Raw genomic sequence first — 115343 nt, 5'->3', positions numbered from 1 at the left:
CCTGCGCTTCCATCACTGCTTTACTTGCAAAGTTTTCTGATGCAATCAGTTGCAACTGCGACTTTTGACGCTGCAATTCTTTCTCTATAGATTGATAAACTTCATTATCAAAAGACTTCAGACTACTTTTAGAGTCACAAATCCTTTCTGAAACACTTGTCATAAGAACTTTTCTTTAACCACATAAATCCAAAAACAGCTAAAAGCAAACATACAGGAATAATTGATATTGCTTTTACTAGTAACTCAGTACCATACACAGGATTTCCTTGTACTACCATTCCATTCCAACATAAATCTATTATTTTTGCAATTCCTGTATGAAAAAAATAGCCAAAAACCATAACTATCATGTTTGATATAGCTGTGGCTAAACCTACCAAGTTACTGTTCACATAACTTATTGCTTTGTAAATAGTAATTACCTGATACCCAGACGCAAAGCCGATAACAAGAAGTGCAGGTAGTGCAATATATAAACCACCAGCTTGCGTGAAAAGTAAGAGGAAGCTAGCAATCATAGCAAAAGAACACGCAATAATCACTTCATAATGTTTGTCTGGACATTTCTCGAGCAAGTAAGCTAAAAAGAATGATCCAGTTCCCATACCTATAAACATAAGCGAAGAAAGTGAAGATGCCAGATCTCCAGTCATTTGATATGCTTCACATAAGAACGCTTTTGCCCAACCATCAGCAAAACCTTCTAGTGGCCCAACCATTAAGCCACCAAAAAAACTGATTAGAATGATATGTTTGTTGAAAAGCACAGTTTTTAAATCTTGGAATATATTGTCACTTGCACTTTCTTCTGAACTACTGCTTGGTGTTATTAAAACCAACAGCAGAGCAAGCAAACAACCAAACGCTGAGAAAGTGTATATGACATAATTCCAACCAAATTTATTGAGCAAGAAATCTAGAGGCAATCCACCATAAATAGCTCCTAGTAACCCTATTACTATAGACAAGCTAGCCATTCTTGCTGATTTTTCTTGTGAAAAATACATGCTTGCAACTTTGAAGAGACCAATTGCTGAAGCAGATGATCCAATTCCGACAATTATTCTACCAAGTATTGAGTAATACCACTCATCAAAACATATCAGCGGCAATGTCCCAGTAAATGTCAAGACAATGCATGCAGGCAAAACAAACTTTGGCCCAAATCTATCAAGAGCAAGACCAACAGGTATGTGAGCAAGCGTATAGCCTATATAATACAGCCCACCAAACTGACCAACATCTACAATACTTATATTAAATTTTGTTATTAATTCAGGTGCAATTATGTTTGGTATTACGCGTAATATATATTGGTACGCATAAAACAGTGACGCCAACAACCAGATTAAAAAATTCCTCTGCAATACTTTACCTCAAAGCTAGTATTATAGATACTCTGTTTATAGAAAACAATATTTTTATGAATACTTATTTTAATTCACCGGAATTTTATACAGTTGAACTCGTAGCCAACATAAGTAGTTTATGCATTAACTAAATTTTCCAGGTTCAAGTTTGGATGATGGAAAAAGTTCACTTTTTCTATTTTTAAAAGAGACCTTTTATTTTACTTATAATTTTTTCTACCATATCTACAACTGGCTCATGAATAAGGTATATGAAAAAAATTACACCACAAATGATAAGTATATTTATGATTTTGCCCTTATTCATCTTTATCTTGAGCTTCACTTTTGTTACAAGATCCATTTTATTTATGTTTTTATTTCATGCTAACAATTATATATTAAATACCATAACTTTCAGTAAAATTTGACTTCATAAGTATCCTATTAACTCAATATTAACCTTTCTACATGTAAAATAGTTAATATAACATTGAGGTAGGTTGATGAACATAAGCACAATAGATAATACATTGCAAAATTACATAACAAAATACATTGAACAAACATTCGCTACACATGTGTCAGGCAATAGATATGACAAATTGTATAGGGAACTTCTAAGTGGCATAGAAGAGATAATAAAACTCACTATAAACGAAGCAAAACATTATGACAAAAGTTTGGAAAATCTATATAAAGATTCAAGATTTAATAAGAAATTTATTCAAGCTGTTGCTAAACATCAGGTGTCGGAATTTTTAAATACTCACCCGAAAAGAAAAGAAATTGTTGCAGAATTTTACAATGAACATCACATTAACGAAAGTGATTTAAAGACTCTGGAGAAAGGGAAAGATTTAGTAAATAAAATAAATAACATTAACTTACTGCAACGAAATGAAAAAAATGAGGAATTCAATATTAGAAAGACACTTGCTCACTCAATAAAAACGCCTTCCATAGAAAAATACAAGTTAGAACATTCAAGATAACCTTAGTGAATATTTTTGACGTGGTGAAATGGGTAATTTATGGATAGTCTATTTCATTTTAACTCCCGACACGCTTTAGTAATACCATCACATCCAATTTCTAATTGTTCCTGAGAGGTTGCATAAGAAATTCTGACAAAATTTTCTAGACCAAACGCAATCCCTGGAACCACAGCAACTAAATGATCCTCTAGCAGGTATTCAGTGAAATCAAGATCATTATTTATTACTTTACCACTTTTTGTACTCTTACTGAGCAATCCTTCACACGAGACAAATAAATAAAATGCGCCTTGCGGAATGGATGCTGATAATCCCGGAGCAGAATTTAGCTTTTTCACCATAAAATCTCTACGACTCTTAAAAATCCTTGTTCTTTCTTTCAAAAAACTATGGTCACCGTTTAATGCTGCTGCTGCTGCTGCTTGTGCTATCGAATTTGGGTTAGAAGTGCTCTGAGACTGCAGCGTAGAGATGGCTTTTACTACATCACTTCTACCTGCAATATACCCTATTCTCCAGCCTGTCATTGCATAGGCTTTTGACACTCCATTGACTACAAAAACTCTGTTGTAAAGCTTCGGCTCAACCTGAGTGATAGTAAAAAACTTTTCGTCGTATATTATATGCTCATAAATATCATCTGTAACGACATTCACATGTGGATATTCAAGCAATATTTGTGCTATGTCTTTCAATTCATCATATGTGTACACAACTCCTGCGGGATTGTTCGGTGAGTTAAGAATTAACCATTTAGTCTTTTTAGTTATCCTGCTTTTCAATAATTCCGCTGTCAGTTTAAAATTTTGTTTGCATTCCACTACAACTGGTAAGCCCCCAAAAAGATTTACCATATCAACATATGAAACCCAATAAGGAGCTGGAATAATAACTTCATCTCCAGAGTTAATTGTTGCCATAAACAAATTGAATAACACCTGCTTAGCGCCAGTACCAACACAGATTTGGTTAAACGTGTACTCGAGGTTATTATCCCTTCTTAACTTATTAATTATTGCTTCTTTCAGCTCACGCGTTCCATCAACAGCAGTATACTTAGTTTTACCTTCACTTATTGCCTGAATAGCTGCTTTTTTTATATGATCTGGAGTATCAAAATCCGGTTCTCCTGCAGCTAAAACACAGATCTTTTTTCCTTCATTTTTCAACTTATTTGCCTTATCAGTTACAGCAATCGTAGGTGATGGTTTTATTAGGGACATTCTTTTTGCAAGGTCTGACATATCTTACTGAAGCTAAATTCAAATGATAAACCCTGTACAGCAAAAAAGCTAGGAATTTTGTGTATTGTATTAGTAGCTTTTTACCAAATTCACTAACTCAGCAATATTTTCAACTGGAGTATTAGGAAGTACTCCATGTCCAAGATTAAATATGAAAGGCAAGCCTCTAAAACAATCCATTATACGCTTTGCTTCTTTTATTGCTTCCGTTTTATTATAGGCTAAAAGATTAGGATTAAGATTTCCTTGTAGAGGGATTTTTAAATTCGCTTTCGCCCATTCTATTGGAACATTATAATCTATACTTACTGCAGATACACCTGTTTGTTCGTAGTAATTCTTATAAAGATTTCCAGCAGACCTTGGAAATCCTATTATTGGAAAATCAGAAAATCTATCCTTGATTGCCAAGGTAATTCTCTTTGTTGGTTCGATAACATATTCTTTAAACAATGGTTCCGATAATGCACCAGCATTACTGTCAAATAGCTGAATAACATCTGCTCCAAATTCTATCTGTTTAATTAGATAAATAATCGTTGCTTCCGTTATTCGTTCAATTATTTCCTTCAAATACGGAGGGTAAAAATTTAATATTTTGGAAAAAGTTTTGCTGCTTCCACCTTCTATGATATATGAAGCTACTGTCCATGGGCCACCAGCAAATCCTATAAGAGGCTTTTTTTTTGATAGCTGACTTCTGACTTTCTTTATAGCGTTTAGAATTGGTAAAATTTTAGCTTCAATGTCTTGTAGACTTTTCAATTCTTTAGGATTCTTTATAGGTTTTATTCTCGGGCCCACATTGCGCAGGAAATTCACGTCACAACCCAAAACATCAGCTATTATTAAAATGTCTGAAAAAATTATTGCCGCATCCACGTCAAATCTTGTCACTGGCTGTAACGTCAATTCTGTCACTAAATCTGTATTGTAGCATATCTCCATAAAATTATTCATATTTTCCACTGCTTTGCGGTACTCAGGAAGAGACCTGCCAGCCTGACGCATTAGCCAAATAGGCACTCTTTCACCTGGCTCGTTTTTTTTGATAACTTCTATTATTGTTGTTTTGCTGCTTTCCAATCTATTTTATCTATTCTTTTGTATATTAAAGCATAGTAGTAATAATAATTCTATCAACAACTTGTTACTAACTTAAAATTCAGTAAAAATTGGCGTTGTTTAATTTGTGGATAAATATGTTAAAAACTTCTTTATACTATTGATTTTCTGTTATAATTTATGTGTATAAGTAAGATGTTCAGAGTGTTAGTAATTTTCTTTTATGGAAAATATTTTACCGTCATGCATTGTTACATAACTATGTATATGTCGTTGAAAAAATTGTTGATCAATTGTTGGTATTTTATATCAACAAATAATTCACAAATTAATTTGACATTATTCACATGCTTATTAAACATTTAATAACAGTTTTCTTGATAAATCTGGTCTGAAAACGTTTTTGCCATTACAGGGAATAAATTGAGTAAAAAAAGAACCTTAGTAGAAAAAATAGTATATGGAATTTTTCTCTTCCTTTTCAAAAAAGCTTCTGTGTTGAAAAAGTGTGCGACTGAAGCATTAATGAAAGATCTGTCAGACCTTAATATATTTAATGGTCTATTAAAATTCCGCGATTGTGGTATAATGGATATAATGACTCCACGTACAGAGATATGCGCAGTAGACATTGAGTCAAGCGAGCGTGAAATAATAAAGAAGATAAAAAACACTTGCCACACTAAAATACCAATTTATAGAAATAACTTTGATAACGTAATAGGCTTTTTTTATGTAAAAGATGTTATTTTTAATAGGGATAAAAATTTTAATCTGAGAAATATTATACAAAGCGTAATATTTGTTCCGCCCTCGATGAAGACAACTAATCTTTTTGTTAGGATGAAATCTTCTAAATCATACTTAGCTATTGTATTGGATGAATATGGTGGAACTGATGGTTTAATTTCAATAACCGATCTTATAGAGGAGCTAATACCAAACATTGATAGTGAGAACGAAATAAATTCAGAATATATCATTACTGAATTGTCTCAAAATAAGTTTGAAGTGTCAGCAAGGGTTCTTATAAAGGATATAGAAGAGGATCTAAAAATAGAATTGCGTGACCCTGAAGAAGACTATGTTACACTTGGTGGTTTGATTCTTTCGATTGCTGGTAAAGTGCCTTCTGTAGATGAAGTCATTAAATATAAAAATGGTATGAAGTTTATCATCAAAGATGCGAATGAGCGCTACATTAATAAAATAGTACTAGACTTAAGTGATTACAAAAATTAGATTTGGTACCCCTTGTCGGTTGCCTTGAAACGAAGAAAAAGTTGTAATAACCAAATATGCAACTTAAGTTATAGTTAAATCTATCTCCAGCAAATGATTTTTGCAAGTACAATGCATTTCAGTTTTATAGTACTCTAATAATAAAGAGGTCATATAGATATTAATATCTTTTGTATTTAAATTAGTGTCATTTTTTTTGATTAATTTGTCTACTAATGATTTGCTTATCGGTTTGTGTTCATTTAGAATTTTTATAGTTAATAGCATTTTATCTTCTGTTTGACTCAGTAAAACAGACACTAGTTCAACTTCCGCCACTGTACTGGCTATAGTTAGCACCATGTTAGAAATTATCTTATTTATCTTTTCAATTAAATCTTCCTTATTTTTTGCAGAGTATGCATCTATTTTCCACATGAGCTTTACTTTTTTTTTAATAAGTAATTTTCGATATTGGATTTAGTCTGATCAAAGCTGTAATTATCTGCTGAAGAAGAATATGCCTGCTTCATAACTTTATGTTTATATATTAAATCATCAGAGCTTTCTTTAAGCAGCGACAATGCTTCCTTCTGTATGTTAGCATCATTCTTAGCTATTACTCCAAGCTCTTCTAAGCTAAACATTATTCCATTCATAGAGTTAGCAAAGTCATGAAGCAGCCGTCCTGATAGCAGCTCTATTGTTAACAGTATGTTTTTGATATTTTTGTTCATTGGATAATTATAAATGATTTAAGTTACCCTATATTGATAAGCACATAATAGTCAATTAAAAGAAAGTTTCGTTGCACTTTTTATATCAAGGCATTAATATAGTATTAACAATTTTGAAATTTATAGAAGGATTATGAATACTTATATCAGATCAGGAATAGATCTTGAACTATATAATAAGTTAATAAAAGAAGTCAAGCCTATTGCTCAAGAAACTACTAGAGAAGAAGTAATCAGCGAAATAGGTTCATTTTCTGCGTTATTTGATTTTGCTGCACTAAGTAAGAAATATGGCCATCCAGTACTCGTTTCCTCAACTGATGGAGTAGGTACGAAACTGTTGATAGCTCAAGAAGTGAATAGGCATGATACTATAGGTATAGATTTAGTTGCAATGTGTGTAAATGACTTACTTGCACAAGGAGCAACGCCTTTGTTTTTTCTTGATTACTTTGCAACAGGCATTTTGAGAAAGGACATTTTATTATCTGTGGTCCAGGGCATTGCAAAGGGGTGCAAGCAAGCTAAAATAGCATTGGTTGGTGGAGAAACCGCAGAAATGCCTGGAATGTATGGTAATAATCACTATGACCTTGCAGGATTTGTGGTTGGTGTAGTTGATCGAAAGCAAATTCTTCCAAACTGTAGCATGATGAAAGCAGGTGATTATATAGTTGGCTTAGAGTCAAGAGGAATTCACTCAAATGGGTTTTCTTTGGTGCGCCATATTTTCAAAAGCTTAGGTATAAATTATAACGACTCATCTCCATGGAATAATCAGCTTTGGAAAGAAGTGTTGCTCGAACCAACAAAAATATATGTTGATTCTTTGTTGCCTATTATGCCAAAGGTAAAAGGCATTGCACATATAACAGGTGGTGGCTTGATAGATAATATTCCGCGGATTCTTCCAAAAAACTTATTTGCAAACATAGACATTAATTCCTGGAAATGGCCAGATATATTTTTATGGCTAACAAAGGAGGGTAAAATAGAGAAGAAAGAAATGCTAAAAACATTTAATTGTGGTATTGGCATGGTATTAATCGTAAGTCCTGAGAATATGCAAAACGTGAAAAATCATTTCCAAAAACGTGGAGAAAAAATTGAAATTATTGGAAAACTTGATGAGGCATGTAACCCTCCACTTGATAGAGTAGTATTTAGTTAATCTAACTTTACTGACAGTCTTTTTGCAACTTCTAGGTACGCTTCCTTTAAATCTCCTAAATTCAAACGAAAGACGTCTTTATCTAGCTTTTTATAAGTATTTTTATCCCATAACCTGCAGTTATCAGGGCTGATTTCATCGGCTAAAATGATTTTAGTACTGTCATTTATTAATCTGCCAAATTCTAACTTGAGATCAACTAAATATATACTTGCATTTGAAAATAGGTGGACTAAGATTTCGTTGATTTTTAAAGTTGTAGTTTTAACTTCATCCATTTCTTTGCTAGATAGCCAATCAAAATACAGTATGTGATTTTCATTCACCATTGGGTCGCCTAGGTCATCATTTTTGTAAAAAAACTCGATTATAGGAGATGTAAGTGCCTCACCTTCTTTGATATTAAAACGTTTGCAAAAGCTGCCAGCTGCAACATTTCTAACTACCACCTCAAGAGGAATTATCTTGAGCTTTTTGACTAGCTGTTCTCTTTCGTTTAGAGTTTTTATAAAGTGCGTGCTAGTTCCTGCTTCTTCAAGCTTTTCCATGATAAAAGCACTAACATGATTATTAATTATTCCTTTGCTCTCAATAATTTCATATTTTTTCTTATTGAATGCTGTAACATCATCTTTAAAGTGCTGTATAACAGTTGATGAGTCTTCAGTTTCAATAATGGCTTTCGCTTTACCTTCGTATATTGTTTTATTCAGTGACATGCTTAATTTAACTATATATTATATCAATTTACTGTTCTTAGAGTATAGCTCCAAATAACTTAAAATAAACCTTAATGGCATTTAATGTTACAATATTAACCATATTTCCAGAAATGTTCCCCGGGTTTTTGAACTATTCTCTTGCTGGAAAAGCGTTAGAAAAAAAAATATGGAACCTTGAAGTAATAAATATTCGTTCTTTTGCGAAAGATAAACATTCAACTGTGGATGATGTTCCATATGGAGGTGGAGCAGGAATGGTTATGCGTTCTGATGTAGTTGGTGATGCAGTAGATAGTATGCTCTCTGTTCATAAAAACACTAAGTTTATTTACATGACTCCATCTGGAATTAAGTTTAATCAGAATATTGCCAGAGAATTATTAGAGTTTCCTCATATAACAATATTGTGTGGTCGATTTGAAGGTATTGACCAAAGGATAATTGATGCGTATACTCCTTATGAATTAAGTATCGGAGATTATATACTTTCAGGAGGTGAGCCAGCTGCGATGGTGGTTCTCGATGCATGCATTAGACTTCTTCCAGATGTAGTAAATAATTCCGATAGTATTATTGAAGAAAGTTTTAGTTATGATGGTGGTATGCTTGAATATCCTCAATATACTAGACCTGAGCAGTGGAAGGGATATAAAGTACCTGAGATTTTGTTATCTGGCAATCACAAAAAAATAAGTGATTGGAGGCAGAAGCAGTCTCATGTTATAACAAAAAAGCGTAGGCCTGAATTATTGAATGGAGAGATAAATGACAAATTTACTTAAAAAATTTAACGAACAGCAAATGCAAGTGTTAGCTAAAGAAATACCAGAATTTCGTCCTGGCGATGATTTGAAGGTCACTTTTAAAGTAGTTGACGGTGTAAGTGAACGTATACAGATATTTGAAGGTGTATGTATATCAAAAAGGAACCGCGGGTTACATTCTTCTTTTGTAGTCAGAAAAGTGAGCCATGGAGAAAGTATAGTGTCTCAATTTTTTGTTTATTCTCCTGCACTGGTTTCAGTGCAAGTGACAAGAAAAGGAAAGGTTCGTAGAGCAAAACTGTATTATCTGTGCAAACTATTTGGAAAAGCTGCAAGGATCAAAGAGCGTACTACTTATGTTAAAAAGAAATCTAAGTAGATATAATAGGAAGTGATGTCAATTGTGTCATCCCAGCACTTCCCCAGTGTCATCCAAGTAGCTGATACTGGGATCTACCTTATTCTATATTATGGATGTTATTTTTAGCATGGAGTCTGTTACCAATTGCCTGATTTGTAAATATTTTTATAACTGGATTCCAGTGTCAGCTACTTGCATGGCATCAAAGGTTATTAAACTGGACGTTTGTACAGCTGTGGGCTTGACGATAGGATCCAGGAAAAATAAATGAGTATAAACAAAAAGTTCCTTAAATTACTTCAGTCAAAGCGTGTACATGCTCGTATAAAAAGGAAAAATAAAAAGAATAGAGCATTACGTTTTTGTTCTTTCACGGCACTAGTTATCTCACTTGGCTGTCCTGTGTGTATATTATTGAGTATATTAGTTAACTCTTACAGTGCCTTAACAGTAACGAAAATTTTATTGCCAGTTGAAATAAGTGCTGATCTTACTTTAACAAATAATCCTAGTGATTTGCGGTATAAGTCCATTGGCTTACTCAACGATTCTTTACGTAAGGTGTTTAAAGGAACTGATTTTAAAGACAGTGACGAAATTTTAAGTCGTAATTCTTACAAAGAACTAGAGAATTTTTTTTGTAAGAAAGTAAAAGATAGTGGTGAATATGAGATCTGGTTTACCGCGTCAAGTATAATTAATTCAATAAATAAAGATAAACATTTGAATGATCGTTATGCTAAATTACTTGATTGGCTAAAAGAAAAGAGGAGAGTGAAAAAATTTTTTAATAAGTCTTTATTCCTTAAATCTGACTCTCGTGAACCTGAGAATGCAGGGATTTTAGGGGCATTTATCGGTTCATTAATGACAATTATAGTGTGCCTAGCATTAGCATTACCAATAGGAATTATGTCGGGCATCTGTCTTTACGAATTTATGCCTAAAAATAGGCTAATGACTAATATTGTAGAAATTAGTATGAATAATCTTGCTGCAGTGCCTTCAATAATATTTGGTGTAGTGGGCTTAGCTCTCTATCTTGGCATATTTGGGCTACCACGCTCTTCACCACTTGTTGGTGGAATGACTCTTTCATTTATGATGTTACCTAATATTATAATTGCAACAAAAAATGCCTTTGCGAATGTTCCTATTAGGATAAAAGATGCAGCGTTTGCGCTCGGTGCACCTCACATCAAGGTGATATTAGATCACTCTTTACCAATTGCGTTACCAAGAATAATACATGGTACTGTGCTTGCAATTGCAAGGATTTTAGGTGAATCTTCCCCTTTACTTATGATAGGTATGGTGGCATTTATTGCTGATACACCTACGTCCTTTTTCGATCCGGCGACTGTTCTGCCTGTACAAATATACATATGGTCAAGTAGTCTTGAAATTGCATTTATTGAACTTGCTGCTATTGCAATTATAGCTTTATTATTGGTGTTATTTGCGTTAAATTTAGTAGTAAATTTTGTAAAAAAGAAATTCGAATTTTCTAATTTTTAGCAATTCATGAAAATCACAGTCCTATCTGGTTATGGCTTAAATTGCGAAAAAGAAACCGCATTTGCATTTATAGAATGCAGCAGAAAACTTGGTATTAGTAATATTGAAGTAAAAATCGTTCACATTAATGATATCATAGATAATCCAAGTGAACTGAGATTAAGCAATATACTTGCAATTCCAGGAGGTTTTTCCTATGGTGATGACACTGGTGCTGGTAATGCGTTTGCTTTACGTATTAAAAACAACTTGTTGGATGAGTTTCAAGAGTTTTTATCTCAGGACAAGCTGATTATAGGAATATGTAATGGTTGTCAGATATTGGTAAAATTAATTCCAGAGTTCTCTAGTCTAGCTTTAATCCATAATGATATAGGCAATTATCAATGCCGTTGGATTAGAGTGGGAGTTAATCCGCAGAGTAATTCTATTTGGCTACGGGGCCTGAGTGAACTATATCTCCCTATTGCTCATGGGGAAGGCAAATTTTTTATGGATCAAGATATTTTGAACCAATTGATTGAGAGCAATTCCACTGCATTACGTTACATTGATGAAAATGGCAACTATGCTAACCTACAATTTCCTTACAATCCGAACGGATCTACATACGACCTAGCAGCTTTATCAGATAAAAGTGGAAGAGTGCTAGCTTTAATGCCCCATCCAGAGAGGGGAATATTTTTTACTCAGCAAGATAATTGGCCTCTTGAAAAAGAAAAGAGCAAGCGTTTAGGTATTGCTGTACCAAAATATAGTGATGGAATGCTTATATTTGAAAATGCACTAAAGTATTTTTGTTAAAATTTATTGGTAGGGGTTTATGGTCGAAATTATCCTCTGATATTGCAAAAAACTTGCTTGACAAACTCCGCCAGCCCCCTTATTGTAGTATTAAGGGTATTTATGACTCAAAACTTGTTTTTGACCTGCAGGCTCAATGACAAAATTCAGTAAAAAACTCAGAGTATTTATTGGCGGATTACATAAAATTATAGCGGCTGCATGTCTTTTTTATTTTTTCTACATTCAGCCAAATCGCGCTTATTTTAAGCGTTAGCACATTATTACAGCGCCACTTACAGTAATATAGAGTCAAAACTCGCTACTCGGGGCTTCTTTTGCCTTTTTTTTTATTTGGTAAATTTCTTAATATTTGTAACTAAACGACAACCGTCGTTCCGCTATGTATTAGCGGATGAGATACCGTGAATAAATCACGGTATGACGTAGGATTGCCGTCATCCCGCTACGTGTTAGCGGCTAAGAGATACCGCGGCGGAATGACGGTTCGTGGCGGTATGAAGGTTGAGCAATTCGTCATTCCGCTATGTGTTAGCGGCTAAGAGATACCGCGGCGGAATGACGGTTCGCGGCGGTATGAAGGTTAAGCAATTCGTCATCCCGCTGCTTGTTAGCGGATGAGATACCGCGGCGGTATGACGGTCTGCGGTGGAATGACGGTTAAGTAATTCGTCATTCCGCTATGTGTTAGCGGCTAAGAGATACCGCGGCGGTATGACGGTCTGCGGTGGAATGACGGTTAAGCAATTCGTCATCCCGCTGCTTGTTAGCGGGATCTCTTGTTAGCGCCGCGGCGAAATGACGGTTAAGCAATTCGTCATCCCGCTACGTGTTAGCGGCTAAGAGATACCACGGCGGTATGACGGTCTGCGGTGGAATGACGGTTAAGCAATTCGTCATCCCGCTGCTTGTTAGCGGGATCTAGAGATACCACGGCGGTATGACGTAGGGGTTGCCGAGATTCCAGTGCTTGACACTGTCATCCAGTTTTCTTTATAATTTCCTTTGTGAAAGAACAAAAGTGCTTATTTGTAACCATAGCTGGCTTACCAAATGCTGGGAAGTCTACATTAATTAACAGCATCATAGGCAAGAAAATTGCAATTGTCACCCCTAAGGTGCAGACAACAAGGACGCAAATAAGGGGTATTGCAACATGCAACAACACACAAATTGTCTTTACTGACTCCCCAGGAATTTTCTCAGCAGAAACAAAACTTGAAAAAGCTTTAGTCAAATCTGCATGGTCAGCAATAAAGGGTGATGATATCACTTTGTTACTTGTTGATGTAAGCAATTACTTAAAAAACATAGAAAGAATAAAAACTATATTTGCACGACTGCAGCGCACAAAAGGCAGATGCATTTTGGTTATCAATAAAACTGATTTGGTAAAAAGGCCAGAACTCAAGATGGCTCATGAGCATCTGAATTTGCTTTATAAATTTGAAAAGGTGTTTATGATATCAGCATTAAAGAATGATGGCCTTTCTGATTTGATGAATTACTTGTCTGAAGTTGCACCGGTGAGCTCTTGGTTTTATGAAGAAGATCAAATAACCGATTCCTCGACAAATTTTTTATCAGCAGAAATTACGAGAGAAAAATTATTCTTGAACTTGCGTGAAGAATTGCCATACTCTACAGCTGTTATAACTGAACAATTTGAGGAAAAAAAAGATGAGAGTTTAGTCATCAAACAGATCATATTCGTGTTGAAAGATAGTCATAAAAAAATAGTGCTAGGGAAAGATGGCAGTAATATTAAAAAAATTAATATCGAAGCACGTGCTGAACTAGAAAAATTATTTGAGAGCAAGGTTCACCTCTTTTTGTTCGTAAAAGTGCGACCTTGGATCAACCGTCCGGAGGAGTATATAGGCAATGCTTAATTCTTTGTTAGTATTTGATATTGAAACTATACCGGATATAAATTCCTGCAAGAATTTGCTGGATATTGATGACAATAGCAGTGTGGAAGAGAAAAGGGACGCATTAACAAAATACCACCTGGAAATAACAAACGGGCAGAACTCTTTTCTGCGTCAGCCCTTCCATCAAATTGTAGTTATTAGTTTTTTACTTTGCAATATAAGCTGCCAGAGCGGTTACGAAGTGTTCACACTGCAAGAAATTAGATCTGGAGGCACACTAAATTCCAGTGAAAAGGAGCTAGTGAAAGGATTTTTTAACTACATATCAGAGAAAAAGCCAAGATTAGTTTCGTTCAACGGACGCACTTTTGATATACCAGTACTGAAGTATCGTGCTATGGTCCATGGCATTCAAGCAGAATATTTTCATAAAGCTGGCGATAAGTGGAATAGTTACAATCAGAGATATAGTAGTGATTGGCATTGTGACTTACTTGAAACCCTCTCTGATTTTGGAGCCTCTGCAAGAGTAAAAATGAACGAAGTTTGTGCAGCATTTAATCTTCCTGGTAAGATTGGAGTTGATGGGTCACAAGTTATGGGCTTATACGATAGCGGCAAAATACAAGAGATTCGAGATTATTGCGAAACGGATGTAATTAATACTTATTTGATTTACTTAAGGTTCGTGCATCATCAGGGAAGGATTACTACTGAAAGCTACAACAAAAGCGTGGAAGAGCTGCTTTTAGAGTGCGAAAAAAAAGAACATCTGAAGAAATTTAAAGAAGAATGGCAAATAACTTGTGGTGGAAAAATTTTACTTCCATAGAATAAATAGTAGAGTTATAATGCACTAACAAGCGAACCTCTGTACTAAGTTTTGGTTAATATACACGTTGAGCGTATTAAGAAAGTTGCTTTTAAGGTATTGCATTTTACTTTTATTTTCGTTATAAGGTTGCTTTAAGTTGAATTTTCAACATTTTTATATTATTTACATTTAAGACAATGATTTCGAAATTTTTTGGGGGCACTTCATGAAAAAATCTATTTATACTAGAACTGCTCTAGTTTCTTTATTAACTTTATGTTCTTTCAGCAGTTTTGCAGCTGACTTTCCTGATGAGAGTATGAAGGAAATAAAAAAACAGGAGAGCACAAAAACTTCTGGAAAAACAGAAGTTATGAAAACATCAAATAAAAAATTGAAAGAAAAGATGGACAGAATATGTAATACTGATCCAAGAAAAAAAGCTGAAGAGCTTAAGAAAAAAGAGGAGCTAAGATTAGCAGCCGAGCAGAAGAAAAAAGAGGAGATTAGGCTAGCAAATGAGAAAAAAGCAAAGCTTATAGAGGATTCAAAAGCGAAAGCTCTAAATGCTAAGAATTCTAATATAGAAAAAGGTAAAGTTTCAAAAACTAAGGTTTCTAAAACTAAGAATGCTAAAATTAAAGCTAAAGATGTAAAGAAGGATGTAAAAGTTATTAACAAAAATACAGAGGAAAAAGTTAAGGCAAATCCTGTTGTTTCAGTTGGTGGGGTTGATATTATCGACACTAACCAAGGAAAAGATGGCTTAAGAATAACTTTCGGTGGTGTTGTTGATGCTCAAAGCCATGGCAAACCTGGAATAATTGGTGATAAGCGTTATAACATTATGCCGGGCAAATCTGCAGATTATTTCAACAATGCTCAGAATAACATAAAAGGAGCAAATCCAATATTCCCTGGGGGAATAGGAAATATTGGTGATTATAGCGAAAGCATGGGTATGATTTCGGATGCAATATTGCACTTAAGAGCTGAAAACAAAAATGAAGATTTAGGACTTCTTTATGGTGCTGATGTGCAGTTTCATGTCCCAGTTACTGAAGGTAAGGGAGCATCACAAGGTGTGAATGCTGCAAGGGGCAGAAGTGCACATGTGTTTTTGAGTTCAAAATATGGTGACGTGAAGCTTGGTTACCAATTTGGGCCTGAGGCTCTGATGAGACTTGATGCAACAAGAATTGCAACTGTTGACGGGGCTGCAGATAGCGACTGGTTCAGAAAAGTGAATTTAGAAGGAAGTGCTGCAAATTTTCCATTTTACGTAACACCACGTCTTTACACTGAAAGCTTCTCAAGCGAGAGTGAAAAACTCTCCTTCCGTATGGCAGGGAAATACAACAAAGATGTTATGACTACACTGCCGTTTAGAGCTGCTTACTACTCACCAAATTATATGGGTGCAAGATTTGGTATTAGCTACTCACCTCGCTATGATAGTGGTTTATCCGTTGTAAAAGAAATAGCTCCAGATCTTCTCAAAGATTCAAGTGATAAGGTAACGGGGATAAAACATGAGGAGACGCTAAGACATGTTGGGCCAGACTATGAGCACATAATAAGTGCTGGTGCATCATATGAATATGACTTTAGTAAACATAACATAAAAGTTAAAACTTCTGTGGTTGGTGAGTATGGTCAAGTAAAAGAACCAAATAAAGGTAAGCATCTTTATAATGAGTTCATAGAATACAATAACCTGGCAGGTATTAATTTAGGTGCAAGTGCTGATTATAAGATTAATGAAGATCAAGGTGTAAAATTTGCTGCTTCTTTTGCATATTTGGGCAAATCTGGTCAACCAAAAGGTATTGAAAAATTAGGCAATAATGGTGAATACAGCAAAATTGGTAGTGGTACCACTACCGATGATGGTAAAAGAGTGAAAGGCTTAGAAGATCAATTTGTAGGAGATGGTAAAGACACTATGTACTGGACTGCAGGTGTTGGCTATCAATATGAGAATATCTACACAAGCTTGACATACTTTGGCAGTAGAATGAATGATGGAGATATGCTTCACGATGGTGCACTTGGCGTTCAATATGATCTTTCTCCTGCATGCAGTAAGAGCAAATTTGTTCCTTATGCAGCTCTCCATTATTTTATGACTGACGAAAAAGGTGTGATGAAAGATAAAAATGATGCTGATGTACCTTCTAACCAAGGAGTTCTTCTGCTCACTGGTGTGAAGTTTTCTTTCTAACCAGCTAATACACACCACAGCTTGAATGTGGTGTGTATTTCCAGATGAAAATTATTTATATTGAAAAAATTTTCAATATATGGTATAACAGCTTAAAGTAGAAGTAACAATATCATGGATATAACAGTAAATCTTGATGGAGAATTTGAGAAAATAGTACAGTCTCATTCTATGTTACAAAATCGTTCCGTACCACAACAAGTCAAGCATTGGGCTAAAGTTGGTCAGATTGTTGAAAATAACCCTGAGCTAAGCTATAACATCATTAAAGAAATCCTTTCAGGCATCAAGGATGCTAAATTAGGCAATATTGAAGAGTATAAGCCTATAAAGCTTTGAAAATTCTTCTTACCAATACTTTTAAGCGGTCAATGAAAAAGCTGCATAACAATCAACTATCTAAACTTGAAGAAGCTATCAAGCAAGTCCAAGGCAATCCACATATTGGAGAGCTCAAATCAGGCGACCTTGCAAATGTTCGTGTGTATAAATTTTCCATTTTTAATCAACTTACTTTGTTGGCTTATTTTTACAATGAACAAAATGATGAATTAACATTTCTTGCCCTTGCTCCACATGAGAATTTTTATAGAGATCTGAAGAAGCGAGTTTAGTCAACATAGCAGCCGTTTCTTTTCTACCATTATTTATAGGAGGCCCCTATGCAAACCACACTAAAAAATCATTTAGCTGGAGAATTACTTACCACTGCTACGTGCTGGAAATTAATGCTTGCAGGTGGAGAAGTAATGGGATTCACTGACTATGATGAAGATTTAAATATTGATAATATACTCTATGAATCTTCAAGTGGGTTTACAGCCAGTAGTATAATATTAAACAGCGATTTAAAAACTGATAATCTAGAAATTGAAGGGATATTAAATAGTGTTGATATTAAAGAAGAAGATGTTTTATCAGGAAAGTACGACTTTGCAAATATTGAGATATTTCTTGTGAATTATAAAGACTTGATCCAGGGGACAATGAATCTACATTCAGGAACTTTTGGTAAAGTGACATTAAGTAGTGGAAGATTTATTGTTGAAATTAGAGGGCTTTCAGCAAAGCTTGAGAGAAGCATAGCAGAATTATACTCTCCTGCATGCAGAGCACAATTTTGCGATGATAAATGTAAAGCCGATACTAAAAAATTTAGTAAAATAAGTACAATCACTAAAGTAATAGACGAAAGAAGATTTGAAGACACGAATTTAACTGAGAGTGATGAATATTATAAGCACGGAGTAGTGAAATTCTTTGGCTCAACAGCGTTTGAAAGTATAGTAAAAGAATATAAAAATAGAGTGGTTACATTATTTACTTCGCCTTCATACCAAATTTTTGCTGGAGATAAATATTCAATACTCGCAGGTTGCGATAAAACATTTCCAACTTGCAAAAACAAGTTTAACAATACTGTGAATTTCCGTGGTGAACCCTATATACCAGGTTTTTATATTGTTTAGCAGCATAATTTTCAATATTATGAATACATGGAAAGGTGGCTGAGTGGTCTAAAGCACACGCTTGGAAAGCGTGCACATATGAAAATATGTCGGGGGTTCGAATCCCCCCTTTTCCGCATATCACTTCTAGAATAGTATAAAACCCGCTATGTCAGCCTCCTTTTATCCCACTTAGGTATGTACCAATATACCTAATTTTGTTACAACATTCCCAATAACATAAATTATTTTAGCTATACTATCAATAGCATTGCTTTAAAAAGAGTGCCCATATTTTCAGTCAACCTTAAGAATTCACTAAAGATCCTATTCTTTTGTTCATCACTTGCGCTTTTCATTAAAGCCTGAGTTCTTTCTTTTATGCCAAAAAGATATAAAAATTCTCTTTGAGTTAAAATCTCGCAATCTACGTGTTTTAATGAATCTTTTAATACTTGAAAGTTTACAAGTGCAGTAATATCGCTATTACCAACATTCTCAAGAAAATTAGCATACTTATGTTGTTTTATCGATTGCAAAGTGCTCTTATATCCAGGATATACATAACCATAATCTATAATCAACGCAGCTCCTTTATTATTATGTATCTTCTTCTCAAGTTTTTTTAATATTTCAACCCCAGTTGAACATATTTCCACCACTGCACCATTAAAAAGTTTTCCATTTGTCGTCTGAGTCGCTAATACTGAAACCCATGATTCTTTCTTTCTGGATTTCAGTGCCACGCACTGGAATGACACTCCATCATCTTGTTTTGTTACCCTATTTTCGTACCACTGCCCATCGCGGTAAACAAACTGATCTATCGGAAGAGCGTCAAAGAACTCATTTGCTAAAAAAATGGTTGGTTGTTCTGGTAGGTTGTCAATATCTTTGTGCCAATTAACACCTAAGCCTTTTAATTTTTCCTTTTGTATCTTCCGTAAAGTAGGGCTTATTTCAACTAAGTGGATCAACATTGAATTAAAAAAGCTGCTGTACTTTTTAGTGACTCTTATTATATCGTGAATGAGTGTTCCTTTGCCTGGCCCAAGTTCAACTAGAGAAAATTTTGATGGCTTTCCTAATTTTTCCCATGTATGCATTATCCAAACTGCAATTACTTCACCAAATAATTGGCTGATCTCAGGTGCAGTAGTAAAATCACCATCCTTACCAAGTGGTAATCTACTCGTATAGTAGCCGTATCTTTCATGGTACAAAACGGCATTCATGAAATCACTGATGGATATTGATCCTTGACTTTTGTCAATTAATTCGTGTATATAAGAGAGCATGTTATTAATAAATGTTTAACTATAGCGTGCCATAATATAAAATAGTAGAGTATTTATATATATAGTATAAACTTAAGTTTGTGAGTAATAGTGCTTCAGTTATGGACGACAAAAACACCGATTATGTTGCCCTTATACCTCAAGATGATAGTATTGAATACAAATTTGAAGAAGCTGTCAATTTTATAGAAAACAAGGTTATAAATGCTGATGGACTAACTTTAGTGGAAGTATTTCAAGTGCTAGTTCAAATGCTAGATGGTGATCTAGAATTGGTAAAAAAAATACTAGCATATGCTAATGTTATGGCAAAGCATGGAATGAAGGTAGCAAAAGAGTCGCAATTAAGCAGAGCTGATGTTCGCCGAGCTTTGGAAGGTAAAGAAAGTGTTATCAATAGACAAGATTTTATAAAGAAACCACCTCTTCCACCTGCTATAAAATCGACCAAAAAGAAAAGTAGAGGTCTTTAGATGGCTGAATCTATAAAAAAATTTACTGTACAATGTGACTTCAAAGGACAAAGTTCACCTTTTGCAATATATATAGGAAATCCAAAAAGTGATGCTCATCCAATTCATCATCAAGATTCCTGGCTTGTAAAAGAACGTGGAGGGAATATTCCTAACAAAGTAAAAGAAAGTCTACAAAAATTATATAAACTATCTCAAGAAAATGGAGTCTCTTTCTCAGAGTTATGTGCGTATGCCATTACTGTGGTTAGTAATAATGATAAAAAAAGTGACGACAAGCAGTGAGATAGTTTAATCCCTCAATATTTCATTTATAGAGGTTTTCGATCTCGTCTTTTCATCCACTTTTTTTACTATAACTGCACAATAGGTTGAAATGTTATTTTTAGATGGAATAGACCCTGGTACCACTACAGAACAAGGTGGCACTTCGCCATAAAATACCTCGCTAGTTTCTCTATCAATAATCTTTGTTGATGCTCCAATAAACACACCCATGCCAAGGACTGATCCTTCTCTAACTACCACACCCTCGGCTACCTCGCTACGTGCTCCAATAAAGCAATTATCTTCTATAATGACAGGTGAAGCTTGAATAGGCTCAAGGACTCCACCTATTCCCACTCCACCGGAAATATGGCAGTTTTTTCCTATTTGCGCACAGCTACCAATCGTTGACCAGGTATCTATCATTGTTCCTGAATCAACATATGCACCAACGTTGATAAAACTTGGCATTAGAACAACATTTATACCTATATAAGCAGATCGGCGGACAAAACACCCAGGAACTGCTCTAATTTTTAACTGGCGAAATTTTTCCTCATTCCATTCACTAAATTTGTTACCGATCTTGTCAAACCAGCAATTGGTATTGTCTATTATTTTGTTTTCTTCAGTGAGAAAATGTAATAATATTGCCTGCTTTATCCACTTATGTACTACCCATTCTCCACTTGATAGCTTTTCTGCTACTCTAATTTTGCCACTATCAAGGAGCTCAATTACCTCTTTAATCGCTATTCTTGCTGTTTCCTTTAGGTTACAATCATTAAATTTTTCTCTATTTTTCCAAATATTTTCTATCTCACTTTGTGTTTTTTTTAGTTGCAAACTTTCCATTTGTTATATATATTAATATTAAATTTATAGCTCTGTATCATTTGAGCTTGTTACCACTTTATATGTAAGTGCTATGAAAATACAATGTAATAGTTGTACTAAAACTTACTTAGTATCTTCTGAGCAAATTGGTGCATTTGGAAGAAAGGTAAAGTGTACGAACTGCAGTCATATATGGTATGAACATCTAGAAGAAGCATCAAACAGATCGCACTCTGCTAATATACAGGAAAAAAAAATTAGTGGAAGGAATTTTTTACAAAATCTAGCATTTACCACTCTAGCTTTTGCAACAGCTACAGGGTTATGCGTCGTAATTGCCAATGGCATCTTTCCTAGAGAGATGAACAAAGCATACAAAACGATCAGTTCATATAAGGATTCAATAAGCTATAAATTAGGGTACAAAAAAGAAAAAACAGAAAATCCAAATGTAAAAAAACTTGTTGTAAATAAGTTTTATCAAGACTACCTTTTTTTATCTAATTTAAGATCTAGTTAAATAGGCATAAACCATCGCCGATATCGGTATCCAGTTCCTATAGCTACTCAGATGATGCAAATAGTATTAGGGTGACAGAGTTTTGAAAATAAGTTATCTTTTAGTAAAGAACAGCTCATGAGTATTAAAATTGCACCTTCTATACTTTCAGCAGACTTTGCAAAGTTAGGAGAAGAAGTAAGAAAAATTAGCGATTTAGGTGTGGATTACATACACATAGACGTTATGGATGGGAATTTCGTCTCAAATATTACAATTGGTCCTAGCGTTGTCTCTGCAATACGTAAATATAGCAATCTTCCTTTTGATGTGCATTTAATGGTCAAATCTCCTGGTGACCATATTGAAAGCTTTATAAATGCTGGTGCTGATATTATCACTGTACATGCAGAAGCAGAGATACATCTTGAGAGATTGATAAGAAAGATAAAGTCATACAAAAATGTAAACGATGCAAAAAAACCGATTCAAGTTGGAGTTTCAATTGTTCCTTCAACTTCTCCAAGTGTGCTTGAATACATAATACATGAGCTAGATATTGTGCTGATTATGACAGTCAACCCTGGCTTTGGAGGGCAGGAATTTATTCATTCACAATTGAACAAGATATCTACTATAAAAAAAATGATACAGGAGCGTAATCTTAAAACACAAATTTCAGTAGATGGTGGAATTAACTTTTCTAACGCAGCTGATATAATAAAAGCAGGTGCTGATATTTTAGTTGCGGGATCGGCAATATTCAAGACTGAAGATATTAAGAAGGCCGTAAACGATCTTAAAAATCCATCGTGGTAATCCTATATAGCTAGTGCAGCCCTACGTCATACTGCGATTTATTCCATAATTGTACGAACATTATGATTTGAGAGCAATTTCCACTAGGAAGGTGTCATTCCAGTGCCTCTATGATGTCATCCCAGTGCTTGACACTGGGATCCAGCTTTTTCATAATCATCAAAATGTTGTATTTTTACATAAAATGGCTACTTTTATGCTTACCAACTTAATAAAATTCCTGGATCCCAGTGTCAAGCACTGGGATCTGATGGGCCAAAATCACAATGTTCGTACAGCTATGGATTCGTTCGCGGTATCTCAGCCGCTAACACGTAGCGGAATGTTGGCAAACCTAAGATCTTTAGCTAATTAACACAAATTATTTCTATTATCTACCAATTTGAAAAAGTCTCTGGTCCAAGTAGTCAAGCTACTTGGATGACAAGAGGTAACGCAAGAAGTTTACTCTTAATAAAAGCCTGATGATGAATCATTATTACCAAATTTCGGCCTATTTCTGTTGCTGAAGCCAGAACGAGGACGAGAAGGCCTCTTATGGTGACTTCCTCCAGGTTTCCTATTAAATGAATTATTGTAATAATTATCCCTGTCATTTGGACCATCTTTCCTTTCCTCGTTGTAAAGCTCACCTTCAAAAAACTCTCCCGTCTCTTGATCAACTCGACGTCTTGACAACTTTGGACATCCACCTTTTTCGAAATCAATTACTAGTGCTTTGAAAGTATCACCTTGTTTAAGTATGCTCTCTATAGAATCTATGTGTTCATTAGCTACTTCACTTATGTGCATTTTTCCTTTTCTGCCATTAAGAAATTCAAGCTCTACAATAGACTTCTCTATTTTTACAACTTTGACATCAACTATAGAACCTTGCTCTAGTTCTGTTATTGAATCAATCATCATACTCTTTGCAATTTCAGCTTCAGTACCACTCGTGGCAAAAACAGAAACTTTACCATCATCTCCTATTTCAATTTTTGCATTACTTCTTTCACACACACTACGTATATTTTTTCCTTTAGCACCAATAGCTGCAGAAATTTTGTCTTTATCTATGTAAAATGATAACATCCTTGGTGCATGGTCTTTGACGTCATCACTGTGTTCTGAAATCACTGCATTCATTTTTTCTAAAATATGTAATCTTCCAGCTTTTGCCTGTTCTAAAGATTTTTCAACAATTTCAAAGCTTATACCAGAAATTTTCATGTCCATTTGTAACGCCGTAACCCCTTCACTAGTTCCTGCTACTTTAAAGTCCATATCACCAAGATAATCTTCATCACCCAATATATCGGAAAGTATTACATACTCGTCTTTATCTTGAATGAGACCCATAGCAATTCCAGCAACAGGGGCCTTTATTGGCACACCCGTATCCATTAAAGCAAGAGAAGTCCCACAAACTGTTGCCATAGAAGAAGAACCATCAGATTCCATAATTTCAGATACTACTCTTATTGTATAAGGGAATTCGGATTTATCAGGTAAAACAGGATGAATTGCTTTCCAAGCAAGTTTGCCATGACCGATTTCTCTTCTTCCTGGTGCACGTGCAGCAGAAGTTTCTCCAACAGCAAATGAGGGAAAGTTATAATGCAACATGAAATGCTCACGTCTATCCCCTTCAATATCATCCACAATTTGCTCATCTTGAGTAGTGCCAAGAGCAGTAACAACCAGTGCCTGAGTATTGCCTCTTGTAAATAGTGCAGAACCGTGAGTTCTGGACAGAACATCAACTTCAACTTCTATCTGACGTATCTCATCATGCTTACGACCGTCTATCCTTACACCTTTCTTCCTAATTATTTCACGTACTAAAGATCTTTCAAAGTTTTTTATTGCATACGTAATTAACTTTTCATCTTTTCCAGTCTCTTTAAGAGTGTTCAATATATTCTCTCTGACCGCTTCTAGAGCTTGAACTCGCTCTTGTTTTACTGTTTGCAAATATGCTTTTTCAAAATCTTTACCGTATTTTTCGAGCTCTTGTGTTATATCTGATGTATCAACAGGAGCAAAGCTTTCAGGCTTATTGCCAACTGTATCAGCAAACTCTTTTATGAGCTTGATGACAGGTTTAAGGTGTTCATGGCCAAATTTTATTGCATTAAAAACGTTTTCTTCAGAGAGCTCTTTTACTTCTGATTCAACCATTAAAATTGAATTTTCATCACCGGACAAAAACAGATCCAAGCTGCTTGCTTTCATCTCTTGAACAGAAGGGTTGAGTATATAGTTATTATTTTCATCACAACCAACTATCACTCCAGCTATAGTAAAGTGAAAAGGAACACCAGAAATCGCAAGAGCTGCAACAGCACCAATCAATGCTGGCACTTCAGGAGGATTGACTGTATCATAAGTTAATAGATTACACACCACACTAATTTCATCATGAAATCCTTCTGGAAAGAGTGGCCTTACACTCCTATCTATTACTCTTGAGATTAAAGTTTCTCTATCAGATGGCTTGCCTTCTCTTTTAAAAAAACCACCAGGGATCTTACCCATGGCATAGCTTTTTGCGATAAACTGCACATTTAAAGGTAGGAAATCAACGCTTTCTTCCTTCTCTTTACGTACAACAGTTACTAAAACAGAAGTATCACCGTAATTTACAACTACTGAACCATGAGCTTGGCGTGCTATTTTTCCTGTTTCTAAAGATAAGGCACGACCACCCCACTCTATAGATTTTTTTATAATTTTAAACATACTAAATTCCTCGATTATTTTCTAATGCCTAACTTCTCTATTAATTCCTGGTAGGCTTCATTACCAAATCTACGCTTTATATAATTTAAGTGCTTGCGTCTTCTACCTATCAATATAAGTAAACCACGCTTAGAGTGATGGTCATGCTTGTGCACTTTAAAATGCTCAGTTAAGTTGCTGATCCTCTCGGTCAAAATTGCACATTGTACAAAAGATGAACCTGTATCATCTTCTTTAATTGCATATATATTTATCAAACTCTTTTTCTTTTCGGATGTTATCGACATCTAAACCTCATTTTAAATATTAAAAACACGAATGGGTTTCACACAACCATAAATAAAACTGCAGATTGCAATAGGTACACTACCCACTATCGTACAACAAATATCATAATTCTTTAAATTACGCAAGTTATTTAATACAATTTCCTGACCTTTTCTGATTTTCCCCGCATCTTCTGGGGAAATTTCAACTTTGAACATCGATCTTAAAACCGATTCAATGGGAATGATGAAACTTTTTACATTACTCCCTGTACCTTCTATTACTCCAGTATCACCTTTTGTTATCGGAGAGTAAGTTATTGTGTTTCTTTCAGCGAGCTGTCCAATTGTCACTGATTCGTTTTTTCTGAAGTCACCTACCATAGTTCTTCTTAATTTCGTAATGTGTCCAAAACAATTTAATGTAATGCCAAGATCCCGAGCAATTGATCTCACATATACACCACTACCGCACATCATAGAAAAATCTGCACTATTATTTATGGTGTCCACAGATATCAATTTCAGCTCATGTATTTTGACTTGTCGGGGTTTTATATTTACCTTTTGCCCACTTCTTGCCAATTTATACGCCCTTGCTCCTTTGATTTTTATTGCTGAAAATTGAGGAGGAGTCTGCTTGATCTCACCAATAAAATCTTCAATTGCACAATTTATTTGATTATATTCGGGTTTTATATTGCTAGTTCTAATGATATCACCACCCAAATCATCCGTTGTTCTTTGTTCGCCCCATTTTATTGTAAAATCGTATGCCTTTAAGTCACAAGATAAATACGGTATAGTTTTCGTTGCCTCGCCAAAAGCAATTGGCAACACACCTGAAGCTAAAGGATCAAGTGTTCCCAGATGACCAGCTTTCTCAATTCCAAAGATCTTTTTAACTTGGGTTACAGCTTGTGCAGAACTAATTCCTATTGGTTTATCGAGATTCAGCCAAGCATGTTTCATATGTTAATTATATACAACTGATAACAGTTTAGCTTGAAATATATACTTTATGTAAAAAATAGCTTGACTAACATGCATCTATTAACACACACTTAATCTTTTTATTAGCCTTATTATAAGGGGACTATTATGACTACAGATAAAGATCAAACTATATGGAAGTGGGAAAATACTGCACATATAACAAAAATAGGTATTGAAGGTACAGTTGCACTTGCATCTTTAGCGGGAGCAATAACGGCAATATTGATTGCTACTAAAGTAATTGCTGGCCCTGCATCTTTAGCACTTGTTGCTAGCCCTGCTGGAATTGCAGTTCTATTTATTGCAGCTATATATTCTGCTGCAGCAGCTTATGTTTCATATCAGCAAATGAATGCGATTGGTGAAAAAGGACCTCAAGGTGATAAAGGACCAGTTGGCGATAAAGGACCTCAAGGTGAGAAAGGTGAAGCACTCAATCTTAAATATGAACTACAAAAACCTGAAGTTATGAAAATATTTGAAGATAAGTTCCAAGAAAAAGGCCCAGCCCTAAACTAAATAGCACAAGAGGTAGAGGTGGTTCTGCCTCTTTTTTTCATTTGAGAAGAGTTACGGTAATCTATCCCACACCTCAACTACATCCTCACTAAACTCTATTATCTCTGCTTTTTTGAACTGATAACATTCATTTATGGATTGAATCCCTAAATCTCCTATAAAAGACATGGCATCATTACCTAGAATTTTACCACTACGGCAGATTATCAGCCTGTCGATTAAATTATGCTTCAGTAGCTCTGTAATTAACACTCCTCCACCTTCAACTAATAATCTTGTTATACCAATTTCTGAAACAAGTTTTGATGCCATGTCTTTTAGGCAGACTTTGCCGATAACATCAGGTTCCGATGTCATTCCAGCGCGTGACCAGTTTTCATTATGCAATTGCTTGAAGTTTTCTGGATCCCAGTGTCTGGGCACTGGGATGACAGGAGAAGGCGTTGGAATGACAGGAGAGTGTGTTGGGGTGACATCTGGAATAACAGGAGGTTTGTGATTTGAATTGACTATCAAATAATTAATGTTTTTTATTTTTCTCTCTACTTCCTTACTTGTGATTACCCAAGTTATTACTTTATCTGCAGTCTTTGCAATATTGTGCTCTTCCTTCAATTTTGCTTGGCTATCTATAATTAGCCTTATTGGCGATCTATTTTCAAGGCCTGGTAATCTGCAAGTTAAGAGTGGATCGTCATTAATGAGGGTATTGCTGCCAATCATAATTGCATCATATTTTGCTCTAAGCTCATGCACCCAATTTCTTGTATCCTCACTTATTATCCATTTGCTATCGCCTGTAAATGTTGCGATTTTTCCGTCAAGAGTTGTTGCGATTTTGCAAGCTATAAATGGTCTATGTAATTCTTTAGTGGTTAAAAAACCAACATTCAGTTCTTCTGCCTCTTTTTGCATAATACCTTGCTCAACTTCAATTCCTGCTTCTTTCAGAGCTTTAATGCCTCCACCTGAAACTCTACTATCTGGGTCAATAGTTGCAATTACTACCCTTCTTACACCAGCTTTTATGATTTTTGCAGTGCAAGGTCCTGTGACTCCGTGATGACAACATGGCTCAAGAGTGATATATATAGTTGCACCATGAGTTGAATCTTTAGTGTTTTGCAAAGCAACTACCTCTGCATGCGGACGTCCACCGATCCCTGTATATCCCTCACTAATAATTGTACCATCCTTTACAATAACGCACCCAACAGCAGGATTTGGTGCAACATTCCCAAGACTTTTTTCTGCAAGCTTTAATGCAATTGACATGAAGTGATCATCTGTCATTAGAAAGAAGTCATTTCATAGGAGGTATCAAAAATTCTTCTGTGCTCGTGTATGGCAAATCTATCTGTCATACCTGAGATATAGTCACATATTATTACTGAACGCTGAGATTTACAAGCGAGTTTGCTCCACTCTGTGGGAAGTAATCCTGGGTTTTCATAAAAACATTGAAAAAGTTCCTGTATTATGCGTTTTGCTTTGTTCATCGTTCTACTCAGTTTATAGCTTCTGTATATTTTCTCCATGTTGAATCTTTTCATTTCTTTTGTAGCATTCGCAACTTCTGGTGAAAATGTGACTAGCATTTTATTTAGACTTCTTACGTCTTCTACGCTTTTTATTTTGTGATCTTCAATATTTCTTTCAGTCTGAGAAACAACATCACTTATCATAGTTCCTATAGTTCCACTCAGTGATTCATGTATGAGTTTGCTCTGAGGCAATTCTGAATATCCGCTCCTTACGTCTTTAAACATTTTTCCAATTAAAGGGACATTTAGCAAATCTTCGATGGTTACTAAATTTGCTCTGAGTGCATCATCAAGATCGTGAACACTGTAAGCAATATCATCGGCAATTGAAGCAACTTGCGCTTCAATGCTTGAAAATTCCTCAAGTTTTAGATCGTATTTTTCATTATATTTTAATAACAGCTGATTATTTGTAGAAGACTCCGCGTTTTGACCAAGCAAGGGACCGTTATGTTTTGCAACCCCTTCAATCACCTCCCAACTTAGATTCATACCATCAAAATCAGCATGTTTTTGTTCAAGATAAGTTAAAATCCTTATAGCTTGAACATTATGATCAAACTCATACTTCTCATTATCAAGATTCAAATCTTGAACTGATTTCTTTAGAGCATCTTCACCTGCATGACCAAATGGAGGATGACCAAGATCATGTGCGAGCGCTATGCATTCAGTGATATCCTCATTTAAGCCAAGTCTACGCGCAATGGACCTTGCAATTTGTGCAACTTCAAGGCTATGAGTAAGCCGAGTGCGATAGTAGTCGTGCTCATAATTGATAAAAACTTGTGTTTTGTACTCCAATTTCCTAAACGCATTAGAGTGAACAATGCGATCTCTATCACGCTGAAAGCAGCTGCGATTCTCATCTTCTGGCTCTTTAAAGTATCTCCCTTTTGTTTTGCTTGGAAAGCATGCATAATTTAATAGAAAATTATTGTTTGACATGTAAAATTTCTACTATAATAAATTATCAATAATAAACGGTGGTTACTATGTCAACAAATTACAACATCAACTTAACTGATAATGCACTAAAAAAAATCCACTCTCTTGCAGAGCAGGAAGGAGATAAGAGTTCCGTTTTGCGGGTTGCAGTTTCAGGTGGTGGATGTTCTGGCTTCAAATACAATTTTCTTATGGATCAAATGAATAAAAATCTATCTTTGGATGATGAAGATGATGATTACGATGATGAGTTTGATGACGAAGACGAAGATGATGACTATGACTATGAAGAAAGTGAGGACTATAGAAGCCACTCCAGTTTTAGCGAAAAAGGTAAAGATATAGTGATTAATGATGAAAATGGAAACCCTGTATTAATGGTTGATAATTGTTCAGCAAAATTTTTAAATAACTCAGTTATAGATTATACTGAGGATCTCAGTGGTTCTGGTTTTCAAATAAAGAATGCCTTTGCTAAGTCTCAATGTGGTTGTGGTAACAGCTTCTCGGTTTAGTCAAAAATTTGATGTCATTCCAGTGCGTGACACTGGAATCCAGCCTTTTACGCAATCCCATCACAAACGTTGTGTTTTAACATAGGATTAGCTACTTTTATGCTCACCAGCTTAGTGTCCAATCAAAATTCCTGGATCCCAGTGTCGGAGCACTGGGATGACACCCTTCTCTGGTGGAGGGTGCTCTCAAGTTACAACGTTCATATAGTTGTATACTTAACACTGAGGTTTATTCTTCTATTTCTTTTTTACTGGTCATGCACTATCATTTGCTATGCAAGCACAACATTTGTATGGTTATAGGTCTTTTAAACATGAGTGATAATGTAGCTCTAGAACTAACTTCTGTAGATAAAAGCTTCAAGGATAATTCTCCTGTTGTAAAAGACATCAACCTAAGTGTCACAAGAGGGCAAGTAGTAGCGCTGATTGGCAATTCAGGTGCAGGAAAAACAACTATATTGCAAATCGCAGGCTTGTTGGACAAGCCAACTTCAGGTATAGTTACGATAGATGGAATAAATTGCACACAAGCCAATAATAAGCATAAAACCCATGTAAGAAGAAATTTTCTTAGTTTTGTTTATCAATTTCACTATTTGTTACAAGAGTTATCGGTGTTGGAAAATATTATGCTTCCTCAACTCATTGCAGGAAAAAGCAAAGCTGAAGCAAAAAAAAATTCGCAAGCAATGTTGGGAAAATTTGGTCTGGAAAACAAAGCAAGTAGCATGGTATCTGAAGTTTCGGGTGGGGAAAGGCAGAGAATTGCAATTGCAAGAAGCATTGTAAATTCTCCAAAGCTTTTACTTGCAGATGAGCCAACAGGAAATTTAGATCCAACAAATTCTTTTAACGTGTTTTTACTGCTATATTCCTACGTAAAGGAAAATAACAGCTCTATGCTTATAGTAACGCACAATCATCTCCTTGCAGAAAAGGCAGACTGCATTTTCCAATTGAGAGATCGATCATTAGTGAAGTTGTGAATAGGAAAAATAGCACAATTTAAACTACCTATGCCTTATACTTATCTAACCAATGATCATTAACAGAGTATAACTCGCATGAAACGCTTTCATTGCTTTTTATACACGGACTTTTTAACTTACGCTGTTTACTTAGGGAACACCCCGATAATATAAACACAGCTAAAGCAAAAAATAATAGCTTTTTAAACATAACAAAACCTTTTCATTTATATTACTACACTCATTTCTCTTGTTTGTAAAGGTTAGGCATATTCTTTTACCCTTACCTCTTTTTTGACCTTTTGAGAAGAAATAGCTGCACTGTTTAAGCGCAGTTTTATATAACCATCTATGATTTGAGTCACTTCCTCTTCTTTATCCCTTAGAAAGTGATTAGTATCGTCTATTATATGGTATTTCATGTGATTACTTTTTACTGAATTTATTAACCTTTTTGCTAATTCTGTTACATCGCTTTCTTCTGAGATTGTATCGTTACTGCTTTGTATTACAAGCCCAGAAACTGGACAGGGAGAAAGAAAAGAAAAATCGTACTTAGTTACTGGAAGAGAAAGAGCAATAAAACCCACTATCTCAGGGCGACGCATTGTTAGCTGCATAGCCACCCATGCTCCAAAAGAAAAACCAGCGATCCAAATTGGAACGTTGCTAGGATTATGTTCCTGAAGCCAATCAATAGCTACCGCAGCGTCAGTTAATTCTCCTATACCCTTATCAAAAGTTCCGGTAGATTTTCCCACACCACGAAAGTTAATTTTCAATGCAGAAAAATTGTTATCGATAAAAGACGTATATATACCATGTACAATTTTACTACCCATATTACCACCATATTGAGGGTGATGATGTAAAATCAGCACAACCGGCGCGTTGGCATCTTTGCTTTGGTGGTATTCACCTTCTATCTTTCTTGTTGCATTATTCAAAAAAACTTCTACCATGGTAACTCCTAACAAAAACCTGCTTGACAGGTATTGATGACATGAATTATTAATTATGTATTAATTTCGCTGTTTTTGCAATAAATTTTTTATCATGTTAAAGCTAACGTACATAGTTATGGCTATAGTTGATGGTAAACTTATTTAAGTGACAGATGAGTCCATTCTCTTTAGAAAATAGTGGTTGCGTATATGCTGATTACAATGCAACTGCTCCAATTAGTGAAAATGTAAAAAAAAGTATATTTGAGGTCTTGTTAAAACAAACGCTCAATCCATCATCACTACATAAAAGAGGACAAGAAGCAAGGAAGATTCTTCAAGATGCAAGAGATAACATACGTGATGCTATTGGTGTTCCAAGTGATAAAGAAATAGTTTTTACGTCTGGTGCGACTGAAGCGAATAACCTTGTTATGAGAGGAATAGCAGGCTATCTGCATGTAATTTCAGCTATAGAGCATCCTTCAATTCTTAATTCTGCATGTAATCCATGTATAATACCCGTTAATCTGGAGGGCATTGTTGACTTTTTAGAGCTAGAAAAAATTCTAAGTGAACTTAAAGGAAACAAAGCAATAGTTTCAGTTATGATGGCAAATAACGAAACCGGAGTTATTCAGCCTGTTAAGGAAATAGCTGAAATAGCACACAAATTTGGAGCAATTTGCCACACTGACACTGCTCAAAGTGTTGGGAAAATTAAAGTTAATATGGAAGATTTAGGAGTGGATTTACTCACTTTATCCGCCCATAAATTTGGCGGTGTAGCAGGCAATGGAGTTTTAATATTCAATAAAGAACTTGCGATAGAACCTATTATAATAGGTGGTGGACAAGAGAAGGGATTTCGTGGTGGTACGGAAAATATTGTTGCGATCGCAGGCCTTTCTGCTGCACTGCAAAATATTCCAGACCTTCTATCAAAAATGGATGAAGTAAAGGAGCTACGTAATCAATTAGAGTGTAAATTATTAAATCTTGCCAGTGATATAAGAATCTTCGGTAAAAACTCTAAGAGGCTGCCAAACACAAGTTTTATTTATATGCCAGGAGTAAAGAGTGATGTGCAGCTCATGCATTTTGACTTGAATCATATTGCAGTTAGTAATGGTTCTGCATGTTCTTCTGGAAAAGTTGAGCCTTCCCATGTTTTGCTTGCAATGGGGGCAACAAAAGAGCAAGCAGAGTGTTCAATTAGAATCAGTATAGGTCCAGAAACTAAACCACAAGACATAAAAAAAATAGTGGATTGTTGGTATAATATCTACAAGAAGAACACCTTGGTATAGATAATACGCGGTATCATGCAGGGAGCTATAAATTAGATGTAAAAACTTACTTGACAAACTCCGCTAGCCCCCTTATTGTAGTATCAAGGGTATTTGTGACTCAAAACTTGTTTTTGATCTGCGCAGGTTCAACAACAAAAATTCAGTAAAAAACTCAGAGTATTTATTGGCGGATTACATAAAATTATAGCGGCTGCATGTCTTTTTTATTTTTTCTACATTCAGCCAAATCGCGCTTATTTTAAGCGTTAGCACATTATTACAGCGCCACTTACAGTAATATAGAGTCAAAACTCGCACCACGGGGCTTCTTTTGCCTTTTTTTTTGTTTGGTAAATTTCTTAATATTTATAGCTAAACGACAACCGTCATCCCGCTACTTGTTAGCGGCTAAGAGATACCGCGAATGAATCGCGGTATGACGGTTCGTGGTGGCATCTTCGTCATTCCGCTATGTGTTAGCGGCTAAGGGATACCGCGAATGAATCGCGGTATGACGAGGGAGAACAGTTGCCACTTGTTAGCGACTGAGATACCGCGGCGGTATGATGATAAGCTCGTCATCCCGCTACTTGTTAGCGGCTAAGAGATACCGCGAATGAATCGCGGTATGACGGTTAAGTAGGATGTCATTCCAGTCTGGAATCTAGTTCTTATTGTACATTTACTTGGTAAGCTTCCTGGATCCAAGTAGTCAGGGCACTGGAATGACACTCTCTTGGATGGAAAGCTACTTTCATGACATCATTCTTTTTCCTTAACTTAATGGCAGTGTTAACTTGACGCGTATGGTTTATTTAACACTCCCAACGGTTACAAATAATTCACCATTTCTTCTGGTTTCACTATCCTTTCAAACTCCTCCTCAGTGAGCAGTTGAAGTTTTGCTGCTGCTTCTTTTAGAGTGATATTTTCTTTATAAGCAAGCTTCGCTATTTTTGCTGCATTGTCATACCCTATATGCGTATTTAATATAGTGACCAACATCAACGACTGATTCAGTAAATCTTTTATCCTCTCTTCATTTGCCTTAATACCAACTACACATTTTTCTGTAAAATTTAAACTTGCATCAGCTAAAAGTCTTATAGACTGCAAAACATTGTAAATTATCACTGGCTTAAACACATTCAATTCAAAATGACCGTTTGAACCACTAATGGTCACAGCAACATGATTTCCCATAACTTGAGTGCACACCATAGTTACTGCTTCACACTGAGTTGGATTCACTTTACCTGGCATAATTGAAGAACCAGGCTCATTTTCCGGTAACATTATTTCCCCAATTCCACATCTTGGACCAGAACCAAGCAACCTTATATCATTTGCAATTTTCATTAAACTGACTGCTACTGTATTAAGTGTTCCACTGAGCTCAACTAAAGCATCGTTTGCTGCTAGCGCTTCAAATTTATTGCCTGCTGAAATAAATGGAAGATTAGTAATTTCTGCAACTTGGCTTGAAAAATCTTCAGCAAAACCCTTTTTAGTATTGAGCCCCGTGCCAACCGCAGTGCCACCTTGTGCAAGCTCGTATATACCACTTAAAGTTGATTTTACTCTCTCTATCCCCTTTTTAATCTGGGCTGCATAGCCAGAAAACTCCTGTCCCAGTGTTAGGGGTGTTGCATCTTGTAAGTGAGTACGTCCTACTTTTATTATATTTTTAAATTCCTGAACCTTATTATCCAGCACCTTATGCAATTTTTCAAGATTTGGAATAAGCAAGCAGTTTATTTGCTCTGCTGCTGCTATATGCATTGCTGTTGGGAAGGTGTCATTTGATGACTGACCATAATTCACATGGTCGTTTGGATGTATTGGAGATTTACTACCCAGATTACCACCTAAAATCTCTATTGCGCGATTGCTGATCACTTCATTCATATTCATATTAGTCTGCGTTCCGGATCCGGTTTGCCAAACAACAAGCGGAAATTCATTATAAAATTTGCCATCTATTACTTCCCTTGCGGCTGTGCAGATTGCGTCCCCTACCTTATTATCTATAGCATCGTGCTTCATGTTAACACGTGCTGCTGCAAGTTTTACTATTGCTAATGCTTTAATCAGAGGCTCTGGCATTTTTTCTGTGCCAATCTTAAAATTTTCTAAAGAACGTTGAGTCTGTGCTCCCCAGTAATGTTCACTTGGTACTTTTACTTTCCCTAAGCTATCTGATTCTATTCTCGTTTTTCTATCCATATTTTCCTTCTTAGCGTCATGCAAACTGGTTCACTACATAATTTTTTCATGTCTACTTCTTGGTTAATTAAATCATACTAGATCCAAGTAGTCAAGTGTGACCTTACCCAGAAAAAGTAGAGAGAAAGTTAAGACGTTTTTGGAGTAAAATAAAACGTTTTTTCAAAATATGGCAAATAGTTTGTTCTCTTTGTAAAAAACATTCCAAACTTTCTCTCCACTTTTTCTGGGTAAGGTCAGTTTAGCTATAGGTAGCAATTTTCTGTATTTACTTTAAATTGAAGAAAGCTCAAATGAAAGATCGTGTTTTGCTAAAAATCACAGAATGCAGTCTGGTTAGATCACTAGTGCCTAAAGTGATCTCCTTTATCCTCTCATCTGCTAGTATTTTTAATTCCTTACCGTATCTATAATAATTTCGCTTTATAACGTGTAACTCATCAGCAGAAGAAGAATCTAATTTAGGGTAATATTCGTAATCGCAATTTTCTTCGATGTTCTCAATGCTTATAGATGATGCTAAAAGTGGAAATAGAATTAATAGTAAAGTTAGTAGGATTCTTGTACAACTATTACACCACGTCTTGGGTGTCATTTCAGCGTGTGACCAGAGAAAAAAAGGTATGGATCCCAGTATCAAGCACTGGGATGACAGAAGATAGTGCAAGAAATTTCGTAAAAAGGTTTTCATACCAACTATTTAAACTCAATTGTGTTATAAATATATTAATAGCGAAAAAAGAAAAACAAGGTTTAATTTTCTTTTTTTATTTGCGATTTATCTATTAATTAACTGTGAAAGGTTACGTGTAATGCTCCTTCACATAATTATCAATAATTGCCTTAAATTCTTCAGAGACATTATCACCTTGTAAAGTTTTGAAATATTTGCCGTCTTTGTAGACTGCTGAAACAGATTTTTCTCCATATCCAGGCAAGCTGATTCCCAAATTTGCGTGTTTGCTTTCTCCAGGACCATTTACTATGCATCCCATAACAGCAATGTTCATATGCTCTACACCTGGATTTTTTTTCTTCCATATCGGCATATGAGTTTTTATATAGCCATTCACTTCTTCAGTTAATATACGAAAACGATCGCTACTCGTGCGCCCACAACCAGGACATGAATTAACCTGAGGGTTAAAGTGTCGCAAGCCTATAGATTGCAATATTTCCTGACACACCACCACTTCATTAGTACGCAATTCACCAGGACGTTGAGTCAAAGAAGCCCGTATTGTATCTCCAATGCCATTTTGCAATAAATAAGTAAGCCCTGCTGCGGTATTTACCACGCCTTTATTGCCCATACCAGCCTCAGTTAAACCCAAATGCAGCGCATAATTGGAAGATTTTGCAAGTGCCATATAAACTAAAATTAAATCTTGTACTTTGCTAACTTTACATGAAATGATTATTTTGTTTGAATTTAGACCAATTTCTTCAGCTTTTTTTGCACTATCAAGAGCAGACATTACAAGTGCTTTGCGCAGTATAACATCAGAAGGCCTTGCATTACTAAGCGAAGAGTTTTCATCCATCAGTTTTTGCAAAAGGTATTTATTAAGACTACCCCAATTTACTCCAATTCTAACCGGAAGATCGTGCATTATTGCATACTCTATCACCCTTTCAAACTTCTCATCACGTTTGTTGCCAAAGCCTATATTGCCTGGATTGATTCTAATTTTACCCAGCATTTTGATGTTGTCTGGATAATCTTGAACTAATTTATCTAGCTCATATTGACCGCAACCTACCAATATTTTACCGTCAAAACCTTCTTTATTTATCTCTTCTACTATGTAAGGTATTGCCCTTGCTACTTCCTCTGAATTCAAAGCAATCCGTACTAACTCTGAACCTGCGCGCGCTAGTTCTGTTATTTCTTTTGCATAATGTTTTGCGCTACTTTTTATATTATCAGAATCTATATGCACACCAAGCGCCATAGATTGTACAACTACAGGATTATTTCCTCCTATCTTTACTTTTCCAACTTCTACAACATGAGTTTTGTGCCTGGAAATTGGCGATAATTCATATGCATCGTCATTCAATATCAGGTCTTTATCTAGCATATTATTAATGGCCAATATTGTGATACTATTTTACTGTGTCAGCTACGCTGCCAAATGAACTTGACCCATTCAAACTATAAGCATCTACGTTATCCAAATTAGCAATAGAATCACGTGAGCACGTTCTTCTTGATGGAGTTTCTTTTATAGTGATATTTATAGGAGAAACTTTCTTTTCTCGTGTTGAAGTAACTTTCTTCCCTTCTTGTTGTTCATTTTCATGCTGCTTACTTTCATACTGGAAAACTGGCTCTTGATCTATAAATACAGCACCCTTTAAACGTGCGATATTAATACCATGCTGATTTATCACAGCGCTCTCTTCATCGTCGACTATGCACGCTTCCATGTCATTTGGCTCATTATCAAGACTAGCAATTTTTTTCTCTTTTAATTTTTTGATTAGATCTTCTTTATTTATAGCTCGATCTTGTAACTTTTTTTTCTTGAGGAGCTCCCTACGCTTCTCATACAGTTTATATGACTCAGCAAAATCCTCATCTGTATGAAAGTTTGCGCCACCAGGGTTACCAGGAGGTATGTATCTCTTACTGAGCTTAGATTTAGCTCCAGCACTATGCACAGTAAAAAAGCTAGCAACCAAAAACATTAATATAAACAAAACTTTAGAAAAAATCCTAAGCATATGGTGCTATAGTAAATATCATGTTTTAAAAGATAGCAATTAACAAACTTTAAGTAAACCAGAATATTTACTAACTTTACAATACAAATATTTTTCTAAAAAGTGATATGTTTACTATCAAAAAACCTACATAGGCTAAGAGAAGAGTAAGGTGTTACAAGTTGCGTAACACCTTCTCAAGAAGAGTGTTATGCAGCTATATTATTTACAGATTTTGAGCCATTCACTTCTAAGTTACTCAGTTTAGTACCACCGTCTGCGTCAAGTTTTGTGCCCGATGTGTTCGATTTACCTAGATTGTTAAGTTCTGTGCCTGGTGTATCTTTAGATAAGTTCTTTTCTTTCTCCCTCTCAAGCTTAACTCCCTTATAGATGCAGAATGCAACAAAAGAAGTTATCGCTATTGCGGCAACAACACTGACTGCTATACAAGCTATCATTATTTTTTGTTGATCTGCTACTGCCTCTGACAGATTTGTAATTTTCTCTGCCTGCGATGCATTTTCTGCTGCCAGATTTGCAATGTCCGCTGACTGCGCTACATTGATTGCCGTGTTATTTGCAATGTCTGCTGACTGCGCTACATTGATTGCCGTGTTATTTGCAATGTCCGTTGCCTGCGCTGCATCAATTGCTGCGTTATTTGCGATGTCCGCTGTATTCTTTGTTACACCTAACCAATTACTAAAAATTTCTTTTACCATTTTAACCCCCTAGCTAATTAATATATTACTATTGTACGTTTTTAGTACTTAAATTAGTATTAAATCAATTGTCATTATGTATTGATCTTCTAATAATTTTGTTTGACTTGCTTTTTGAAAGTGCGGAAACTTAAATTAAGGTATTACAAGGTTGCTATTCAACCAATATCTCTCTCTTTCCTGAGTAATTTGGAGAGCTGACAATTCCTTCTTTTTCCATTCTTTCAACAATATTTGCAGCTCTGTTATAGCCTATTCTAAGTTGTCGCTGAATGTAACTGGTTGAAACTTTTTGATCTCTTTGAATGATGGCCACTGCTTGATTGTAGAGGTCGTTTTCTTCATCCTCTGTTTCACCTTCTGATTCCACAGAAGAATTTTCATCTTCTTTGGTGATTTCCTCCATATAATTTGGCTCACCTTGCATTTTTAGATGATCAACTATATTTTGCACTTCATCATCGCTTACAAATGGACCGTGAACTCGAATAATCTTACCACCAGAAGCCATGTAGAGCATATCACCCATACCGAGCAATTGTTCAGCTCCTTGTTCACCAAGTATTGTGCGGCTATCTATCTTAGAAGTAACAGCAAAACTGATTCTCGTTGGAAAGTTCGCCTTTATCACACCTGTGATCACATCCACAGATGGGCGTTGTGTTGCCATTATGATATGTATTCCTGCAGCACGAGCCATCTGAGCTAAACGTTGAATAGAGCACTCTATCTCTTTGCCGGCAACAAGCATCAAATCTGCCATTTCATCCACGATCACTACAATATATGGAAATGTCTCCATCTTGATTGGTATTTTTTCAAACAAAGGTTTGCCTGTTGTTGAGTTAAAGCCAATCTGCACAACGCGCTCCAATTCTATTCCACTATTCATTGCTTCTGTGATTTTTTGGTTATAGTTTATTACATTGCGTACATTTAAATACGACATCATGCGGTAGCGATTTTCCATTTCTTTCACTATCCACTTAAGAGCAATAACAGCCTTTTTTGGCTCTGTTACTACTGGCGCCATTAGGTGCGGTATTGCATCATATATTGAAAGCTCAAGCATTTTTGGGTCGATCATTATCATCTTGCATTCGTCAGGACTTAATCGATAAACGAGTGAAAGAATCATAGTGTTAATCGCAACTGATTTACCTGACCCTGTGGTTCCAGCAACGAGCAAGTGAGGCATTTTAGTTAGATCTGCAATAACTGGTTTTCCGCTTATTTCTTTGCCAAGCGCAATTGGGAGATTTAAGTTTGCATTCTGGTATTCTGGTGATTCAAGCAAATCACGCAGCATTACAATTTCTCGTTCCTTGTTCGGCAACTCTATTCCCATAGCATTTTGCCCACGAATTATTGAAATACGTGCAGAGAGTGCACTCATCGAACGTGCAATGTCATCTGCAAGGCCAATTACTCTTGCAGATTTCGTACCAGCTTGTGGTTCAAGTTTGTATAAAGTCACAACCGGTCCATAGCATACACTGATAATTTTTCCTTGCACGCCAAAATCACTCAGGACTTGTTCTAACAGAGATAAATTTTTATTGCTCTCCATTTCATTCAGCTGCTTTCTCTGCAAAGACTCCTCTGCTTTAGAAAGTAAATGAATGCTTGGAAATTCGAACTCACTGGAAGGTTTAAAAATCTCCTCAGTAGCTTTTTTCTGTCTTTCTTTTGGTTGTTGTTTAGTAATTCTATGTTTTTCTTTTACTACTAATGGTGCAATTGAATACTCAGCAGTTTTATGTGATCTGAAGAATGGAACATTTACAAATAAGCAAGCTATTTTTTTGAATAGGAAAAATATAGAGTAAATTGTTCTCTTCCAACCAATTAGTCCTACAAGACCTATTAATGTTACTATCACAAATACATAAAACGGGCAGTTATTAACGAGTGCATTCCCTATTATTCCACTGTGTCTGTACCTTACTGTGATGCCTAGCGAAAGTTGTGGTAATATAGCACATACTCCTAAATTGATTAATATTAAATAGAGAATTTTCAGCAGTATTTTTGCTGGCCTGAAGATCAACAAGTAAACTATGGTTGTAGCTATTGTAACACTAGTTAATCCAAGAAATTGAACCAATATATCAGCTAAATATGAACCTACTATTCCACCTAAATTTGTCACTTCCTTATTTGTAGCCGTGTTTAAGGAAGGATCTTTATAGTTGTAGCTAAAAACTGATATATATACATATATTAAAAGGGATGGATATATTGCTGATTTTAGATATTTTTTTAACATCTACCTAAAGTAGTAAGCTACTGTATATTTTACAAAGTGAATTGTTATTAGCAATATCATTATAGATAAATCTAATCCATTGAACGGTGGTATATATCTTCTAATAATCTTTAGTGGTGGATATGTCAATTGGTTCAAGATGTGCATTATGTTACTGACAGTTTCATTATATATGTTCACCATATTAAGTTTAACCAGCCAGTTTAAGACAACCCAACATATTAGAATGAAGCTATAAAGATCAAGTAACGTGTTGAGTAGATATATGATTGGATGCATACATATCTATTACACGAAAGATATATAAAAGACAAGTATTTAGCCTTTTTAAACTCAAAATGTTATTTTTGCTGAACCAAAAAAAACTTCATTTTTTGAGCTGCACCTAAGGTAGGAGGAAGGAGTGCTGTATAAAAATATATATACTATTTATAGTACATTTTATTTCTTCTTATAAGATTCTCTTCTGTGTTTTATTGAAGTGATAGTTACTATACGTTCTAAAGTATTTACGCGATAAATGATACGATAGTCACAAATCCTTAGTTTTCTTTGTCCTTTAAATTTACCTTGTAATGGTTCACCATTACCAATAGGATCGGTTGCAATACGTCCTCTTATTGCATTTTTAATCCTTAGTTTTATAGTTTCTGGAAAAGCTGATATGTCCTTTCGAATACTCTTAAGATATTTGATAGTGTACAGACTACTTCCAGATTTCTTCGCTGTCATCTACCTCTTCCGCACCTGGAACATCGCGTTCAATAGCACGCTCAACTAATATTGTATCCTCTTCAAATTCGATTGCTTGTTGCATTAATTTTTCTGCTAGATCTTGAATGGATTTATTTCTTACTTTAGCTAATCCAGCAAGACACTCTAAAGTTTCTTTGCTGAAAGTTATACTAGTGTTTGGGTTTACCATAAGTTTTACCAAAGTCTACTACTGTAACAATTGTACAACATTTTTCTGAATTTTTCAATAAAGAAAGTTACTGATATAGAGTTTAATTGTTGTAAATATATTCTCTATGCTCTATTGCAGTAATTATTACTACACGTTCTAGTTTAATGATCCTATAAACCAAGCGGTAATCACCCGTTCGTACTCTACGATATCCTTTGAACTCACCAAGCAAGGGGTCTCCTGCCTTCTCAGGAGAAAGCGTAAGGCGCTCTTTTAGATCTCTTTTATCCTTGACCATATTGTCTTAGGAAGACTTGGAATGTCTTCGTGAACTACATTTTCCTCATAACAGATTAAATATTTATCCCCAGTTGACGTCTTCATGCTTAATGAATTTTGCATCTCGGGTGTCACGTTGGATAGCAAGTTTGACTATCGCCATATCTTCTTCATGTTCAATTGCTTTTTGTATAAACTCCTCTGTTAGCTCTTGAACTGATTGGTTTTTCACTTTAGCTAGGCGAGTGAGATTCTTTAAAACTTTTTCGCTAATGTCAATACCTGAATCTGCCATAAGTTTTACCAAAGTCTACTACTATAATAATTTTACAACATCTTTCTAAACTTTTCAATAAAGAAAGTTGATGATATGTAAGAAAAATTTTGCCATCTGCATTAACAAACAATTAAAGATTTAGCATATTTGTCTACCCTCTGTTCTATTACTTAAGTTAGACCACTTCTTTCTATTAATATTTTTTGTTTACAAAGATGAGCAATTACTCATCACGCAGTTGATCTATGGATATAATACTACCGTTTGATAATTTTTCAGTACATTTTTCACTTTTGTATTCTTTATCAGAATTGATACTGATTTTGTCAAATATCAAAACATCCCCTGAAATTTTATCACGAAACTCACTAATAGCAAAAAATGGTATAGTAATTCACTCTTGTTTTCCTTGAAAACTCAAACTGACGCTAAATTTATCCTCAGAAACTTTTAAATCATAGAATTGATGCTGTAATATAATAAGCATTTGAATAGGGTATGACTTTTTCAAACGATCTGGCATGGTCACACCATTAAAATATGTGAAAAATAATATTTCTAAGTAAGGGGTAAAACCGTTACCTGATATAATATCTAAAGTCTTTTTGATAACTTGAAACTTAGCAGAATTAAGCAATTTTTTGTAATCTGTTTGCTCCATATAACTTTCACATACATAAACTTTTGGGGAACTTCTGTTACCCGGCGTTCCCTGAACCGTGCGTATAGCAATGAAGTTATAGTGCTTAAATTAAGCAGCTATTGCAACATTGTCTTCAGCAGCAAAATTATCGTTTGCATTTAAATTATGAACTCTTAGCGGTGGTGTCTAACCGAGCAAAGCTACCATCTTTACTATGCATGTCGATCCTTATTCGTCCCCATATAAATTAAAAAAATGGTGGAGACGCCGAGTACTGCCCTCGGGTCCAATACACCTATTACAAGGTAATTTTATTGCTATAGTACACAAAGTGTACATAGCCATTATATAGCAACATTAAATAAATGTCAAGATATTATGACCTTAAGTTGATTTATTGCTAAGACAAAATTAAGATTTCCAGTAAAAAATTCTGTGACTTTACCCAGAAAAAGTGGAGAGAAAGTTAAGAAAATTTTTTACAAAAAGAATGATGAATCACAATGTTCAGGAATGCAATAATTAATAGCAGAATGCCTACGCTGTTTTTTGTAAAAATTTCTATGTATTCAAATATAGCAGTTCTAGCTTGTTGAACGGAGTGCTTAGGTCCAAAGTGTGATTGTATGATATATAAGAAGTTACCATTGAAGGAGGAATTGTGGTTACACCTTTACAACTTTGTTATATTACGCAAAAAGACTCAAAACTCTCAAAACCTTATGAATTTATATGTAACCAGTGGACACAAGCATCCTGAATTATTTATACTAAATCCATACCATCACACTTTGGATCTAGTTCTTTATTCATTCTCACAATCCGTGAACGGTTACAAATACTGGAGTTTACCCTCTTTCTTATCATTTTTCTAATCTATAGTTAACGTTCAAAACCATATTCGAAAAGTATCTCATATATTTCCAGATTTTTTTAATGCTGTTTATTTCATCCTCAACATTGTCTCTACCTTTATGAACTAAGTAGCAGCATTAAAAATTATAACGTATTCCTACCTCCAGAATTGCATCTGGTATTTGTTTTGCTTTTATATGACTTAGTTGCCCGCCTGCGGTGACACCAGCTGTACCAACTATCTGTGGGGCAATTTCATAATCAACACCAACCTTCAGTTTATAGGAAATAGAACCTAGTATGTTGTCTACTAAAGATGGACCGGGGGGCTCTTGTTTATTCTCTTTAGCAGTTCCATCCCCTTCTGGAGATTCACTTGCCTTAACAGAGCCAAAAGGTATTACTTTTAGGTATCCTCCTAAACCTCCGCTGACATATAGCTTAACGGGATCAATATCAAGGTCAGGGTAATAACGGTAATTTGCCAATAAGCTAGCCCCTATTTTCCTTGTACCCTTAGCAATATCACTCATGTTAGCAAGAACCTCAAGTTCAAACTTAGAGTTTTTATCATGATGATAACCAAAAACAACGCTAGGTTTCATTACAAAGCCACTACCCCATCCAGCACCAAAGTTTAAACCTGCATAGTACTGATCTTCTGACTTACTTGCACTATTAGTAGCTGCACCTGACTTACTTGTACCTGACTTACTTGCACCTGACTTACTTGCACCTGACTTACTTGCATCTGACTTACTTGCACTATTAGTAGCTGTACCTGCTAGAGATGAAGTAAGCAACACAGCCAAAACGCATAATCTCTTCATTTTCATATAACTCCTCATGCAAAAAAATATATAATGCATAAGTATATATCCTTTATATTAAAAAAGATATAACCACATGTCAAAAAAAGTATACCCACAAAGTAAGGGATGTGCTACTCGCATGTATCCGTTCAGCAGAATGGCAAAATAGGTAGACAAAATAAACCAAAAAATCAAGAAAAAGTGAGTTTACAACAAATGGTGTCATTCCAATCTGGAATCCAGCTTTTTCATAATCATCATCAGCGTATAGAAAATGTAGAGACAGCTATATCTGAGTTTATAAAGTCAAAAATGGCTAACGTATTTGTTAAGTTATGTGTAAACAGGAGGTTATGAGAAACTTGTGATAAAGTTGTATAACATAGCTGTTCATAGAGCTCACCCAAATCGGGCATATGCATTTGCAAAAGCCTGCAATCACTTTGCAAAAACCGATAAATTAGATGCAAAACTGTTGGAAAAATATGCTGAATTCATCGCAAAAAACGATGGGGTAAAGAGTGTATGGTTTCACAAAAGCAAGAAGAATTAAAAGAGCTAAGAACAATTGAGCGCAATTTAAGCGATATGCAAACAAGTGCCGCTTGCAGGATGCCACAGGAAAAGCCAGAGAATATATAGAAAAACAGATAGAATTTGCAAAAGAGCAATCAGAGCAAATTAGGAAAGATATAGAAGGCATAATAAACTCTGACCCTGATTTGAAGGAAAAAATCAAAACGAATATTTTCAAAACAGTGCTAAACTTAGGCTGCTATGACAAGAACAGTTGATGTATTACTACCACTTCCAATTGATCAGTTATTTTCATATGTAGTTGAAGAAAATACTGAAGTTTCAATTGGAGATTACGTAGTGGTGCCATTTGGCAAAAAACGCTTGATCGGAATAGTTTGGAAATATAGTGACAAGAGTGGTCGAGCATTAAAATTTATTGAGCAAAAAATCGATTTACCAAATATTAGACCAAAATTGATCGAATTTGCAGAGTGGGTTGCACAATACAATTTAATACCTATTGGTATGCTTGCCAAAGTGATAATGGGAGGAGTGTTAAAAGTAAATCAAATAGATAAATTGGTTTGTGCTAAGCAGAAGCAGGAAATAAGTGAAATAAGTTGCCAATTAAGCCCTGAACAGCAGATAGCTAGTGATAAAATAATAAGCAATTTGAACGAATATTCAGTGACTTTGCTTGACGGTGAGACAGGATCAGGAAAAACGGAAGTTTATTTGTCTGTGATTGCACAATTGATTAAGAATTACACTGCCGTTCCAAATGCTGCTCAGACTTTACCATCCCAGTGCCCAGAGGCACAACTGTACGGACATTGTGATTTGGGTCTGCCAAGAGGGTGTCATCCCAGTCTGGGATCCAGCAAAATTGATTGTAAACAAGCGCACTATACAACATTTTCGATCAAAACCTGGATTCCAGTGTCAAGCACTGGAATGACACCAGGAGAGGGTAATGCACAAGTGCTAATCCTCTTGCCTGAAATTGTTTTAACTTCACAATTGGTAAATCGTGTTCGCGGTCAGATATCAAGGAACTTAGTTGAATGGCACTCAAGGCTCACTCCAAAAACTCGCCGGAATAATTGGCTCAATATAGCAAGTGGAAATGCGCAGATAATTATTGGTGCACGATCAGCACTTTTTTTGCCTTATAAAAACCTAAAATTGATTATTGTTGATGAAGAGCATGATTCATCTTTTAAGCAAGAACAGGGCATTATATATAATGCTCGAGATATGGCGATAATCTTAGCCAAATTTGAAAATATTCCGATTATTTTATCATCAGCAACTCCACTGCTTGAAACGATTCATCATGTTAAAAGCGGGAATTACAATCATGTAAAGCTAACTAAGCGATTCGGTGGTGCAGAATTGCCACTCATTAAAGTAGTAGATATGAGGAACAACAAGCAATGGATCTCCTCTGAGCTTTTTGAAAGCATCAAACAAACCATAGAGAAAAAACAGCAGGTTATGCTCTTTTTAAACCGCCGAGGGTATGCACAACTGGCAGTTTGTAAAAAGTGTGGATATAAAATTTCCTGCTTAAATTGTGCTGTTTGGCTTACATATCACAAGAAAAAAAATGCTCTTTTGTGCCATCATTGCTCTTATCAATTAAAACTCCCAGAAAAATGCTCTGATTGCCAGAGTGAACAGTCATTTTCTCTTTATGGCGTAGGAATTGAAAGATCACTTGAAGAAATGGTGAAATTAATACCAAACGCAAAAACTGCGATGATAAGCAGCGATCAGAAGTCGGTTAGTAACGTAATTGACTTGGTACTGAAAGAAGAGGTGAACATTATAATCGGCACACAAATAATTGCTAAGGGGCACAATTTTCCTAAATTAACTTTGGTTGGAGTAATAAATGCAGATTTGAGCCTCGAAAATTCTGATTTAAGAGCAGCGGAAAAGACGTATCAATTATTGCACCAAGTTGCAGGCAGGTCAGGAAGGTTCAATGAAAAAGGAATGGTAATAGTGCAAACCAATAATCCTGAAAGTTCAATAATAAAAGCATTGCTACATCAAAAAAGGGACTCATTTTATGAAATTGAACTTAAGTCAAGACGCGAAGCCAAAATGCCACCATTTAGCAGATTAATAGCGCTTATAATTTGTGGTAAGAATCAGATTGCGACACAAAAAGCAGCGAATGAAATAATAAAATCTCTTCTCCGTTATCCAAGTAGCTCAACTACTTGTATCCAGGAAAAAAATGTAGGTGTAGACAAAAAGGAATTTGAAATTCTTGGTCCATCACCAGCAGCAATAAATTTTTTAAATAATAAGTATCGGTATAGGGTATTATTAAAAATACACAATAAGCACAGTCTATCCATACAAAAAAAGCTGAAATGTTGGATTAAAAATTGTAACTTGAATTCGAGTATTGCAGTGATAATAGATGTTGATCCTGTGAGTTTTTTTTAACGAGTTTATTTATATTCGTTAAGCCTTCTTGCCAATTACCACAACATTCTCACTGGGAAAAAAATAATCAGGTACAGTCATATTTTTTGGTGCAGGCCCCCCAATTACTCGGCCTGATGTATCATAATATGAACCGTGGCAAGGACAGAACCAACCATTACCATCTCTTGTAGCATGGTCAACCGGTACACACCCAAGATGTGTACATATTCCGATCATGATTAACCATTCATCTTTTCCTTCACGTACTCTCTGTTCATCTGACTCAGGGTCCCTCAAGTTCTTTACATTCACAGCTCTTGCAACCTCAATTTCTTGCTTTGTGCGTCTACGAATGAATACTGGTTTACCTTGCCACTTTACTTTTACTCCGCGTCCTTCCTGGATTCCAGACAAATTCACCTCCACTGTGGAAGTTGCTAGAACTTCAGCAGAAGGATTCATAGACTTAACCAGTGGCCAAAGTCCACTTGCAGCTCCTATACCCGCCATAGCGCATGTAGTTAATGTTATAAAATCTCTCCTACTCTTATTTTTAGTAAGATCTTTAACGGGAGGTGTTTTTTTATCCTCTTTGTTTGCTAGTGTTTTTTTATTTTTAGTTAAATTTTTGTCCATTGATCTCTACTTAGCCATAAGTATATATTTTAAATTAAATACTGCGTATTAATCAACAAAAACTTGCGCTTTTTGTTTAACCTGTACTACAGTTGAGAAGAGATAGAGTTTTCAACTTCAGAAATACTATCTTCAGTGGAATCAGGATCTTCAATTTTCCCTACTGACACCACCTTTTCTCTACTCTCTGTTTTAAACAGAGTGACTCCTTGAGTGCTACGTCCTGCAATTCTGATATCATTTACTGAAATACGAATTAACTTTCCTTTATCTGTAATAAGCATGATATTATCACCCTGCTCAACTGGAAAACTAGCAACAACATTACCGTTTCTGTTGGTAGTAAGAATATTGGTGATACCAACACCACCCCTGTTAGTTATTCTATACTCATACGCAGAAGTTCTTTTACCAAAGCCATTTTCGGTAATAGTTAATATAAACTCCTCATTCACTGCAAGTTTTAAGAATAATTCGTTATCTATTCCTAAATCATTGAAAGTCTTTTCCAATTTAGAATCAATGGAGTTATTAATCGCAGCCCCCAGTCTTTTTGCAAGTGGAACTTTTAAGTAAAGTTCTTTTGTTTCTGTTGCTACACCTATCCCATTTAATATGGTCATGGATATCACGCTGTCATTCTTTGCAAGTTTGATACCTCTTACGCCATCTGAATTGCGACTTTTAAATTGACGCACATCACTTACAACAAATCTGATACTTTTGCCGAATCTTGTTGAAAGAAAAACATGATCAATTTCATTGCATACTTTAACTGATATTAACTTATCTCCTTCATCGAGCTTGATTGCTATTTTTCCATTGCTTGGAATATAGTGAAAATCCGCTAAAGAATTGCGCCTTATGTTCCCATGAGCAGTAGCAAAAACTATGTTTTGATTTTCGTCATTTTCACTTGGTAATGGCATTATATTAGTTATAGTTTCACCATCGCTAAGCGGGAATATATTAACAAGTGCTCTTCCACGTGCAGTTGGCTCTGCAAGAGGTAACTTATAAACTTTTAATCTATAAACCCGGCCAATATTAGAAAAGAATAAAAGGCTAGTGTGGGTATTCCCAACAAATAATTTTGTGGTTACATCCTCTTCTTTTAATCCTTGTCCTAGCTTTCCTTTTCCACCACGACGCTGAGTTCTATAATGAGAAAGCTTCACACGCTTGATATAACCATTCATAGTTACGGTTATCACCATATCCTCTTGTGGAATTAGATCTTCAGCTTCAATGTCCGTATCTGATTCCTCTATTGAAGTTTCTCGCGGCACAGCAAATCTGTTCTTTATTTCTTGTAGATTGTTTTTTATTTCTTTCATCAACTTCTCTCCTGAGCCAAGAAAAGCGATATATTCTTTTATCAGGTTGATCATTGAACTTAGCTCAGCTTCTAATTTGTCTTTTTCAAGGCCTGTTAAACGTTGCAATTTCATGTCAAGAATAGCTTTCGTTTGCAGCTCAGTTAATCTATACACTCCGTCTCTCAAAAAGCTCATGCTGTCTGAGATTAATCCAATAATTGTGTTTATCTCAGCTGAAGTTTTCCATTCTTTATTTAAAAGTTCTCTACTTGCTTCCGCAGGATCTTTTGCACCACGGATGATTTTTATCACTTCATCTATGCTCAAGACCGCAATGTAGAGCCCTATATATATATGAGCTTTTTCCCTCGTTTTTCTTAGACGAAATTCTGTTCTCCTGATTAATACTTCTTTTCTAAAATCAACAAAAGCAGCTATGATTTCTTTTAATGACATCAAAGCAGGCCTGTTGTTGTTGAGGACTAAAGTGTTAACACTAAAACTACTTCTTAGTGGAGTTAGTCCCAATATTTGATTAAGTATAAAACTTGCTTCAGCATTTCTTCTGAGGTCAATTACTACCCTAATACCAGACTTATCAGACTCATCCCTAATTTCTGTTATGCCATCAATTCTTTTTTCTTTTACAAGCTCACCTATCTTCTCAATTAATTTTACTTTATTTACCTGGTAAGGTATTTCATCAATCACTATTGCTTGCCTATCTTGTGGCAGGTCTTCCATGTGAGTCTTGCCTTGCACAATAATTGATCCACGACCCGTTACAAATGCTGATCTTATTCCAGACCTTCCAAGAATCGTTCCCCCAGTTGGAAAATCCGGCCCTGGCATCACTTCAAGTAACTCATCCAAAGTAACTTCAGGATTATCTATATATAACATACAAGCATCTATTATTTCTCCAAGGTTGTGAGAAGGAATATTGGTTGCCATACCAACTGCAACACCGCTTGCACCATTTACCAATAGATTCGGAAATTCTGCAGGCAGTACAACAGGCTCTGTTTCATTTCCATCATAGTTTGGCCTAAAATCAACTGTATCTTCGTCAATATCATTTAGTAAAAAGTGTGACACCTTCTGAAGCCTTGCTTCTGTGTATCGCATTGAAGCTGGTGGATCTCCATCTATCGAACCAAAATTACCTTGCCCATCAATAAGTGGTAAAAGAAGAGAGAAATCTTGGGCCATTCTAACCAAGGAATCGTAAATAGCTGCATCACCATGTGGGTGATATTTCCCCATTACATCCCCTACTATACGAGCCGCCTTTTTATATGGCTTACCAGCATCATATCCAGCCCTTGACATTGCATATAATATGCGCCTATGAACAGGTTTAAATCCATCTCGCACGTCAGGTATAGCCCGGCTTATGATAACGCTCATTGCGTAGGAGAGATAAGAATCTTCCAGCTCTTTTACTATTGAGATTGGTACTATATTATCCTGCATTTTCTATATTTTGATTGAAGTAATTAATAATATTAACATTCAGTTAAGCAAATGGGCAATGACAGACTTGAACTGCCGACCTCCTCGGTGTAAACGAGATGCTCTACCAGCTGAGCTAATTGCCCTTTAGATGTAATTCTATAGCTCAATATTATTATTGTAAACAAAAATAGCGATAAATTAGATTTAGGTAAGCTATAAGCTTTTATGAAATCTTTGAGTGCGTGCTGTGGAGTTTTATAAATTTTAGTCTTGCTGTCACTTTGTATAAAGGTATTTTTTCACTCACGTTTTTCGAAGTTGTAGCCATATTCAACAACTTTAAGTAGAATATTGTAGCATTTTTAAAATCTGAAAGTTTATCTAGAATAACAGCTAAATTATAGGTATAAAAAATATTGTTTTCATCAAGGGAAATAGCAGTTATCATATACTCTTTACCTTTTACATAATCCTCCTTTTTCATATAAATCAGACCTAAATTTGCTAATAAAGGAGCATAATTTTTATGTATATCATACAATTTCAACATTTCACTCAACGCCAGATCAGGATCATATTGTGAGATTATCGTCAGAAAATTTTTTAATATGTAAGGGTTACTAGGGTATTCTTTTAACAGTCTTGTGTAAATCTCTACAGCTTTTTTGTATTCTTTATTAGCGTAATAAATATTTCCCAATCCAATTAAAGCATTTTTATGATAAGGAAACTTTGTGATGATCTGATTAAGGAGAGAAATAGCTGTTTCATTATCTCCTGACTCAAAGGAATCTTTTGCTTTTCTTAAAGTAGAGTATATGTCAAGACTCTTGCCAGAATTCTGCGCAATTTTGATATTAAATTTATCACTTTTTCTCTCAATAACATCAAGATCTTTATATTTTTTATCAGCTTTTATATGCTTGACAACACTATCAAAGGCCTTCTGTATCTCCAAATTTTCACTAGCATAGGTAACAGAAGACCTCCATAAAATCACAACGCAAATTAACATGCAGACAAACATAGATCCTAGTGTTGTGGCATTGGCTGCAGTGTGTAACCAGTAAACCTTATTTCTTTGAGCTATGCGTAACACATTACAAATTCATAAATGCTAAATTACCTATCTCATACAATAATAAAGATATTATTAATTAGCGATGCTGCGTAGAATGCACTTATCTTTTGTCTTCCATATTTCGTTCTATTAGACTTCTTGCATAACCCAAACTTAAGTAGAAAAAAGGCAAATAGTTATTATAGTTCTAAGTTTACCGACACCGTCATTCAAGTAGCTCTTCCTGCCATCTAAGTAACCTTCTTCTCCTTTCATTCCAGTAGCATCCTTTTTTGTTATCTGAGTAGCTGATACTGGTTCACTCTATAATAGTATTATCCGAGTAGCCCCTTCTCCTTTCATCCGAGTAGCTGACTACTTGGATCCAGAAGACTTAATTTCAACCAAATAATAAAGGCTAGATCCCAGTGTCACGCACTGGGATGACGAGAAAGGAGCACTGGCATGACACCTGTAGCCCTACGTCATACCGCGATTCATTCGCGGTATCTCATCCGCTAACAAGAGATCCCGCTAACACGTAGCGGGATGACGGCTGTCGTTTAGCTACAAATATTAAAAAATTCACCAAATGAAAAAAAAGGCAAAAGAAGCCCCGTGGTGCGAGTTTTGACTCTATATTACTGTAAGTGGCGCTGTAATAATGTGCTGACGCTTAGTTTAAGCGCGATTTGGCTGAATGTAGAAAAAATAAAAAAGACATGCAGCCGCTATAATTTTATGTAATCCGCCAATAAATACTCTGAGTTTTTTACTGAATTTTGTCATTGAGCCTGCAGGTCAAAAACAAGTTTTGAGTCATAAATACCCTTATTGTCATAATAAGGGGGCTGGCGGAGTTTGTCAAGTGGTTTTTTTGTTTCATCCAACGTGCTGCCAAAAGTTTGTTATGCAAGGTATCCTAGCCATTTCTCACAGATTCATTTAAACTTAATCAAGTAGGAGTATTATTAACGCGAAAAGGGTTCAATTAGAGACTTAAGTGATATGGCACGTGAGGAAGATATAAACCAATTAGTAGAAAATGGATTTGATATTAACTCAAAAGATGCAAGTGGAATCACTCTCTTGCATAAGTTCACAAAAGAAGGCGATTTAGTTGGAGTAAAGTCATTACTAGAGCACGAAGCTGATTTTAATGTCGTAGACAACGAAAATAGAAACCCACTGCATTATGCCATTATGCATGGACACAAGAAAGTTGCTAAACTTTTTGTTAACCAACTGACAATTAATTCCAAGGATAAAAATGGATTCACTCCACTGCACCTTCCTGCACTACAAGATGACACGGAATTAATAGATTTTTTGATAACAAAAGGCACAAAAATTAATGAAAAAGACGCTAAAGAGGGCTATACTCCTCTTCATATAGCTTCACTATACGGTTCTAAAAAAAGCGTCCAAATTTTAATTGATAGCGGAGCAAATCTCGAATGTGAAGATAACAATTTTCGTACTCCTTTGTTTTTAACCATTTATCAATGCACCGCACATTATGATAGCAGAGCAGAAATTATAGAATATCTGATAAAGAAAGGTGCAAATATAGAAGCCAAAGATACAGAAAATAACACTACGCTTTTCCTAGCAGCGTATAACAACAAAATGCAAATAGTAAAGCTTATTGCAAAAAAACAGCAAGCAAGTAACGATAAAATTAAACTTAAAGAGTTTTTTTGCACAAAAAACAACCATGGTTTTGATGCATTGGATTGCGCTATTGAGCATAATAATAGAAAAATGGTAACATTTCTTGTTTCAAAGGGAATAGAAGCAAACGATCAAGATTTTAATGGCAACGCCAGGCTGCATAAAGCTAGCCATAATGGTAACACTAAAACAGTTAAGCTCTTATTGAAGCTTAAGGTAAACATTGATGCTGTTACTAGATGTAACAGAACTCCCTTGCTACTGGCAGTTAAAAAAGGCAATACAAAAATTGTGAAAATGTTATTGGAAGTTAGAACCAATATGAACATTTGTGAGCAACAAGGTTTTGCACCTCTACATATTGCTGTTCAAAAGGATTATTTTGATATAGCTCAGCTGTTAACAGAAAAAGGTGCAGACCTTAACATTAAGTGTAATAACGGTCATACTGCAATAGATATGTTCATTAGCAAGGCCCATGGCAAAAAAAACATTGAAGAAAATTACAAAAAATTTTGTAGATTTTTGATGCTTTACCTAAAAGAGCTACATAGTAAACACAAAGCCTGTTGTATACTTTCAACCCTAGCTCTAAGCTTAACAATTATAGGCTTACCATTTATTTTTAAGCCTATTATTAAATACAGAGAAAGAAGTAAAATATATAAAAAAACTAAGGCTATGCTGGAAAACTTACTCTACATTTAAGTACAAGAGGGGTGTACAAAAAAACATATAGCAGTGCAGGTCAAGCTAATATATGACAATTATCTGTTGGATGAAAACGAAATTAAATACATTTTTAATATTTTTATAGAAATCTATTAGTATAGATCTATATGCTGTTCTAATGGCTATTTTTAAATGCTTAATACTCCTCTTCATTATTTCTTGCACACACCTGCCTACTAAGCAACATCTCACTAATATAGGCAACGAAGATCATCATGATATAGGTGAGCACGATTATTCGTTGCAGCAATACAACACCTCTTTGGAGATTAATGAACCGGCAATACCAGAAATTATGCCTTTACCAATAGAGTTTCCCGATCTCACAATCAGTAATCAGCTTATTTCTATTAATGTTAGTGAAGAAGTATCAGTAAAAGATTTGCTGATTGAGATAGGAAAACTTTCTGACGTTAACTTGGATATAGACCCAAAAATATCAGGTAATATTATTTTAAAGCTAAAAGATAAGAATATAAATGAAGTAATTCAGAGTATAGCAAATAGCGCCAAATTGCGTTACTCAACAAGCAATGGTGTAATTAGAATTGAGCAGGACTTGCCATACGCGCAAAATTATTACGCAGACTTCATTAATATTCAACATTCTGCTCAAAGCAGTTTCGTCATTAGTAACAATATTACTAACAGTGATGGAAGTAACACTGATAGGAACTATAACAATGTTATGAGGTCTCAATACAGTAGTGACTTATGGAATTCATTAGAAAAAGGCTTGAATGCAATAATGGATGTTAACGGGGTGGATGATGGCGAATTCCTTTCATCCAACAGAGAAGCTGGCGTTATTATTTTGAATGCTAGAAAAGATATCCATAAAGCTGTTGAAGAATATATTAATAAGGTTAAGAAATTAGCGTCTTCTCAAGTAATGATAGAGGCAAAAATAGTTGAAGTTGTGTTAGATGACAAATATCTTTCTGGTATAAACTTAAATGACTTACGCGATGGAACTAAGTCTATAATAAATCAAGATAACTCAATTATTAACCTAGCAATGAACTTTGGTGCGAGTGATCTAGGAGATTTAGTAAAAAATTTAGACAAATTTGGCGCTTCAACTGTAATTTCAAGCCCTAGAGTACATGCTATAAATAATCAGCAAGCGATGATTTCATTTACCAAAAACCATATTTATTTTACTTCCGATATACAAAAAGATACTAGAAACTCTAATCAGACCTTAATTACCAAGATGAATAGTGTTCCAATAGGTGTTGTGCTAATAATCCACCCAAGCATTAACATTGATACTAGTGAAATATTCATGGATATACATCCAACTTTATCAAGAATTAACGGCTACATTAAAGATCCAGATATAGAGTACATCGCACAGCAGAGTAAAATGAAATTAAATAGCGACATTCCAATTGTTGAAATCAGAGAAATGAACTCTATGTTAAAAATTAAGAGCGGTGAAATTATGGTAATCGGCGGGCTCATAGAACATAGAGAAGATAAGCAAAGCTTTAAAGCTACATCACATCAGAAGTCAAAAAGGCTAGCGAATAACATTAGAACAGTAGAAACTGTCCTTTTTTTAAAAGCAACAATCGTACCAACATTTGGTTTGTTAGATAGAAAAGATAAGAATTTATATATATATTAAATCACTACTAAAAATTAAATATCAAACCAACTTCAATATTATGAGTGGATATGTCATCTGCAACAGGTATCGGAACGCTAAAGTAACGATAGCCGAGAAAGGTTTTTACTTCTGGGATTATTGAATAGTTCATACCAAGCTTTATTTGATAAGCAAACCAAGGAACATTAAGTGGCATTGAACTTTGGGGTGACCCATTAATCCTTTTTAATCTAAAAACTGTTGGCCCTATGCCAAGACCGATGTACGGAGCAAATTGTGTATCCTGAACGCTGGGATTATAATATAAGTTTAACAAAAACGCAAATATACTTGCTGATTTATCAAATACCAGAGAAGAATTACTACTTTCAATATTGGCTCTAGAATACATGGTTTCAAAATCAACTCGGCCATTTTCTCCAGCATAGTAACCTAAAGATATGCTGTTGAGCCACTGGAAATCAATTTTACCATCAAATTGCTGTATACTTTTAATTTCATTTGCCACTATATTTTTTATCATAAAACCATAATGACTTTCAACTAAAGTTAGGACTCTCTCCCCTATTGCCTTTATACCCTTTACAAATGTTTCTGAATTATCATGGTATACCTTACCACCGTTAGCGCTAACATAAAAATCAAGTTTTTTTGATTTTTCCTTTGTAATCTGCTCATTATCAGCCTGATCTGCAATACGTGACCACATATTTTTCTGATCAGCTACTTGGAGAATAGAAGGTTGTTCAGTAGGACTACTTTCAAGTTCTTGATATTTTAAATCATTTATTAGTATTTTTTTCTCAGTAACCTCTTCAGAATGCATTACATCTTCATTATTGTCCGTTTCTAGTTTTAAGAGTTGTACTTGCTCAATGTGTGTATTACTAATATAAGTAATAAAAAAATAGACACATGGAATGAAAATCAAAAATAAAGTAATAGATATTTTAGTTATCACAAATGAACCCATAATTATCATTTATAGTATAACGACTATATCATATATTTCTTTAATGTACAAAAATTAAGAAAGAATATTTCCAATTAGATAATTATTTTCAACTCCTTTAACATTAACTTTCACAATACTCTTGGCTTGAGCTTTTGATTCAAGCTTTACTAATGCAAAATTTTCTGTTCTACCGACATTATTTTGCTCAACCAGAACACTTTGTTCAGTGCCTATCAAAGATTGATAAAAGCTACTCACCATTTCTCTATTCATTTCTCTTAAATTTTTTACTCGTTCTTTACGCACATTCTCTGGTACTTGTGGCATTCGTGCAGCAGGTGTATTCTTCCGCTCTGAATATGGAAAACCATGTAGGTAAACTATATTTGTTTTTTTCAGTAAATCAACTGTATCATGAAACATTTCATCAGTTTCTGTTGGAAATCCAGCAATAATATCAGCGCCAAATGCTATATTAGGCCTCAAACTCTTCATTTTATGACAAAATTCTATCACTTGTTCCCTGTTGTGACGACGCTTCATTCTCTTTAGTATTAAATTGTTACCAGATTGTAGACTCAAATGTAAATGAGGCATAAGTCTTGACTCATTAGCTATTAAATCCATTAATTCGTCATCAACCTCAGCAACATCGATAGAGGAAAGTCTTAGCCTCTTCAACTCTGGTATATCTTTTAAAACTCTCCTAATCATTGAACCAAGTGACGGCTTAGCAAACAAATCTGTACCAAAGTCAGTAATATCAACACCTGTAAACACTACTTCTTGATATCCATTTTCTACAAAGATCCTAATTTGCTCTATAATACTGTTTATTGGCACAGATTGATTATTCCCTCTTGCCTCAGTAATTGAGCAAAATGTGCAGCTATGATTACAACCATTTTGAATTTCAATAAATGCCCTTGATTTATCTTCAAATCCATTAATTAGAACAGGTTCTACTTGGTTATCACTGACTAAGATTTTATCGTCATTTAGTAAGTAATTTTCAGCTTTTAGCTTATCTTGATTACCGAGCACTTTACTTACACCAGGAATGCTACTGTAAACTTCTGGATCCAACTGAACAGCACAGCCAACTACGATAATTTCTTTACTTGGGTCGTTTTTATAGATCTTACGTATTTTTTGCTTTACTTGGCGTTCTGCTTCGTTTGTCACTGCACAGCTATGGACCACAACAACATTTTTTCTTTCTGCTTTTTTTAATGCTTCTTTGATTAACTCACTCTCGTAAAAATTTAGACGACAACCAAATGTTATCACTTCATTCATGCTAGTATTTTTTAGACCTTACAATTTAAATTATATCACACATCCAAGCAAAGTCTCTTGCATGACCATTGTTTTGGTAGATAAATGCTCTGCTGCGTTGTTTTTCGGAGGAATTTTCTTTTTTATGCCATAATGAAAAATATTTCCTCTTTTTTCTAGAAATTTGTTATATTCTCTATGGCTACTGACTCTCACTTTTTGTGGCATATTTATCCTTAAATCGTCATTCTATAATGAATTTAGTCAGTAATCACTAGTTTTTCTGCTGCTATGCAACAAAGCCACCCCAGTGTCATGCTACTTGAATGACAAGAAAAAACCCACTGGGATAACAAGACTGAGATAGACTAGAAATTAAACGCTACTCCAGCTTCTGCACCAACAGTGCTGTAAAGAACTTTGTATGCATCTTTGGTAACTACTTTTTTGTTATCTGCACCAGTAGTTTCGCTATCAAAGTGAGCACCAAAAGAACCGAAATAACGAGCTCCAGCATAAAGTTTGACTTCTGGAGTTACATCATAGCTGACACCAGCTTTTACTTGACCAGCAAAACCAAATTTACTGTTTTGATTATTTATAGCGGTTTTCAAAGGAGTGCTGACATACGCTGCACCAACACCAACACCAACATATGGAGTGATAGGCATATCTTCAATTGCTATATCGTAATAAACGTTAACTAGTCCTGAAATTGCTGTTAAACTGTTCGCAATAGTATCTGCTGGGGTAAATACTACATCTTTAACATCATTTTTGTTTAGGTATGAATAAACTCCTTCAACATCAACCCTGATGTCGTCCATTTTGTAACCAAATGCACCACCACCAGCTATAAAAGATGGTTTTAATGGACTGTAATCACTCTTGTCTTTCTTATAGGTAATACCATCAACTTTTGTGAAAAGAGGTAAAAATTCACCGTTGTATTGCAAACGAATGTAGTAGCTAGTTTCTTCATCACTTATTGGACCAACAGGATCTGAAAAAGCAGAGTTTGATAAGCTTAGCAACGTTGCTAAAGCGGCTGCTGAAAAAAACTTTTTATAATGCATAATTATCCTCGTAAAAAAATTAAAATTCCACTTTAGTAGTCTAAGTAACAACTAAAGTTAAGTCAAGTGCTAACTTAATAACACAAAATATTCTATACTTTAACTAACTTTTAGGAGAATACAAAGATTTTATTAATGAATAAATAGAGTTACACGACTTTTGATTTTTTGGTATAGCTAACACAGGTAAGATTTACTATCGAAAGACCTCATCATCCCGCTGCTTGTTAGCGGCTGAGATACCGCGCACAACTGTATGAACATTGTGATTTGGACCTACCAGAAGGGTGTCATCCCAGTCTGGGATCCAGGAATTTTATTAAGTTGGCGAGCATAAAAATAGCTGTTTTATGTTAAAATACAATGTTTTAATGATTATGGAAAGGCTGGATTCCAGACTGGAATGACGCCATTTGCTGTCTTCAAAAATGAATGTTCGTACAGCTATGGAATGAATCGCGGTATGACGTAGGGCTGTGCTAGTATAGGTGCATTATACAAAGAAGTACTAGCGTTGGAAATATTAGAAAGGAAATACTTACACTAAAAGAAACTTCAGTAGTAAATTCAAAAAGGAAGTTTAAATCCAGGTGGTAAACCCATCATACCTGCAAGATCAGAAGTTGCATTTGCCATATCTTCTTCTGCTTTTTTAACGGCATCATTAAACGCTGCTGTTACTAAATCCTCTACTATATCTTTTTCCTCATTTCTCATAAGTTCTAAGTCTATGTTCACCTTTTTAGCTTTATAGCTACCTATTTTTATGACTTCCACTAATACAGAAACTTTGCCACCACCAGAAATACCTTGAAACTCTTTCCCAATATATTTTTCTTGAGCTTCTGCAAGCTTTTTTTGCATCTCTTGCGCTTGTTTCATTATTTGACTAAAATCCACAACTTACTCCTTATTTTCTATATTAACTACTTTTGCACCTTTAAACGTGTCAAGTATATCCTTGACTGCAGGTGCATAATTTAAATTACTCACTTCCCTGTTTATATAACCCGTATCAACTGTAATAACCCACTCCTGCTGAGTCACCTGATTTAAGTAATTTTTTAAATCATTGCAAAAATTACTATCCAACTTAGATACAGCTTTTAATTTTAAATATCCAGGTTTACAATCTATTAATTGTAGATTATTACACAGTTGTTTGTAAAGATAAATTTGGTTACTCCGCCTTAATAGTTGCAAAATCTTATCAAAATCGTAATTTTGTTGTTTATTTTCCACATGGATCCCAGTGTCACGCACTGGGATGACAGAGTAGGGTTGTTGTTTACTTTCCACATATTTTTTTGGATCCGAGTAGTCAGCTACTTGGATGACAGAGGGGGAAGGTGCAACAGGTCTGCCCTGTCTATTTCCTTGCTCTACATTCTGTGAAAGAATTTTTTTGATCACCTGTTCTGGAGAAGGTAGATCAGAGAGATAGCAAAGACTAATCAGCATCATTTCAGCAGCAACATCGTTGCATATTGAAGTTTTTATATCTTGAATACCTTTAAGCAACACCTTCCACAATCTCGAAAAAAATATTAAAGACTTCTCTATACTTAAATCTTTTACCCTGTTCTTTTCATACTCTGTAACTGCATTATCAATTTCTTTTGTGATCAAAAAACGGCATACTAACTGAATTGTTTGCAATAGACCTTCAAAAATACTAAGTGGGTTTGCTGTTTTTATCGCCTTGTCAAACACTGATAGAGCTTTCTGTAAATCACCTTCTAATATTGCTCCTAATAGATCGAATATAATATCTTTATCCACTAGGCCAAGTATGTCTATCACATTTTTAGTGGATATTGCACCATCTTTGCTATATAGGACTGCTTGATTCATCAAAAACAAGGCGTTACGCATTGAATTTCCAGAATGTCGTGCAATTAACTCTAATGCTCCCTTTTCAATGAAATAACTCTCTTTTTGTGTAACATCATTTAAACGTTCTACTATTTTAGCTACAGGAATGTTGTGTAAATCAAATCTTTGACAACGTGCAATAATAGTTATTGGTATCTTTTTTATTTCTGTAGTTGCTAAAATGAATTTTACACTAGATGGTGGCTCTTCTAGGGTTTTAAGTAACGCGTTAAATGCACTGCTGGATAACATGTGTACTTCATCTATAATGTAGACTTTGAATTTAGAGCTTATAGGTGAGTAGCAAATATCTCCCAGGATTACTTTAATATCGTCAATGCTAGTGTGACTTGCTGCATCAATTTCAATCACATCTGGATGGCTTGAATTTTTTATTGCTAGACAATTTTCACATGATCCGCAAGGTTCAAAAATTGGCCCCAGGGAACAATTCAAACATAAAGCTATTATCCTTGCAGTGGTGGTTTTACCAACTCCACTACTACCGGAGAGCAGTATAGATTGTGGGATTTTGTTTAAAATAAAAGCATTTTCTAATACACGCACTAATATATCTTGACCTACTAGATCTTTAAAGCTACTAGGACGATGTTTTAATGCTATATTCATAGCCTCTGATAAAACAAATAAGAAATAGGTATGCAACCCAAAAAGGTTCTGATATGGCTGCTTCATTTCTAATCTGACCAAATTACAGAGTTTTTGTCTGCATACCTTATAAAATATTATACTTTTTTTTTTATTTAGCAAGGTATATCCTATATTAGTCTTATAATTTATATGTTAGACCTTTTGCAACATTACTTTGGAGTAAACAACTGTTACCTAAAATACTCTTCTCTTGTCATTCCAACTTGGATCCAGAGAAAAAAGATGTGGATTTCAGTGTCACACACTGGAATAACAACCTATAGGTACTGGGATAATAAAAGAGGGATATTATGATTTTATATCATTTTCCTCTTTGTCCATTTTCACGAAAAGTTAGAGCTTTCCTAAAAGAAAAAAAATTAGGCTGCGATCTAGTGTATGAAAATCCGTGGGAAAAGCGGAATGAATTCATGAAGATCAACCCAACCGGACAAGTACCAGTATTAATAGATAATAACTTTGTAATAGCGGATAGTAATGCCATTTGTGAATATATAGAAGAGACTTACAATAGTGACGTCAAATTACTTGGTTCATCCACTATTATTAAGTCTAAAATACGTGCTCTAATCAATTGGTTCGACAACAAATTTTACAATGAAGTTACTAAGTATATTATGAATGAAAAAGTAATTACTAACCGCAGCCCTGACTCTAGATTTCTTCATGCAGCTCAGCATAACCTGCCTTGCCATATGGAATACATCGAACACTTAATTAACAAGAACGTTTGGCTTGCAACTGATAAGTTTACTTTAGCTGATATTGCTTTAGCATCGCATATTTCCGTAATGGATTATGTAAGTAGTTTTCCATGGGAAAAAAGTAAAATTTTAAAAGAATGGTACTCCATTGTTAAATCAAAGCCTTGTTTTCGTGAGATATTATTAGAGAGAGTTTCCGGTTTAACCCCTCCTAAACATTACGCTGACCTTGATTTTTAACTTATGTTAGCTTTAAAGCTACAGTCATTCCTTCATCAGTTGGAATCAATACAGAGAAATATTTCTTTTCATCTGATAATCTATTATTAAACTCCCTCATAGCATGCCATGATTTTTCTGATACTTCTTTTGGAGGCGATTCTAAAAATACTGTATCAAATAATAGAGTGTTATCTGCAACGATTAGCCCATCTTGTTTAATGTATGACTCTGCCCAATCTAAATACTTAGGATAACTACTTTTGTCAGCATCGATGAATATCATGTCAAATGGTGCCTTTGTTGATAATTCATTAATTTTTTCCAGTGCATCACCTTCTATTAGAGTAATTTTATCACTTAGATTAAAAGCACTAAAATTTTTTTTTGCTATTCTTGAGTGTTGAGGATTATTTTCTATTGTATATATATGACCGTCTTCTAGTAGAGCTTTTGCCATGCAAATCGACGAATAACCGTATAATGTGCCAACCTCAACAATACTTTTGATTTTATGGATTTTTATAAATAAACTTAATAGCTTTCCTTCTTCAGGGCCAATCTGAATATGTTGCTTTTTTTTAAGAATACAATATTCTTCTATTTTTTTATATTCTTTTGCAAATAGATTTCTTATATATAATAATTTTATACTAGAATTATTACGCATTACGTTTTATATTATAAATTAGGGAGGCTTAATTCATACACAGTTTATAAATATAATAATATAGTTCAAAATAATAAAAACATTTATTTTAAGTTATTATTTCATAGTATAAAATTTTAAGTGACAAAAATTATTATATATCGTACTATGGTTAACTAGTATAATAAACAATCGATTATTATACTAGAATTAAAGGGATTGTTTATGCGCATTTCTCTTTTTAAAATATAATTTTTATAATCAATTAGAGGGGGTTATATGTCTTATACTACTGCCAGTGAAGTTGAAACGTTAAATAAAAAATCTAACAAGAATGAAGGGGTTATGTTACTACATAATCCAGCTTATCGTGAAAAGTATAAAGAACGTTTTAATGAAGCTCAGAGAAAAGTTATGGATATGGTTCAGTTTTATGATGGGACAATAGTATTAATAGAGAATAAAATCGCTATGTATTACTACACTTGGCACAGTAAAAAAAGAGAGTTTGAGCGTAAAAAACAACAAACAGTAGTGAAAAACAATGGTTCAACATAGAGTCTTTTATATGGTAAGCTACAGTGGTATTACTTCACTATAGCTTTTTCATATAATTTATCTATCACATCAGTGAGATATTTCAGCTCTTTATACCCTTCATGTTTAACTTTATTATGCTCTATATATGACTTACCATCGTTAAGCTTGATGAAAAATATTGGAGTGGCTGTGATACCAAGTTTATTGATTGCCAGTGATTTATCATTTATGATTTTATCCATTATTTTCTTATCATTAATGCATTGGTTAAATGCATCTTGCTTTAAGTTGCTTAGTGCAGCAATTCTTTGTAGTAAAGTCAAATCACTTAAATTGTAGTAATTCCACGAATCTATTGAGTTAAAAACAGCTTTGTTAAAATTAAAGTAGTCTTCTTGTTTTTCATAGCAATGACTTAGCATTGCAGCCTTTAGCCCTCTGTAATCCAAAGGAAAATGACGAAATATATATAACATCTTACCTGTGTCTATATATTTCTCTTTAATTTTAGGAAAAACATTCTTATGAAAAAGAGAGCAGTGATAGCAAGTTAATGAAGCATATTCTATCATTAGAATTGGTGCTTTTGGATCTCCTAATAATTTATCATCAGGTAATAGTGATAGTAACTCCTTTGATGTTATTTCATTAGTTTCTTTTTGAATATGTTGGTTACTGGATTTAACAACTGCATAAGAATTAACACTCATAAGAATTAGTAAAAACAATAGTCTGAAAATCATTACAATACAAACACTTAACTTACTAAAAAAATTACATATTTATATTAATAATGTCAAGATAACTTTTGTTTAGCAAGGCTTTCAGCCCTATCTTTAAATGCAGCAATTATTTTACTCTGTGTATATTTATATACTGAGTTTAATAAAGTGGAAAATGAGTTGGAGTTGGACTTAAACTTAAACTCTATATAAAACTTTACCATAGTTTTATTTTCATCTATGGGAATGAATTGCCATTCATTGTATAGATATTTAAATATTCCATTTGATGATACAGCTTTTATCCAACCTTCATTTGTTCCACTTGGAGAAAGAGAAGTAACTTCTGATGTATATCTACCTTTAATTCCATGAAAAGCTGCGAGGAGATCTACAACCATTTGGCTGTTAATTTTTTCTTTTATATAAACGGCTTTGCACCAAGGAACAAAATCAGGATACCTTTCAACATCAATTACAACTTGGAATACTTCATTAGGCGAACATAGGAAGGTACCTTGTTCTCTGTATTGATGAAGCATAAATGTTAAACCAATCAAAATAGGATCCGTATCTATCGTCAGCCTTAGTAGATTCCTGAGACTAAAGTTAAGGTGGGCATCGCGTATTAATTTCAACGAAATTAATAGAGGCAATTCCCTTGACTAGAAATTATCGCTCGGGAAATTTAACTTAACTTATAACGCATAGCACAGACCCTTACTTGAATTATAGATGATTTACATAAGGCATGTCTATAGGTATATTAAAAGTCAGCGATTATTATTTAATCTTTATTAAACTTTGCATCCTAAGTATCATGATTAATAAATATATCTCATGAATATTACTAAAGTTTTAATTATTATTGTTTTTATTGTAATTTCTTCAAGAGCTTACACTAGTTGTACAGATCACAAAATTTTTGTGCATACTATGAAGCAACAAGTGGATGGTATATCTACAAAAGGAAATAGAAAAAACCTAGGACATGTACACGAAAAGCTTCAGGAGGTCATTCAGAATAATGTTAACCTCAAAGGAATATCGCAATTCGTTATAGGAAAACATTGGGCTTTAGTTAAACAAAAAGAAAAAGAAGACTTTTTAAGAGAGTATGAAGTGTATCTTACGCGTTTGTGCGTTAAAATTTTATATAAATACATGCATGATAGTGAAATGATCATAATGAGTACAAAAGCAGTTGACGATGAAACTTGCTTAATTGGTACAAGATTTTCTTACGGTGATGAAGAATTTACAAATATTGATTTTAAAGTTACTAAAAATAACAGTTCTTTCTTGATAAGTGATGTTGTAATGAGTGGAATAAGTATTGCTATTAATCAACGTTCTCAATTTAGTGAAAAAATCGACACGCATGGCATAGCAAGCGTTATAGCTGAATTAAAATGCAATAACAATCCATGATATATATGCCTCACTGGCCTAAACCGCTTGGTAGTAGACCAAAGGATTTTTCTCTTGATCGCATAAAAAGCTTTCTAAATAAATTGGGCAATCCTGAGAAAAAAATGCCGCCCATAATTCATATAGCTGGAACTAACGGGAAAGGCTCAACACTAGCATTTATAAGATATATAATGCAAGCAGCAGGGTATAAGGTCCATGCATACACTTCTCCACATTTGGTGAATTTTAATGAAAGAATAGTTATTGCAGGCAGTTATATCAACGATAATGAATTATATAGCTTATTAGAAGAATGCCGTGCCGTAATTGCAGAACAACCTATCACTCTGTTTGAAGCTGCAACTATTGCAGCTTTTTTAGCTTTTTCTCGTCATAAAGCCGATATAACTTTAGTTGAAGTGGGTATGGGTGGAAGACTTGATGCAACAAATGTTATAGATAGTCCGATTTTAACAATCATTACTTCCATTGCTCTTGATCATACAGAATATCTTGGCCCTACTATAGAAATTATAGCAGGTGAAAAGGCTGGAATAATGAAACCTAATGTTCCTTGCGTAATAGCACCACAAGAAAAATCTATAATGAACATGCTAGAACACCACGCAATAAATAAGAAATCTCCTCTGTATAGAGGAGGCCTTGAATGGAATTGCAAAAAACGACTATCTGTCATCCAAACTGGGATCCAGAAACAAAAAAATGAGAGGTCACGTGCTGGAGCTCAAATGATTTTTCAATCAGCTATTCAATCAATAGAATTTTCTTTGCCATCTTTAAAGGGTGATCATCAGGTGATTAATGCAGGCAATGCTATTGCAGCATGTAGTATTTTAAGTGGAAAATATGGATTTGATATTGGAGAAGAGGATATCACTTCAGGTTTACAGCGTACCTACTGGCCTGCACGACTAGAGTTCATAAGAGAGGGTAATTTAATTTCCCTACTACCGAAAAATTGGCAATTATTTTTAGATGGTGCACACAATAATGACGGTGCTAGAGTGCTATCTCAGTGGGTAAAAGATAATTTTGCTGAAGGTATCTATGTGGTTTTTGGTGTTACCCGTAACAGAAATGTGGAAGAGTTCTTGGAGCACTTAAAGCCATATATCAAGCTACTATGTGCGGTTTGTGTTAAGTCTGAACCTAAAGCAACAAATACAAATTTGATTAGGGAAAAAGCCAATAACATAGGAATAAAAGCAGTTGAATGTGAATCAATTGGCGATGCAATATCAAATCACATATTAAAAGCCTCTATCCAAAACGTCAAAACCATACTAATCTGTGGCTCATTGTTCCTAGCTAGAGACTTCGCTATGGAGAATAGCTAACTTTGATGATATTAACTGACCGATGGGGAAATAACTTTGATTGCTCATAGTACTGCTTGGCTTTTCGTTATCGACTTCTATAAACTGATCATCACCTTTAAATTGCTCCTCAATTGAATTTATAGCTATCTTTTTGAGAATATAATTACTTGCAGCATTTAAAATAGGTGAAGTAACAATTAAAAGCGTGAATGGTAATGAAAGTAATAAGCCGGATAACATCATAGAGTTAGTTATACCAAAACCGTTGGCAACTAAATCTAATCCCACACCGAAAAACATTAAAGATGTACAGATTGTGTTGCTCAAAATAACTGAATTTTTTAGCCACTTTAATTTAGTCCTATCACTCTTTGAAAAATTTTCGCATTCTTGGTCAAAGTTAAACAATAATAAAATATTAGCCTGATGATTAAACTCTTTCCCATTTCTAGTATAAATGCTCTTAACAGCTAGACTCAAAATAGATTCTGCTAACAAGGGAGCAAGAAAACCTACTGCTATTGGTACATTAGAAGAAATACCATTAATTATTAAAAATGCAATTGATGTGAAGGGTACTAAAAGAACTCCTAAGAGATTTGAATAAGAAGAATATTTTATATAAGCAGTTACATTATTGTTAATTGACTGCTGCTTATTATAGAGTTTATTTCTGCACTTATCATCTAAGTATTTTTGCAATTCTTCATAACTGCGACTCCACAACTTACCGCGTAATTCTTTTATTAAATTATTTCTTTTATTGAGACCTTTCTCCAATGGCTCTATTATAAATTCTTCAAAAAATGGCTTATTTAATGCAATAACCTTAAATTTCTCCTCCGCTTCTTTATTGTTTGGGTTTTTATCTGAATGATATTTTAACGATAATTTACGGTATTGTTGACTAAGTTTTTTCTTAATATTCTTAATGTCAGAATTTACCACATCCTCCTTTTGAATATTAAATGTTAAAAACAACTGCTTTAAAGCGTGCTACTCATTTTCATTCAAAACATTTCTAGCCACATTACACCTACAAATTAACTAACTATTAATGTTCTATAGTATACATATTTCCAAATCATGTCAATTATTTTATAAATATCTCTGGTAAAAATTATTTCTGTTATGACTAGCATGATAAGTGTATGAAGCGACTAAAATTGTTATTACAGCGCTTAGTGTATGACAGTGCTCCAACATTTAGGGTTACAGTTTGCATGGGTCATCTGAGTAGCTCAAATCCAATTCTCCTATCATGCAAGCTCCTTTCTTGTCATCCCAGTGCGTGACACTGGTTTGCTTTATGATGATGTCATGAAAGTAGCTGACACTGGGATCCAGAAGACTTAATTTCAACCAAATAATAAAGGCTAGATCCCAGTGTCTAGGCACTGGGATGACACCTGTAGCCCTACGTCATACCGCGATTCATTCGCGGTATCTCATCCGCTAACAAGAGATCCCGCTGCGGGATGACGAATTGCTTAACCGTCATTCCACCACGAACCGTCATACCGCGATTCATTCGCGGTATCTCTTAGCCGCTAACAAGCAGCGGGATGACGAATTGCTTAACCGTCATTCCGCCGCAAACCGTTATACCGTCACGAACCGTCATACTGCGATTCATTCGCGGTATCTCTTAGCCGCTAACAAGTAGCAGGATGACGAATTGCTTAACCGTCATTCCGCCACGAACCGTCATACCATCACGAACCGTCATACCGCGATTCATTCGCGGTATCTCCCAGCATAGATTCTGCTAACAAGTAGCAGAACGACGAAGTTTCGTCATGCAACCGCGAACCGTCATACTGCCGCAGACCTTCATCCCGCTGCGGGATGACGGTTGTCGTTTAGCTACAAACATTAAGAAATTTACCAAACGAAAAAAAAGGCAAAAGAAGCCCCGAGTAGCGAGTTTTGACTCTATATTACTGTAAGTGGCGCTGTAATAATGTGCTAACGCTTAAAATAAGCGCGATTTGGCTGAATGTAGAAAAAATAAAAAAGACATGCAGCCGCTATAATTTTATGTAATCCGCCAATAAATACTCTGAGTTTTTTACTGAATTTTGTCATTGAGCCTGCAGGTCAAAAACAAGTTTTGAGTCATAAATACCCTTAGCATTACAATAAGGGACCTGGCAAAGTTTGTCAAGTAATTTTTTGTAGCTCTCATGACTTAAAAAGCTGTATTCCAGCTTTACGCGATGAAATGACAGATTACTGTTACCTTATCTAGATACAGAAAAAAAATCTTAATACTTAACGCATTTTTCATAGTACATACCGTATGATTGATAAATAAAATAATGAATAGATTTACATAATGTTTGGAGGTACCAATGGTCAACGACAAGATTACTTTGAACTTTGAGATAGAAAAAGGCGAGTTTATAGATCCATATTACTTTTCTGCGCGTATAAAGCTTACAAACGAAAGCAAAAATCTTTTGCGTGAGCAACTTGGCAGTACAGTTCAATTTGATAACTTAGATGACCACTTCAATCTCAACCCTGAAAATTTTTATATCTCTTATAACCAATATGGTGACAGAAATGAGCTAACCGTTAGGGATGACAACAGTAGACATTTAACCTCCAACCTTCCGCTTAATCACTACGGATTCTCAATGGAACTATCATCTCATGATGTATCAAGCGCAGATTATGGTTTTTATCCTCTACGTGCAATCTATAACCCATATTACTATGATAAAGCAAAGGAAAAAGAATTCGATGACCATGGTAAATTATTACCAACTGTATCGAACATACTAAATAAATTGCTAAGCAATGCAAACAACTTAACTACACAAGATGTATTACAAAACGTATTCTCACAACTGCAGAAGAAAGCTGATGAAGAAGCAGAAAGATTGGCAAGAGAAAGAGAAGAAGAAAGACAAAGGGAGGAAGAGTTAAATGAAAAGAACGAGGAATTAAAAGAACTTATAGAAAAGGATGAGATTAAAATATTTCAAGTGATAAAAGGTCATGATATAGGCAATGGGCGTTCAGCAGTAATTTTACAACTTGATGGGGAGATAGTCCTTGATTCAAACAAATACTACATAGCAAAATATACACACCACCCAGAATGGGAAGGCGATGAATACTTGCATTTTGTTAGTCCTAGAGATGAGATGCTGGTTGATTATGAAAACTTGTTTTTTGTGCTCAATCAAAGCTCTTACTCTGGTTTTGAAAGTGGGTTTTATTCAGCAGACAGCACTGATCCCTATAATTACGCTAAATATTCAAAAGAACCATATTTGAGTGGTGATCAGCTATCTGAAAAATTAGAGAACAGGCTTGAGGAAAATGATAATTGGGTAGATATGGAAGTTATACCTCATGACAAGCGTGTAAATGAGGTAGAAAATGAAATTAAGTCTGAGGGGAAAGGAACGGTTGATACTATACAGAAAGAAGAATCTAACCAAATGCAAGCAGATGATGGTAGTAGTTATGTTGAAGATCAATCAGCTTTGCATGATGATATGGAAAAAACTCTGCAGGAGAAATTGTATGGAGATGAAATACGCAAGCAAAGTCATGAGAAAGCTCAAAAAGATATGGAAACAAGAAAAGTCACTGTGGAAACTGACAGTAGCAATAATAAAATTGAAAAACAAGCAAAACCAATAGAAGACGAACAAGAAACTGTTATGGCAAGTGTGATAGAAAATATGGATAAAAATTCTGATAGTGAAGCAGAAGATTCTAACAGTATTGCAGATGCACAACATCCCTTTAAAATAAGGACAGGAAGTCCTCTTGAAGTGGGAAAGTATGAGGTGGAGCTGCAAGTGACATATGATGATATAAAGAATTTTTATGATACCGTACGTGGTAAATATCATGCTGGTGATGGATATAACTACGAGCAAGTAATGGTTTTATATAATGAAATTGTTAGGCCAGCATCGCAGCATTATGATAAACCATTTACCCTGCCTAAGGCATACATAACAGATGGTCATCTATTTGTTCAAAATAAAGATTTTGGAACTTTGTATGATTTTAATGAAATGTTTTATAAAAGTGATGAGTTAATTTGATCAATATTAGTATAACAAATTAAATTTAATAAGTATTTTATTAAAATATTAATTGCCCAATGGTGTGAATTATTATATTATTAGCTTATATAGCTAATAATTTAAATAATTAATATGCCAAGATACGTTAAGAAATATATTAATAGTATTACTGAGTCTAATATATTAAAAGTTTATACTTCCGAAGATAACTCTCAAATTAAAGTATTTTTCAAAATTGCAAATGAAGAAATTGATAGAATTTTTTCAGGGCAAGAAGTAGTGAAATTTTTAAATCAAACTACCAATATAAGAGATCATGAAAACAAATCTGCCATTAGTAAAAATGTGAAACAAGGCATCATTAGAGATGTAGAAGGTATACATAGAGAGAATGGTAGATATGTATATAAAGCACCAATTTTATCACCTAGTAAACAATACAAAAAACTGTTTAAAAGTGAGAAAGCTATTCAATTTAATTTGAATGATTTTATGTCAGATAGCATATCAAAACTTGTACACTTAAAAGATAGATTTGAGGAAATTTTGGGTTTTGATCCTGAAGATGGCCTATGTCATCCATTAAATTATTTTATTACTCTTTTAGAATTAAAGAATATGGGAGACTTTGCTGGATTTCTCAGGTCTGCTGATGTTGTACCTGAACAAGATTTTATAGATTATATTGATTGAAGAAAAGAACAAACAACTGAATTGTTGATGACGCAGATCTTGTTGCAATTCTTACCTATTCTTCATATTCAGAGCATTGAGAGACGTGAGGGAGATCAATTTTATGACAAGACAATATATGAACAAGAGTGTAATGATTTATCATCAACAGAAATATGGGTTCATATTAATCAAGAAAAAGTCAAGTGTGCTTTGGATAATGTAGAGATAGAATGCTACTTAGAATTTAATTTCTCCTGTTATGCTTGTAATGAAGGAGGTAGTGATGATGAGAATATTGCACATTCTATGTTGGCATATAAAGCAGAGAATGGTAAATACATATTTTTTGACCCTAATAGAGGAGCCGTTGGCTTTTGTCCTAATACAGGAGTTGCTAATTTTACATCAGAGGAAATTTGTAGGGCAGTAGAACTGGCTGTAAATTTTTATTCATATAATATGTATATTGAAAACTCTCCAGACTATTGTGAGATTTACGTTACGCTTAGAAATGCAACATTAATGTTAAAGAAAGCTGAGGAACTTTATGAAACAACAGAAAGAACAAACTCAAAAATAATTGATATATCAGTTGATAACAATACTGGTAAATTGTTGCTTACACCTATAAATCTATAAATATGTACAATTGCTATAAAGATTTATGCGTATGCCTTTATCTTTAAGATTGTTTATCGAGTATAGACATCAGCTCGTCCCATTCTCTTTTACCAATATTACTTTCTTCTTTAGTAACGTTTTCCCCTTTAATTAATTTGCGAATTATTTTTAGACCAGTTCTTGAAATAAAAGCTGATTCTAGGCAATATTCAGCAAAGGCATTGTAGGCCAGTGGAACCCATTTTTTTATTATATCCAACATAACTTCTGCATAAACTCTGATTTCATATTGGGCGTGCTTATCAGCTCTAAGCTTCAAAAAATGAAGAAGGTTATGCAGATCTATTTTCCAATAAAATTGTGTGTAGTAATTAAGCGTTAGGTTGGTTCGGGCAATTTCTCTTGCAAGCCCCTGCTCAATAAATTTTTCATAATGAGAATATACTAAATTAGAGTCATTTATTAGAGAATCTATTATTTTCTTTGAGGTATCCGGATCAAAAGCTTCACCGCTACCTTGTTTATTATTATCAGATTGTTTTGCAATCTGTTCTGGTTTTGGTATATAAAATTCATTGTCAAGTATTGAATATCTTGCCGAATATTCATTTACATTTGCAGTTCTATGCCTTATCCATTGCCTTGCAACAAAAATTGGAAGTTTCACGTGAAACTTAATTTCACACATTTCAAATGGAGTTGTATGATGATGTCTCATTAAATACTTTATAAGTGCTTCATCCTGACTTATCTGTTTTGTTCCCTTGCCATAAGAAACACGAGCAGCTTGAACTATAGCGCTATCAGAGCCCATATAATCCACTACTCGAATAAATCCATGGTCTAATACCTTATGTTCTTCATATAAGATTTCATCTATTTCTTTTACTGTAGTTCGTTTAGTTGCTTCATTCATAAAATATCCTCAAGATGAAATGGAAATATCAGCTCCACATGAATTAAGTTTTTCATGCATTGCCTCATATCCTCTCCATAAATGATGCGAATTATTTATTGTAGTTTCTCCACCAGCTACCAAAGAAGCAAGTACCAAAGCTGCTGTTGACCTTAAATCAGTGGCACACAGATTAGCTCCAGATAAGCTTTTTATTCCACTTATAGTAGCTTTGCTTTTTTCGATGCTGATATTAGCGCCTAACTTTCTCAATTCATCTACATGTGCAAATCTATTTTCAAAAATGTTCTCTTCAATTACTGATATCCCGTCAGCGATGCACATTGCAGACATCAGTTGTGGTTGCATATCACTGGGAAAGTTGGGGTATGGATCTGTTGCAATGTTAGCAGACCTAATAGAGCAATTTTTTCTGGAAATCATAACCCCCTCATTATATATTTCAACATTAGCCCCTATATCCTTCAATTCATTCACAATACATCTTATATCAGATAGACTTATTCCTTCTAACTCCAACTTACCACCAGTTATTATAGCAGCTAGTGCATAGGTGCCTGCTTCTATGCGATCTGGTATTATTTTATGAACACATCCATTTAATGCTTCAACTCCTGTTATTGTGATCCTTGTATCACTAATCTCAATATTAGCACCCATTTTCTTTAGGAACTCTATTAAATCAAGAACTTCCGGCTCCTTTGCAGCATTGTTTATTATTGTCACTCCTTCTGCAAGTGTTGCTGCCATTATTACATTTTCTGTTGCACCAACGCTTATTTTCTCAAGTATAACTGCTTTTCCTTGTAGCTTTCCTTTCACTGTTGCAATTATATTACAGCCTTCAACTTCAATTTTAGCTCCCATTTCTTCTAATGCTTTGATATGCATATCAACGGGACGCTTTCCAATATTGCACCCACCAGGAAAGACTGTTATGATTTTACCAAATCTACTGAGAATTGGACCTAGCATTAAAAGAGATGCTCGCAGCTTACTTGCAGTTTCGTGTGACATTACGTGATTGTTGATATTACTGCAGTCAATTTGCAAAGTATGATTTGCTTTATAATCTTTATTGCGTGTAAAATTCACTTTCGCTCCAAGACTCTCAAGCAGCTTAGACATTAGATGCACATCAATTAAATCAGGTACATTATGCAAAATTACCGAGAAGCTACTCAATAGACTTGCTGCCATTATTGGTAAAACAGCATTTTTTGAGCCATTAATCTTGATTTTTCCGACCAGAGGTTTATGGTTACTACTGACTAATATTTTGTGCATTTAATTAAGCTAGATCTTACCAAATAAGTATAGTAAATAGACAGTAAAAGGCAAATTACAGATAATATAGCTATCACAGATCATAATGTTCGTACATTTTAGCTATTCAGCAGCAAAATTGATTACACTTGTCCAAAGATGAGCGATGCATTAGTGCCACCAAAACCAAACGAATTAGAAAGTGCATATTGAATTTTATGCTCCTGAGCTTTAAACGGTACAAAATTTAAAGCACATCCTTCTGAAGGTTTATGTAAATTTAAGGTTGGCGGAATAATTCCATTATTTAACGCAAGAATGCTGAATATTGCTTCAACGCTCCCTGCAGCACCAAGTAAATGTCCTATAGAAGATTTAGTTGAAGAAACAGGTATTTTATAAACGTAGTCACCAAATAACTGTTTCATTGCTATTACTTCAATTTTATCTCCAAGTGGCGTTGAAGTTCCATGTGCATTGATATATCCTACTTGATTTGGATTAATTTGCGCACTTTTTAAGGCAAGCTGCATTGCCTTAAATGCGCCTCTTCCTTCTGGCTGTGGTGCTGTAATGTGGTGCGCATCTCCTGTGAGTCCGTACCCAACCAGTTCAGCATGTATTTTTGCCCCCCTTTTTTTTGCATGTTCATATTCCTCCAGCACCAATATACCTGCTCCTTCACCCATAACAAAACCATCGCGTTCTGCATCCCATGGCCTTGAAGCTTCTTCCGGTTTATCATTGAATTTAGTTGATAACGCCTTCATAGACGCAAAACCTGCAATTCCAACTCTACACAGTGCACTTTCTGCTCCACCTGCAATCATAATATCCGCTTCACCAAGTTTTATAGTTCTTGCTGAATTTATGATTGCATGCGCACCTGTTGCACATGCGGTTACTGCTGAATCATTTGGACCTGTAAATTCATATTTAATAGAAATATGGCCAGATATCAAATTTATTAGACTTGCAGGGACAAAAAATGGACTGACATGTCTGGGCCCTTTTTCCTGCATGGTAATAACATTTTCCTGAATTGATGGTAGACCACCTATACCAGAGCCAATAGTCACACCAATACGCTCCCGATTGATATTTTGGCTTTCCAAAATTAATGAGTCACCTATTGCCTGAATAGCTGCTGCAATACCATAATGGATAAAACGATCTGTCCTTTTTGAGTCTTTCTCAGAAATATAACCTACAGGATTAAAGTAATTCTCAATGTTATCGGATTGCACAGGCACCTGCCCTGCAACCTTGCAAGCAAGATCAGAAGAGTCAAATCTATCTGCATTGATTGCTTTTATGCCAGACTCACTTTTTATTAGCCTTGACCAAGTATTATCAACATCTGCAGCTAGTGGAGTGATTAACCCAACACCAGTGACTACTACCCTTCTGCTCATTTAACACTAACTATTAGCCTTTTTTATTATTAATGTACTCAACTATTTGCTCCATAGTTTCCATTTTTTGTGCGTCTTCATCTGGAATTTCTATTCCGAACTCTTCTTCTGCTGCCATGATGATTTCAACTGCATCTAAACTGTCTGCACCATGCTCTGAAAGCTTTGAAGAGCCGTTGAATTTCTCTACATCCTTACTAATGTGCTCTAGTATAATCTTTTTCACTTTCTCTTCTATGTCTTCTCCAGTGCTCTTTGCTAGTTCGCTATTCACATTTCTTACCAAAAAAATAACCTATTCTTTGATGTTATAAAAAATTTTTATGTTTGCAATATCTTTTATAACTGGTAAACTACAGCAAAGTTTTCTACTGCCCTAGCTGGCTAGCGTTACGTGCTAAACAATTAACAATTCAAAAATGCTAGACGAAACAACAAAAAATTTGCTTATTGTAGAAGTAAATAAACTCTTACCCGAAAATAGCGAGAATAAGCTTATATCAGCTATGCGTTATATACTCCTTGCTCCTGCAAAACATATACGATCCTTTTTAGTCGTAGCTTCATCGCGAGTGTTTAACGCAGAAGCTAAAAAAGTAATATCAGTTGCTGCAGCAATTGAATTTGTTCATGCTTACTCTCTAATTCACGATGATTTACCATGCATGGACAACAGTGATACTCGCAGAAGCCAGCTAAGCTGCCATAAAAAATTTGATGAAGCAACAGCGGTGCTTGCCGGAGATGGACTACTTACTCTGGCTTTTGAGGTATTATCTTCGTTAAATGAGAAACGCTGTGAGATCATAAAAGTGCTCTCTCAAGCAATAGGAATTAGGGGAATGGTAGGAGGACAGGTTTTAGATATTGGTGCAGATTTTAACAAAATAAAAGAAATTCATTTGATGAAAACCGCAAAACTATTTGCAGCTTCATGTGAAATAGGTGCTATAATAGGGAATGCTACAGATAAGCAACGTAAAGCGTTATATAACTACGGGATAAACCTAGGGCTTATCTTTCAAGCTAAGGATGATATTAAAGATTACGAACAAGATAAAACAAATAATTTAATGTCTTTACTTGGTAAAAGTGAAGTAGAGGACTATATAGACGCCCTCTTTAAACAAGGCTTGGATAATTTGAGTGCGCTTTCAGGGGATACTAATTATTTATATGATTTATTGAATCAAGTAAGGAAAGATGGTTAGAAAAATTATATTACAAATGCTTATTTCCATAGTAATGATTCTCACTTTAACCTCTGCTTTTATGTTTACTATTGTATATATAAACAAAGGTAAACCGGAAAAAAAGGATAAGCTTTATGAGATAAGTGCCACGCATAGTGGTTTGATACAGACAATAGCACATTATCTAGTGAAGCCAATACTTGAATCAGCACTCGACCGCTATATTGAAAAGCATGGGCTAACAGAATATTTAGAAGAAATGACGCAGCAAAAGGAAGAAGATTCGATAAATTTTTATGAAATTACTGAAGGCAGTGGCAGCAAGGCTTTCTGCGGCCTGGAAGTCCTACTGCAAATATATAAAATTTCTAATAATAGCTTAACAACACCCCCTAGCAAAGTTTCTGATGTTACTTTGAAAATAGGTCAAGATGACCTAAAAGAAGTGGGTTTAGGGGTGATAGGTATGAAAGAAGGCGGAGAGCGTGTAGTTACTATTGCCAATGATAACAAAGTGAATTTTAATTCTTATTACGTCAAACTGATCGAAGTAAAGGATAAATATCCCGACTCAGTGAATAATCTGATGGTTTTTAATGACTTAATTAACAAGACTGGAAAACAAGTAAGGTGCGGTGATGAGATATCAGTTAAATATAGTGTAAAGGAGCATAATGGGGAATATATAGTTAAAGATCAAACAGTGCAATTTAGGGTTGGCGATAAAAAAATACCACTTGCTATAGAGCTTGGAGTTGTGGGAATGAGAGCTGGTAATAAAAGAACTATTCTTTCTCCGCCTGACCTTTTGACTATTACTGACGATATGTTAATAAAAGGCATAGATTATGATGAAGAAAATATCTCAATAATTGACTTAAGCTTAGATATTAAGCAAGAGGTCGCAGCACACCATTCTACTGTTGAAAAACGTCCTAAAGAACTATAGCTGAAATTTTAGGCTTACTGGCTGATCTTCTGAATACTCTCTATACTACTTAAAGTAGGTTTTTCCTAAAGTATAAACTTAGATAAATCAAGCTGCTTCGAAATTGACTCAAGTTTATCTTTTACATACTTGCTGTCTATAATGAATTTTTCGCTATTTTTCTCAGAAGCAGTGAAACTTATTTCATCTAAAAGCTTCTCCATGATAGTGTGAAGCCTTCTTGCGCCTATATTTTCCACTTGCCTATTAACTGTAAACGCTATTTCAGCTATGGTTTTTATACCATCATTAGTGAACTCAAGCGTCACATTTTCTGTTTTCATTAAAGCTATGTACTGCTTTAACAAACTAGATTCTGGTTCCTTTAATATTCTTATTAAATCTTCTTGAGTAAGTGCCTTAAGTTCTACCCTGATCGGTAATCTGCCCTGTAATTCCGGTAAGAGGTCAGATGGTTTAGACTGATGAAAAGCACCAGATGCAATAAATAATATATAGTCTGTTTTTACATGGCCATACTTAGTTGTAACAGTTGTTCCTTCAAGTAGTGGTAACAGATCGCGTTGCACTCCTTCTCTGTTTACTTCACCTTTTACTTCTGTACGCGCTGCAATTTTGTCTATTTCATCCAAAAATACTATACCGTCATTACTAACAAGATCAATGGCTTCTTTGATTATCTTATCTTCATCCATTAGCCTTTCACTTTCTTCATTAATTAATATTTCACGCGCTTCTTTTACCTTCACCGTAATAGTTTTTGTTTTTTTGCTCCCGTTAAACATCTTGCCCACTATTTCTGTTACATTCATCACACCAACTTGCCCACCTGGCATGCCTGGTATATCGAAAGTAGGTAACATACTCTTGCTCTCTCTGACGTTAATAGAAACTTCTCCGTCCTCAAACTCTTTATTCCTCAACCTTTCTCTAAAATTTTTTTTACTCTCTTCGGTTGCATTTTCGCCTACCATAGAGTTTACTATTGTTTTCTCAGCTAAAATTAAAGCCTTTTTAGCTAAGGCTTTACGGGCTTTCTCTTTAACTAAAACTATTGCTACATCAACTAAATCACGTATTATCGAATCAACGTCACGTCCAACGTATCCTATTTCAGTAAACTTCGTTGCCTCAATTTTTATGAACGGTGCACCGGCAAGTTTTGCTAAGCGGCGAGCTATTTCAGTTTTACCAACCCCTGTATGACCGATCATCAATATATTTTTAGGTATGATTTCATCACGCAATGGAAATGGAACCTGATTGCGACGCCAACGATTTCTGAGCGCAATAGCCACAGCACGCTTTGCATCATCCTGTCCGATTATGAATCTATCTAATTCTTTAACTATCTTCTGTGGTGGTAGGTCATCTAACAAAACTTGAGTGCTGTCATTAACTTGAATATCACTGTCATTTGAATCAAAACCACTCTTAGTATCTTTATAGAGGTCATTTTTTTCATCATAGGTGTCACTACTACAAGACTGCCCTTCTGAAAGGGTTATAGGATGATTGGAAAAATTAGTGCACAAAGTTTTTTGCTTGGAAGACATATCACTCCTCTATCTTTTCAATAACTACATTATGATTTGTATAAACACATATATCGCCAGCTATCTTCATAGCCTTTTTTGCAATCTCTTCTATTGATATTCCTTTAATGTCAATTAAAGCTCTTGCTGCAGATAGAGCAAAATTTCCCCCAGAGCCAATAGCTGCGATTCCATCTTCAGGTTCAAGAACATCACCTGTTCCCGTAATTACTAATGAAATAGATTTATCTGCAACAATCATCATAGCTTCTAATTTCCTCAGATATTTATCCATTCTCCAGTCTTTTGCAAGTTCAACACATGCTCTCATTAATTGCCCTGGGTGCTTGTCAAGTTTAGATTCTAGTCTTTCAAAGAGAGTAAATGCATCGGCTGTTGCTCCAGCAAAACCGGCAATTACAGAATCACCAGAAAGACGCCTAACTTTTTTTGCTCCGGATTTTATAACAGTGTGGCCCAGTGAAACCTGTCCATCACCTATTACTACTACGCTTTTATCTTTTCTAATTGACAGTATAGTAGTTCCATACATTTTATTGTTATCGTGTTGAATCATTTTTCTATCACTTCAAATAAGAATCTCATTATACTTTAATCTTTAGTCAAATTTGCTAAATATGTTTAATTATAGCTTATAATATAATACCTTCCTTATAACATTTAAAGTGTAGATGCAAAACATAATTCACCCAGATTTGGAAAAAAGTATAAATAATTGGTTTGAGGCAAAATTTAACGGCCTTACATTGCCATTTTATAGCTCTATAGATCTTAGAAACTCCAGCTACAAAATTGCCCCAGTGGACGCTAATTTATTTCCTGCAGGATTCAACAATCTAAGTGAAACATCAAGAGCAACAGCAGCAAAACTAATAAAAAGTTATTTTGAAACAAAACAACATAAAAAGACTCTTATAATACCGGAGAATTACACACGAAATAAAATGTATATAGAAAACGTATTTGTTATAGAGAAAGTACTGCAGCTCGCAGGTTTTGAAACTAGAATTGGCCTCTTTCACAACGAAGCATATAATTTAATAGAACCATATGAAACTATCGTGAAAGAAAACTCTCGGCTAAAGACAACTTCAGGATTTGTGCCTGATGTTATTATACTGAATCGTGATATGACGAGCCACATTCCAGACACGCTAAAAGACGTAAAGCAAGATATAGTACCAAGCCCACTATACGGTTGGCATAGCAGACAGAAATTTAAGTATTTTGAAATTTATCAAGAATTAGTGTCCGAATTTTGTGGCGAATTTAAAATGGACCCATGGCTTATTTCTGTGCTTACAGAAAGCTGTAATGGAGTTGACTTTAATGATGATTCATCACTAGGAGCAGTAGCGACTAAAGTTGACCAAATATTATCTCTAGTGCAAAAAAAATATGAGGAATATGAAATAAAAACACAACCTTACGTTTTTATCAAAGCAAGCAATGGCACATATGGGATGGGCATTATAACAGCAACAAGTGGAGAGGAAATATTAAATCTCAATAAAAAAAAGCGTCATAAAATGAAAAAGATAAAAGAAGGAATAGCAATCAATAGCGTTATTATACAAGAAGGTGTACCAACCATTGACATATTTAAAAGCAGTTCTGCAGAACCGCTAATATACTATATAGGAGATACTCCAACATGTTACTTATACCGATGTAATAGCAGGAAAGATGTATATTCTAGCTTGAATGCCACTGACTGTGAGTTTCATGATGTTAGCCAGGTTGTGGAAGGTAAAATTCTGTCACTTTGGAGTATTGTTGGCAAATTAGCAGTACTAGCGTTGGCAGTAGAAATAAAATCTTTTCACCTCTAACCCTTATATTCCCACAGCATTACCATCGGGCAGATCATTACCATCATTACCGTGCTGAATATGGTTATGGCCAGCACTATCAAGTTCAGTGGAAGGATCATCATTGACAGGTTGTTGAAACAATTTTTCAAGCTGAACTGCCAGAAATACTGTACTATATATTATGCTAACTGTTACGCTTAAGTTGAAATTATAGATTATACCATTACCTAAGTTTATTGGTATGGTTGCAGTCTCCATTCTTTTTAATATGAAGTTTAACAAACCTAATGACAAAGTTAATGTGCTGATAATAAGGTCCTTCTTACACTCAGCAGACTTTTCAGGATCCTTATTATCTAGGTATTTTCTCCATGAATAATAGCAGCTTATAGGTTCCGAAATAAACAGAAATAGGATCGTTGATGTTAAGTGAATGTGACTTATTACGTCTGCATTACCCTTAGTAAAAAAATGGATGACTTTCAACATCATCAATGCTTCTATGATGCTGCTTGCAAGATTAGCCGATTTACCCACAACTTTTGCCAGCTCTTTTTTACTCTCAGGGTTTCTGTAATCCTTAATTAGATCCTGTAGAATAAAAGCAGAATGGGCAATATATAGAATAGATGTCGGAAACTTTACTAGTCGAGCAACATTCTGTATAAGAAAGATATTGGATCTATTATTGTCAATGAACTCGCAGCAAAATTGCAGTGAAATCTTACACAATAGGGCTGTTAAACCTGTTGTGATGCAGATTACCTTCCTGAAATCATGATCATAAATATCATGCACCTTTTGTGCGAGTATATTAGATTTCTTTTTTAGCTTGTTTGGCATGAAATAGTTAATAAAGTAATAATTCCCTTTTATTCTATCACATAAAAGCCTTAAAGAAAAGCCCTATAAATCAGCTAAGCATTTAATAAACAAGGGATCGGTACTGAGAGTTGGTACGCGAAAATAATATCCATTCTTGATAATTGCTTTATATTCTATATCAAGTTCAACTAGAGTTTCTGAGTGCTCAGAAACAAAAGATATAGGTGATAAAACTACAGGTACACCATCAGCTTTTGTACGTGATAGCTCACTTTCAGTGCTTGGCTCTAGCCATTTTACAGGACCAATCTTACTCTGATAACATATTGACCAATCTAAGTTATTGATAGCTAACTTTTCTACTATTAACTCTACGCTTCTTTCTACCTGTGAAGCGTAAGGGTCACCTTTTTTAATAACGCTAAGGGGCAAGCTATGAGCTGAAAATAGAACTCTTGGCTTACCAATCCTGCTGGCTAATTTGTAGTACTTGGCTATCAAGTTAGCATGAGCCTCAATAAAGTCTTCATTGTCATAATAATGATAAATTATTTTTGTATTGCATTTTAGGTCATGCTTTTTAGCATTTTTTTGCCAATTTTCGATGGATGACAAAGTTGTGGTAGTTGAATATTGAGGGTATAGTGGCAGCAAAATTACTTCATCAGGATCAAACTGTTTTACACTTTTAACAACTTCGTCAGCAAATGGATGCCAATAGCGCATGCAAATGAATACCTTGTGTACATGGTTTCTATCTTCATTTAATTTTAGTTCTAAAGCATCAGCTTGCGCTTTCGTATTATCCAAAATCGGCGATTTACCTCCAATTTCCTCGTATATTTTTCGCGCAGTATTTTCTCGTTTCGCAGATATAAACTTTGCTAAAAGAAACCGAAAAGGGTTTGGTAGACTTATTATTCTTCTGTCATAAAAAAGGTTGAATAAAAAAGGACGGACCGTATTCAGTGAATCAGGGCCACCAAGGTTAAATAAAATGACAGCCTTTTTCACCTACGCGCTACTGACAACAAGTTACTTCTGGGGTGCCTATAAAACTAGCTACACACTCATCAAATTTAGTTATAGGCACTAAATTTCTCACACTTGCATACAATAAATGGCCTGATCTCTGCAGGTTACTCTTGGTGGATGTGAAGCTCCAATCGAAAAATGTATCGACAAAAAGACTTGGTACCGTTTCAAGAAGTTCAACAGCAGCTAAAGATAACATTATACAACTTTGCAGGACCTTCAGAAGAGCCTTGAGGAGAAAAAGTAAAATTTTAACGAAAAGAGAGGTGCTACTTGTTTCATCCAGTAGTCGCCCTGAGTTAGGCGAATTATACTCGGTGTGTTTTCTATTTTGATCAAAGATAGGAAATTTTATAGTATCTTTCTTAAATTCCACGTCTATTTCTTTTCTACTGTGGTCAGTAATTTTTTCTAGTAACCACTCACGCCCATGCCAAGTTCTTACAACAAAACATGTAGCAACCATCAACGCAGCGCATATAAGTGTGCATTGCATGAGGCTCATACTGCCTAGCATAGCTGGCAGTGCAAAACAAACAAATGGCACTATGGTAGCCATTTCAAGAAATGGAATAGCGTTTTTTTTCATTGCAAAAGCAGCACCTTTTTCTAGCTCCGTGTATTGATCGTTATTTTTTTCTTGCTTTTGTAGAATATAGCCACACATACCATATTCTAAATAACTTAAAAAAGCCAAATTAAAAGTTAAAAACCCTTTTGTTCCACAAAAAATTGACGATTTCAAGTTATTGGCCAATTTTTTAGCAGTAGATTCAGCTTGTTTTTTAGTGGTAGGCTCAACTTGTTTGGTAGTGTTATTTTTACAACATTTACCCATACAATACCTCTTTGATGGTTTATCCTTAACTATAAATAAAAAACTACTTTTATCAAATCAAAATTTACAATAAAGTAAATCCATAAATATACTATTTTATATAAGGAAATAATATGGCAATTGAGAGAACACTTTCGATATTAAAACCTGATGCAGTAAAAAATAATATTACAGGCAAGATAAATTCATACATTGAAAGCTCTGGGCTCAAAATCATAGCACAAAAAATGATGTTACTGACAAAAAAACAAGCAGAGCTGTTTTATGAAATTCATAAAGATAGGTCTTTTTTTGGGGAATTGGTAGAGTTTATGACTTCTGGTCCTGTGATAGTTCAAGTTTTAGTTGGTGAAAATGCAGTAAGTAAATACAGACAAATCATGGGAGCTACCGATCCAAAGCAGGCAGAGAAAGGTACAATCAGGGGTGATTTTGCTGATGACATTAGTGAAAATAGAGTTCACGGCTCGGATAGTCTAGAAAATGCTCGTAAGGAGATAGCTTTCTTTTTTGCTGAACATGAGTTGGTGTAGTCAACTCAGATTTTCCTATATATAACTAAATTTTCTGGATCCTATGTCAAGCATACATCTGTACGAACGTTGTAATTAACAGGTGGCAAGTGGCATCATGCAAGTAGCTGACAACATAGAAACGAAAAAACTTACTTGACAAACTCCGCCAGCCCCCTTATTATGATAATAAGGGTATTTGTGACTCAAAACTTGTTTTTGACCTGCAGGCTCAATGACAAAATTCAGTAAAAAACTCAGAGTATTTATTGGCGGATTACATAAAATTATAGCGGCTGCATGTCTTTTTTATTTTTTCTACATTCAGCCAAATCGCGCTTATTTTAAGCGTTAGCACATTATTACAGCGCCACTTACAGTAATATAGAGTCAAAACTCGCTACTCGGGGCTTCTTTTGCCTTTTTTTTATTTGGTAAATTTCTTAAACATTTATAGCTAAACGACAACCGTCATCCCGCTACGTGTTAGCACCGCGGCGGTTGTAAGTTAAAAATATGTTATAAAAGAAACAAGAGGGAAGATAACTCTACTCACTATAGGAATAGAGCTATCACGGGCGTGTGCGCGGCGTTGGTGTTATAACAACCGTCTATATCAAGGTACACTAGCCCTATCCCTCGATACGTTTGAATAGTTGCATGGGACATATGTATGCACCCGTTTACAATCTTAAATCAATAAACTATCGAGGTTGTTAATATGGTTACATCTTATCAAAACTTTATTGGTATTGACATCGGAAAATTTAAAAATGTTGTTGCGGTTCACACACAGAAGAGTGTTGTCGAATTTGATAATAATGCTTCTGGTTGGCAACAATTGTTTAAAAAGTTTTCAGGTATCTTACCTAATTCTTTAGTAACTTTAGAAAATACAGGAAAATATGAGCTTGGTTTATCGCATTTTCTTATTGACAAGAATATCGCTGTACATCGAGCTAATACCCGTAAAGTAAAAAGCTTTATCTTGTCTCACGGAACTTTAGCAAAGTCTGATAAATCAGATGCAATGGCTCTTGCTCAGTATGCGCCATAGAACTCTTTCTCCCTACTTCTAAAGAACAATCAACTTTGATTGCACTTTGTCAACGTCGTGATGACCTTACACAAATGAGAGCCCAAGAGAAATGTAGGTTGGAAGCACCTGAAAATGACTACACAAAAAAAAGTTGCCAAAAAACCATTGACTTTTTTAACAGTCAGATAAATAAGCTCAATAATGCCATACAAAAAATCATTGATAAAAATCTAGAGTTACAGAAGCGCCAAAAAATTCTGAGAACAGTGCCAGGAATAGGTCCAAAGTTATCACAAGATTTTGTGTGTCTGATGCCGGAGCTTGGCTACTTAAACAGAAAAGAAGTAGCAAGTCTTGCTGGAGTTGCACCGCATCCAAAAGAAAGTGGAAAAGCTATTGGTTATCGAAGAATAACAGGCGGTAGAAGCAATGTTCGTACTAAGCTTTTTACGGCTGCAATGGCTGCTGCAAAGTCCAAATCTGCACTTGGTGCCTTTTATTCCAAGCTCATTGAAAGTGGTAAGAAGAAGATGGTAAGCTCTAATGCGTAAAATTATGGTTATTGCTAATGCCAGGCTTAAAGAAGCAGTTAATGTGAATTAAAAAATCTGCATAGAAAATAAGTTAACGAATATGTGCGTCCACACACACTTAAAGCACATATTCGTTAACCATAAAATCTAAGCAGTAACTGTTGTTTGATATAAAATTTTTCTATGATAAATTAGGGTGTTTATTGTCAAAAATGCATTTTCTAATTGAATAAAAATACAAAATTATAAACAAGAGTTGTAATAAAACTAAATTCAAAAAATTTAAAAAAAACATAGTTGATATAGTAACTCATCATTCCGCTACTTGTTAGCGGGATCTGCTGTGGCGACATAAACTCAAATCATTTCAAATTTCAATCCAAAGAGGTATCATTATGTCAAACAACTTCAATTTTAAAGAATTTTTTAACCACTATGAAACAAATAGTACGTCAGATGATATACAAAGGTATTATTTGCTGTGGAAATCAGTAATAGCGCAGGCAATGACTGATGCAGCAAGTCACTGCAAAAAACAGAAAGCTTGGTAGAAAAACGTAAGGCGATTTCTTGGTTGTCAGACTTTAGTCAAGATTTTGTGCACACATGTATATTGGCTGACTGTGATCCGGTATACGTAAAAAACAAAATACAGCCAATTTTAAAAAGCCTTACTAGATAAAGCCCTTTTAATGAGGTTTACTCCTTTTACCGAAAAAAATATCATGCAATCTCCTATCTATAGTTTCCTCTATATCTTTGATTAATAGCTGCTTTATCATGTTTACTTTCCGCTTTGCATCTTGAGCGTGATGCTCACTGTTATTGCTGTAATTATTCTTATCACTATAACTACTGCCACTTGGTTTACTACTGTTACTGGATTCATTACCCTTTTTTCTTCTTGTTATTATGAACTTGAGTATCTGCACTATCTTTTCCTTTAAAAAAGACTTCCAACCTGTGCTAAGGAACAACTTATAGAGAAAATGCGGAGTAAGGAATGCTACTAATACTCGAATAGAAATTCCGTAACCGAGGTCTTCCCTATTTTCATAATACCACTTGCAATATTGAAATAAATGGTAAAACGCATTTTTGAAAGAGCAAAATTCTACAGCATACCAAAAACCATTGCTGAGAAACATGAGCACAATGCTGAACGTGTAAAGATACATTGTGCAGAGAAACAGTTTCACAATTATATCTTTTAGACTACCTAATATATAATTCAATAATCTTAATTTATAGAAAAGTGATATCATTTCACACCCACTTCAATATGGCTGGGGTGGAAGGATTCGAACCTTCGCGTGGCGGTATCAAAAACCGCTGCCTTACCACTTGGCTACACCCCAATACTACTTACATCAATAACACTATTAGCCCAATTAGTAAAAGATTTATTTGCTTTTTCTATGGGCATCACAGCAATAGCTGGCTGATCATAAGAATGCATTGCTTCGATTTTTTCTACAATTTTATCAATTTGATCATTCCTGCTCTTCATAATTGCCACTGCTTCACAACTATTACTAATTTTACCTTCCCATAAATACAGAGAATTCACTTCGGGAAATATATTTACACATACAATTAATTTCTCGTTTAACAATTCTTCAGAAATAGTTTTAACCTCATTTAAATTTGAAAAAGTTGAAAACTAAATTATTCATTAGAATCTACATAAATACATTGCTACTATATTCCACTCAGGTTTATTCATCAAGAGAAAATAGATGAGATTTTTCTGTTATTCCAGCACTCTCTTCTGTCATTCCAGTATCTCCTTCCTCTGTCATTCCAGTGCTTCCTTCCCCTGTCATCCCAGTGCGTGACACTGGGATCCAGGAATTTTACTAAGTTGGTAAACATGAAAGTGGCTAACATTTTTTAAAACACAGCGTTCTCGATGGGATTGCGTGAAATGGCTAGATCCCAGTGTCACGCACTGGGATGACAAGAGGGGGTATTGGGATGACAAAAAAAGGAGGCTACCGGGATGGCAAGGAAGGAGCAGTAGGATGACGCCTCACCATGTCATTCCAGCGCGTGACGGTGGAATCCAGCCTTTTCATAATCATCAAAATGTTGTATTTTAACATAAAACGGCTACTTTTAGGCTTCCCAACTTAATAAAATTCCTGGATCCAAGTAGTCAAGGCACTGGAATGACACCTTCCCTAGTGAAGAAATCACAATGTTCATACGGTTGTACGCGTACCGCTGGGATCTAGGAATTTTCTATAGTTTAAAAACAAAAAAAGGACGTTACTCATTGAGTAACATCCTTTTGGAGAAGGTAGAAGTTTTACTTATTACACTGTTCCTGGAGTTGCTGTAGCTCTTGAGTGGACAGGTTCTGCACTAGGTTGATCTAGAGATGCGCGTCGTTTTGCCAACTTTTCTTCGAGTTCTCTGTCAAATTCTTCTTTTAAAGGAAGAACTTGTTTTCTTGTTGGCGTAGAAGAACCAGAACCTATTCCACTATCAGTAGAATTACTGTGAGTTAGAGTTCCTTTATCCGGTAATGTAGTAACAGCATCGTACCAGACCTCATTATCCACCCTAATAGGATTACTGCCAAACTCTTCACTGAGAGAATTCTGTGAAGATGCATTCAACTCATTCAAGTTAGTCAATGAGGCACTTCTAGTTGGTACTTCTGGAGTTCCTACCCTAGTAAGGTTGCCAGTACTACCACGTTGTGCAACTCCTGGTCTTCCTCCTATTGTTGCAGTTTTATTAGTATTCTCAATTGGAGTAGGAGTATCAACGTAAAAAGCGCTCTCCCCTACTTGTCTAGACGACGTGTCTGGTTTAGAAAAAGCTTGATACTTAATGTCAGTAGCTTCTTTCAGTGGTTCATTTCTCTTAAACCTTGAGAAGAAACCTGAAGATTGTTTTACTTTTTTATGCTTCGCAGGATTTAATAATTCCGCTTCGCTGCTAATAGTACTGTCAGTCCTTACAGAATCTAGTGAACTCATTGAACTGCTTTCTGATAAACTGCTAGTTGATTGTGTAGAGTCTTTTCTTCCTAGTGAAGACAATGATGACGATATAGACCTAGTAAAACTTTTGAAAGAAGGCCTGTCAGCTCTTTTCTCAGCTTTGTTGAACATATTGCTTACGCTTGAATACAAATGACTTTCTTTACATTCTTTAATAACCTCCTTAATTTCATCGTGATGTTCAGAGAAAACACTATCGATGAAATAACTACCTTTAGGTAATGACCTTTGTGTTAACAAGCTATGCAAGCTTTTTTTATTTAAATTATTAATGAATTCTTTCTGTACTTGCCACTTAGGAGTATACTCTTCCCATCCTGATTTTGCCTCCTCTGCTATTTTTAAATCAATTTTTGACGATATTCCAGAAAGTATATTTTTCACTAACCCAGAATTATTTCCTTTATCAGCAAAAATTGCTTTCATATCATTTTTTATTTCGTCAGATTTCTTAATTTCATCTGGAGCAAATCTTTTTATCTTATCCAAATAGTCTGTCTCACCAGATGCCTTATGGAACTTATTTGCCACTCCTTCGCCTACAAAACTAGCACCTCTCTTCAGTGAATCTACTGTATTTTCATAACCTTCTTTCACCTTATCTTTAGCATGTACAGCACCATCTTTAATTTTTCCTCCAATATACTTCGCCCCATCAACTGTTTTTTCTGCTGACCATTTGAGCCCTTTGAATGTGTATTCAACTGCTTTCACAGCAAAAAATAGAGTAAGGGCAACTATTGCACCTGTTGCAGCAAAGGGTAAAGCAGCTGCCACAAATAGAACTAATGGACCAACCATCATACCTACTGCACCTACTGCAATCATTTTCTCTTTTGCAGACCAGTTAGAGAAATTTTTTATATCTTTTAGTTTATCCTGCACAGTTTCCATGAAAGTGGAATTTTTTTTAACAGGACTTGAATTTGTTTGTTCACTGACTAACATTTTAAACCTCACTATTAATTAAATATATTCATATTGTACACCCTCGATTCTTAAGTTAGTGTTAATTTGGCTGTTAATGTTCATTTGTCTTTGAATAATTCTGCTTGACGTGTTTTTTGATAGTGTGGAAAATTAGGTCAAGAAGTTGCAGCATTTATGAGATATAGAAAAAGGACTCTCATCTTTTTGGCTGTTATAACTTTAATAATAATAGCTTTACTATTTAGGTATAATTCCCATTTTCACGAAGACGTAGTGCACTTAAAGAGTGACAATAAAGAATTCAAAAAAAAGCCAGAAAATTCTATAGAGTCGACCATACTACATAGAGAAAAGGAAGTGTATGATCATGTTTTTCACCCTGACAATTAATTTGTAAATGAAATAGTAATTTATATTTGCATTTTCTTATTTAAATAAGTAATATTAACGCATTAATTATAGAATCAACCATTATGTTTGATGATAATAATCCTTGGAATTTGGGAAAGAAACCGGTAGGGAGCAAAACTCCCAATAATGAAGATATTTTAAGTAAAGCTGTATCTGATGTAAGGTTCTTTCTGAATGGATTAACCAGAAACAGGGGCAAAAAACCTTATTTCATCATTTTTATTATTTTGCTGTTCTATGCTTGCACTGGCTTTTATATTGTCCACCCTAGTGAGGAAAGTATAGAACTTATCTTTGGTAAATATTCTAATACAGAAACACCTGGTTTGCGTTATCACTTCCCCTACCCTATTGGCAAGGTTTTTAAAGTGAACGTTAAGGAAGTAAATCGTGAAGAAATTGGGGTAAGTAGTTCTTATGGGCGAGATACAGATCGCGGTGAAGGTGTGATGCTAACTGGAGATGAAAATATAGTCAACGTTAACTTCGAGGTTCAGTGGCGCGTTAGAGATGCTAAGGACTATTTATTCAAAGTGCGGGATTACAAACCCGGTTTCAGTGTTAAAAATGCTGCTGAAAGTGCCATGAGAGAAATAATAGGTAAAAACACGATCTCTTTTGCACTTGGTCAAGGCAGACCAGAAATTTCTAGAGATACTAGAATTCTATTGCAGCAGATTCTTGATGGATACCAAATGGGCATAGAGATTTTATCTGTTCAAATGAAAAAAATTGATCCACCAGAAAAAGTAATCAGTTCGTTTAGAGATGTACAAAGTGCTCGTGCAGACAAAGAGCGTACTATAAACGAAGCATATGCTTATAATAACGATATTATACCTCGAGCAAAGGGTGAAGCGATAAAGATAAAATTAGATGCAGAGGCATATGAGAATGAAGTAATAAATGAAGCAAAAGGTAATGCAAATCGCTTTTTATCTCTTTATGAGGAATATAGACAGAATCCTTCTCTCGTTAAGAATCGTATTTATCTTGAAACTATGGAAAATATTTTCAGTAAGGTAGACAAAGTTGTTGTAACTGATGATCTGAAAGGTATGTTTTCTTATTTACCTCTTACAAATTTAGGGAAATAACCATGAGTAGTAATATTAAAATTGTTTTTGTTTCTGTATTTGTTGTTTTATTGATTGTTTTATTTAACTCAATATTTGTTGTGCAAGAAACAAAGCAAGCGATAGTTATACAACTCGGTAAAGTTGTAAGAGATGTTAGGGAAAGTGGCTTATATTTTAAGTTACCATTCATAAATAGTGTAGAGTTTCTTGATAAAAGAGTTTTAGATTTAAATCCTGATAAGATCCCAAGGGAAGTGATAACAGCGGATCAAAAACGTATTATAGTAGATGCGTATGCAAAATATAAAATAACAAATCCTGTTACTTTTTACCAAGCTGTGAGAAATGAATCAGGGCTGGTTAGAAGATTGTATCCGGTTATAGAAGCACACATAAGAGAAAATATAGGCAGATTTTCGTTGATTAGTTTGTTGAACGAAAAAAGATCAGAGGTTATGCAATTGATTCAGCGTGGAGTTTATTCTGAAGCTGAAAAATTTGGCATAGAAATAATAGACGTAAGAATTAAGAGAGCCGATTTACCAGAAGAAAATAGTTCTGCAATATTTCGCCGTATGCAAACTGAAAGGGAAAAAGAAGCAAAAGAAATTAGAGCAGAAGGAGAGCAAGCTGGGCAGGAAGTTAGATCAAAAGCTGATAAATTAAAAAGGGAAATTATCTCCAGTGCAGTAAAAGAATCATATGAAATAAGGGGCCGTGGTTATGCTGAAGCAACTAGAATTTATAATGAGGCATTTAAGGTTGATGAAGAGTTTTTTAACTTTTATCGCTCTATGAGCGCTTACAGCAAATCATTTGCCGAAAATAATACTAAATTTGTACTTTCACCAAACAATAACTTTTTAGACATTTTAAACAAAGGATGGAAATAACTTATGAAAAGTAAGGCATTTATTTTATCTATATTTGCATATTTTCTAATTGCGTTTTCTTCGTACGCTAATATGTTTGATTGGAATGCAAAAAAGGTCGTTGATGCTAGCACTACTATATGTAACTGTAATCAAGGACTTGCCGATTTAGTGGAAGAACTCATTCCTGCGGTTGTAAATATTTCAAGCGAACAAATAATCAAACAAGAAAGTAATAATAGAACTAAAATCCCTTTTATGCCAAGAAATAATTTCTTTGATGATTTTAGAGAATTTTTTGAGCATTTTGATCAGTTTTTTATGGATAGGGGCCCTAGTGTTAACAGAGAGGTGGTGTTGCTTGGTTCTGGGTTTATTATAGATAAAGGTGGAACTATAGTAACCAATTATCACGTTATTAAAAACGCCCAAGATATCACAGTTACTATGAACGATAATACTTATTTCAAAGCAGAAGTTTTAGGCTATGATGCAAGAACTGATCTTGCTGTGCTTAAGGTTCATTCTAATAAAGATCTTCCTTTTGTTGCATTTGGTAATTCTGATACAGCAAGGGTTGGTGATACAGTTATTGCAATAGGTAACCCATTTGGTTTGGGTGGTTCTGTAAGCACAGGAATTATATCTGCAAGGTCCAGAGACATTAGTATCGGCACTATGAATGAATTTATTCAAACTGATGCTGCAATTAATAGAGGCAACTCTGGAGGGCCATTATTTGATTTAAATGGAAAAGTTATAGGCATTAACACCGCTATCTATTCCCCATCTGAGTCTGGCGGTAACGTGGGCATAGGCTTTGCTATACCATCTAATTTAGCTATGTCAATTATTGACGCATTAAAAAGTGGCAAAAAAATAAAACATGGTTGGCTTGGTGTGCAAGTTCAGCCTATAACGAAAGAATTTGCTGAGTCTTTGGGTTTAAAAGATACAAAAGGTGCACTGGTTGCAAGTATAGTAAAGGATAGCCCTGCAGAAAAAGGTGGAATTAAGGTGGGTGACATATTATTAGAATTTGATGATAAAAAAATTGATAGAATGACACAACTGCCTCAAATGGTTTCAAGAACTGAACCTGGAAAAAAAGTACAAATTAAGTTACTTAGAAAGGGCAAAGAGGTCAATATTAAGGTTGTGATTGAAGAATTTGCAAATGATGGTCAAGGTAATAATCAAGAAGAAAATAAATCAACATCTGATTACATAACTGGTTTAACTGTTTCAAACCTGCCAAAAGAATCAAAAGAAAGTAATCCTACAAAAGGTGTGATAGTTACTAATGTAGATAGTAACAGTAATGCCACGCTGCGTGGTATTAAAAAAGGAGACATTATTATCCAATTAGATGGAACCGATATAGAAAATACTAATGATTTTCAAAAACAAGTTGATTCAGCAGTAAAGAAAAACGGTAAAGATTCAATAATGTTGCTCATTTACCGCAATGGAAATCAATTCTTTACTTCGATAAAGTTGAAGAAATAGCACTCATAGGTTATTTACTAAATTAGCAGCATTGTAAGCCTGCGATTGTAACACCTCAATCTTACAAGATAAATCAAAACTATTAAAGTCTACATTCCATTCACTAAAATACACATATGGATAATATAAATTTTCTAAAATTCATTGAACTGTGCTTTCGAACAGTGGTGCCGGGATGTGAGTATAATGATTATCAGTACATAAAAGTCATAGAAGACAGGCTGAAAGCAGCGAATGCTGGCGAAGTAAGGCGCATAATATTCAATATGCCTCCGCGTTCAATGAAGTCCATGTGCATAAGCGTTGCGTGGCCCGCATGGATACTGGGAAATCAGCCAACTGCAAGAATAATAGTTGCAAGTTATTCTCGGCTACTCAGCGAAAAGCACTCGCTTGATACCAGGTGCATAATGCAATCTGATTGGTATAAAGAGCTGTTTCCAGAGGTAAAATTATCCAAAGACCAGAACACTAAATATAAATTCCAAACAGTGCAGAAAGGATTTAGAATCGCAACATCAGTTGGAGGGACGTTAACCGGTGAAGGTGGTGATTTTATTATTGTGGATGATCCGCTTAACCCTGCCCAAGCTTTGAGTGAAACGTTTAGAAAGCGTGCCACAAACTGGTTCGATCAGACTTTGGTAACGAGGCTCAACGATAGAAAAAAAGGAGTAATTGTGCTTGTTATGCACAGGCTGCACCTGGAAGACTTAACTGGGCACCTCTTATCCAAGCCAAAAAACATATGGCATCACATTTGTTTGCCAATGATTTCTGAAAATAAGGAGATTATTTATTCAATTGATAACCATACTGGTGTCATTCCAACCCCCCCTCCTGTCATCCCAGTGCCCAGACACTGGGATTCAGAAAATTCAACCGCAAAAGACTGGATTCCAGCATCAAGTGCTGGAATGACACTACCTGCAAGAGTATTATACTCAAGAGAAGAAGGTCAGTTGCTATATCCCCTGGAGGGAGGAAGAGAAGAAGTTGAGATGATAAAAGTTGAACTCGGGAGTTACGCTTTTGCTGCTCAATATCAACAAAACCCCCTGCCGCTTTCAAGTGGTATAATAAAACAAGAGTGGCTAAAGTGCTATAAAAATTTCCCTGATAATCCCTCACATGTAACTCAAAGCTGGGACACTGCAGTTTCAACAAACAATTCCAGCGACTTTAGCGTCTGCACCACCTGGGCAAAAATAGATAATAAATTCTATCTACTTGATGTATATCGAGCAAAGCTTGAGTATCCAAAGCTTAAAGAGCAGGTTCTGTCACTAGCTGCAAGATGGGCACCACATGCAATTTTGATTGAAGCAAAAACGAGTGGTCAGCAATTAACACAAGAGCTAAAGGCAAATAGCGATCTACCGATTATTGAAATAGTGCCACACAATGACAAACTCACTCGATTTTATCAAATTGTTCCGACTATAGAGTCTGGCAGGGTTTTTCTGCCGCATCAAGCAGTATGGCTCAGCGATTTCGAATATGAAATTTTAATGTTCCCAGAAGGCCGTTATGACGATCAAGTGGATAGTACCTTGCAATATCTGCAATGGACAAGAAAAACTAACACCAGTGCTTTCAGGGTCAGGGACTTTGGCCCCAACCCTAATAAAACACTTAGGTGGCTAAGAACAGTGGATTAGATTAAGTTTAAATTACCTTCAAAAAAAATCAACCTACTATTGAACCTTGTCTCTGCCCGAAGGACTCCGAAGTAACATCCTCAATTTGCGTAGAGATGATACATTGCTTCTTAAAAGTTTGAACCACCTCTCCTCCAGAACGTTTTGGCGATCCTTCTCTAGTATTCTCATAATCCATAGACTCATACCCACTACTTGTTGTTGCCTCAGCTTTAGAGCTTACGTTTTCAGCATCAGTCGCCTCCCCTGAAGAGATACCGCTGTCTTTATTATCTTCGGACTTCATCTTTTCAGCTTTTGACGTACCTTTAGCAGGCCATCGCTCTTCCATAAACGACTCTACTTCCCAAGTTTCAAAAGTACGGTCAAGGTAGTATTTATCTTTGCCTTTTATAATTGGAATATGTTCTAATTTGCTTTCATCGGGATAACAGGTTGTAATTGCTTCGCGAGGACTTGCCCTACGTTCTTTCACCTGGAAATCTACCCATTCGTCCTTTTTAGATTTCACTGCCTTTTTGACGATGTTAATGTCGATATCTTCTATTTCCACTTTTTTTTCATGCTCCTGAATAAAAAGTTTTTTTAAGTTAAATAAGGCACCACAATTTATATTAGCAACAACTGTTGTTTCTTGGTTTTTCTCACAATTAGAAAGAAATTTAAATGGAAACTCATTGAGATCATAGGCTTCTTTCTCATTGACACGATACTCTTCTTTCGTCTTATCTATTACCTCCTGTAAATATTCTTCTACATTAACACTATCATCAACTAAACTAGCAATCTTCCCATTTTCTACAATAAAGTTAGTATGATGACATTCAAAAATCTGATTATTTAAGTTAAACGCATAAAGCAATTCTTTAAACAAGGTTTCTTCTTCCTCGGTAAGAGGTTTATCACTAGTTCTCCGTTCACTAGCACCTTTCGATGATGAAAGTCTACTCTGTGGTAATGACCATAATCCTGCACTTGGAGCCGGTGATAAACAAGGGTTCGTTCGCTGAGCCCAAGGGTTAGCCCCTACTGGATTAGCACCTTTCCATGATGAAGGTCTACTCAGTTGCCATAACGATAATCCTGCACTTGAAGCCGGTAATGACCAACGATTTATTGTCTGAGCCCGATCACTAGGTCCTGCCTGCACATTTTGAGCAGCACCTACAGATTGCAATAATGAAGATTGCTCTGAAACAACTGTAGGAGAACTTATATATGCCCGTGGCGGGGATTCTTCACTCGTTCCCCTATGCGACATAAAAAGCTCTTCCAAACCTTGCCTGGGAGGCTCCTTTAATGCTCCACCCTGACTTTTTCCCGTGGGAAACCTCAATTGTGTCAATTGTGCCTCATCTAGATGTCCATTAGGCAACCTTGAAATACTGCGATTTTGAAGATGTGTGGAAGGCTCCCATTCCATATCTGAAGGTTCAGTCGATAGTCCTGGACCACCACTTGAAGAATCAGAACCCTTTTTTGGAGGCGAATTACTATCATAACCACTGTCTGTATCTTTTTTCCTTTGGTTGGGCGGTGTTCTTAGTCCACTCGGGCCTGCATGTGTAGGAGAATTGAATGGCGACTGCACAGGCGACAATGCTCGCTCAGGATCAATGGACAGTTCATGGTCTTTGTTGATTACAGAGCTTTCTATGATTTTAGTTATCACACAGTGAGAAATTTCTTTATTAGAAAAGTCTATGCCATATATCCCACTACTTCTATTTATTGATAATCCTCCCTGAACTTTACCATCAACATCATTAAGTACAGCATTACCGAACACAGAATTTACAGCATGAGCCTCATCTTTTGTTAATAACTTACCTCCTTTACCATTTCGCATAATAGGTACAAGAATTGAGGCTACTTCTTTACCTAAAGGGGAAGCACATACAAAGCCGTCTACTATTATTCCCGTTGATTGATCAATAAATTCTATTATTAAATCTTTAAATGCTTTTACATCATTACGAACTTTGCTATCAGCCTGGAGACCCATACCTTTAAGCCATGCAACACACCGTGTTACACTATCGATAAAACGAGCATCATCAAAAACGTCCTTGATATATACACTATTGCCTTCAACCTTCAGAGGCTTCTTAAAAATATTCTTATACCCATATTTTTCTCTCATACTTGATAAAAATTCACGCTCAAATTTCTTGCATAATGCTTTATTATCAAATTCACCGTGCCACAAATAATCTTCTTTGTCAGACGCTTTAGTAACTATTCTACAAGCTGACATACCTTCTAGAACATCTTTTTTAAGTGAAGAAGCCAAATGAGACTTCAAATTAAAAATTACGCCCTGATCTATAGGTGCTAGAAACTCAATCCTACCTTGCTCATCTTGAGACCACTTTCCTTCACTCATGTTAAACGGAAAAGATTCAATATTAAAAATTAAATTAGCTGTATTTAACACTACCTCATTCGCATCTCCTTCTTTAATATCGTAGAACTCACTTACTATTTTCCTTTTTATATTGTAAAGATATTCGCTACACTGAGGACTCTTCATACCCTTATCAAATGAGACTACGATACAGTCCTTCCCGTACCTGTCTTGCAGCGTAAAATTAGTTTTAACTGTATTACGAGCATAATTATGTACATTAAAAGCGCTAATCAACGCCCTTACTGTTTCTGTATTAGACATACCAACCTCCTCCATTTTTAAATTACAACAACTACTCTTTACTTAACGTTTTATAGAACCACCAGGATTGTTTTTCTGCTCAGACTGACGCCTCCTTTCTCGTAGCTCCTTGGATTTATCACTATGATCATCAACTCTCATTCCTTTAATTCCCACAACTTCTCCACCACCTGGTCCCTTATTCCGCTCATTCCATTCTTTTTCTCCCTTGAACCTTTCCTTACCATTATCATTTGGCATATTGCCCTCCAGTAAAAATATTATGTAATTAATATACTAAAAATAAATTATAGTGCAAGCACTTTTTTTATATTTTTTAGCATAAAATTTTATTCATTCTTTATTCATAAAACTTAAGTTTTCTAGATTCCGCTAACACGTAGCGGAATGACGAACTGTCGACATCTATCTATATGCCCCTGGATTCCAGTGTCACGCACTGGAATGACAAAAAAAGACGCTGAATGACGCCTGTGTTTCTTTTTGCCATCAACTCCTACTCTTTTAATGCATACCAGTACCTCTTTTTCTTGTCATCACAACTAGGAAGGGTGTCATCCCACTGCCCAGACACTGGGATCCAGTATTCTTTATCACATAAGTAACTAACACTGGTTTTTCACAATTTCATCAAAAACACTCCCTTTTAACATAAAACCCTACACTTATCAAACCCAATGCACATCCTGGATTCCAGTACTGGAATGACAAGTCATTGGCAACCCTAAGTTCCCTACGTCATACCGCCGCGGTATCTCAAGCATAGATTCCGCTAACACGTAGCGGAATGACGAACTGTCGACATCTGTCTATATGCCCCTGGATTCCAGCGTCACGGGCTACCCTCCTTTGTCATCACAAATAACCCATAGGTGTCATCCAGTACTGGGATCCAGTCTTCTTTTTCATCTAAGTAGCTAACACTAACTATCTCGATGGTGTATTACCATTTCCTCTTGCTGCACGTTCATTCAATACATCAGTAACTTTTGACTTAGGATTTTCTTGAGCATTATTCACAGAACTTTGCTTAGGTTCATTCTCAGGACCATTCCAAAAACCAACTATCAAATCATATTCACAATTAACAACAGGATTTTTAACGGATTGCTTTTTAGCCCCTATGTTAGAAGCAGATTTTTCTATAGCACTCTCACTAGCTTGATTAGATTGCTCCAAAATTTTTCCATCAAAAACAGGTTTTTGAGCAGGGTGGTCTGAATATAAGTTTCTATCACTTTGCCAATTACTATCGCATCTTCGAATATCCTCATCTCGTACCTGCCTCGTCTCCGTTGCAGTCTTTCGAGCAGGTGGACACACAGCCACTTTCGGTTCCTCCGGCTTCGCCTTTTTCTCTTCTTCCACTTTTGTTTTTGTTTCTTTTACCTCGCGGATCTCCTCCTTTATAACCTCTTTAGGCATTAGTTCTTTCATAGGTTTTGGTAAAAGATCTCGTTCTGATCTGTTCAGAACAACCGGTCTTACAAATCCGGGTGAAACGTCAAAAAGGAAAATTGGCACTTTAGGTTTTTTTCTTTCATCTACTTTTATTTCTACGTCTTTACGAACTTCTTTATTTTCTTCTTCCTTTAATGATATTTTTTCTGCTTTTTTATCTTCTTTTTCTGTAGATATCTCTACTATAGCTGCTAGCTCAACTCCAAACATCTTTGCAAATATTGTAATAATCCATCCGGTAACGGCGAGCTGTAATCTAAATTTGAGATCCGTCAATGCTTGTAGACGTTCGAGCACCCTTGCAAACTCTTCTACTGATAACTCACCACTGTTTAATTTTTCCTTCAATTCTTTTATCTCTTTGTCCAACCTCTTATCCCAACTCAAATCTAAATTGCTTTTGAAGATCTTCTTAATTAACTCCTTAAGCTTATCACGCAAAAACTTAATTATCGCAGCAATCAGGTTCTTTTCTTTCTTCTCCTTGAGCATTTGGTAGATTTTCGGATCATCTACATTTACTTCAAAGAGGTTGAAGAGAGATTCAAAGAAACCCCAAAAATCTCCTCCTTCGGTATATAATTCTGCTTGAGATGGTATTTCATCGACACAACTAGAGGCCTGACGCTCACACTCGAGCCTTCTGAGCAAATCTTGTCTGTCAAGCTCTTCTATGGCGGCTTTTAGTTCATTTAACTTCTGCTCCGCAGAGAAATCTTGCTCCCTGATTTTTCCTTGGAAGATTGAGCTACCGTTTTCGTTATTGTCTGAAAAATTTTCCATTATTTTTGTCCCCTTAATAAAATTACTGTCTTTATTACTACCTGAAAAGCTTTCCACTATTTTTGCTCCCTGTATAAAACTTAATAATTTAATTGTACAGTACTAAATATTTAAGAAGTCTTAACGTAAAGATGTCAATAAAATTATTTACATTTTTACACTATATATATTATATCATACGCTTTTTAACCTTTCAATAATATTTTTTATTCTTGCTGCTTTTTCAAACTCTAGCATGCGCTTTCCTTCCTATTAATGTTCACTTTTGCCTCCACTACCACTTTTTCTTGTAAAGTATTTGTTTATTATACTCTCTGGCATAACATTGTGCAACATATTGTATTCAGAGTGTATTGAACGAGCCTGAAAGGCTGATAAACGAGTATCAATAAAGACTGTCAGAAAGCAAAGATAAAGCTACGTTAGATATATCTTAGCCACTTAAGTAGCTGACGAAAGCACACCCATTGTAACTGTGGCGAGCTTCCGGAAAGATTAAAATCTCATATTCAAAGCCATATCGCTTGGTGCGGCAAAACAACCCTGCCAAATCGGAACAATTTTGAGTGAGCTTATTATTGTGTAGCACAATTTCAATAATCACTATCTGCCTTTAACACTTGTGTTAATTTGCTGCAGACAAGCTTGCGTAAAATCAGTAAATGGAACACCCTTAATAGTTTCGATTGACTCTGTAGACACACTATCACTCATCTTAAAATTCTTGCTTATAACTTCTGAAACATTTTCTCTTTCTAAAAGACAGTTTTTTCCTAAACTTGATTTGTCTTTTAATTTGTTAAACCTTGCTTTGTTTTCCTCATCAACCTCTACTTTTATTTTATTACCATCTTTCTTACTAGGACTTAGATAAATACTAATCTCTCCTACCTCAGTGGTAAAAGACATTTTAATGCTACCTTCTAAGACATCTGTGTAATTTCTTTTTCCATCTTTTGTACCTTCAACTCTTACTATACTCTCCCCAATTTGAAGTATGCCGACTTTTAGATTTAACTTTTTAGCTTTTTCATTGTTTAAGATTTTCACAGGTTCAATAATACTATCTTGTGGATATTTCACATAAAAATATACATTATCTATTTCTGCTTTAAAGTCATACTCATGAGTTTGCTTACTTTTGTTTACAATACCTCCACATGCTATACTCTTTAGCTCTTCTTTCCTATCCTTATATTGCTTATTAAGATCATTCATATAATGAAATCCATAATCTTGTGCTAGCTCAGTATTACCGAAGAAAAATTTTTGTCTTGCTTTTCCACCTTTTAACAATAACCAGCTAGTGATGTTTTCTACGATACCTGAAACTTTATCTTCGTTGTCATCGTCTTGGTCGGTAATATCATTAACCCTCCCTATATACGCTTTGGTTCCATCGCGTGGTTTCACACGCTCATTAATAATACCTTCTATTTCTTCAAGTATTAAATTTGTTACAGTTTCTTTATCACCTTTTTCATTACCATTACTACAACTTGAATTTAATCTTAGTCCTTTCCCCAAGTACTCATTTACTATTTTCTCAATACTTTCTAGAATACTTTCTTCAGATTCTTGTTTATTTTGTGTTGTTATACCTCTTATCTCCTCACAAAACTTATCAATTAGCTCCTGCTCATCTGTAGTTAATGGTATTCCTAGCTTCGCTAACAGTGAGTCTTCTAGAAAAAGATAATCACTTAAACTACAGCTCGAATCCTCGTCTTTTCGGTCACAATCAATCGATTTAGTAGAAATTGTTTTATCATCGTCACCGGAGCCATACCCTGGATCATCACGCAGTGCCTGATCATCATTGTGCTTGTTAGGGTAATTACTAGAGTTATTTGCCGGATTCTCTTCATTTTTACAAGAACTATCTGAATGATAGTCCGAATCCTCTTCTGTGTTACAATCACTCAATTTAACAGACTTTACCTGACTATCATCACCAGAGCTATTTGAACAATCATTACTTTCACCTACCGAACCATCAGGTGTTGCCGGATTCCCTTCATTTCCATGAGAATCACCTAAATCATACCCCCAATCCTTCAAAACTTGAAGGCAGTGTTTAGTAGCATAATCCGATGGAATCTTTCCACTTAGATCTCGCACATTTAGATCAGCTCCTGCTTCGAAAAAAAAATTTATACCTTCAATATTGTTATGTTCAGCAACGTAATGTAACGGAGTCCTTCCACTTTGATCTTGCACATTTAGATCAGCTCCTGCGTCTAAAAAAATTTTTATACCGTCAATATTGTTACGTTCAGCAACGTAATGTAATGGAGTCCTTCCACTTTGATCTTGCACATCTGAATCAGTTTCTGCGTCTAAAAAAAATTTCATACCGCCAGTATCGTTATGTTCAGCAACGTAATGTAACAGAGTTTTTTTTTCAACTTGGTTGTATACATCTGGACTAGCTCCTACTCCTAGAAGAGCAATTATAATTTGAGTAAAACTGGGATAATCTAATAGATTGATATCCCGTTCTAAATGATCTAAAATGCCAGATAATTTTTCATTGAAATAATCTAACTGAGTTTTTCCATCTCGGATTTTTGTACTTTGATCAGCTCCTGCTCGTAGAAGAAACATTATATATTGAACATAATTGCAATCGTCTAATGAATTGCTATTGCTTGCTAACTGATCTAAAATATTACGTGGATCTCTAGTGCTTGATAACTGATCTAAAATATCACATGATTCCTTATTTGGTACCCCACCATTCATATTCTATAACCATTACTCACTAATTCTTTAGTAATTACCGTAATACATAGATAAGTCAATAAAAAAATGCGCCTTTCCTTCTTCAATTCTAAGAAATTGTCAAAAATCTCAAAAAGATTAGCTAAAATAAGAAGGAGAATAGCAGGTTGTTTACACTTTCATGCTATACCCATAGCATCATATATTACTTAACCTTGCAATAATTTTTTTATTCTTGCTGCTTCTTCAAACTCTAAATTTTCAGCATGCTCTATCATTTGCTTTCTCAAATCATCCTTATTAGTATTTACTTTCGGTTCTGCTATTGCCCTCTCCTGTAAGGTGTTTGATATAGGTTTTATTATAGTCTTTGGGACAATATTGTGCAATATATTATGTTCTTCTTGTTTTTTTCTTCTTCTTTCGGTCTCTCTTAATGCACGATCTAAAGAACCAGTGATTTTATCTGCATATAAAATTACTCTACCTTCAGCATTACGTGCAGCACGACCGATCGTTTGAATGAGCGATGTTTCTGATCGTAAAAATCCTTCTTTATCAGCATCTAAAATTGCAACTAAACCACACTCTGGAATATCAAGACCTTCCCTAAGCAAGTTAACACCTACTAAAACGTCAATTTCTTTAGATCTTAATTTACATATAATTTCTATTCTCTCTAGCGCACCAATATCAGAATGCAAATAACTCACTCTCATATTTAATTCACTCATATATTCAGCTAAATTTTCAGCCATTTTTTTTGTCAGTGTAGTGATTAAAACACAAAATCCCTTTCCTATTGTCACTTGTGCCTCATAAATTACATCATCAATTTGACTCTCTATTGGTTTCACAATGCAGATTGGGTCTGTAAGCCCTGTTGGACGAATAACTTGCTCTATAAATACGTTATTGGTTTGTGCTAACTCATACTTTCCGGGAGTAGCTGAAATGTAAATAGTCTGCGGCCTAACTTTCTCCCATTCTTCAAATTTTAATGGACGATTATCAAAAGCGGAAGGGAGCCTGAAGCCATAGTCAATCAATTTCTTTTTACGCGCCTCATTACCACTGTACATTGCACCAATCTGAGGAACGGTGACATGACTCTCATCAACAAATAAAATTACGTCTTTGGGTAAATATTCAAACAAAGTAGGCGGTGGATCCCCAGCTTCCATTCCATAGAGATAACGCGAATAATTTTCAATACCTTTACATATTCCTGTTGTTCTCATCATTTCAATATCAAAATTAGTGCGTTGCTCGAGGCGCTTTGCTTCAACAATCTTATTTTGCAAGTAGTAATAATCCAAGCGTTCATGCAGCTCTTTTTTGATTAGCCCAACTGTCTGCAACAGAGTCTCACGTGATGTAATGTGATAGCTGTTTGGAAAAATGGTGATTGTATTTAGGCTTTTGGTAATATTACTCGTTATAGCATCAATTTCAGAAATTTCTTCTATTTCATCACCAAGCAGCGATAAACGCCAAGCTTTATTTTCATAATAGGCAGGAAATATATCGATAATATCGCCACGCACTCTGAAATATCCTCTCTCAAACCTGGTATCAGAGCGCTTGTATTGAAGATCAGCTAAGTTACTCAAGAAATCATTAACATGAATTTTATCTCCAACACTTAAAGATATAGTCATGCTGCGGTAGCTTTCAGGCGAACCAAGACCATATATGCAAGAAACACTGGCAACTACGATCGTGTCCCTGCGCTCCAATAGGGAGCAGACAGCAGAATAACGCAGCATGTCAATTCTGTCGTTGATTGCAGAGTCTTTTTCGATATAAGTATCAGTTTGCGGCAAATAAGCTTCGGGCTGATAGTAATCATAATAAGAAATGAAATATCCAACAGCATTATTGGGAAACAATCCTTTCATTTCCTCATAAAGTTGTGCTGCTAAGGTTTTATTGTGTGCCATGATCAGCGCAGGTCTGTTCGTCCTTGCTATAACATTTGCCATAGTGAAAGTTTTCCCAGAACCAGTAACCCCAAGTAAAACTTGGTCTCTTTTATTGCTATTTAGCCCCGCAATTAAACTATCGATTGCTTGCGGTTGATCTCCAGCGGGTTGAAAATGTGTAGTGATTTGAAATTTCATAGACTTCACTTACTATCTTTGATTCATTGCATAGTGAACACTATATTGCTTTTAAGATAAGTTGTATAGCTATAAACTTTCCGTAAAGCCATAAAACATTAACCAACAATAGACTTCTTGCATAACCATATAAAGAACTTTTCTTGGGAATAGAAACGAAAAAACTTGCTTGACACCTCTGGGCACTGCCGTCATAAAGGAACCAGTGTTAGCTACTTGGATGACAACCATTGTATTTGAGGCAAAATTGACTATCACTTCTTTTTATAGAGCTTGTTCCAAATTCTATTGTTAGTTAATACAAAAAACACTGTTAAAATTATAAAATACGCCACTACTTTTAATCCAAGTTTATGCCGGCGCTCTAATTCTGGCTCTGCTGCCCATTGTAAAAAATTTATCACATCATACGCCATATTTTCAACTGTGGCTTGTCTTGCACCATCATATTCCATCATTCCTTCAGAAAGTGGTGGCGCCATAGCTAACCTGCCTGTTGAAAAGTAAGGGTTGAAGTATAAATCATTTTCATCGTGCTCGCCGTTTTGATAGCCTGTTAACAGTGAATAGATATAATTTGCACCATCATGCCTTGCTTTAATAATTAACGATAAGTCTGGTGGAACTGCACCATTATTGCTCGCTGCAGCTGCTTCTTTTGTATCAAAAGGTGCAATAAAATAATCCGAAGGTATTCCAGGTCTATCGAACATTTCACCCAAATCATTCGGACCATCTTTAACTTGGTAAGAAGCTGCAATCTGTTTTACATCTTCTTCAGAAAAACCAACATCTTGCAAATTACGAAATGCTATCCTATTCATTGAATGACAAGCAGCACAGACTTCTTTATACACTTTATAGCCTCGTTGAATTGACTCTCTATCGAAAGATCCGGTAATTCCATCAAATTTCCAGTCCATTTTTTTGTTTGGTGATGGCTTGAATTCTTCTGCACACACAAAATTAGCAAAAAATGATATGCAAAGTATAGCTAACATATTTCTCATCAGCATTACTTCATCTCTGGCACAGAATCACTTAAGGTTTTTGGTGGTTCTTTTGACTTTTCATATTTACTAAGCAGTGGTAAAATTACCACAAAGTATGCAAAATAATAAAGAGTAGATAGCCTACTCATAGTGATGTAAGGCTCTTTCACCTCTTGTCCTCCAAGCCAGGCAAGAAGTGCAAAATTTATTGAAAAAACCCAAAAAAATTTCTTGAATACCGGGCGATAAGTACCACTTTTAACTTTTGATTTATCAAGCCAAGGTAACAAAAACCACACCAAAATAGACGCAAACATGGTAAGCACACCAGTAAGTTTATCTGGAATTGAACGTAGCATTGCATAAAAAGGTAAAAAATACCACTCTGGCACTATATGTACCGGAGTGACCATAGAATCAGCTTCTATATAATTGTCTGGATGTCCAAGATAATTAGGAGCATAGAAAACAAATGCAAACAAAACTACAAAAAACAGACCAAAAGTTATGCAATCCTTGACTATATAATAAGGATAGAGAGGAATGGTATCCTTATCTGATTTTACCTCCACTCCACTTGGGTTACCAGAGCCAAACCTATGCAAAGCTATCACATGAAGCATAGCTAAAGCAATAATAACAAAAGGCAGAAGATAATGCAGAGCGAAAAAACGGTTAAGTGTTGGGTTATCCACTGAAAAACCACCCCATAACCATATAACTATTTTATTGCCAATTAAAGGTATAGCTGAAAATAAGTTGGTTATGACTGTTGCACCCCAGAAACTCATCTGTCCCCAAGGAAGAACATATCCCATAAAGGCAGTTGCCATCATTGCAAAAAATATAAATATACCAACAAACCACACCATCTCTCTCGGTCTTTTATAAGATCCGTAATATAATCCACGCATTATATGAACATAGACTACCATAAAGAAGAGCGATGCTCCAACAGCATGAGTGTAGCGTATTAACCACCCGTAATTCACATCCCGCATTATACGTTCCACGCTATTGAACGCATAATCAACATGTGGAGTATAGTGCATGGCAAGAAATATACCTGTTATTACCTGTAAAATCAGTGCTATACCAGCCAAAAAACCAAAATTCCAAGCATAATTTAAATTTTTTGGCACTTGATAAGAAGCAGTATGTTTTAGAAAAGAAAATATAGGCAGTCTATACTCTATCCATCCTAATATGCCTTTTTCTTCTTCTATCGTTGTTTTTTTTTTAGTATCATCTTGCATAACTTAAAGCTTTCTCTACCTTTAACTCGTTTTATTGTAGCAACTTATCCCCAGCACACAATAAAAAGTTTAAATTTAAGGGATGGAAATCTGTTTTTTTTTAAAAAATAAGCACTCAAACTTGAGTGCTTATTTTAACTATAGCTTAAAAGAACTTTTGGTGATTTATGCCTTTAGATACTGTTGTGTTACTTAGTGAACTCCCAGGACACTGATTAAGCTCTTCAAACTTACTAATTGCCATCTTGACATCTCTTTCTATAGCGCTAAGCTTTCTTTCTTTAATTTGCTCCAATGTCAAAAGCGAATCATCCAATGGTCTTGAATATTTTCCCCCAGTGAACTTTCTGACTACCACATCAGCTAGCAGAGCTGTTCCACAAAAATTGACTTGCGAAGAACCAGCTAGGCTTCCAGCCGAATGAGTAACAGGCTGCTGATCAGAAGATAAAGCAGGAGCACTTTGGAATAAGCGACTGAGTGCAGCAGTAGTTGAAGCTCCCATCCAATTAAATATACTATTAATAAAAAAGGAAGGTTTTACCGCGCTGCTTGCTACAGATATGGATTGCATAGCGTTGTCTAGACTTACATTTACACTCTCTGCTTCTGCAGCAATTTCTTTTATCGTTTTATCGGGATAAAATGTCTTAGCAAAATCTGAAGGTGTCTGGTTCCTTATATCTTTAACATTGTCAATATCAGCACCATTATCGTATAGCAGCTTTATTATCTTAGGATGTTTAAATCTAATAGCCAAATGTAGAGGTGTTTCGCCCTGTTTATTTTGAGCATTGACATTAGCATGATATTTAATGAAAACTTTTACCATTTCTGGATTATTCTTTATAACAGCAACATGTAAGGACGTATAATCGTCCCGGGAAGCATAAGGAAACTTTTCATCCGGGTTAGCACCATGCTTAAGCAGAACTCTGCTTTTTCTGGGCTACCCTCTAGTTACGGCCCAATATAGAAGGCTAAGAAACCCACCACCATCCGTAAATTTACCACTAGTACTAGCACCATTATTAATCAGAGACTCTACTATTTGTGCAGAACAATACCTTGATGTAACGCAATGATACAAAACAGGACGTTCAGTATAATCTTTAGCATTAACATCAGCATAATTATCAATTAACAACTTCACCATTTCAAAGTTGTTCTTTAGGACAGCAACTTGCAAAGGTGTGTCTCCCTGTCTTTTAGAGTTAACAATCTTACTAATATTTTCTTCTGGTATTTTTTCAATACATTCTTTAGCTTTCTGAAGATTATCTTCCTTTACTGCAGCAAATAATTCATTTTTTAACTGCTCAATTTCTGTATTTGTTACCATAAAACCCCTTAAAATATAATATTTTGGGCTTATGTCATATAACTTGAGTATGTGCAAGTAAAATTTACAGAAAAAACTAATAATTTCTAATGGTTGAAAATCAATTCTTCAGCAACCTATCACGTGCCGCATTTAATTTTTGTGCAAAATATTCTGAGCCTCCCTTATCTGGGTGAACTGATTTCATTAAATTTTGATATGCTTTATTGATTTCATTTTGGTTCGCTCCAGAATCTATTCCTAGCACTTTAAACGCTCCATCTCTGAACATGTTACTACTACCGGACTAGTATGATTTTGTCTTGCAAATTTATTCAACAACCCTATTCTAACTATAGAATGAAAAATTATCTACAAAGTGTTTATAAAGATGGTATGAAAATCCAACTATCTAAAGTTAACAAATATTTATTAGTTTTACTGATTACTGTTTCAGCATTTCTCATATCTGGGCAGGTATCCAGTTCAAGCAATATCGAGAATGATTTTCAAGATTTACAAGAAAAGTTACCATTATTGAAAGATCATGATTTGTTATTTTTAGATCCAGCTTCAGCTTTAAATTATGGTGATAGGGCAGGTAAAAAAGTGTTAATGGTTATAGTTCACCATACTGAAACATCAACACTAAAAGGTACAAAAGATACTCTGAATGCTAGAGGATTGTCAGTTCATTTTATTGTCGATAGGGATGGCAGCATCACCTTAATGGTTCCATTAGAGAAAGAAGCATGGCATGCTGGTATTAGTTATGCAAGAGTTAAGGTAGATAGTAAGCTTGAAGAGTTACGGAAGCTTAACAACTATTCTGTAGGTATTGAAATTGTAAACACAGGACTTGAGCCTTTTCCGGAAGAGCAAATGAGGTCCGTTAAAGAGCTGATTTTATACCTTATGGAGCGTTTTAAAATTAAAAGGGATATGATATTTAGTCATTCTGAAATAAGGAACTATAGTGTATGATCCAGAGCTTGGCTATACAATGCGTAAACCAGATCCACACAAATTGTTTGATTGGGAGTTATTAGAGAAAAATGAAATTGGATTGCACATAAGTGACAGAATAAACCCTAAAGATGCTAAACACAAAATGGGCAAAACATTGTATAAAGCAGGTGATAGAAATGAAGGTATTTTGAAATTAAAACAAAGGCTGAACAGATTTTTCTATAAGATAGAACCTTGGAATGATAAGAAAGGTAATGTAATTTTTCCTGATAATAATGCTGATTACTCAGATGAGTTTGATGAGAATTTTGTATGGGTTATTTATCAGTTTTCAATACATAATTTACCAAGAGAAATTAGAAAAGATCTACCTCTTAAATTAGAACAAGCAGATATATTTCCTGAATTCTTTAGTGAATATAGTCATGGCATTTCTTCTAGTTATCTAACCTTTAGTGAAAAAATTAAATCGACTCTACAACTATGTTTAAGCAAAGTAGATTATGAGAATTTATTATTTTCTCTTGCACAATATGAGAATAACATTTTTCCTGATGCATCTATTACTTTAATGTACAAAATTAAGTTATACTATGATTCTTATTTAAGATATCGCATATGGTCTTCACTCTATAAACCATTTAAGCTTAATGTATTGGAAGAGTTAGACATTTTAAAGAGTGGAGTGTTATCTTTAAAATCACTAGATAGCTCTAAAGCTGCAGAAGTTTCCAGTTTAATTGATAGCTTTAAAGCAGATATTTCTTTAGAATTTCAGGATTTTGAGAAACAGTGGTTTCAAGAGTTTAAGAATGCTTGGAGACAAGAATTTATACCTTCCCTAGAAGAACAGATAACATGGACTGCACTACATGAAGCAATATTGGAGTATTTAGAAAAAGCAAAGGAAGAAATTCGTTAAACGAAAACTTTTTTTAAGATCACTTTTTTAACAATTTATCACGTGCCGCATTTAGCTTTTGCGCAAAATATTCCGAGCCTCCCTTATCTGGGTGAACTAATTTCATTAAATTTTGATATGCTTTATTGATTTCATTTTGACTTGCCTCAGGATTCAGCCCCAGTATCTTTAATGCTTCATCTTTGGACATGTTATCACCAGTGTAATTTTCAGTATAACTTCTACTGCTATTAAATTCGTTCAAAAATTTACTCAATATAGAGTTCATCATGAAACTTATATTATTTTTTTTTGTCAGGAAAAGAAAAAATATAACAACGCTAGGCAAGACAAATGTAATTACTATGAATACTAAAAAAAGAAAAAAGATGAATGACATGTATATTTTTTTATCATTTTATGATTAAATAGTAACAATTATAATTGTCATGGTAAATAACATGTTCATCCAGATCGAAGAAACACCAAACCCAAATACGCTAAAATTCCTTCCTGGATTTGAAATTTTAAACGAAGGAGAAACTGCTGATTTTTCAAATGCGAATGAGATAAAAAATTCTAAACTAGCAGCAAATCTTTTTCAAATAGAGCATGTGGTAAGAGTATTTTTCGGTCATGACTTTATTTCAGTAACAAAATTGGATGAAATTAATTGGGATATATTAAAAGTAGAAGTTTTAACTACAATCATGAATCACTTTACTTCTGGTGGAAAAGCACTAGATAAAGAAGGAGTTAATGACAACAACGTGCCAGATGAAGAATTTTTCGATGAGAATGATATAGAAATTGTAAATAGAATAAAAGAATTGATGGAAAGTTATATCAAACCTGCAGTTGCTCAAGACGGTGGTGATATCAAATTCCGTGGCTATAAAGATGGAATAGTTTATGTTGAGTTACAAGGAGCTTGCTCTGGATGCCCAAGTGCTGCAATTACTTTAAAGCAAGGAGTGCAGAATATGCTGAGCTACCACATACCAGAGGTTGCAGGTATAGAGACCACACTATGACTAATCAAACGGTTAGAGGAACAAAAGATCTCCTGTTTGATGAATGGTACAAGTTTAAACACATAGAGCAAACAGCAAGCAGAATCTCAAGTCTATATGGCTTTTTGCCTGCTCAAACTCCAATATTTGAATATACGGAAGTTTTCACAAAGACTTTAGGTGATAGCTCAGACATCATCACTAAAGAGATGTATACCTTTAATGATAAAGGGGGAAAGAGCATAACTTTACGTCCTGAGTTCACTGCAGCAGTTGTCAGGCTACTCATTGAAAAAAAACTGCAAACGCCGATAAAATTATTTTCAACAGGGCCTGCATTTCGTTACGAAAGACCGCAAAAGGCAAGACTGAGGCAATTTCATCAGATAAATTTTGAGGTTTTTGGTGTAGAAGATTCAAAAGCCGATGTTGAATTGATATCACTCGCTCAGCACTTACTAACTGAATTTGGCATCAATAAAAATGTAAAGCTGGAAATCAACTCTCTGGGTGATAGTGAAACAATAACTAAATATAGAGAAGCTTTGATCTTATACTTTACAAAGTATCAAAACAATCTATCAGAAGATAGCAAAAATAGGTTGATCAAAAATCCACTCAGAATACTGGATTCTAAGGATGAGAAAGATAGATTAATAATTTCTGATGCACCTAAAATCAGTGATCACTATACAAAAGAATCTTCATATTTCTTTGACCAGGTGTTAAATGGACTGCAAGCTCTTGGCACACCTTACACTGTAAATAGCAAATTAGTTCGAGGTCTAGACTATTATTGTCACACAGTATTTGAATTTGTCACAGAAGATTTAGGTGCACAAGGGGCAGTTTTTGCCGGTGGAAGATACGATAATCTAGTATCTTCAGTAGGTGGAAAACACACTCCAGCAATAGGATTTGCAGGAGGTATTGAACGCATAATGGAGTTAATTAATTATTTTCCGAAAGAAGAGCGACCTATTTACCTAATTCCGATCGGCAGAGAGGCTGATGAACATGCTCTAACACTTGCGAATGAATTGCGCAGAAATGGTTTATATGTAGTCTACGAATATAGCGGAGCACTTAGAAACCGAATGAAAAAAGCAAATCAAGCAAATGCTAAAGCTGCTTTAATCTTTGGTGATGAAGAATTGAGTAGTAAAACTTTAAAGATTAAAAACATGGATACAGGTGAAGAAAAAATAATTGCTCGCGATAACACAATAGAAAACATCAATTAGGAGCAATGCAAATGTTTTTCTTAGTCAGCTATAGAAGAAAACTCGTCTGCACAAGAATTTTTCATAGCATTCAATGTATCATAATCTGTAAAATCTAATTTTACTGGTGTGATAGTAATAAATCCTTCTTTTATTTTATTTACACTACCACTGCCTGAGTGCTCTCGAGACCAATTTAAGCTAAAAGAGCCATTCGAATTTTCAGTAAAAGTTAAATCCCCATCAATGTTATATTCACCTTGTTCAGCAAATTCTACTCCTTTTACTTTTTCCGTAGCAGGAAAATTTACACTCATCACTATGTTTTTAGGCCAACCAACCTTAACGAGCTTGGCAATAACCTTTGGTGCAAAAACCTTTGTATTGTGCCAGTCTATTTTATCATGATAAACTTGGCTCAGCGCAATAGAAGGTATAGACCTTGCAGCACCTTCCATTACAGCACCAATTGTTCCTGAATAACAAATATCGTCCCCGACATTTGATCCAATATTTACTCCGGACAATATTAAGTCTGGTTTTTTATTCATAACTTTATTTAGCGCAATAATGACACAATCTGCAGGAGTACCAGACACACTAAATTCCCTTTCACTATGTTGTTTTATTCCAATAGATTGTTTCACTGGATAATCAAGAGATCTTGCAGCCCCGCTTCTATCAGTATCTGGTGCCACTATCCATATTTCTGACGCAAAATTCCGTGCAACCTCTTTGAGTAATTTTATTCCTTCGCTTCCAAAACCATCATCGTTTGTTATTAATATTATCATACACAATACTCAGCTATACAGTTCCAAATTATGTAAATCACTGGCTGTAAATAAACTCATGAGGCTTTAAGTTTCTTTGCATAACTATGAACTGTAACAAAGAACCTGCTGTTAATCAATAAGAAAAGGTTAGGAGTGCAAACAGGGAAGCTGTAAATTTTTTGCAAGACCTAAGCCGGCTTTTGATATAGCTAAAGGTAAGGTCACTCACTTTCTGCTCAGCATATCCATTAAATCAGATTCTTTGAGTTTACTATGGTCAACTTTACTGAACTTATTTACCATAGAGCTCATTTGATTATACTGCTTAATCAGAAGATTAACGTCAGTTACACTTGTTCCGGACCCCTTAGAAATTCTAAGTCTTCTTTTGCCATTTAAAATATCTGGATTTTGCCTTTCTTTTTCAGTCATTGAGCTTATGATAGCTATATATTTTTTCACTTTATTGTCATCTGGCACACTGCTACTTAGCTTTTTTGTGAATGAACTAGGAATGAATTTCATTATGTTACTAATGCCATCCATTTTACTCAGAGTTTTTAACATTCCCACTAGGTCG

117 protein-coding genes, 3 tRNA genes, 3 other RNA genes and 4 pseudogenes (2 of these 127 running past the window's edge) are annotated in these 115343 nt (G+C 35.1%); 51 read left to right on the top strand and 76 right to left on the bottom strand.

The features are described 5' to 3' along the window. On the bottom strand, nucleotides 1-163 hold the beginning of the coding sequence (gene glyA / locus NHG98_RS01160; protein WP_259245457.1) for a serine hydroxymethyltransferase. It extends 1115 nt beyond the left edge of the window; only the first 163 of its 1278 coding nucleotides appear in the window; its start codon is at nucleotides 161-163; its stop codon lies off the left edge, out of view. Next, the gene (locus tag NHG98_RS01155) at nucleotides 135-1370 is read right to left on the bottom strand and encodes an MFS transporter (RefSeq protein ID WP_259245456.1); all 1236 of its coding nucleotides are present in this window, start codon (nucleotides 1368-1370) and stop codon (nucleotides 135-137) included. Before NHG98_RS01155 ends, glyA begins: the two co-directional genes overlap by 29 nt. A gap of 488 nt (nucleotides 1371-1858) precedes the next feature. Here NHG98_RS01155 and NHG98_RS01150 point away from each other — a divergent pair, with 488 nt between their 5' ends. After that, the gene (locus NHG98_RS01150) at nucleotides 1859-2347 is read left to right on the top strand and encodes a hypothetical protein (protein ID WP_096616137.1); all 489 of its coding nucleotides are present in this window, start codon (nucleotides 1859-1861) and stop codon (nucleotides 2345-2347) included. A 53-nt stretch (nucleotides 2348-2400) separates the two neighbouring features. On the opposite strand, the gene NHG98_RS01145 is transcribed toward NHG98_RS01150, so the two are convergent. Together NHG98_RS01145 and hemE are read right to left on the bottom strand one after the other, a co-directional pair. After that, the gene (locus NHG98_RS01145) at nucleotides 2401-3594 is read right to left on the bottom strand and encodes a pyridoxal phosphate-dependent aminotransferase (protein ID WP_259245455.1); all 1194 of its coding nucleotides are present in this window, start codon (nucleotides 3592-3594) and stop codon (nucleotides 2401-2403) included. A gap of 69 nt (nucleotides 3595-3663) precedes the next feature. Continuing rightward, nucleotides 3664-4680: a uroporphyrinogen decarboxylase gene (hemE, locus tag NHG98_RS01140; RefSeq protein WP_096616139.1), complete on the bottom strand. Its 1017-nt coding sequence runs from the start codon at nucleotides 4678-4680 to the stop codon at nucleotides 3664-3666. Nucleotides 4681-5082: 402 nt separating this feature from the next. On the opposite strand from hemE, the gene NHG98_RS01135 reads away from it, so the two are divergent. After that, entirely contained in the window at nucleotides 5083-5901 is an 819-nt protein-coding gene (locus NHG98_RS01135; RefSeq protein ID WP_096616141.1) for a transporter associated domain-containing protein, read from the top strand. Nucleotides 5902-5964: 63 nt separating this feature from the next. Here NHG98_RS01135 and NHG98_RS01130 read toward each other — a convergent pair whose 3' ends face one another. Both NHG98_RS01130 and NHG98_RS01125 read right to left on the bottom strand, forming a co-directional pair. Next, nucleotides 5965-6318: a hypothetical protein gene (locus tag NHG98_RS01130; protein ID WP_259245454.1), complete on the bottom strand. Its 354-nt coding sequence runs from the start codon at nucleotides 6316-6318 to the stop codon at nucleotides 5965-5967. Between the two features lie 5 nt (nucleotides 6319-6323). Then, nucleotides 6324-6617: a hypothetical protein gene (locus NHG98_RS01125; RefSeq protein ID WP_096616143.1), complete on the bottom strand. Its 294-nt coding sequence runs from the start codon at nucleotides 6615-6617 to the stop codon at nucleotides 6324-6326. Nucleotides 6618-6750: 133 nt separating this feature from the next. Here NHG98_RS01125 and purM point away from each other — a divergent pair, with 133 nt between their 5' ends. Beyond that, nucleotides 6751-7788: a phosphoribosylformylglycinamidine cyclo-ligase gene (gene purM / locus NHG98_RS01120; RefSeq protein ID WP_096616146.1), complete on the top strand. Its 1038-nt coding sequence runs from the start codon at nucleotides 6751-6753 to the stop codon at nucleotides 7786-7788. On the opposite strand, the gene purC is transcribed toward purM, so the two are convergent. Continuing rightward, on the bottom strand, nucleotides 7785-8507 hold the full coding sequence (gene purC, locus NHG98_RS01115; RefSeq protein ID WP_096616148.1) for a phosphoribosylaminoimidazolesuccinocarboxamide synthase: 723 nt from the start codon (nucleotides 8505-8507) through the stop codon (nucleotides 7785-7787). The genes purM and purC overlap by 4 nt on opposite strands. A gap of 74 nt (nucleotides 8508-8581) precedes the next feature. Between purC and trmD the strand changes: the two genes are divergently transcribed. The 11 genes from trmD (at nucleotide 8582) to NHG98_RS01060 (ending at nucleotide 18454) form a co-directional block, all read left to right on the top strand. Next, on the top strand, nucleotides 8582-9292 hold the full coding sequence (gene trmD, locus NHG98_RS01110) for a tRNA (guanosine(37)-N1)-methyltransferase TrmD (RefSeq protein ID WP_096616150.1): 711 nt from the start codon (nucleotides 8582-8584) through the stop codon (nucleotides 9290-9292). Continuing rightward, the gene (gene rplS / locus NHG98_RS01105) at nucleotides 9276-9653 is read left to right on the top strand and encodes a 50S ribosomal protein L19 (protein WP_096616152.1); all 378 of its coding nucleotides are present in this window, start codon (nucleotides 9276-9278) and stop codon (nucleotides 9651-9653) included. The genes trmD and rplS overlap by 17 nt, the downstream gene beginning before the upstream one ends. A gap of 249 nt (nucleotides 9654-9902) precedes the next feature. Next, complete coding sequence (locus tag NHG98_RS01100) at nucleotides 9903-11153, top strand: PstA family ABC transporter permease (RefSeq protein ID WP_096616154.1); 1251 nt, start codon at nucleotides 9903-9905, stop codon at nucleotides 11151-11153. A 6-nt stretch (nucleotides 11154-11159) separates the two neighbouring features. Then, complete coding sequence (locus NHG98_RS01095; protein ID WP_096616156.1) at nucleotides 11160-11957, top strand: phosphoribosylformylglycinamidine synthase subunit PurQ; 798 nt, start codon at nucleotides 11160-11162, stop codon at nucleotides 11955-11957. A 1007-nt stretch (nucleotides 11958-12964) separates the two neighbouring features. Beyond that, nucleotides 12965-13849: a GTPase Era gene (gene era, locus NHG98_RS01090; RefSeq protein WP_096616693.1), complete on the top strand. Its 885-nt coding sequence runs from the start codon at nucleotides 12965-12967 to the stop codon at nucleotides 13847-13849. After that, complete coding sequence (locus tag NHG98_RS01085) at nucleotides 13842-14663, top strand: 3'-5' exonuclease (protein WP_096616691.1); 822 nt, start codon at nucleotides 13842-13844, stop codon at nucleotides 14661-14663. Before era ends, NHG98_RS01085 begins: the two co-directional genes overlap by 8 nt. 208 nt (nucleotides 14664-14871) lie before the next feature. After that, the gene (locus NHG98_RS01080) at nucleotides 14872-16869 is read left to right on the top strand and encodes a WD0745 family porin (protein ID WP_096616688.1); all 1998 of its coding nucleotides are present in this window, start codon (nucleotides 14872-14874) and stop codon (nucleotides 16867-16869) included. 114 nt (nucleotides 16870-16983) lie between these two features. Then, nucleotides 16984-17208, top strand: a complete 225-nt coding sequence (locus NHG98_RS01075) for a TA system antitoxin ParD family protein (RefSeq protein ID WP_096616685.1) — start codon at nucleotides 16984-16986, stop codon at nucleotides 17206-17208. Between the two features lie 32 nt (nucleotides 17209-17240). Beyond that, on the top strand, nucleotides 17241-17483 hold the full coding sequence (locus NHG98_RS01070) for a type II toxin-antitoxin system RelE/ParE family toxin (RefSeq protein WP_259245453.1): 243 nt from the start codon (nucleotides 17241-17243) through the stop codon (nucleotides 17481-17483). Between the two features lie 48 nt (nucleotides 17484-17531). Further along, nucleotides 17532-18338, top strand: coding sequence for a DUF2163 domain-containing protein (locus NHG98_RS01065; protein WP_096616680.1), 807 nt, complete (start codon nucleotides 17532-17534; stop codon nucleotides 18336-18338). Nucleotides 18339-18367: 29 nt separating this feature from the next. Then, nucleotides 18368-18454: transfer RNA gene (locus NHG98_RS01060), tRNA-Ser, on the top strand. 117 nt (nucleotides 18455-18571) lie between these two features. On the opposite strand, the gene NHG98_RS01055 is transcribed toward NHG98_RS01060, so the two are convergent. Further along, entirely contained in the window at nucleotides 18572-19615 is a 1044-nt protein-coding gene (locus NHG98_RS01055; RefSeq protein ID WP_096616678.1) for a class I SAM-dependent methyltransferase, read from the bottom strand. Between the two features lie 101 nt (nucleotides 19616-19716). On the opposite strand from NHG98_RS01055, the gene NHG98_RS01050 reads away from it, so the two are divergent. Together NHG98_RS01050 and NHG98_RS01045 are read left to right on the top strand one after the other, a co-directional pair. Further along, nucleotides 19717-20088: a hypothetical protein gene (locus tag NHG98_RS01050; RefSeq protein ID WP_096616676.1), complete on the top strand. Its 372-nt coding sequence runs from the start codon at nucleotides 19717-19719 to the stop codon at nucleotides 20086-20088. Beyond that, nucleotides 20089-20373, top strand: a complete 285-nt coding sequence (locus NHG98_RS01045; RefSeq protein ID WP_007549418.1) for a DUF2610 domain-containing protein — start codon at nucleotides 20089-20091, stop codon at nucleotides 20371-20373. 6 nt (nucleotides 20374-20379) lie between these two features. Here the strand turns inward: NHG98_RS01045 and dapD are convergent, their stop codons facing one another. Beyond that, entirely contained in the window at nucleotides 20380-21210 is an 831-nt protein-coding gene (gene dapD / locus NHG98_RS01040; RefSeq protein ID WP_259245450.1) for a 2,3,4,5-tetrahydropyridine-2,6-dicarboxylate N-succinyltransferase, read from the bottom strand. A 73-nt stretch (nucleotides 21211-21283) separates the two neighbouring features. Between dapD and NHG98_RS01035 the strand changes: the two genes are divergently transcribed. The 3 genes from NHG98_RS01035 to NHG98_RS01025 all read left to right on the top strand — a co-directional run bounded on the left by NHG98_RS01035 (nucleotide 21284) and on the right by NHG98_RS01025 (nucleotide 22865). Then, nucleotides 21284-21712, top strand: coding sequence for a zinc-ribbon domain-containing protein (locus tag NHG98_RS01035; protein WP_096616673.1), 429 nt, complete (start codon nucleotides 21284-21286; stop codon nucleotides 21710-21712). A gap of 117 nt (nucleotides 21713-21829) precedes the next feature. Further along, a complete protein-coding gene (gene rpe / locus NHG98_RS01030) occupies nucleotides 21830-22510 on the top strand; it encodes a ribulose-phosphate 3-epimerase (RefSeq protein WP_096616671.1) in 681 nt (226 codons plus the stop codon). A gap of 67 nt (nucleotides 22511-22577) precedes the next feature. Beyond that, on the top strand, nucleotides 22578-22865 hold the full coding sequence (locus tag NHG98_RS01025) for a hypothetical protein (RefSeq protein WP_259245449.1): 288 nt from the start codon (nucleotides 22578-22580) through the stop codon (nucleotides 22863-22865). A gap of 95 nt (nucleotides 22866-22960) precedes the next feature. Here the strand turns inward: NHG98_RS01025 and pnp are convergent, their stop codons facing one another. From pnp to truB, 3 genes are read right to left on the bottom strand one after another with little or no spacing between them, the layout of a single operon-like run. Further along, on the bottom strand, nucleotides 22961-25234 hold the full coding sequence (gene pnp, locus NHG98_RS01020; protein ID WP_096616035.1) for a polyribonucleotide nucleotidyltransferase: 2274 nt from the start codon (nucleotides 25232-25234) through the stop codon (nucleotides 22961-22963). Between the two features lie 14 nt (nucleotides 25235-25248). Next, nucleotides 25249-25521, bottom strand: coding sequence for a 30S ribosomal protein S15 (rpsO, locus tag NHG98_RS01015; protein ID WP_096616037.1), 273 nt, complete (start codon nucleotides 25519-25521; stop codon nucleotides 25249-25251). Nucleotides 25522-25533: 12 nt separating this feature from the next. Beyond that, nucleotides 25534-26472, bottom strand: coding sequence for a tRNA pseudouridine(55) synthase TruB (gene truB, locus NHG98_RS01010; RefSeq protein WP_096616039.1), 939 nt, complete (start codon nucleotides 26470-26472; stop codon nucleotides 25534-25536). A 129-nt stretch (nucleotides 26473-26601) separates the two neighbouring features. Here truB and NHG98_RS01005 point away from each other — a divergent pair, with 129 nt between their 5' ends. After that, the gene (locus NHG98_RS01005; RefSeq protein ID WP_259245448.1) at nucleotides 26602-27015 is read left to right on the top strand and encodes a collagen-like protein; all 414 of its coding nucleotides are present in this window, start codon (nucleotides 26602-26604) and stop codon (nucleotides 27013-27015) included. Nucleotides 27016-27066: 51 nt separating this feature from the next. Here the strand turns inward: NHG98_RS01005 and ribD are convergent, their stop codons facing one another. Further along, a complete protein-coding gene (gene ribD, locus NHG98_RS01000; RefSeq protein ID WP_096616041.1) occupies nucleotides 27067-28308 on the bottom strand; it encodes a bifunctional diaminohydroxyphosphoribosylaminopyrimidine deaminase/5-amino-6-(5-phosphoribosylamino)uracil reductase RibD in 1242 nt (413 codons plus the stop codon). Continuing rightward, nucleotides 28308-29507: a deoxyguanosinetriphosphate triphosphohydrolase gene (locus tag NHG98_RS00995; protein WP_096616043.1), complete on the bottom strand. Its 1200-nt coding sequence runs from the start codon at nucleotides 29505-29507 to the stop codon at nucleotides 28308-28310. Before NHG98_RS00995 ends, ribD begins: the two co-directional genes overlap by 1 nt. Before the next feature lie 47 nt (nucleotides 29508-29554). Here NHG98_RS00995 and NHG98_RS00990 point away from each other — a divergent pair, with 47 nt between their 5' ends. Together NHG98_RS00990 and NHG98_RS00985 are read left to right on the top strand one after the other, a co-directional pair. Further along, on the top strand, nucleotides 29555-30022 hold the full coding sequence (locus tag NHG98_RS00990; RefSeq protein WP_096616045.1) for a HesB/IscA family protein: 468 nt from the start codon (nucleotides 29555-29557) through the stop codon (nucleotides 30020-30022). Nucleotides 30023-30336: 314 nt separating this feature from the next. Next, nucleotides 30337-31011 carry an ABC transporter ATP-binding protein gene (locus NHG98_RS00985; RefSeq protein WP_096616047.1) on the top strand — a complete coding sequence of 225 codons (675 nt, stop codon included), beginning with the start codon at nucleotides 30337-30339 and terminating at the stop codon, nucleotides 31009-31011. 28 nt (nucleotides 31012-31039) lie between these two features. On the opposite strand, the gene NHG98_RS00980 is transcribed toward NHG98_RS00985, so the two are convergent. Continuing rightward, a complete protein-coding gene (locus NHG98_RS00980) occupies nucleotides 31040-31204 on the bottom strand; it encodes a lipoprotein (protein ID WP_096616049.1) in 165 nt (54 codons plus the stop codon). Nucleotides 31205-31256: 52 nt separating this feature from the next. Beyond that, on the bottom strand, nucleotides 31257-31955 hold the full coding sequence (locus NHG98_RS00975; protein WP_096616051.1) for an alpha/beta hydrolase: 699 nt from the start codon (nucleotides 31953-31955) through the stop codon (nucleotides 31257-31259). 155 nt (nucleotides 31956-32110) lie between these two features. Between NHG98_RS00975 and NHG98_RS00970 the strand changes: the two genes are divergently transcribed. Next, the gene (locus tag NHG98_RS00970) at nucleotides 32111-33247 is read left to right on the top strand and encodes a cysteine desulfurase family protein (protein ID WP_096616053.1); all 1137 of its coding nucleotides are present in this window, start codon (nucleotides 32111-32113) and stop codon (nucleotides 33245-33247) included. Between the two features lie 582 nt (nucleotides 33248-33829). Here NHG98_RS00970 and NHG98_RS00965 read toward each other — a convergent pair. From NHG98_RS00965 to NHG98_RS06490, 15 genes and pseudogenes are all read right to left on the bottom strand, one after another. After that, nucleotides 33830-33961 (bottom strand): hypothetical protein, encoded by a 132-nt coding sequence (locus NHG98_RS00965; RefSeq protein WP_259245447.1) that lies wholly within the window; start codon nucleotides 33959-33961, stop codon nucleotides 33830-33832. Nucleotides 33962-34060: 99 nt separating this feature from the next. Continuing rightward, nucleotides 34061-35455 carry a class II fumarate hydratase gene (gene fumC, locus NHG98_RS00960; RefSeq protein ID WP_096616894.1) on the bottom strand — a complete coding sequence of 465 codons (1395 nt, stop codon included), beginning with the start codon at nucleotides 35453-35455 and terminating at the stop codon, nucleotides 34061-34063. A gap of 289 nt (nucleotides 35456-35744) precedes the next feature. After that, on the bottom strand, nucleotides 35745-36146 hold the full coding sequence (locus tag NHG98_RS00955) for a hypothetical protein (protein ID WP_259245446.1): 402 nt from the start codon (nucleotides 36144-36146) through the stop codon (nucleotides 35745-35747). A gap of 112 nt (nucleotides 36147-36258) precedes the next feature. After that, a complete protein-coding gene (ispG, locus tag NHG98_RS00950) occupies nucleotides 36259-37539 on the bottom strand; it encodes a flavodoxin-dependent (E)-4-hydroxy-3-methylbut-2-enyl-diphosphate synthase (protein WP_096616890.1) in 1281 nt (426 codons plus the stop codon). Nucleotides 37540-37564: 25 nt separating this feature from the next. Beyond that, entirely contained in the window at nucleotides 37565-38185 is a 621-nt protein-coding gene (locus NHG98_RS00945; protein WP_096616888.1) for a TRP75-related protein, read from the bottom strand. Between the two features lie 188 nt (nucleotides 38186-38373). Continuing rightward, nucleotides 38374-38889: a hypothetical protein gene (locus NHG98_RS00940; protein ID WP_096616886.1), complete on the bottom strand. Its 516-nt coding sequence runs from the start codon at nucleotides 38887-38889 to the stop codon at nucleotides 38374-38376. A 154-nt stretch (nucleotides 38890-39043) separates the two neighbouring features. Further along, nucleotides 39044-41158, bottom strand: coding sequence for an FtsK/SpoIIIE family DNA translocase (locus NHG98_RS00935; protein WP_096616884.1), 2115 nt, complete (start codon nucleotides 41156-41158; stop codon nucleotides 39044-39046). Continuing rightward, nucleotides 41159-41437: a YggT family protein gene (locus tag NHG98_RS00930; protein ID WP_096616882.1), complete on the bottom strand. Its 279-nt coding sequence runs from the start codon at nucleotides 41435-41437 to the stop codon at nucleotides 41159-41161. It lies immediately after the preceding gene. Nucleotides 41438-41599: 162 nt separating this feature from the next. Next, a complete protein-coding gene (locus NHG98_RS00925; RefSeq protein ID WP_096616880.1) occupies nucleotides 41600-41890 on the bottom strand; it encodes a type II toxin-antitoxin system RelE family toxin in 291 nt (96 codons plus the stop codon). Continuing rightward, nucleotides 41865-42083 (bottom strand): hypothetical protein, encoded by a 219-nt coding sequence (locus NHG98_RS00920; RefSeq protein ID WP_096616877.1) that lies wholly within the window; start codon nucleotides 42081-42083, stop codon nucleotides 41865-41867. The genes NHG98_RS00925 and NHG98_RS00920 overlap by 26 nt, the downstream gene beginning before the upstream one ends. A gap of 82 nt (nucleotides 42084-42165) precedes the next feature. After that, complete coding sequence (locus NHG98_RS00915; RefSeq protein ID WP_259245445.1) at nucleotides 42166-42363, bottom strand: type II toxin-antitoxin system RelE family toxin; 198 nt, start codon at nucleotides 42361-42363, stop codon at nucleotides 42166-42168. A gap of 63 nt (nucleotides 42364-42426) precedes the next feature. Continuing rightward, nucleotides 42427-42639, bottom strand: coding sequence for a hypothetical protein (locus tag NHG98_RS00910; RefSeq protein WP_096616875.1), 213 nt, complete (start codon nucleotides 42637-42639; stop codon nucleotides 42427-42429). A gap of 376 nt (nucleotides 42640-43015) precedes the next feature. Beyond that, entirely contained in the window at nucleotides 43016-43282 is a 267-nt protein-coding gene (locus NHG98_RS00905; RefSeq protein WP_259245444.1) for a ClpXP protease specificity-enhancing factor SspB, read from the bottom strand. Between the two features lie 22 nt (nucleotides 43283-43304). Next, nucleotides 43305-43640, bottom strand: a transfer-messenger RNA (tmRNA) gene (ssrA, locus tag NHG98_RS00900). 103 nt (nucleotides 43641-43743) lie between these two features. Continuing rightward, a pseudogene (locus NHG98_RS06490) lies at nucleotides 43744-43871 on the bottom strand (IS3 family transposase); the annotation flags it as partial. A gap of 80 nt (nucleotides 43872-43951) precedes the next feature. Here NHG98_RS06490 and NHG98_RS06450 point away from each other — a divergent pair. Further along, nucleotides 43952-44139: pseudogene (locus NHG98_RS06450) on the top strand (hypothetical protein); the annotation flags it as partial. A gap of 117 nt (nucleotides 44140-44256) precedes the next feature. On the opposite strand, the gene NHG98_RS00895 reads toward NHG98_RS06450, so the two are convergent. After that, nucleotides 44257-44955, bottom strand: a complete 699-nt coding sequence (locus NHG98_RS00895) for a hypothetical protein (RefSeq protein WP_096616873.1) — start codon at nucleotides 44953-44955, stop codon at nucleotides 44257-44259. Nucleotides 44956-45147: 192 nt separating this feature from the next. On the opposite strand from NHG98_RS00895, the pseudogene NHG98_RS06485 reads away from it, so the two are divergent. Continuing rightward, nucleotides 45148-45671, top strand: a pseudogene (locus NHG98_RS06485) (IS110 family transposase); the annotation flags it as partial. A 37-nt stretch (nucleotides 45672-45708) separates the two neighbouring features. Beyond that, a complete protein-coding gene (priA, locus tag NHG98_RS00880) occupies nucleotides 45709-47913 on the top strand; it encodes a replication restart helicase PriA (RefSeq protein ID WP_096616865.1) in 2205 nt (734 codons plus the stop codon). Between the two features lie 18 nt (nucleotides 47914-47931). On the opposite strand, the gene petA is transcribed toward priA, so the two are convergent. The 4 genes from petA to NHG98_RS00860 form a co-directional block, all read right to left on the bottom strand. Then, nucleotides 47932-48531, bottom strand: coding sequence for a ubiquinol-cytochrome c reductase iron-sulfur subunit (gene petA / locus NHG98_RS00875; RefSeq protein WP_096616863.1), 600 nt, complete (start codon nucleotides 48529-48531; stop codon nucleotides 47932-47934). An 86-nt stretch (nucleotides 48532-48617) separates the two neighbouring features. Further along, a complete protein-coding gene (gyrA, locus tag NHG98_RS00870; protein ID WP_259245443.1) occupies nucleotides 48618-51326 on the bottom strand; it encodes a DNA gyrase subunit A in 2709 nt (902 codons plus the stop codon). A 52-nt stretch (nucleotides 51327-51378) separates the two neighbouring features. Further along, a tRNA-Val gene (locus NHG98_RS00865) sits at nucleotides 51379-51451 on the bottom strand. An 80-nt stretch (nucleotides 51452-51531) separates the two neighbouring features. Beyond that, nucleotides 51532-52407 (bottom strand): tetratricopeptide repeat protein, encoded by an 876-nt coding sequence (locus NHG98_RS00860; RefSeq protein ID WP_096617405.1) that lies wholly within the window; start codon nucleotides 52405-52407, stop codon nucleotides 51532-51534. A gap of 969 nt (nucleotides 52408-53376) precedes the next feature. Here NHG98_RS00860 and NHG98_RS00855 point away from each other — a divergent pair. After that, on the top strand, nucleotides 53377-54750 hold the full coding sequence (locus tag NHG98_RS00855; RefSeq protein ID WP_096617555.1) for an ankyrin repeat domain-containing protein: 1374 nt from the start codon (nucleotides 53377-53379) through the stop codon (nucleotides 54748-54750). A gap of 142 nt (nucleotides 54751-54892) precedes the next feature. Continuing rightward, nucleotides 54893-56407 carry a type II secretion system protein GspD gene (locus NHG98_RS00850; protein ID WP_096617557.1) on the top strand — a complete coding sequence of 505 codons (1515 nt, stop codon included), beginning with the start codon at nucleotides 54893-54895 and terminating at the stop codon, nucleotides 56405-56407. Nucleotides 56408-56414: 7 nt separating this feature from the next. On the opposite strand, the gene NHG98_RS00845 is transcribed toward NHG98_RS00850, so the two are convergent. The 7 genes from NHG98_RS00845 to ffs form a co-directional block, all read right to left on the bottom strand. Continuing rightward, entirely contained in the window at nucleotides 56415-57350 is a 936-nt protein-coding gene (locus NHG98_RS00845; RefSeq protein WP_096617577.1) for a P44/Msp2 family outer membrane protein, read from the bottom strand. 66 nt (nucleotides 57351-57416) lie between these two features. After that, the gene (gene mtaB, locus NHG98_RS00840) at nucleotides 57417-58643 is read right to left on the bottom strand and encodes a tRNA (N(6)-L-threonylcarbamoyladenosine(37)-C(2))-methylthiotransferase MtaB (protein ID WP_096617559.1); all 1227 of its coding nucleotides are present in this window, start codon (nucleotides 58641-58643) and stop codon (nucleotides 57417-57419) included. Nucleotides 58644-58673: 30 nt separating this feature from the next. Beyond that, a complete protein-coding gene (locus NHG98_RS00835) occupies nucleotides 58674-58850 on the bottom strand; it encodes a hypothetical protein (RefSeq protein WP_259245442.1) in 177 nt (58 codons plus the stop codon). A gap of 140 nt (nucleotides 58851-58990) precedes the next feature. Further along, nucleotides 58991-59698, bottom strand: coding sequence for an acyloxyacyl hydrolase (locus tag NHG98_RS00830; RefSeq protein WP_096617561.1), 708 nt, complete (start codon nucleotides 59696-59698; stop codon nucleotides 58991-58993). A gap of 567 nt (nucleotides 59699-60265) precedes the next feature. After that, on the bottom strand, nucleotides 60266-60580 hold the full coding sequence (locus NHG98_RS00825; RefSeq protein WP_041573540.1) for a YbaB/EbfC family nucleoid-associated protein: 315 nt from the start codon (nucleotides 60578-60580) through the stop codon (nucleotides 60266-60268). Nucleotides 60581-60601: 21 nt separating this feature from the next. Then, a complete protein-coding gene (dnaX, locus tag NHG98_RS00820; protein ID WP_259245441.1) occupies nucleotides 60602-62203 on the bottom strand; it encodes a DNA polymerase III subunit gamma/tau in 1602 nt (533 codons plus the stop codon). A 19-nt stretch (nucleotides 62204-62222) separates the two neighbouring features. Further along, an RNA gene (ffs, locus tag NHG98_RS00815) (signal recognition particle sRNA small type) lies at nucleotides 62223-62314 on the bottom strand. A gap of 60 nt (nucleotides 62315-62374) precedes the next feature. Here ffs and NHG98_RS00810 point away from each other — a divergent pair. Together NHG98_RS00810 and NHG98_RS00805 are read left to right on the top strand one after the other, a co-directional pair. Beyond that, complete coding sequence (locus NHG98_RS00810; protein ID WP_187297265.1) at nucleotides 62375-62539, top strand: hypothetical protein; 165 nt, start codon at nucleotides 62375-62377, stop codon at nucleotides 62537-62539. Beyond that, nucleotides 62536-63189: a glutathione S-transferase family protein gene (locus NHG98_RS00805; protein WP_096617563.1), complete on the top strand. Its 654-nt coding sequence runs from the start codon at nucleotides 62536-62538 to the stop codon at nucleotides 63187-63189. Before NHG98_RS00810 ends, NHG98_RS00805 begins: the two co-directional genes overlap by 4 nt. Nucleotide 63190: 1 nt before the next feature. Here the strand turns inward: NHG98_RS00805 and NHG98_RS00800 are convergent, their stop codons facing one another. Then, nucleotides 63191-63838, bottom strand: a complete 648-nt coding sequence (locus tag NHG98_RS00800; protein ID WP_096617565.1) for an O-methyltransferase — start codon at nucleotides 63836-63838, stop codon at nucleotides 63191-63193. A gap of 258 nt (nucleotides 63839-64096) precedes the next feature. Here NHG98_RS00800 and NHG98_RS00795 point away from each other — a divergent pair, with 258 nt between their 5' ends. Next, nucleotides 64097-64375, top strand: a complete 279-nt coding sequence (locus NHG98_RS00795; protein WP_096617567.1) for a DUF2671 domain-containing protein — start codon at nucleotides 64097-64099, stop codon at nucleotides 64373-64375. Nucleotides 64376-64404: 29 nt separating this feature from the next. Here the strand turns inward: NHG98_RS00795 and NHG98_RS00790 are convergent, their stop codons facing one another. The 3 genes from NHG98_RS00790 to ssrS form a co-directional block, all read right to left on the bottom strand. Continuing rightward, entirely contained in the window at nucleotides 64405-65100 is a 696-nt protein-coding gene (locus NHG98_RS00790; RefSeq protein WP_096617569.1) for a DsbA family protein, read from the bottom strand. A 53-nt stretch (nucleotides 65101-65153) separates the two neighbouring features. Continuing rightward, nucleotides 65154-65621 (bottom strand): type II toxin-antitoxin system RatA family toxin, encoded by a 468-nt coding sequence (locus NHG98_RS00785; RefSeq protein WP_096617571.1) that lies wholly within the window; start codon nucleotides 65619-65621, stop codon nucleotides 65154-65156. 19 nt (nucleotides 65622-65640) lie between these two features. Continuing rightward, a non-coding RNA gene (gene ssrS / locus NHG98_RS00780) (6S RNA) lies at nucleotides 65641-65801 on the bottom strand. A gap of 118 nt (nucleotides 65802-65919) precedes the next feature. On the opposite strand from ssrS, the gene NHG98_RS00775 reads away from it, so the two are divergent. Both NHG98_RS00775 and NHG98_RS00770 read left to right on the top strand, forming a co-directional pair. Beyond that, nucleotides 65920-66510: an MlaC/ttg2D family ABC transporter substrate-binding protein gene (locus NHG98_RS00775; protein WP_259245440.1), complete on the top strand. Its 591-nt coding sequence runs from the start codon at nucleotides 65920-65922 to the stop codon at nucleotides 66508-66510. Continuing rightward, nucleotides 66507-67850 (top strand): bifunctional folylpolyglutamate synthase/dihydrofolate synthase, encoded by a 1344-nt coding sequence (locus NHG98_RS00770; protein ID WP_096617573.1) that lies wholly within the window; start codon nucleotides 66507-66509, stop codon nucleotides 67848-67850. Before NHG98_RS00775 ends, NHG98_RS00770 begins: the two co-directional genes overlap by 4 nt. On the opposite strand, the gene NHG98_RS00765 is transcribed toward NHG98_RS00770, so the two are convergent. Next, complete coding sequence (locus NHG98_RS00765) at nucleotides 67818-68780, bottom strand: J domain-containing protein (protein ID WP_096617575.1); 963 nt, start codon at nucleotides 68778-68780, stop codon at nucleotides 67818-67820. The genes NHG98_RS00770 and NHG98_RS00765 overlap by 33 nt on opposite strands. A gap of 264 nt (nucleotides 68781-69044) precedes the next feature. Then, complete coding sequence (locus tag NHG98_RS00760) at nucleotides 69045-69230, bottom strand: hypothetical protein (RefSeq protein WP_259245439.1); 186 nt, start codon at nucleotides 69228-69230, stop codon at nucleotides 69045-69047. A gap of 956 nt (nucleotides 69231-70186) precedes the next feature. On the opposite strand from NHG98_RS00760, the gene NHG98_RS00755 reads away from it, so the two are divergent. The 3 genes from NHG98_RS00755 to NHG98_RS00745 all read left to right on the top strand — a co-directional run bounded on the left by NHG98_RS00755 (nucleotide 70187) and on the right by NHG98_RS00745 (nucleotide 73201). Next, nucleotides 70187-71905 (top strand): hypothetical protein, encoded by a 1719-nt coding sequence (locus tag NHG98_RS00755; RefSeq protein ID WP_096617333.1) that lies wholly within the window; start codon nucleotides 70187-70189, stop codon nucleotides 71903-71905. 114 nt (nucleotides 71906-72019) lie between these two features. After that, the gene (locus tag NHG98_RS00750; protein ID WP_259245438.1) at nucleotides 72020-72580 is read left to right on the top strand and encodes a hypothetical protein; all 561 of its coding nucleotides are present in this window, start codon (nucleotides 72020-72022) and stop codon (nucleotides 72578-72580) included. Between the two features lie 27 nt (nucleotides 72581-72607). After that, nucleotides 72608-73201 carry a hypothetical protein gene (locus tag NHG98_RS00745; protein ID WP_259245437.1) on the top strand — a complete coding sequence of 198 codons (594 nt, stop codon included), beginning with the start codon at nucleotides 72608-72610 and terminating at the stop codon, nucleotides 73199-73201. A gap of 43 nt (nucleotides 73202-73244) precedes the next feature. Here NHG98_RS00745 and thyX read toward each other — a convergent pair whose 3' ends face one another. The 4 genes from thyX to acpP form a co-directional block, all read right to left on the bottom strand. Next, a complete protein-coding gene (thyX, locus tag NHG98_RS00740; protein ID WP_096617334.1) occupies nucleotides 73245-74099 on the bottom strand; it encodes an FAD-dependent thymidylate synthase in 855 nt (284 codons plus the stop codon). A gap of 9 nt (nucleotides 74100-74108) precedes the next feature. Continuing rightward, entirely contained in the window at nucleotides 74109-75386 is a 1278-nt protein-coding gene (gene murA, locus NHG98_RS00735) for a UDP-N-acetylglucosamine 1-carboxyvinyltransferase (protein ID WP_096617336.1), read from the bottom strand. A gap of 122 nt (nucleotides 75387-75508) precedes the next feature. Beyond that, on the bottom strand, nucleotides 75509-76780 hold the full coding sequence (gene fabF / locus NHG98_RS00730; protein WP_096617338.1) for a beta-ketoacyl-ACP synthase II: 1272 nt from the start codon (nucleotides 76778-76780) through the stop codon (nucleotides 75509-75511). A gap of 13 nt (nucleotides 76781-76793) precedes the next feature. Further along, the gene (gene acpP, locus NHG98_RS00725; RefSeq protein WP_096617355.1) at nucleotides 76794-77054 is read right to left on the bottom strand and encodes an acyl carrier protein; all 261 of its coding nucleotides are present in this window, start codon (nucleotides 77052-77054) and stop codon (nucleotides 76794-76796) included. Between the two features lie 145 nt (nucleotides 77055-77199). Between acpP and NHG98_RS00720 the strand changes: the two genes are divergently transcribed. Both NHG98_RS00720 and NHG98_RS00715 read left to right on the top strand, forming a co-directional pair. Continuing rightward, on the top strand, nucleotides 77200-77991 hold the full coding sequence (locus NHG98_RS00720; protein WP_096617339.1) for a polyprenyl synthetase family protein: 792 nt from the start codon (nucleotides 77200-77202) through the stop codon (nucleotides 77989-77991). After that, complete coding sequence (locus NHG98_RS00715; RefSeq protein ID WP_096617341.1) at nucleotides 77984-78922, top strand: FKBP-type peptidyl-prolyl cis-trans isomerase; 939 nt, start codon at nucleotides 77984-77986, stop codon at nucleotides 78920-78922. The genes NHG98_RS00720 and NHG98_RS00715 overlap by 8 nt, the downstream gene beginning before the upstream one ends. 65 nt (nucleotides 78923-78987) lie before the next feature. Here the strand turns inward: NHG98_RS00715 and hslU are convergent, their stop codons facing one another. Together hslU and hslV are read right to left on the bottom strand one after the other, a co-directional pair. Continuing rightward, on the bottom strand, nucleotides 78988-80478 hold the full coding sequence (hslU, locus tag NHG98_RS00710) for an ATP-dependent protease ATPase subunit HslU (RefSeq protein ID WP_096617343.1): 1491 nt from the start codon (nucleotides 80476-80478) through the stop codon (nucleotides 78988-78990). Between the two features lies 1 nt (nucleotide 80479). Further along, nucleotides 80480-81034, bottom strand: coding sequence for an ATP-dependent protease subunit HslV (hslV, locus tag NHG98_RS00705; protein WP_096617344.1), 555 nt, complete (start codon nucleotides 81032-81034; stop codon nucleotides 80480-80482). A 115-nt stretch (nucleotides 81035-81149) separates the two neighbouring features. Between hslV and gshA the strand changes: the two genes are divergently transcribed. Further along, nucleotides 81150-82310: a glutamate--cysteine ligase gene (gshA, locus tag NHG98_RS00700; RefSeq protein ID WP_096617346.1), complete on the top strand. Its 1161-nt coding sequence runs from the start codon at nucleotides 81150-81152 to the stop codon at nucleotides 82308-82310. Nucleotides 82311-82313: 3 nt separating this feature from the next. On the opposite strand, the gene NHG98_RS00695 is transcribed toward gshA, so the two are convergent. From NHG98_RS00695 to NHG98_RS00685, 3 genes are all read right to left on the bottom strand, one after another. Beyond that, a complete protein-coding gene (locus tag NHG98_RS00695; protein WP_096617348.1) occupies nucleotides 82314-83135 on the bottom strand; it encodes a hypothetical protein in 822 nt (273 codons plus the stop codon). A gap of 63 nt (nucleotides 83136-83198) precedes the next feature. Beyond that, nucleotides 83199-84131, bottom strand: coding sequence for a ferrochelatase (gene hemH, locus NHG98_RS00690; protein ID WP_096617350.1), 933 nt, complete (start codon nucleotides 84129-84131; stop codon nucleotides 83199-83201). A gap of 7 nt (nucleotides 84132-84138) precedes the next feature. Beyond that, entirely contained in the window at nucleotides 84139-84990 is an 852-nt protein-coding gene (locus tag NHG98_RS00685; protein ID WP_096617352.1) for a hypothetical protein, read from the bottom strand. Nucleotides 84991-85103: 113 nt separating this feature from the next. On the opposite strand from NHG98_RS00685, the gene ndk reads away from it, so the two are divergent. The 3 genes and pseudogenes from ndk to NHG98_RS00670 all read left to right on the top strand — a co-directional run bounded on the left by ndk (nucleotide 85104) and on the right by NHG98_RS00670 (nucleotide 87625). Continuing rightward, a complete protein-coding gene (gene ndk / locus NHG98_RS00680; RefSeq protein WP_096617354.1) occupies nucleotides 85104-85523 on the top strand; it encodes a nucleoside-diphosphate kinase in 420 nt (139 codons plus the stop codon). Nucleotides 85524-86223: 700 nt separating this feature from the next. Next, nucleotides 86224-87144, top strand: a pseudogene (locus NHG98_RS00675) (IS110 family RNA-guided transposase). A 325-nt stretch (nucleotides 87145-87469) separates the two neighbouring features. Beyond that, complete coding sequence (locus NHG98_RS00670) at nucleotides 87470-87625, top strand: hypothetical protein (RefSeq protein WP_259245436.1); 156 nt, start codon at nucleotides 87470-87472, stop codon at nucleotides 87623-87625. Nucleotides 87626-87763: 138 nt separating this feature from the next. On the opposite strand, the gene NHG98_RS00665 is transcribed toward NHG98_RS00670, so the two are convergent. The 5 genes from NHG98_RS00665 to NHG98_RS06400 all read right to left on the bottom strand — a co-directional run bounded on the left by NHG98_RS00665 (nucleotide 87764) and on the right by NHG98_RS06400 (nucleotide 91036). Further along, the gene (locus tag NHG98_RS00665; RefSeq protein ID WP_096617893.1) at nucleotides 87764-88339 is read right to left on the bottom strand and encodes a hypothetical protein; all 576 of its coding nucleotides are present in this window, start codon (nucleotides 88337-88339) and stop codon (nucleotides 87764-87766) included. 18 nt (nucleotides 88340-88357) lie between these two features. Continuing rightward, nucleotides 88358-88432 (bottom strand) — tRNA-Gln (locus NHG98_RS00660). Next, entirely contained in the window at nucleotides 88423-88689 is a 267-nt protein-coding gene (gene cutA, locus NHG98_RS00655) for a divalent-cation tolerance protein CutA (protein ID WP_259245435.1), read from the bottom strand. Before cutA ends, NHG98_RS00660 begins: the two co-directional genes overlap by 10 nt. Before the next feature lie 207 nt (nucleotides 88690-88896). Next, nucleotides 88897-89058, bottom strand: a complete 162-nt coding sequence (locus tag NHG98_RS00650) for a hypothetical protein (RefSeq protein WP_259245434.1) — start codon at nucleotides 89056-89058, stop codon at nucleotides 88897-88899. 334 nt (nucleotides 89059-89392) lie between these two features. Next, nucleotides 89393-91036, bottom strand: a complete 1644-nt coding sequence (locus NHG98_RS06400) for an actin-bundling T4SS effector WalE1 family protein (RefSeq protein WP_310437605.1) — start codon at nucleotides 91034-91036, stop codon at nucleotides 89393-89395. A 156-nt stretch (nucleotides 91037-91192) separates the two neighbouring features. On the opposite strand from NHG98_RS06400, the gene NHG98_RS00635 reads away from it, so the two are divergent. From NHG98_RS00635 to terL, 5 genes are all read left to right on the top strand, one after another. Continuing rightward, nucleotides 91193-91408, top strand: a complete 216-nt coding sequence (locus NHG98_RS00635) for a hypothetical protein (protein ID WP_096616127.1) — start codon at nucleotides 91193-91195, stop codon at nucleotides 91406-91408. Nucleotides 91409-91491: 83 nt separating this feature from the next. Continuing rightward, entirely contained in the window at nucleotides 91492-92526 is a 1035-nt protein-coding gene (hflK, locus tag NHG98_RS00630) for an FtsH protease activity modulator HflK (RefSeq protein WP_096616125.1), read from the top strand. A gap of 2 nt (nucleotides 92527-92528) precedes the next feature. Continuing rightward, nucleotides 92529-93401 (top strand): protease modulator HflC, encoded by an 873-nt coding sequence (gene hflC, locus NHG98_RS00625; protein ID WP_096616123.1) that lies wholly within the window; start codon nucleotides 92529-92531, stop codon nucleotides 93399-93401. 3 nt (nucleotides 93402-93404) lie between these two features. Then, nucleotides 93405-94889 (top strand): DegQ family serine endoprotease, encoded by a 1485-nt coding sequence (locus NHG98_RS00620; protein WP_096616121.1) that lies wholly within the window; start codon nucleotides 93405-93407, stop codon nucleotides 94887-94889. Between the two features lie 116 nt (nucleotides 94890-95005). Then, nucleotides 95006-96550, top strand: coding sequence for a phage terminase large subunit (terL, locus tag NHG98_RS00615; RefSeq protein ID WP_259245433.1), 1545 nt, complete (start codon nucleotides 95006-95008; stop codon nucleotides 96548-96550). 28 nt (nucleotides 96551-96578) lie between these two features. Here the strand turns inward: terL and NHG98_RS00610 are convergent, their stop codons facing one another. The 10 genes from NHG98_RS00610 to NHG98_RS00570 all read right to left on the bottom strand — a co-directional run bounded on the left by NHG98_RS00610 (nucleotide 96579) and on the right by NHG98_RS00570 (nucleotide 110173). Further along, nucleotides 96579-99221, bottom strand: a complete 2643-nt coding sequence (locus NHG98_RS00610; protein ID WP_259245432.1) for a hypothetical protein — start codon at nucleotides 99219-99221, stop codon at nucleotides 96579-96581. Nucleotides 99222-99263: 42 nt separating this feature from the next. Then, a complete protein-coding gene (locus NHG98_RS00605) occupies nucleotides 99264-99461 on the bottom strand; it encodes a hypothetical protein (RefSeq protein ID WP_096616117.1) in 198 nt (65 codons plus the stop codon). A gap of 687 nt (nucleotides 99462-100148) precedes the next feature. Then, nucleotides 100149-101525 (bottom strand): hypothetical protein, encoded by a 1377-nt coding sequence (locus NHG98_RS00600; protein WP_259245591.1) that lies wholly within the window; start codon nucleotides 101523-101525, stop codon nucleotides 100149-100151. Between the two features lie 543 nt (nucleotides 101526-102068). Continuing rightward, nucleotides 102069-104210, bottom strand: coding sequence for an ankyrin repeat domain-containing protein (locus tag NHG98_RS00595; RefSeq protein WP_259245430.1), 2142 nt, complete (start codon nucleotides 104208-104210; stop codon nucleotides 102069-102071). Nucleotides 104211-104398: 188 nt separating this feature from the next. Next, on the bottom strand, nucleotides 104399-106312 hold the full coding sequence (gene uvrB, locus NHG98_RS00590) for an excinuclease ABC subunit UvrB (protein WP_096616113.1): 1914 nt from the start codon (nucleotides 106310-106312) through the stop codon (nucleotides 104399-104401). A 254-nt stretch (nucleotides 106313-106566) separates the two neighbouring features. Then, a complete protein-coding gene (locus NHG98_RS00585) occupies nucleotides 106567-107328 on the bottom strand; it encodes a cytochrome c1 (RefSeq protein WP_410543655.1) in 762 nt (253 codons plus the stop codon). Further along, entirely contained in the window at nucleotides 107328-108560 is a 1233-nt protein-coding gene (locus NHG98_RS00580; RefSeq protein ID WP_096616111.1) for a cytochrome b, read from the bottom strand. Before NHG98_RS00580 ends, NHG98_RS00585 begins: the two co-directional genes overlap by 1 nt. A gap of 145 nt (nucleotides 108561-108705) precedes the next feature. Next, nucleotides 108706-109491: an ankyrin repeat domain-containing protein gene (locus NHG98_RS00575; RefSeq protein ID WP_096616109.1), complete on the bottom strand. Its 786-nt coding sequence runs from the start codon at nucleotides 109489-109491 to the stop codon at nucleotides 108706-108708. An 18-nt stretch (nucleotides 109492-109509) separates the two neighbouring features. Continuing rightward, nucleotides 109510-109902: an ankyrin repeat domain-containing protein gene (locus NHG98_RS06395; RefSeq protein ID WP_096616107.1), complete on the bottom strand. Its 393-nt coding sequence runs from the start codon at nucleotides 109900-109902 to the stop codon at nucleotides 109510-109512. 100 nt (nucleotides 109903-110002) lie between these two features. Next, the gene (locus tag NHG98_RS00570; protein WP_096616105.1) at nucleotides 110003-110173 is read right to left on the bottom strand and encodes a J domain-containing protein; all 171 of its coding nucleotides are present in this window, start codon (nucleotides 110171-110173) and stop codon (nucleotides 110003-110005) included. A 20-nt stretch (nucleotides 110174-110193) separates the two neighbouring features. On the opposite strand from NHG98_RS00570, the gene NHG98_RS00565 reads away from it, so the two are divergent. Both NHG98_RS00565 and NHG98_RS00560 read left to right on the top strand, forming a co-directional pair. Beyond that, complete coding sequence (locus tag NHG98_RS00565) at nucleotides 110194-110865, top strand: N-acetylmuramoyl-L-alanine amidase (RefSeq protein WP_259245429.1); 672 nt, start codon at nucleotides 110194-110196, stop codon at nucleotides 110863-110865. Continuing rightward, nucleotides 110858-111772, top strand: coding sequence for a hypothetical protein (locus tag NHG98_RS00560; protein ID WP_259245428.1), 915 nt, complete (start codon nucleotides 110858-110860; stop codon nucleotides 111770-111772). Before NHG98_RS00565 ends, NHG98_RS00560 begins: the two co-directional genes overlap by 8 nt. A gap of 19 nt (nucleotides 111773-111791) precedes the next feature. Here NHG98_RS00560 and NHG98_RS00555 read toward each other — a convergent pair whose 3' ends face one another. After that, complete coding sequence (locus NHG98_RS00555) at nucleotides 111792-112043, bottom strand: J domain-containing protein (protein ID WP_259245427.1); 252 nt, start codon at nucleotides 112041-112043, stop codon at nucleotides 111792-111794. A gap of 169 nt (nucleotides 112044-112212) precedes the next feature. On the opposite strand from NHG98_RS00555, the gene NHG98_RS00550 reads away from it, so the two are divergent. Both NHG98_RS00550 and hisS read left to right on the top strand, forming a co-directional pair. Next, on the top strand, nucleotides 112213-112785 hold the full coding sequence (locus tag NHG98_RS00550; RefSeq protein WP_096616131.1) for a NifU family protein: 573 nt from the start codon (nucleotides 112213-112215) through the stop codon (nucleotides 112783-112785). After that, complete coding sequence (gene hisS, locus NHG98_RS00545) at nucleotides 112782-114008, top strand: histidine--tRNA ligase (protein ID WP_096616101.1); 1227 nt, start codon at nucleotides 112782-112784, stop codon at nucleotides 114006-114008. Before NHG98_RS00550 ends, hisS begins: the two co-directional genes overlap by 4 nt. A gap of 20 nt (nucleotides 114009-114028) precedes the next feature. Here the strand turns inward: hisS and surE are convergent, their stop codons facing one another. Further along, on the bottom strand, nucleotides 114029-114781 hold the full coding sequence (gene surE, locus NHG98_RS00540) for a 5'/3'-nucleotidase SurE (RefSeq protein WP_096616099.1): 753 nt from the start codon (nucleotides 114779-114781) through the stop codon (nucleotides 114029-114031). Nucleotides 114782-114988: 207 nt separating this feature from the next. Next, nucleotides 114989-115343: the end of a signal recognition particle protein gene (gene ffh / locus NHG98_RS00535; RefSeq protein ID WP_096616097.1), read on the bottom strand. The gene runs 989 nt beyond the window's last position; only the last 355 of its 1344 coding nucleotides appear in the window; its start codon lies off the right edge, out of view; the stop codon is at nucleotides 114989-114991.

Source organism: Wolbachia endosymbiont of Aedes albopictus (assembly GCF_024804185.1).
Taxonomy (GTDB): Bacteria; Pseudomonadota; Alphaproteobacteria; order Rickettsiales; family Anaplasmataceae; genus Wolbachia; species Wolbachia pipientis_B.
The sequence above is the reverse complement of the archived record's forward strand: the minus strand, read 5'-3'. Positions and strand labels throughout refer to the sequence as shown.

Coding starts and splice junctions, on each gene's coding strand:
- NHG98_RS01150 (WP_096616137.1), top strand. CDS start 1,859: ATGAACATAAGCACAATAGATAATACATTGCAAAATTACATAACAAAA.
- NHG98_RS01145 (WP_259245455.1), bottom strand. CDS start 3,594: ATGTCAGACCTTGCAAAAAGAATGTCCCTAATAAAACCATCACCTACG.
- NHG98_RS01130 (WP_259245454.1), bottom strand. CDS start 6,318: ATGTGGAAAATAGATGCATACTCTGCAAAAAATAAGGAAGATTTAATT.
- NHG98_RS01125 (WP_096616143.1), bottom strand. CDS start 6,617: ATGAACAAAAATATCAAAAACATACTGTTAACAATAGAGCTGCTATCA.
- purM (WP_096616146.1), top strand. CDS start 6,751: ATGAATACTTATATCAGATCAGGAATAGATCTTGAACTATATAATAAG.
- purC (WP_096616148.1), bottom strand. CDS start 8,507: ATGTCACTGAATAAAACAATATACGAAGGTAAAGCGAAAGCCATTATT.
- trmD (WP_096616150.1), top strand. CDS start 8,582: ATGGCATTTAATGTTACAATATTAACCATATTTCCAGAAATGTTCCCC.
- rplS (WP_096616152.1), top strand. CDS start 9,276: ATGACAAATTTACTTAAAAAATTTAACGAACAGCAAATGCAAGTGTTA.
- NHG98_RS01100 (WP_096616154.1), top strand. CDS start 9,903: ATGAGTATAAACAAAAAGTTCCTTAAATTACTTCAGTCAAAGCGTGTA.
- NHG98_RS01095 (WP_096616156.1), top strand. CDS start 11,160: ATGAAAATCACAGTCCTATCTGGTTATGGCTTAAATTGCGAAAAAGAA.
- NHG98_RS01085 (WP_096616691.1), top strand. CDS start 13,842: ATGCTTAATTCTTTGTTAGTATTTGATATTGAAACTATACCGGATATA.
- NHG98_RS01080 (WP_096616688.1), top strand. CDS start 14,872: ATGAAAAAATCTATTTATACTAGAACTGCTCTAGTTTCTTTATTAACT.
- NHG98_RS01075 (WP_096616685.1), top strand. CDS start 16,984: ATGGATATAACAGTAAATCTTGATGGAGAATTTGAGAAAATAGTACAG.
- NHG98_RS01070 (WP_259245453.1), top strand. CDS start 17,241: ATGAAAAAGCTGCATAACAATCAACTATCTAAACTTGAAGAAGCTATC.
- NHG98_RS01065 (WP_096616680.1), top strand. CDS start 17,532: ATGCAAACCACACTAAAAAATCATTTAGCTGGAGAATTACTTACCACT.
- NHG98_RS01055 (WP_096616678.1), bottom strand. CDS start 19,615: ATGCTCTCTTATATACACGAATTAATTGACAAAAGTCAAGGATCAATA.
- NHG98_RS01050 (WP_096616676.1), top strand. CDS start 19,717: ATGGACGACAAAAACACCGATTATGTTGCCCTTATACCTCAAGATGAT.
- NHG98_RS01045 (WP_007549418.1), top strand. CDS start 20,089: ATGGCTGAATCTATAAAAAAATTTACTGTACAATGTGACTTCAAAGGA.
- dapD (WP_259245450.1), bottom strand. CDS start 21,210: ATGGAAAGTTTGCAACTAAAAAAAACACAAAGTGAGATAGAAAATATT.
- NHG98_RS01035 (WP_096616673.1), top strand. CDS start 21,284: ATGAAAATACAATGTAATAGTTGTACTAAAACTTACTTAGTATCTTCT.
- rpe (WP_096616671.1), top strand. CDS start 21,830: ATGAGTATTAAAATTGCACCTTCTATACTTTCAGCAGACTTTGCAAAG.
- pnp (WP_096616035.1), bottom strand. CDS start 25,234: ATGTTTAAAATTATAAAAAAATCTATAGAGTGGGGTGGTCGTGCCTTA.
- rpsO (WP_096616037.1), bottom strand. CDS start 25,521: ATGTCGATAACATCCGAAAAGAAAAAGAGTTTGATAAATATATATGCA.
- truB (WP_096616039.1), bottom strand. CDS start 26,472: ATGAAACATGCTTGGCTGAATCTCGATAAACCAATAGGAATTAGTTCT.
- NHG98_RS01005 (WP_259245448.1), top strand. CDS start 26,602: ATGACTACAGATAAAGATCAAACTATATGGAAGTGGGAAAATACTGCA.
- ribD (WP_096616041.1), bottom strand. CDS start 28,308: ATGACAGATGATCACTTCATGTCAATTGCATTAAAGCTTGCAGAAAAA.
- NHG98_RS00995 (WP_096616043.1), bottom strand. CDS start 29,507: ATGTCAAACAATAATTTTCTATTAAATTATGCATGCTTTCCAAGCAAA.
- NHG98_RS00990 (WP_096616045.1), top strand. CDS start 29,555: ATGTCAACAAATTACAACATCAACTTAACTGATAATGCACTAAAAAAA.
- NHG98_RS00985 (WP_096616047.1), top strand. CDS start 30,337: ATGAGTGATAATGTAGCTCTAGAACTAACTTCTGTAGATAAAAGCTTC.
- NHG98_RS00980 (WP_096616049.1), bottom strand. CDS start 31,204: ATGTTTAAAAAGCTATTATTTTTTGCTTTAGCTGTGTTTATATTATCG.
- NHG98_RS00975 (WP_096616051.1), bottom strand. CDS start 31,955: ATGGTAGAAGTTTTTTTGAATAATGCAACAAGAAAGATAGAAGGTGAA.
- NHG98_RS00970 (WP_096616053.1), top strand. CDS start 32,111: ATGAGTCCATTCTCTTTAGAAAATAGTGGTTGCGTATATGCTGATTAC.
- fumC (WP_096616894.1), bottom strand. CDS start 35,455: ATGGATAGAAAAACGAGAATAGAATCAGATAGCTTAGGGAAAGTAAAA.
- NHG98_RS00955 (WP_259245446.1), bottom strand. CDS start 36,146: ATGAAAACCTTTTTACGAAATTTCTTGCACTATCTTCTGTCATCCCAG.
- ispG (WP_096616890.1), bottom strand. CDS start 37,539: ATGCTAGATAAAGACCTGATATTGAATGACGATGCATATGAATTATCG.
- NHG98_RS00945 (WP_096616888.1), bottom strand. CDS start 38,185: ATGCTTAGGATTTTTTCTAAAGTTTTGTTTATATTAATGTTTTTGGTT.
- NHG98_RS00940 (WP_096616886.1), bottom strand. CDS start 38,889: ATGGTAAAAGAAATTTTTAGTAATTGGTTAGGTGTAACAAAGAATACA.
- NHG98_RS00935 (WP_096616884.1), bottom strand. CDS start 41,158: ATGTTAAAAAAATATCTAAAATCAGCAATATATCCATCCCTTTTAATA.
- NHG98_RS00930 (WP_096616882.1), bottom strand. CDS start 41,437: ATGCATCCAATCATATATCTACTCAACACGTTACTTGATCTTTATAGC.
- NHG98_RS00925 (WP_096616880.1), bottom strand. CDS start 41,890: ATGACAGCGAAGAAATCTGGAAGTAGTCTGTACACTATCAAATATCTT.
- NHG98_RS00920 (WP_096616877.1), bottom strand. CDS start 42,083: ATGGTAAACCCAAACACTAGTATAACTTTCAGCAAAGAAACTTTAGAG.
- NHG98_RS00915 (WP_259245445.1), bottom strand. CDS start 42,363: ATGGTCAAGGATAAAAGAGATCTAAAAGAGCGCCTTACGCTTTCTCCT.
- NHG98_RS00910 (WP_096616875.1), bottom strand. CDS start 42,639: ATGGCAGATTCAGGTATTGACATTAGCGAAAAAGTTTTAAAGAATCTC.
- NHG98_RS00905 (WP_259245444.1), bottom strand. CDS start 43,282: ATGGAGCAAACAGATTACAAAAAATTGCTTAATTCTGCTAAGTTTCAA.
- NHG98_RS00895 (WP_096616873.1), bottom strand. CDS start 44,955: ATGAAAATGAAGAGATTATGCGTTTTGGCTGTGTTGCTTACTTCATCT.
- priA (WP_096616865.1), top strand. CDS start 45,709: ATGACAAGAACAGTTGATGTATTACTACCACTTCCAATTGATCAGTTA.
- petA (WP_096616863.1), bottom strand. CDS start 48,531: ATGGACAAAAATTTAACTAAAAATAAAAAAACACTAGCAAACAAAGAG.
- gyrA (WP_259245443.1), bottom strand. CDS start 51,326: ATGCAGGATAATATAGTACCAATCTCAATAGTAAAAGAGCTGGAAGAT.
- NHG98_RS00855 (WP_096617555.1), top strand. CDS start 53,377: ATGGCACGTGAGGAAGATATAAACCAATTAGTAGAAAATGGATTTGAT.
- NHG98_RS00850 (WP_096617557.1), top strand. CDS start 54,893: ATGGCTATTTTTAAATGCTTAATACTCCTCTTCATTATTTCTTGCACA.
- mtaB (WP_096617559.1), bottom strand. CDS start 58,643: ATGAATGAAGTGATAACATTTGGTTGTCGTCTAAATTTTTACGAGAGT.
- NHG98_RS00835 (WP_259245442.1), bottom strand. CDS start 58,850: ATGCCACAAAAAGTGAGAGTCAGTAGCCATAGAGAATATAACAAATTT.
- NHG98_RS00830 (WP_096617561.1), bottom strand. CDS start 59,698: ATGCATTATAAAAAGTTTTTTTCAGCAGCCGCTTTAGCAACGTTGCTA.
- NHG98_RS00825 (WP_041573540.1), bottom strand. CDS start 60,580: ATGAAACAAGCGCAAGAGATGCAAAAAAAGCTTGCAGAAGCTCAAGAA.
- dnaX (WP_259245441.1), bottom strand. CDS start 62,203: ATGAATATAGCATTAAAACATCGTCCTAGTAGCTTTAAAGATCTAGTA.
- NHG98_RS00810 (WP_187297265.1), top strand. CDS start 62,375: ATGTTAGACCTTTTGCAACATTACTTTGGAGTAAACAACTGTTACCTA.
- NHG98_RS00805 (WP_096617563.1), top strand. CDS start 62,536: ATGATTTTATATCATTTTCCTCTTTGTCCATTTTCACGAAAAGTTAGA.
- NHG98_RS00800 (WP_096617565.1), bottom strand. CDS start 63,838: ATGCGTAATAATTCTAGTATAAAATTATTATATATAAGAAATCTATTT.
- NHG98_RS00795 (WP_096617567.1), top strand. CDS start 64,097: ATGTCTTATACTACTGCCAGTGAAGTTGAAACGTTAAATAAAAAATCT.
- NHG98_RS00790 (WP_096617569.1), bottom strand. CDS start 65,100: ATGATTTTCAGACTATTGTTTTTACTAATTCTTATGAGTGTTAATTCT.
- NHG98_RS00785 (WP_096617571.1), bottom strand. CDS start 65,621: ATGCTTCATCAATACAGAGAACAAGGTACCTTCCTATGTTCGCCTAAT.
- NHG98_RS00775 (WP_259245440.1), top strand. CDS start 65,920: ATGAATATTACTAAAGTTTTAATTATTATTGTTTTTATTGTAATTTCT.
- NHG98_RS00770 (WP_096617573.1), top strand. CDS start 66,507: ATGATATATATGCCTCACTGGCCTAAACCGCTTGGTAGTAGACCAAAG.
- NHG98_RS00755 (WP_096617333.1), top strand. CDS start 70,187: ATGGTCAACGACAAGATTACTTTGAACTTTGAGATAGAAAAAGGCGAG.
- NHG98_RS00750 (WP_259245438.1), top strand. CDS start 72,020: ATGCCAAGATACGTTAAGAAATATATTAATAGTATTACTGAGTCTAAT.
- NHG98_RS00745 (WP_259245437.1), top strand. CDS start 72,608: ATGACGCAGATCTTGTTGCAATTCTTACCTATTCTTCATATTCAGAGC.
- thyX (WP_096617334.1), bottom strand. CDS start 74,099: ATGAATGAAGCAACTAAACGAACTACAGTAAAAGAAATAGATGAAATC.
- murA (WP_096617336.1), bottom strand. CDS start 75,386: ATGCACAAAATATTAGTCAGTAGTAACCATAAACCTCTGGTCGGAAAA.
- fabF (WP_096617338.1), bottom strand. CDS start 76,780: ATGAGCAGAAGGGTAGTAGTCACTGGTGTTGGGTTAATCACTCCACTA.
- NHG98_RS00720 (WP_096617339.1), top strand. CDS start 77,200: ATGCTAGACGAAACAACAAAAAATTTGCTTATTGTAGAAGTAAATAAA.
- NHG98_RS00715 (WP_096617341.1), top strand. CDS start 77,984: ATGGTTAGAAAAATTATATTACAAATGCTTATTTCCATAGTAATGATT.
- hslU (WP_096617343.1), bottom strand. CDS start 80,478: ATGTCTTCCAAGCAAAAAACTTTGTGCACTAATTTTTCCAATCATCCT.
- hslV (WP_096617344.1), bottom strand. CDS start 81,034: ATGATTCAACACGATAACAATAAAATGTATGGAACTACTATACTGTCA.
- gshA (WP_096617346.1), top strand. CDS start 81,150: ATGCAAAACATAATTCACCCAGATTTGGAAAAAAGTATAAATAATTGG.
- NHG98_RS00695 (WP_096617348.1), bottom strand. CDS start 83,135: ATGCCAAACAAGCTAAAAAAGAAATCTAATATACTCGCACAAAAGGTG.
- NHG98_RS00685 (WP_096617352.1), bottom strand. CDS start 84,990: ATGGGTAAATGTTGTAAAAATAACACTACCAAACAAGTTGAGCCTACC.
- ndk (WP_096617354.1), top strand. CDS start 85,104: ATGGCAATTGAGAGAACACTTTCGATATTAAAACCTGATGCAGTAAAA.
- NHG98_RS00670 (WP_259245436.1), top strand. CDS start 87,470: ATGTCAAACAACTTCAATTTTAAAGAATTTTTTAACCACTATGAAACA.
- NHG98_RS00665 (WP_096617893.1), bottom strand. CDS start 88,339: ATGATATCACTTTTCTATAAATTAAGATTATTGAATTATATATTAGGT.
- NHG98_RS06400 (WP_310437605.1), bottom strand. CDS start 91,036: ATGTTAGTCAGTGAACAAACAAATTCAAGTCCTGTTAAAAAAAATTCC.
- NHG98_RS00635 (WP_096616127.1), top strand. CDS start 91,193: ATGAGATATAGAAAAAGGACTCTCATCTTTTTGGCTGTTATAACTTTA.
- hflK (WP_096616125.1), top strand. CDS start 91,492: ATGTTTGATGATAATAATCCTTGGAATTTGGGAAAGAAACCGGTAGGG.
- hflC (WP_096616123.1), top strand. CDS start 92,529: ATGAGTAGTAATATTAAAATTGTTTTTGTTTCTGTATTTGTTGTTTTA.
- NHG98_RS00620 (WP_096616121.1), top strand. CDS start 93,405: ATGAAAAGTAAGGCATTTATTTTATCTATATTTGCATATTTTCTAATT.
- terL (WP_259245433.1), top strand. CDS start 95,006: ATGGATAATATAAATTTTCTAAAATTCATTGAACTGTGCTTTCGAACA.
- NHG98_RS00610 (WP_259245432.1), bottom strand. CDS start 99,221: ATGTCTAATACAGAAACAGTAAGGGCGTTGATTAGCGCTTTTAATGTA.
- NHG98_RS00605 (WP_096616117.1), bottom strand. CDS start 99,461: ATGCCAAATGATAATGGTAAGGAAAGGTTCAAGGGAGAAAAAGAATGG.
- NHG98_RS00595 (WP_259245430.1), bottom strand. CDS start 104,210: ATGAATGGTGGGGTACCAAATAAGGAATCATGTGATATTTTAGATCAG.
- uvrB (WP_096616113.1), bottom strand. CDS start 106,312: ATGAAATTTCAAATCACTACACATTTTCAACCCGCTGGAGATCAACCG.
- NHG98_RS00585 (WP_410543655.1), bottom strand. CDS start 107,328: ATGCTGATGAGAAATATGTTAGCTATACTTTGCATATCATTTTTTGCT.
- NHG98_RS00580 (WP_096616111.1), bottom strand. CDS start 108,560: ATGCAAGATGATACTAAAAAAAAAACAACGATAGAAGAAGAAAAAGGC.
- NHG98_RS06395 (WP_096616107.1), bottom strand. CDS start 109,902: ATGGTAACAAATACAGAAATTGAGCAGTTAAAAAATGAATTATTTGCT.
- NHG98_RS00570 (WP_096616105.1), bottom strand. CDS start 110,173: ATGTTCAGAGATGGAGCGTTTAAAGTGCTAGGAATAGATTCTGGAGCG.
- NHG98_RS00565 (WP_259245429.1), top strand. CDS start 110,194: ATGATTTTGTCTTGCAAATTTATTCAACAACCCTATTCTAACTATAGA.
- NHG98_RS00555 (WP_259245427.1), bottom strand. CDS start 112,043: ATGATGAACTCTATATTGAGTAAATTTTTGAACGAATTTAATAGCAGT.
- NHG98_RS00550 (WP_096616131.1), top strand. CDS start 112,213: ATGTTCATCCAGATCGAAGAAACACCAAACCCAAATACGCTAAAATTC.
- hisS (WP_096616101.1), top strand. CDS start 112,782: ATGACTAATCAAACGGTTAGAGGAACAAAAGATCTCCTGTTTGATGAA.
- surE (WP_096616099.1), bottom strand. CDS start 114,781: ATGATAATATTAATAACAAACGATGATGGTTTTGGAAGCGAAGGAATA.